Annotated in this window: 107 protein-coding genes, 2 tRNA genes and 2 pseudogenes (1 of these 111 cut by a window edge); 51 read left to right on the top strand and 60 right to left on the bottom strand. The window is 67.8% G+C overall.

All coding sequences use genetic code 11. From position 1 onward, the window contains the following. Positions 1-111, top strand: the 3' portion of a protein-coding gene (locus ACZ5IK_RS03480; RefSeq protein WP_465486377.1) for a QsdR family transcriptional regulator. Its footprint begins 366 nt before the window's first position; 111 of the gene's 477 nt are visible here — the last part of the coding sequence; its start codon lies beyond the left edge, outside the window; its stop codon occupies positions 109-111. A gap of 3 nt (positions 112-114) precedes the next feature. On the opposite strand, the gene rsmI is transcribed toward ACZ5IK_RS03480, so the two are convergent. Then, positions 115-948, bottom strand: coding sequence for a 16S rRNA (cytidine(1402)-2'-O)-methyltransferase (rsmI, locus tag ACZ5IK_RS03475; protein WP_101610639.1), 834 nt, complete (start codon positions 946-948; stop codon positions 115-117). A gap of 68 nt (positions 949-1,016) precedes the next feature. Between rsmI and ACZ5IK_RS03470 the strand changes: the two genes are divergently transcribed. After that, positions 1,017-2,588 carry a dolichyl-phosphate-mannose--protein mannosyltransferase gene (locus tag ACZ5IK_RS03470; RefSeq protein ID WP_101610640.1) on the top strand — a complete coding sequence of 524 codons (1,572 nt, stop codon included), beginning with the start codon at positions 1,017-1,019 and terminating at the stop codon, positions 2,586-2,588. Here the strand turns inward: ACZ5IK_RS03470 and ACZ5IK_RS03465 are convergent. Next, complete coding sequence (locus ACZ5IK_RS03465; RefSeq protein WP_465486376.1) at positions 2,539-3,525, bottom strand: EamA family transporter; 987 nt, start codon at positions 3,523-3,525, stop codon at positions 2,539-2,541. The two genes, ACZ5IK_RS03470 and ACZ5IK_RS03465, sit on opposite strands and share 50 nt — an antisense overlap. 158 nt (positions 3,526-3,683) lie before the next feature. Between ACZ5IK_RS03465 and ACZ5IK_RS03460 the strand changes: the two genes are divergently transcribed. After that, positions 3,684-4,253: a hypothetical protein gene (locus tag ACZ5IK_RS03460; protein ID WP_465486375.1), complete on the top strand. Its 570-nt coding sequence runs from the start codon at positions 3,684-3,686 to the stop codon at positions 4,251-4,253. 78 nt (positions 4,254-4,331) lie between these two features. On the opposite strand, the gene ACZ5IK_RS03455 is transcribed toward ACZ5IK_RS03460, so the two are convergent. Both ACZ5IK_RS03455 and ACZ5IK_RS03450 read right to left on the bottom strand, forming a co-directional pair. Next, complete coding sequence (locus ACZ5IK_RS03455; RefSeq protein ID WP_465486374.1) at positions 4,332-6,113, bottom strand: serine/threonine-protein kinase; 1,782 nt, start codon at positions 6,111-6,113, stop codon at positions 4,332-4,334. A gap of 90 nt (positions 6,114-6,203) precedes the next feature. Beyond that, positions 6,204-6,662 (bottom strand): hypothetical protein, encoded by a 459-nt coding sequence (locus ACZ5IK_RS03450; RefSeq protein ID WP_465486373.1) that lies wholly within the window; start codon positions 6,660-6,662, stop codon positions 6,204-6,206. Between the two features lie 163 nt (positions 6,663-6,825). Here ACZ5IK_RS03450 and ACZ5IK_RS03445 point away from each other — a divergent pair, with 163 nt between their 5' ends. The 5 genes from ACZ5IK_RS03445 (at position 6,826) to ACZ5IK_RS03425 (ending at position 13,244) form a co-directional block, all read left to right on the top strand. Further along, a complete protein-coding gene (locus ACZ5IK_RS03445) occupies positions 6,826-7,470 on the top strand; it encodes a hypothetical protein (protein ID WP_465486372.1) in 645 nt (214 codons plus the stop codon). A gap of 19 nt (positions 7,471-7,489) precedes the next feature. Further along, positions 7,490-9,253 carry a hypothetical protein gene (locus tag ACZ5IK_RS03440; RefSeq protein WP_465486371.1) on the top strand — a complete coding sequence of 588 codons (1,764 nt, stop codon included), beginning with the start codon at positions 7,490-7,492 and terminating at the stop codon, positions 9,251-9,253. Further along, complete coding sequence (locus ACZ5IK_RS03435; RefSeq protein WP_465486370.1) at positions 9,250-9,621, top strand: hypothetical protein; 372 nt, start codon at positions 9,250-9,252, stop codon at positions 9,619-9,621. Before ACZ5IK_RS03440 ends, ACZ5IK_RS03435 begins: the two co-directional genes overlap by 4 nt. Before the next feature lie 62 nt (positions 9,622-9,683). Continuing rightward, complete coding sequence (locus ACZ5IK_RS03430; RefSeq protein WP_465486369.1) at positions 9,684-11,555, top strand: propionyl-CoA synthetase; 1,872 nt, start codon at positions 9,684-9,686, stop codon at positions 11,553-11,555. Between the two features lie 108 nt (positions 11,556-11,663). Then, complete coding sequence (locus ACZ5IK_RS03425; protein ID WP_465486368.1) at positions 11,664-13,244, top strand: beta-N-acetylhexosaminidase; 1,581 nt, start codon at positions 11,664-11,666, stop codon at positions 13,242-13,244. 57 nt (positions 13,245-13,301) lie between these two features. Here ACZ5IK_RS03425 and ACZ5IK_RS03420 read toward each other — a convergent pair whose 3' ends face one another. The 4 genes and pseudogenes from ACZ5IK_RS03420 to ACZ5IK_RS03405 all read right to left on the bottom strand — a co-directional run bounded on the left by ACZ5IK_RS03420 (position 13,302) and on the right by ACZ5IK_RS03405 (position 14,954). Beyond that, positions 13,302-13,913, bottom strand: a complete 612-nt coding sequence (locus ACZ5IK_RS03420; RefSeq protein WP_465486367.1) for a TetR/AcrR family transcriptional regulator — start codon at positions 13,911-13,913, stop codon at positions 13,302-13,304. Further along, the gene (locus ACZ5IK_RS03415; protein ID WP_465486366.1) at positions 13,903-14,598 is read right to left on the bottom strand and encodes an MOSC domain-containing protein; all 696 of its coding nucleotides are present in this window, start codon (positions 14,596-14,598) and stop codon (positions 13,903-13,905) included. Before ACZ5IK_RS03415 ends, ACZ5IK_RS03420 begins: the two co-directional genes overlap by 11 nt. Before the next feature lie 27 nt (positions 14,599-14,625). Next, positions 14,626-14,757, bottom strand: a pseudogene (locus tag ACZ5IK_RS03410) (DUF779 domain-containing protein); the annotation flags it as partial. 29 nt (positions 14,758-14,786) lie between these two features. After that, positions 14,787-14,954 (bottom strand): hypothetical protein, encoded by a 168-nt coding sequence (locus ACZ5IK_RS03405; protein WP_465486718.1) that lies wholly within the window; start codon positions 14,952-14,954, stop codon positions 14,787-14,789. 89 nt (positions 14,955-15,043) lie between these two features. Here ACZ5IK_RS03405 and ACZ5IK_RS03400 point away from each other — a divergent pair, with 89 nt between their 5' ends. The 4 genes from ACZ5IK_RS03400 (at position 15,044) to ACZ5IK_RS03385 (ending at position 18,463) form a co-directional block, all read left to right on the top strand. Next, positions 15,044-15,844: an SGNH/GDSL hydrolase family protein gene (locus ACZ5IK_RS03400; RefSeq protein WP_465486365.1), complete on the top strand. Its 801-nt coding sequence runs from the start codon at positions 15,044-15,046 to the stop codon at positions 15,842-15,844. Beyond that, complete coding sequence (locus tag ACZ5IK_RS03395; RefSeq protein WP_465486364.1) at positions 15,823-16,380, top strand: TetR/AcrR family transcriptional regulator; 558 nt, start codon at positions 15,823-15,825, stop codon at positions 16,378-16,380. The genes ACZ5IK_RS03400 and ACZ5IK_RS03395 overlap by 22 nt, the downstream gene beginning before the upstream one ends. Before the next feature lie 248 nt (positions 16,381-16,628). Next, positions 16,629-17,801 (top strand): sensor histidine kinase, encoded by a 1,173-nt coding sequence (locus ACZ5IK_RS03390; protein WP_465486363.1) that lies wholly within the window; start codon positions 16,629-16,631, stop codon positions 17,799-17,801. Further along, positions 17,798-18,463 (top strand): response regulator, encoded by a 666-nt coding sequence (locus ACZ5IK_RS03385; protein WP_410600391.1) that lies wholly within the window; start codon positions 17,798-17,800, stop codon positions 18,461-18,463. Before ACZ5IK_RS03390 ends, ACZ5IK_RS03385 begins: the two co-directional genes overlap by 4 nt. On the opposite strand, the gene ACZ5IK_RS03380 is transcribed toward ACZ5IK_RS03385, so the two are convergent. Further along, positions 18,427-19,890, bottom strand: coding sequence for a phytoene desaturase family protein (locus ACZ5IK_RS03380; protein WP_465486362.1), 1,464 nt, complete (start codon positions 19,888-19,890; stop codon positions 18,427-18,429). The genes ACZ5IK_RS03385 and ACZ5IK_RS03380 overlap by 37 nt on opposite strands. Before the next feature lie 94 nt (positions 19,891-19,984). Between ACZ5IK_RS03380 and ACZ5IK_RS03375 the strand changes: the two genes are divergently transcribed. The 6 genes from ACZ5IK_RS03375 to ACZ5IK_RS03350 all read left to right on the top strand — a co-directional run bounded on the left by ACZ5IK_RS03375 (position 19,985) and on the right by ACZ5IK_RS03350 (position 25,171). Further along, positions 19,985-20,719 carry a DUF2786 domain-containing protein gene (locus ACZ5IK_RS03375; protein ID WP_101610657.1) on the top strand — a complete coding sequence of 245 codons (735 nt, stop codon included), beginning with the start codon at positions 19,985-19,987 and terminating at the stop codon, positions 20,717-20,719. A 54-nt stretch (positions 20,720-20,773) separates the two neighbouring features. Then, the gene (locus ACZ5IK_RS03370; protein ID WP_465486361.1) at positions 20,774-21,529 is read left to right on the top strand and encodes a GNAT family N-acetyltransferase; all 756 of its coding nucleotides are present in this window, start codon (positions 20,774-20,776) and stop codon (positions 21,527-21,529) included. 28 nt (positions 21,530-21,557) lie between these two features. Further along, positions 21,558-21,899 (top strand): ArsR/SmtB family transcription factor, encoded by a 342-nt coding sequence (locus tag ACZ5IK_RS03365; protein ID WP_465486360.1) that lies wholly within the window; start codon positions 21,558-21,560, stop codon positions 21,897-21,899. Next, positions 21,896-22,165: a hypothetical protein gene (locus ACZ5IK_RS03360; RefSeq protein WP_465486359.1), complete on the top strand. Its 270-nt coding sequence runs from the start codon at positions 21,896-21,898 to the stop codon at positions 22,163-22,165. The genes ACZ5IK_RS03365 and ACZ5IK_RS03360 overlap by 4 nt, the downstream gene beginning before the upstream one ends. Positions 22,166-22,275: 110 nt before the next feature. Continuing rightward, positions 22,276-24,456, top strand: coding sequence for an MMPL family transporter (locus ACZ5IK_RS03355; RefSeq protein ID WP_465486358.1), 2,181 nt, complete (start codon positions 22,276-22,278; stop codon positions 24,454-24,456). After that, positions 24,449-25,171 carry a class I SAM-dependent methyltransferase gene (locus tag ACZ5IK_RS03350; RefSeq protein ID WP_465486357.1) on the top strand — a complete coding sequence of 241 codons (723 nt, stop codon included), beginning with the start codon at positions 24,449-24,451 and terminating at the stop codon, positions 25,169-25,171. The genes ACZ5IK_RS03355 and ACZ5IK_RS03350 overlap by 8 nt, the downstream gene beginning before the upstream one ends. Here ACZ5IK_RS03350 and ACZ5IK_RS03345 read toward each other — a convergent pair. Next, entirely contained in the window at positions 25,168-26,541 is a 1,374-nt protein-coding gene (locus ACZ5IK_RS03345; protein WP_465486356.1) for a UTP--glucose-1-phosphate uridylyltransferase, read from the bottom strand. The two genes, ACZ5IK_RS03350 and ACZ5IK_RS03345, sit on opposite strands and share 4 nt — an antisense overlap. Positions 26,542-26,572: 31 nt before the next feature. Further along, positions 26,573-27,145 (bottom strand): 5-formyltetrahydrofolate cyclo-ligase, encoded by a 573-nt coding sequence (locus tag ACZ5IK_RS03340; RefSeq protein ID WP_465486692.1) that lies wholly within the window; start codon positions 27,143-27,145, stop codon positions 26,573-26,575. Positions 27,146-27,363: 218 nt separating this feature from the next. On the opposite strand from ACZ5IK_RS03340, the gene glp reads away from it, so the two are divergent. The 4 genes from glp to ACZ5IK_RS03320 all read left to right on the top strand — a co-directional run bounded on the left by glp (position 27,364) and on the right by ACZ5IK_RS03320 (position 30,417). Further along, entirely contained in the window at positions 27,364-28,635 is a 1,272-nt protein-coding gene (gene glp / locus ACZ5IK_RS03335) for a molybdotransferase-like divisome protein Glp (RefSeq protein ID WP_465486355.1), read from the top strand. Then, positions 28,635-29,306, top strand: coding sequence for a GNAT family N-acetyltransferase (locus tag ACZ5IK_RS03330; protein WP_465486354.1), 672 nt, complete (start codon positions 28,635-28,637; stop codon positions 29,304-29,306). Before glp ends, ACZ5IK_RS03330 begins: the two co-directional genes overlap by 1 nt. A 161-nt stretch (positions 29,307-29,467) precedes the next feature. After that, complete coding sequence (gene sepX / locus ACZ5IK_RS03325) at positions 29,468-30,274, top strand: divisome protein SepX/GlpR (RefSeq protein ID WP_465486353.1); 807 nt, start codon at positions 29,468-29,470, stop codon at positions 30,272-30,274. Positions 30,275-30,344: 70 nt separating this feature from the next. Beyond that, positions 30,345-30,417, top strand: a tRNA-Ala gene (locus tag ACZ5IK_RS03320). A 695-nt stretch (positions 30,418-31,112) separates the two neighbouring features. Here ACZ5IK_RS03320 and ACZ5IK_RS03315 read toward each other — a convergent pair. Together ACZ5IK_RS03315 and ACZ5IK_RS03310 are read right to left on the bottom strand one after the other, a co-directional pair. After that, a complete protein-coding gene (locus tag ACZ5IK_RS03315) occupies positions 31,113-32,279 on the bottom strand; it encodes a hypothetical protein (protein ID WP_465486352.1) in 1,167 nt (388 codons plus the stop codon). Then, entirely contained in the window at positions 32,276-32,590 is a 315-nt protein-coding gene (locus ACZ5IK_RS03310) for a hypothetical protein (protein WP_465486351.1), read from the bottom strand. Before ACZ5IK_RS03310 ends, ACZ5IK_RS03315 begins: the two co-directional genes overlap by 4 nt. A 184-nt stretch (positions 32,591-32,774) precedes the next feature. Here ACZ5IK_RS03310 and ACZ5IK_RS03305 point away from each other — a divergent pair, with 184 nt between their 5' ends. From ACZ5IK_RS03305 to ACZ5IK_RS03290, 4 genes are read left to right on the top strand one after another with little or no spacing between them, the layout of a single operon-like run. Continuing rightward, positions 32,775-34,286 (top strand): DUF3375 domain-containing protein, encoded by a 1,512-nt coding sequence (locus ACZ5IK_RS03305; protein WP_465486350.1) that lies wholly within the window; start codon positions 32,775-32,777, stop codon positions 34,284-34,286. A gap of 10 nt (positions 34,287-34,296) precedes the next feature. Next, the gene (locus ACZ5IK_RS03300) at positions 34,297-34,902 is read left to right on the top strand and encodes a DUF4194 domain-containing protein (RefSeq protein WP_465486349.1); all 606 of its coding nucleotides are present in this window, start codon (positions 34,297-34,299) and stop codon (positions 34,900-34,902) included. Next, positions 34,902-38,294, top strand: coding sequence for an ATP-binding protein (locus tag ACZ5IK_RS03295; protein ID WP_465486348.1), 3,393 nt, complete (start codon positions 34,902-34,904; stop codon positions 38,292-38,294). Before ACZ5IK_RS03300 ends, ACZ5IK_RS03295 begins: the two co-directional genes overlap by 1 nt. 1 nt (position 38,295) lies before the next feature. Further along, entirely contained in the window at positions 38,296-39,459 is a 1,164-nt protein-coding gene (locus ACZ5IK_RS03290; protein ID WP_465486347.1) for a Wadjet anti-phage system protein JetD domain-containing protein, read from the top strand. 88 nt (positions 39,460-39,547) lie between these two features. On the opposite strand, the gene ACZ5IK_RS03285 is transcribed toward ACZ5IK_RS03290, so the two are convergent. Beyond that, positions 39,548-40,540 (bottom strand): LuxR C-terminal-related transcriptional regulator, encoded by a 993-nt coding sequence (locus ACZ5IK_RS03285; RefSeq protein WP_465486346.1) that lies wholly within the window; start codon positions 40,538-40,540, stop codon positions 39,548-39,550. Positions 40,541-40,801: 261 nt separating this feature from the next. Here ACZ5IK_RS03285 and ACZ5IK_RS03280 point away from each other — a divergent pair, with 261 nt between their 5' ends. Beyond that, the gene (locus tag ACZ5IK_RS03280) at positions 40,802-41,077 is read left to right on the top strand and encodes a hypothetical protein (protein ID WP_465486345.1); all 276 of its coding nucleotides are present in this window, start codon (positions 40,802-40,804) and stop codon (positions 41,075-41,077) included. A gap of 52 nt (positions 41,078-41,129) precedes the next feature. Here ACZ5IK_RS03280 and ACZ5IK_RS03275 read toward each other — a convergent pair whose 3' ends face one another. Then, on the bottom strand, positions 41,130-42,275 hold the full coding sequence (locus ACZ5IK_RS03275; RefSeq protein WP_465486344.1) for an MFS transporter: 1,146 nt from the start codon (positions 42,273-42,275) through the stop codon (positions 41,130-41,132). Positions 42,276-42,352: 77 nt separating this feature from the next. On the opposite strand from ACZ5IK_RS03275, the gene ACZ5IK_RS03270 reads away from it, so the two are divergent. After that, positions 42,353-42,910, top strand: coding sequence for a helix-turn-helix domain-containing protein (locus ACZ5IK_RS03270; RefSeq protein WP_465486343.1), 558 nt, complete (start codon positions 42,353-42,355; stop codon positions 42,908-42,910). 2 nt (positions 42,911-42,912) lie between these two features. Here ACZ5IK_RS03270 and ACZ5IK_RS03265 read toward each other — a convergent pair whose 3' ends face one another. The 6 genes from ACZ5IK_RS03265 to darT form a co-directional block, all read right to left on the bottom strand. Beyond that, on the bottom strand, positions 42,913-43,320 hold the full coding sequence (locus ACZ5IK_RS03265) for a VOC family protein (RefSeq protein WP_101613522.1): 408 nt from the start codon (positions 43,318-43,320) through the stop codon (positions 42,913-42,915). A 158-nt stretch (positions 43,321-43,478) separates the two neighbouring features. Then, the gene (locus tag ACZ5IK_RS03260; protein WP_101610679.1) at positions 43,479-43,766 is read right to left on the bottom strand and encodes a DUF1905 domain-containing protein; all 288 of its coding nucleotides are present in this window, start codon (positions 43,764-43,766) and stop codon (positions 43,479-43,481) included. A gap of 5 nt (positions 43,767-43,771) precedes the next feature. Continuing rightward, on the bottom strand, positions 43,772-45,154 hold the full coding sequence (locus tag ACZ5IK_RS03255) for a pyridoxal phosphate-dependent decarboxylase family protein (protein WP_465486342.1): 1,383 nt from the start codon (positions 45,152-45,154) through the stop codon (positions 43,772-43,774). Next, positions 45,147-45,731 carry a class I SAM-dependent methyltransferase gene (locus ACZ5IK_RS03250; RefSeq protein ID WP_465486341.1) on the bottom strand — a complete coding sequence of 195 codons (585 nt, stop codon included), beginning with the start codon at positions 45,729-45,731 and terminating at the stop codon, positions 45,147-45,149. The genes ACZ5IK_RS03255 and ACZ5IK_RS03250 overlap by 8 nt, the downstream gene beginning before the upstream one ends. Before the next feature lie 118 nt (positions 45,732-45,849). After that, positions 45,850-46,926 (bottom strand): type II toxin-antitoxin system antitoxin DNA ADP-ribosyl glycohydrolase DarG, encoded by a 1,077-nt coding sequence (gene darG / locus ACZ5IK_RS03245; RefSeq protein ID WP_465486340.1) that lies wholly within the window; start codon positions 46,924-46,926, stop codon positions 45,850-45,852. Positions 46,927-46,939: 13 nt separating this feature from the next. Continuing rightward, positions 46,940-47,638, bottom strand: coding sequence for a type II toxin-antitoxin system toxin DNA ADP-ribosyl transferase DarT (gene darT, locus ACZ5IK_RS03240; RefSeq protein WP_465486339.1), 699 nt, complete (start codon positions 47,636-47,638; stop codon positions 46,940-46,942). Positions 47,639-47,914: 276 nt separating this feature from the next. Between darT and ACZ5IK_RS03235 the strand changes: the two genes are divergently transcribed. From ACZ5IK_RS03235 to mscL, 3 genes are all read left to right on the top strand, one after another. Continuing rightward, complete coding sequence (locus ACZ5IK_RS03235) at positions 47,915-48,238, top strand: FmdB family zinc ribbon protein (protein ID WP_410600373.1); 324 nt, start codon at positions 47,915-47,917, stop codon at positions 48,236-48,238. A 115-nt stretch (positions 48,239-48,353) separates the two neighbouring features. Then, the gene (locus ACZ5IK_RS03230) at positions 48,354-48,995 is read left to right on the top strand and encodes an SAF domain-containing protein (protein ID WP_465486338.1); all 642 of its coding nucleotides are present in this window, start codon (positions 48,354-48,356) and stop codon (positions 48,993-48,995) included. A 94-nt stretch (positions 48,996-49,089) separates the two neighbouring features. Continuing rightward, positions 49,090-49,494: a large-conductance mechanosensitive channel protein MscL gene (mscL, locus tag ACZ5IK_RS03225; RefSeq protein ID WP_184895823.1), complete on the top strand. Its 405-nt coding sequence runs from the start codon at positions 49,090-49,092 to the stop codon at positions 49,492-49,494. 6 nt (positions 49,495-49,500) lie between these two features. On the opposite strand, the gene ACZ5IK_RS03220 is transcribed toward mscL, so the two are convergent. Then, positions 49,501-49,671: a hypothetical protein gene (locus ACZ5IK_RS03220; RefSeq protein ID WP_465486337.1), complete on the bottom strand. Its 171-nt coding sequence runs from the start codon at positions 49,669-49,671 to the stop codon at positions 49,501-49,503. 3 nt (positions 49,672-49,674) lie between these two features. Then, on the bottom strand, positions 49,675-50,175 hold the full coding sequence (locus ACZ5IK_RS03215) for a MogA/MoaB family molybdenum cofactor biosynthesis protein (RefSeq protein ID WP_005155592.1): 501 nt from the start codon (positions 50,173-50,175) through the stop codon (positions 49,675-49,677). Between the two features lie 128 nt (positions 50,176-50,303). On the opposite strand from ACZ5IK_RS03215, the gene ACZ5IK_RS03210 reads away from it, so the two are divergent. Both ACZ5IK_RS03210 and ACZ5IK_RS03205 read left to right on the top strand, forming a co-directional pair. Continuing rightward, positions 50,304-51,365, top strand: coding sequence for an NAD-dependent epimerase/dehydratase family protein (locus ACZ5IK_RS03210; RefSeq protein ID WP_465486336.1), 1,062 nt, complete (start codon positions 50,304-50,306; stop codon positions 51,363-51,365). 71 nt (positions 51,366-51,436) lie between these two features. After that, the gene (locus ACZ5IK_RS03205; RefSeq protein ID WP_465486335.1) at positions 51,437-52,240 is read left to right on the top strand and encodes an MBL fold metallo-hydrolase; all 804 of its coding nucleotides are present in this window, start codon (positions 51,437-51,439) and stop codon (positions 52,238-52,240) included. Between the two features lie 8 nt (positions 52,241-52,248). On the opposite strand, the gene ACZ5IK_RS03200 is transcribed toward ACZ5IK_RS03205, so the two are convergent. The 4 genes from ACZ5IK_RS03200 to ACZ5IK_RS03185 are packed head-to-tail and all read right to left on the bottom strand — an operon-like array spanning position 52,249 to position 56,553. Next, positions 52,249-53,391: a serine hydrolase domain-containing protein gene (locus ACZ5IK_RS03200; RefSeq protein ID WP_465486334.1), complete on the bottom strand. Its 1,143-nt coding sequence runs from the start codon at positions 53,389-53,391 to the stop codon at positions 52,249-52,251. Positions 53,392-53,445: 54 nt separating this feature from the next. Continuing rightward, positions 53,446-54,495 (bottom strand): sensor histidine kinase, encoded by a 1,050-nt coding sequence (locus ACZ5IK_RS03195; protein WP_465486333.1) that lies wholly within the window; start codon positions 54,493-54,495, stop codon positions 53,446-53,448. Next, complete coding sequence (locus ACZ5IK_RS03190; RefSeq protein ID WP_101613523.1) at positions 54,492-55,190, bottom strand: response regulator transcription factor; 699 nt, start codon at positions 55,188-55,190, stop codon at positions 54,492-54,494. The genes ACZ5IK_RS03195 and ACZ5IK_RS03190 overlap by 4 nt, the downstream gene beginning before the upstream one ends. A gap of 10 nt (positions 55,191-55,200) precedes the next feature. Then, positions 55,201-56,553, bottom strand: a complete 1,353-nt coding sequence (locus ACZ5IK_RS03185; RefSeq protein ID WP_465486332.1) for a hypothetical protein — start codon at positions 56,551-56,553, stop codon at positions 55,201-55,203. A 131-nt stretch (positions 56,554-56,684) separates the two neighbouring features. Here ACZ5IK_RS03185 and ACZ5IK_RS03180 point away from each other — a divergent pair, with 131 nt between their 5' ends. Genes ACZ5IK_RS03180 through ACZ5IK_RS03160 form a run of 5 tightly spaced genes read left to right on the top strand, consistent with a single transcriptional unit; the run spans position 56,685 to position 60,064 of the window. Continuing rightward, a complete protein-coding gene (locus ACZ5IK_RS03180; RefSeq protein ID WP_465486331.1) occupies positions 56,685-57,341 on the top strand; it encodes a glycosyltransferase family 2 protein in 657 nt (218 codons plus the stop codon). Beyond that, entirely contained in the window at positions 57,338-57,988 is a 651-nt protein-coding gene (locus ACZ5IK_RS03175) for a TIGR04282 family arsenosugar biosynthesis glycosyltransferase (RefSeq protein ID WP_465486330.1), read from the top strand. Before ACZ5IK_RS03180 ends, ACZ5IK_RS03175 begins: the two co-directional genes overlap by 4 nt. Further along, positions 57,985-58,593: a methyltransferase domain-containing protein gene (locus ACZ5IK_RS03170; RefSeq protein WP_465486329.1), complete on the top strand. Its 609-nt coding sequence runs from the start codon at positions 57,985-57,987 to the stop codon at positions 58,591-58,593. Before ACZ5IK_RS03175 ends, ACZ5IK_RS03170 begins: the two co-directional genes overlap by 4 nt. Then, a complete protein-coding gene (locus ACZ5IK_RS03165; protein ID WP_465486328.1) occupies positions 58,590-59,657 on the top strand; it encodes a molybdopterin-dependent oxidoreductase in 1,068 nt (355 codons plus the stop codon). The genes ACZ5IK_RS03170 and ACZ5IK_RS03165 overlap by 4 nt, the downstream gene beginning before the upstream one ends. Beyond that, the gene (locus ACZ5IK_RS03160) at positions 59,654-60,064 is read left to right on the top strand and encodes a hypothetical protein (RefSeq protein WP_465486327.1); all 411 of its coding nucleotides are present in this window, start codon (positions 59,654-59,656) and stop codon (positions 60,062-60,064) included. The genes ACZ5IK_RS03165 and ACZ5IK_RS03160 overlap by 4 nt, the downstream gene beginning before the upstream one ends. Before the next feature lie 177 nt (positions 60,065-60,241). Here ACZ5IK_RS03160 and ACZ5IK_RS03155 read toward each other — a convergent pair whose 3' ends face one another. The 3 genes from ACZ5IK_RS03155 to ACZ5IK_RS03145 form a co-directional block, all read right to left on the bottom strand. Next, complete coding sequence (locus tag ACZ5IK_RS03155; RefSeq protein WP_465486326.1) at positions 60,242-61,705, bottom strand: S1C family serine protease; 1,464 nt, start codon at positions 61,703-61,705, stop codon at positions 60,242-60,244. Positions 61,706-61,777: 72 nt separating this feature from the next. Next, complete coding sequence (galT, locus tag ACZ5IK_RS03150; RefSeq protein ID WP_465486325.1) at positions 61,778-62,860, bottom strand: galactose-1-phosphate uridylyltransferase; 1,083 nt, start codon at positions 62,858-62,860, stop codon at positions 61,778-61,780. Beyond that, positions 62,857-63,657 (bottom strand): DeoR/GlpR family DNA-binding transcription regulator, encoded by an 801-nt coding sequence (locus ACZ5IK_RS03145; RefSeq protein ID WP_465486324.1) that lies wholly within the window; start codon positions 63,655-63,657, stop codon positions 62,857-62,859. Before ACZ5IK_RS03145 ends, galT begins: the two co-directional genes overlap by 4 nt. 83 nt (positions 63,658-63,740) lie before the next feature. Here ACZ5IK_RS03145 and ACZ5IK_RS03140 point away from each other — a divergent pair, with 83 nt between their 5' ends. Then, complete coding sequence (locus tag ACZ5IK_RS03140; protein WP_465486323.1) at positions 63,741-64,124, top strand: VOC family protein; 384 nt, start codon at positions 63,741-63,743, stop codon at positions 64,122-64,124. Here ACZ5IK_RS03140 and lspA read toward each other — a convergent pair. The 6 genes from lspA to ACZ5IK_RS03110 all read right to left on the bottom strand — a co-directional run bounded on the left by lspA (position 64,102) and on the right by ACZ5IK_RS03110 (position 68,564). Further along, positions 64,102-64,620, bottom strand: a complete 519-nt coding sequence (lspA, locus tag ACZ5IK_RS03135) for a signal peptidase II (RefSeq protein WP_410600361.1) — start codon at positions 64,618-64,620, stop codon at positions 64,102-64,104. The two genes, ACZ5IK_RS03140 and lspA, sit on opposite strands and share 23 nt — an antisense overlap. Beyond that, positions 64,598-65,098: a carboxymuconolactone decarboxylase family protein gene (locus ACZ5IK_RS03130; RefSeq protein WP_465486322.1), complete on the bottom strand. Its 501-nt coding sequence runs from the start codon at positions 65,096-65,098 to the stop codon at positions 64,598-64,600. Before ACZ5IK_RS03130 ends, lspA begins: the two co-directional genes overlap by 23 nt. After that, entirely contained in the window at positions 65,098-66,522 is a 1,425-nt protein-coding gene (locus ACZ5IK_RS03125; protein WP_465486321.1) for a HAMP domain-containing sensor histidine kinase, read from the bottom strand. The genes ACZ5IK_RS03130 and ACZ5IK_RS03125 overlap by 1 nt, the downstream gene beginning before the upstream one ends. Beyond that, positions 66,519-67,211 carry a response regulator transcription factor gene (locus ACZ5IK_RS03120; protein WP_101610701.1) on the bottom strand — a complete coding sequence of 231 codons (693 nt, stop codon included), beginning with the start codon at positions 67,209-67,211 and terminating at the stop codon, positions 66,519-66,521. The genes ACZ5IK_RS03125 and ACZ5IK_RS03120 overlap by 4 nt, the downstream gene beginning before the upstream one ends. An 85-nt stretch (positions 67,212-67,296) precedes the next feature. After that, positions 67,297-67,911, bottom strand: coding sequence for a trimeric intracellular cation channel family protein (locus tag ACZ5IK_RS03115; protein WP_465486320.1), 615 nt, complete (start codon positions 67,909-67,911; stop codon positions 67,297-67,299). After that, positions 67,911-68,564: a response regulator gene (locus ACZ5IK_RS03110; RefSeq protein WP_005155565.1), complete on the bottom strand. Its 654-nt coding sequence runs from the start codon at positions 68,562-68,564 to the stop codon at positions 67,911-67,913. The genes ACZ5IK_RS03115 and ACZ5IK_RS03110 overlap by 1 nt, the downstream gene beginning before the upstream one ends. Before the next feature lie 379 nt (positions 68,565-68,943). Here ACZ5IK_RS03110 and ACZ5IK_RS03105 point away from each other — a divergent pair. From ACZ5IK_RS03105 to ACZ5IK_RS03090, 4 genes are all read left to right on the top strand, one after another. After that, positions 68,944-69,016, top strand: a tRNA-Arg gene (locus ACZ5IK_RS03105). Positions 69,017-69,514: 498 nt separating this feature from the next. Further along, positions 69,515-73,150, top strand: a complete 3,636-nt coding sequence (locus ACZ5IK_RS03100; RefSeq protein WP_465486319.1) for an AAA domain-containing protein — start codon at positions 69,515-69,517, stop codon at positions 73,148-73,150. An 80-nt stretch (positions 73,151-73,230) separates the two neighbouring features. Next, positions 73,231-76,491 (top strand): phospholipase D-like domain-containing protein, encoded by a 3,261-nt coding sequence (locus ACZ5IK_RS03095; protein ID WP_465486318.1) that lies wholly within the window; start codon positions 73,231-73,233, stop codon positions 76,489-76,491. Next, the gene (locus ACZ5IK_RS03090; RefSeq protein ID WP_465486317.1) at positions 76,478-78,952 is read left to right on the top strand and encodes a hypothetical protein; all 2,475 of its coding nucleotides are present in this window, start codon (positions 76,478-76,480) and stop codon (positions 78,950-78,952) included. Before ACZ5IK_RS03095 ends, ACZ5IK_RS03090 begins: the two co-directional genes overlap by 14 nt. Here ACZ5IK_RS03090 and ACZ5IK_RS03085 read toward each other — a convergent pair. Both ACZ5IK_RS03085 and ACZ5IK_RS03080 read right to left on the bottom strand, forming a co-directional pair. Then, positions 78,949-79,944, bottom strand: coding sequence for a hypothetical protein (locus ACZ5IK_RS03085; protein WP_465486316.1), 996 nt, complete (start codon positions 79,942-79,944; stop codon positions 78,949-78,951). The two genes, ACZ5IK_RS03090 and ACZ5IK_RS03085, sit on opposite strands and share 4 nt — an antisense overlap. 114 nt (positions 79,945-80,058) lie before the next feature. Beyond that, the gene (locus ACZ5IK_RS03080; protein WP_465486315.1) at positions 80,059-80,238 is read right to left on the bottom strand and encodes a hypothetical protein; all 180 of its coding nucleotides are present in this window, start codon (positions 80,236-80,238) and stop codon (positions 80,059-80,061) included. Positions 80,239-80,964: 726 nt separating this feature from the next. Here ACZ5IK_RS03080 and ACZ5IK_RS03075 point away from each other — a divergent pair. Continuing rightward, positions 80,965-81,296 (top strand): annotated as a pseudogene (locus ACZ5IK_RS03075) (IS110 family transposase); the annotation flags it as partial. A gap of 306 nt (positions 81,297-81,602) precedes the next feature. On the opposite strand, the gene ACZ5IK_RS03070 reads toward ACZ5IK_RS03075, so the two are convergent. Continuing rightward, complete coding sequence (locus ACZ5IK_RS03070; RefSeq protein WP_465486314.1) at positions 81,603-82,739, bottom strand: DNA/RNA helicase domain-containing protein; 1,137 nt, start codon at positions 82,737-82,739, stop codon at positions 81,603-81,605. Positions 82,740-82,801: 62 nt separating this feature from the next. Between ACZ5IK_RS03070 and ACZ5IK_RS03065 the strand changes: the two genes are divergently transcribed. After that, a complete protein-coding gene (locus ACZ5IK_RS03065) occupies positions 82,802-83,449 on the top strand; it encodes a DNA/RNA helicase domain-containing protein (protein ID WP_465486691.1) in 648 nt (215 codons plus the stop codon). Positions 83,450-83,468: 19 nt separating this feature from the next. On the opposite strand, the gene ACZ5IK_RS03060 is transcribed toward ACZ5IK_RS03065, so the two are convergent. After that, a complete protein-coding gene (locus tag ACZ5IK_RS03060) occupies positions 83,469-83,915 on the bottom strand; it encodes a hypothetical protein (protein WP_465486313.1) in 447 nt (148 codons plus the stop codon). Positions 83,916-84,263: 348 nt separating this feature from the next. Here ACZ5IK_RS03060 and ACZ5IK_RS03055 point away from each other — a divergent pair, with 348 nt between their 5' ends. Genes ACZ5IK_RS03055 through ACZ5IK_RS03045 form a run of 3 tightly spaced genes read left to right on the top strand, consistent with a single transcriptional unit; the run spans position 84,264 to position 86,677 of the window. Continuing rightward, positions 84,264-84,539 (top strand): TetR/AcrR family transcriptional regulator, encoded by a 276-nt coding sequence (locus ACZ5IK_RS03055; RefSeq protein ID WP_465486690.1) that lies wholly within the window; start codon positions 84,264-84,266, stop codon positions 84,537-84,539. Continuing rightward, positions 84,536-85,408 (top strand): hypothetical protein, encoded by an 873-nt coding sequence (locus tag ACZ5IK_RS03050; protein ID WP_465486312.1) that lies wholly within the window; start codon positions 84,536-84,538, stop codon positions 85,406-85,408. Before ACZ5IK_RS03055 ends, ACZ5IK_RS03050 begins: the two co-directional genes overlap by 4 nt. A gap of 27 nt (positions 85,409-85,435) precedes the next feature. After that, positions 85,436-86,677, top strand: coding sequence for a plasmid pRiA4b ORF-3 family protein (locus tag ACZ5IK_RS03045; RefSeq protein WP_465486311.1), 1,242 nt, complete (start codon positions 85,436-85,438; stop codon positions 86,675-86,677). 16 nt (positions 86,678-86,693) lie between these two features. Here ACZ5IK_RS03045 and ACZ5IK_RS03040 read toward each other — a convergent pair whose 3' ends face one another. From ACZ5IK_RS03040 to ACZ5IK_RS02945, 20 genes are all read right to left on the bottom strand, one after another. Next, positions 86,694-87,917, bottom strand: a complete 1,224-nt coding sequence (locus ACZ5IK_RS03040; protein WP_465486310.1) for an aminotransferase class V-fold PLP-dependent enzyme — start codon at positions 87,915-87,917, stop codon at positions 86,694-86,696. Positions 87,918-88,006: 89 nt separating this feature from the next. After that, positions 88,007-89,734, bottom strand: coding sequence for a CoA transferase (locus ACZ5IK_RS03035; protein WP_465486309.1), 1,728 nt, complete (start codon positions 89,732-89,734; stop codon positions 88,007-88,009). An 83-nt stretch (positions 89,735-89,817) separates the two neighbouring features. Beyond that, positions 89,818-91,137 carry an acyltransferase family protein gene (locus ACZ5IK_RS03030; protein ID WP_465486308.1) on the bottom strand — a complete coding sequence of 440 codons (1,320 nt, stop codon included), beginning with the start codon at positions 91,135-91,137 and terminating at the stop codon, positions 89,818-89,820. Positions 91,138-91,664: 527 nt separating this feature from the next. Next, positions 91,665-93,335 (bottom strand): (2,3-dihydroxybenzoyl)adenylate synthase, encoded by a 1,671-nt coding sequence (locus tag ACZ5IK_RS03025; RefSeq protein WP_465486307.1) that lies wholly within the window; start codon positions 93,333-93,335, stop codon positions 91,665-91,667. 23 nt (positions 93,336-93,358) lie between these two features. Further along, positions 93,359-96,136 carry a cytochrome P450 gene (locus tag ACZ5IK_RS03020; protein ID WP_465486306.1) on the bottom strand — a complete coding sequence of 926 codons (2,778 nt, stop codon included), beginning with the start codon at positions 96,134-96,136 and terminating at the stop codon, positions 93,359-93,361. Between the two features lie 12 nt (positions 96,137-96,148). Next, the gene (locus ACZ5IK_RS03015; RefSeq protein ID WP_465486305.1) at positions 96,149-96,877 is read right to left on the bottom strand and encodes a class II aldolase/adducin family protein; all 729 of its coding nucleotides are present in this window, start codon (positions 96,875-96,877) and stop codon (positions 96,149-96,151) included. Further along, entirely contained in the window at positions 96,874-96,996 is a 123-nt protein-coding gene (locus tag ACZ5IK_RS03010) for a hypothetical protein (RefSeq protein WP_410600346.1), read from the bottom strand. Before ACZ5IK_RS03010 ends, ACZ5IK_RS03015 begins: the two co-directional genes overlap by 4 nt. Next, on the bottom strand, positions 96,993-97,625 hold the full coding sequence (locus ACZ5IK_RS03005) for a DsbA family protein (protein ID WP_465486304.1): 633 nt from the start codon (positions 97,623-97,625) through the stop codon (positions 96,993-96,995). The genes ACZ5IK_RS03010 and ACZ5IK_RS03005 overlap by 4 nt, the downstream gene beginning before the upstream one ends. Beyond that, on the bottom strand, positions 97,622-98,542 hold the full coding sequence (locus ACZ5IK_RS03000; RefSeq protein WP_465486303.1) for a thioesterase: 921 nt from the start codon (positions 98,540-98,542) through the stop codon (positions 97,622-97,624). The genes ACZ5IK_RS03005 and ACZ5IK_RS03000 overlap by 4 nt, the downstream gene beginning before the upstream one ends. Next, on the bottom strand, positions 98,539-99,336 hold the full coding sequence (locus ACZ5IK_RS02995) for an alpha/beta fold hydrolase (protein ID WP_410600343.1): 798 nt from the start codon (positions 99,334-99,336) through the stop codon (positions 98,539-98,541). The genes ACZ5IK_RS03000 and ACZ5IK_RS02995 overlap by 4 nt, the downstream gene beginning before the upstream one ends. After that, on the bottom strand, positions 99,333-100,196 hold the full coding sequence (locus ACZ5IK_RS02990) for a beta-ketoacyl synthase N-terminal-like domain-containing protein (RefSeq protein WP_465486302.1): 864 nt from the start codon (positions 100,194-100,196) through the stop codon (positions 99,333-99,335). The genes ACZ5IK_RS02995 and ACZ5IK_RS02990 overlap by 4 nt, the downstream gene beginning before the upstream one ends. Next, positions 100,193-101,308, bottom strand: a complete 1,116-nt coding sequence (locus ACZ5IK_RS02985) for a beta-ketoacyl synthase N-terminal-like domain-containing protein (RefSeq protein WP_465486301.1) — start codon at positions 101,306-101,308, stop codon at positions 100,193-100,195. Before ACZ5IK_RS02985 ends, ACZ5IK_RS02990 begins: the two co-directional genes overlap by 4 nt. Continuing rightward, on the bottom strand, positions 101,286-102,398 hold the full coding sequence (locus ACZ5IK_RS02980; protein WP_465486300.1) for a beta-ketoacyl synthase N-terminal-like domain-containing protein: 1,113 nt from the start codon (positions 102,396-102,398) through the stop codon (positions 101,286-101,288). The genes ACZ5IK_RS02985 and ACZ5IK_RS02980 overlap by 23 nt, the downstream gene beginning before the upstream one ends. Continuing rightward, positions 102,395-103,600: a beta-ketoacyl-[acyl-carrier-protein] synthase family protein gene (locus tag ACZ5IK_RS02975; RefSeq protein WP_465486299.1), complete on the bottom strand. Its 1,206-nt coding sequence runs from the start codon at positions 103,598-103,600 to the stop codon at positions 102,395-102,397. The genes ACZ5IK_RS02980 and ACZ5IK_RS02975 overlap by 4 nt, the downstream gene beginning before the upstream one ends. Before the next feature lie 3 nt (positions 103,601-103,603). Then, positions 103,604-103,858, bottom strand: a complete 255-nt coding sequence (locus ACZ5IK_RS02970; RefSeq protein WP_184895904.1) for an acyl carrier protein — start codon at positions 103,856-103,858, stop codon at positions 103,604-103,606. 29 nt (positions 103,859-103,887) lie between these two features. After that, positions 103,888-104,352: a 3-hydroxyacyl-ACP dehydratase FabZ family protein gene (locus ACZ5IK_RS02965; protein ID WP_410600338.1), complete on the bottom strand. Its 465-nt coding sequence runs from the start codon at positions 104,350-104,352 to the stop codon at positions 103,888-103,890. Further along, positions 104,349-104,735: a 3-hydroxyacyl-ACP dehydratase FabZ family protein gene (locus tag ACZ5IK_RS02960; RefSeq protein WP_465486298.1), complete on the bottom strand. Its 387-nt coding sequence runs from the start codon at positions 104,733-104,735 to the stop codon at positions 104,349-104,351. The genes ACZ5IK_RS02965 and ACZ5IK_RS02960 overlap by 4 nt, the downstream gene beginning before the upstream one ends. Further along, entirely contained in the window at positions 104,732-105,472 is a 741-nt protein-coding gene (fabG, locus tag ACZ5IK_RS02955) for a 3-oxoacyl-[acyl-carrier-protein] reductase (protein ID WP_465486297.1), read from the bottom strand. The genes ACZ5IK_RS02960 and fabG overlap by 4 nt, the downstream gene beginning before the upstream one ends. A gap of 37 nt (positions 105,473-105,509) precedes the next feature. After that, positions 105,510-106,721: a CaiB/BaiF CoA transferase family protein gene (locus tag ACZ5IK_RS02950; protein WP_465486296.1), complete on the bottom strand. Its 1,212-nt coding sequence runs from the start codon at positions 106,719-106,721 to the stop codon at positions 105,510-105,512. Between the two features lie 2 nt (positions 106,722-106,723). Continuing rightward, entirely contained in the window at positions 106,724-107,863 is a 1,140-nt protein-coding gene (locus ACZ5IK_RS02945; protein ID WP_465486295.1) for a steroid 3-ketoacyl-CoA thiolase, read from the bottom strand. A gap of 168 nt (positions 107,864-108,031) precedes the next feature. On the opposite strand from ACZ5IK_RS02945, the gene ACZ5IK_RS02940 reads away from it, so the two are divergent. The 3 genes from ACZ5IK_RS02940 to ACZ5IK_RS02930 are packed head-to-tail and all read left to right on the top strand — an operon-like array spanning position 108,032 to position 111,308. Next, positions 108,032-109,189: an acyl-CoA dehydrogenase family protein gene (locus tag ACZ5IK_RS02940; RefSeq protein WP_465486294.1), complete on the top strand. Its 1,158-nt coding sequence runs from the start codon at positions 108,032-108,034 to the stop codon at positions 109,187-109,189. 11 nt (positions 109,190-109,200) lie between these two features. Next, on the top strand, positions 109,201-110,217 hold the full coding sequence (locus ACZ5IK_RS02935) for an acyl-CoA dehydrogenase family protein (RefSeq protein ID WP_465486293.1): 1,017 nt from the start codon (positions 109,201-109,203) through the stop codon (positions 110,215-110,217). Continuing rightward, positions 110,214-111,308, top strand: a complete 1,095-nt coding sequence (locus tag ACZ5IK_RS02930; RefSeq protein WP_465486292.1) for an LLM class flavin-dependent oxidoreductase — start codon at positions 110,214-110,216, stop codon at positions 111,306-111,308. Before ACZ5IK_RS02935 ends, ACZ5IK_RS02930 begins: the two co-directional genes overlap by 4 nt. Positions 111,309-111,455 lie beyond the last annotated feature (147 nt).

The raw sequence follows: 111,455 nt of genomic DNA, 5'->3' as shown, positions 1-111,455 counted from the left end.
GCTTACCTGCTGGTCCGGATCGGCGAATCCTTCATCTACACGGACGTCATCACCGGCGCCGAGCCCGACGCCGCGAAGGCGTACGCGGCCGCGAGGGCCCTACTGTCCTAGTCCTTACTTGCGGGAGGCGAGGACGGCGTCGTAGAGCTCCTTCTTGGAGACTCCCGTGGCCTCGGCGACTTCTGCGGCGGCGGATTTGAGGCGTTCGCCCGCCGCGACCCGCGACGAGACTTCCGGGACCAGGTCCGCGACGCTCACCGAACGCGGAGGCGCACCCGCCAGAACAACGGTGATCTCGCCTTTGACGCCGTCTGCCGCCCAGGCGGCCAGGTCCGGCAGGTTGCCGCGTTTGACCTCTTCATACGTTTTGGTCAGTTCGCGGCAGACGGCGGCGCGACGGTCGGGGCCCAGGACGTCGGCGGCGTCGGCGAGCGTGCTCGCGAGACGATGCGGAGACTCGAAGAACACGACCGTACGAGGCTCGTCCTTCAGTGACCCGAGCCATTTCGCGCGTTCACCGGGCTTGCGCGGGGCGAACCCGTCGAAACAGAAACGGTCGCAAGGCAGTCCGGACAACGCGAGCGCCGTGGTCACCGCGGACGGTCCGGGGAGGCAGGTCACCGGCACATCCGCCTCGACGCAGGCCGCCACCAGGCGGAACCCGGGGTCGGAGACGCTCGGCATCCCGGCGTCGGTCACCAGCACCACCGTCTCGCCCGACTGGAGCGATTCGAGCAGTTTGGGCAGACGGGCGGTCTCGACGTCCTCGTAGAAGCTGACCACCCGCCCGACCGGCGAAACGTCGAGGGCGGCGGTGAGGGAGCGCAGGCGCCGGGTGTCTTCGGCGGCGATCACGTCGGCCGTCGCGAGGGCTTCGGACAGGCGCGGCGAAGCGTCACGGACGTCTCCGAGCGGGGTGGCTGCCAGCACGAGGCGTCCTTCGGTCATTCCCGAAGGTTAACCGGTTCGCAGATCCGGACACCGAGTTCACTCTTCCGCCCGTAGGATCATGCCCCGTGACCGCACTGCTGACCCGTGACGACGAGAGCGTGCGGCCGGATCCGGTCGACGCGCTCCGGCCACCGAGCGACCGCGAGGCCACCCTCCTCGGCCGCGGCATGCCGACTGACCGCCTTCGCGGCTGGATCGTCACGCTGGTGCTGACGCTCATCGGTGGCATCGTCCGGATCCAGAACCTGGCGACGCCCACGGACAAGGGCACCCCCGTCTTCGACGAGAAGCACTACGTCCCGCAGGCGTGGCAGATGCTGCGCAACGGCGGTTACGAAGACAACTACGGCTACGAGCTGATCGTGCACCCGCCGTTGGCGAAGCACCTCATCGCGATCGGCGAGTGGCTGTTCGGCTACAACGCCTGGGGCTGGCGGATCATGCCGGCGCTGGCGGGCACGCTGATCGTGTTCCTCACCATCCGCGTCGCCCGGCGGCTCACCCGTTCGACACTGCTCGGCGCTGTCGCCGGGATCCTGGTGATCAGCGACGGCGTGCTGCACCTGCAGTCGCGGATGGGCATGCTCGACATCTTCATCGCGGTGTTCGTCCTCGCCGCGTTCGCCTGTGTGCTGTGCGACCGCGACCAGGTGCGGCGGCGGCTGGCTGTGGCCGTCCGCGAGGGCTGGATCGAAGAATCCCGGTTCGGTCCGAAGCTCGGTTTCCGGTGGTGGCGGTTCGCCGGCGGCCTGATGATCGGGCTGACCTTCGGCGTCAAGTGGTCGGCGCTGTACTACATCGCCGCGTTCGGCCTGCTCACCGTGTTCTTCGACGTGGCCGCGCGCCGCGCCGCCGGGGTGCAGCGGCCTTGGGTCGGCACGCTGCGCCGCGACGTGCTGCCCGCGCTGTGGGCGATCGTCGTCATCCCGATCCTGGTGTACCTCGCCTGCTACTGGGCCTGGTTCGCGAGCGAGACCGCGACCGACCGCAACTACGTGGCGATCAAGGACCTCGATCCGGGCTTCTGGGCCTGGATGCCGCCCGCGCTGCGGTCGCTCGGCGACTACTCGATGAACGTCCTCGACTTCCACGCGAACCTGGTGACGCCCAAGGACAAACCGCATCCGTGGGAGTCGAAGCCGTGGACCTGGCCGATGGGGCTGCGGCCGATGCTCTACGCCTACGCGGGCGGCACGGACGCGACCGGTTGTGGCGAGTCGACCTGTATCCGGGCGACGATGCTGATCGGGACGCCGGCGATGTGGTGGCTGGCCCTGCCGATGCTCGGCTGGAGCCTGTGGCGGTCGTTCTTCCGCGCGGACTGGCGCTACGCCGCCGTGCTCGTCGGCTACTTCGCCGGGTTCCTGCCCTGGTTCACCAACCTCGACCGTCAGATGTACTTCTTCTACGCGACGCCGCTGGCACCGTTTTTGGCGCTCGGGTTGACGCTGATCCTCGGCCAGATCCTCGGCGGCGTGAAACGCGGGTTCGAGCGGCGGGGCACGGGCATGCTCGTCGTCGCCCTCTACGTGGGGCTGGTCGTGGCCAACTTCGCCTGGTTGTGGCCGATCCTCAACGGCAACGCGATCACCAATGAACATTGGAACGCCGAGTTGTGGCTTCCGTCCTGGAAGTGACCGCGGCCTGATCCGGTGACCGGCGGCGTGTGAACCGGGCACGGGCGAAGACGCCTGCCGCGACCAATGCGGTGATCGCGACGATGCACACGAGCGACACCGCCGACGGCCTCAGGCGGGGGTCCGGCAGCTGCAAGAGCAGCGCGAACACCGGCGACAAGGTCGTGATCAGTGCCGCGGTGATCGGTTCGGTATGCCGTACGCCGACCTGGAACAGGTACATCGGCAGGGCCACGCCGATCACCGCGAGCACGGCCGACTGCACGAACGCCTCCCCGAGCCGGGGCGTTTCGTCGAAGGCGGTGAAAGCCCAGCCGATCGCGATGATCAGCCAGAAGCGGGTGGCGAGCACCGAACGCGGACTGTTCCCCGCGTCGCTGAGCCGCTTCGAAAACATCATGTTGCCGGTGGACGCGAGCCCGCAGACGAGGGTGAGAACGATGCCGAGGACGATCTCGGCGCCGGGACGCTCACCGACGCCGCTGTGCCCGGCGAGAGAGGCCCAGACCAGCACGACGAGCAGGCCGCAGATACCGACCGCCGTGGCGATCTCCGCACGCAGGACCGCGCTGCCGCGGCGCAGGAAAGTTCCCAGCAGCACTGTCAGCGCCGGGCCGATCGCCAAGCTGATCACGTTGACGATGGCGGGTTCGAGGAACTTGAGCGCGTACAGCATGCTCAGCCAGGTGACCGCGGTGGTGACGTTGATGGCGAGGACGTCGGCGCGCTGCTCGCGGAACGGGCCCAGGGCCGCCGTCAGCCCCCTTCTCACGACTTCGGCGCCGAAGAAGAAGGCCGCCGCGAGACTGAGCGAAATCGCCGCGACGCTGAGCGGACTCAAAGTCTGGACCTGATTGCCGGCATAGACGTCGAGCGTCGCGGTGAACACCGCGAACGCCACCAACGGCACCAGACCGGTACGCGCGACCGAGACCATCTTTCCCCCATTTGCATGTACGTACATCTAATGTAAATACATGCAGATGTTTTCAGCGGGTACGTCGCCCGTCAAGGTCGGATTTCTTCATTTGCCTGTGACACTCATGGCCTTGTTGTTACTCTTCCCCGGTCAGCAGCACTTCGACAGGGGGCACCATGACGATCCGACCGCTCGCCACGACCTTCGCGGCCGCGGCCCTGTTCCTCCTCGTGGGGTGCGAGGAGCAGACGGCCGGGAGCGCGTCGCCTCAGCCTTCGGCGGTTCCGGGCACCTCGACCGCGCCGACGAGCAGCAGTTCGAGCGCTCCCGCTACGACCGCTTCGCGGCCTTCAGCGGCTTCGGCGACCGCTTCGCCGGTCACCAAACCCGCCACCGGCGGCGCGGCGGCACACACGCCGGTCGGCGCCGCGAGCGTGATGGAGGAGTTCCACCACGCGCTGGGCGCCAAGAACCTGGAAACCGTCTGCCGGATTTCGGCGCCCGCCTACGACGGCGGGATCAAGGAGTGCCGCAGCCTCACCCCGATGCTGTTCGAGATGTTCACGCCCGAGGACCTGAAGAACCTGAAAGCCACCCGGGTCGACCCCGCGAAGGTGCGGAGCAAGGGTCCCGACCAGGTAACCGTCCCGCCCACGGCGATCGCGCCCAAGGCGACGATCATGGACAGCGACCCCAAGACGTTCACCATGGCGTGGCGCGACGGGACCTGGTTCATCGTCGACTGAGAGAGCAAGGGACCTTTGCTGGCGTTCGTTAGCACACTAACGAACGCCAGCAAAGGTCCCTTGCTCTCTTTTCGCAGGTCAGCGCGGGTGGCGCTGGGCCTGCGGTTGCTGGTGAGGCTGAGGTTGCGGCTGCTGCTGCTGAGGGCGGCGCTGCACGATCTGGGTCACCGGGCCGTCCGGCGACTTGCCGGCGCGGGCCAGCCAGCCTTCGACGTCGCGGCGCACGGCGGTGAGCGTCGGGCGGCGGCGGGGTTCCTGGTCGAGCGACGCGATGAGGATCCGGGCGTGGGCGCTGCGGTTCGGCAGCTTCGATACCGGTTCGGCGCGAGCCGCGGCCATCAGCGCGGCCATCGGGGTCTCCCGGGTACCGCGGGGAGGCTGGCCCGACAGCGCGTAGCTGACCGTCGCGGCGAGCTGCCAGGCGTCCGAAGCCGGGCTCGCCGGGGAACCCATCGCCTGCTCGGGAGCGACGAAGTCCGGCGTGCCGATCATCATCCCGGTCGCGGTCATCTTCGAGTCGCCCTGACTGCGGGCGATGCCGAAGTCGATGAGATGGGCGAGCCCGTTGCGGTCGAGGATGATGTTCGACGGCTTGAGGTCGCGGTGCAGCACACCCTTCTCGTGCGCCGCGGCGAGCGCGCCCGCCATGGTCGACCAGAGCCGTCCGGCGGCGATGTCGTCGAGCGGGCCCTGCGAATCGACGATCTCGGCCAGCGACTTGCCTTCGAGGTACTCCATGACCAGCGCGAGCCCGTCCGGCTCCTCGACGAGGTCGTACACGCGGACGCAGTTGGGATGGTTCACGACGGCCAGAGCCCTGGCTTCGCGCTGCATCCGCTCCTCGGTGTCACGGTCCGGCGCGTGCGCGATCTTCAGCGCGACAGTGCGGTTGAGCTGAGTGTCGACCGCTTCCCACACGGTGCCGAAGCCACCGTGGCCGAGCCTCCGGACGCGCTTGTAGCGGCCGCCGCCGGAGTTGCGGGACCCCGGAGGTGCTGGGACCGGCCCAGGCACCGCGGCCAGGGCGGGTGGTTCGGGCGCCTGCGCGAGCGCCGTCGCCGGGTACTGCTTGGGCGGCGGCGGGGGCGGCAACTGCTGCTGCGGCTTCGGCGCGGGCGGCTCCGGGCGGTACGGCTCGATCTTCTGCCGGGGCTGCGGGTCCGGCCGGTTGATCACCGACCACGGCGGCGGGCCGACCAGCGCGACCGGGATCAGGCCCAGCACGCTGAGCGGCAGGAAACCGAGCCAGAAGTGCACGGCGGTGTTCGCGCCCATGCCGACGCTCGCCAGCACCATCAGCACGAACGGGATCCAGAAGAAGCGCGAAGGCCACTTCGGTCCGCGGCGGAACGCTGTCCGCGCCTGCAGCATCACGAACAGCAGCGACAGCGCGGGCAACCCGACCAGCAGGATCAGGTAGACGATGTACGAGAGCTGCATGCCGTTCGGGTAGAACAGCACCTCGTAGACGTTCTGGCCGCCGCCGAGGTACACGCTCTGCTGGCCGATCAGCGGGCTCTGGTCGGAGGTGAACGTCGCCAGGTCGCTGGAGCTGAACCCGGATTCACCGCCCGACTTCGTCGAGGCGGCCTCCTGGTAGACCTGCGAAAGGCCGGTGGCCAGCACCCAGGGCAGCAGTAAGACGGCGACGACGCCGATCCCGCCGAAGACGGACAGGGTCACCACGTCGTAGCGGTTGCCGGTGCCTTTGCGGATGATCGCGACGATCATCGCTCCCAGTGCGGGCAGCAGCGCGACCAGCGCTCCCGCGGTGCTCGTCGCCCACACCCAGTCTCCTGGCCAGATCCCTGGCCCGAACAGGCTGTGCGCGAACGAAAGCAGCGCGCTCGCTAGTCCCATGGCCCCTGCTCCCCTCGCTGATTCGGCCGTTTCCGGCGGTTTTTCCCTAGTTCAGCTTAGGACGCTCTACCGGGCCGAGGGGTTGCCGGGTTATATCCCGTGTCTCCAGATGACCGGTGTGACCCGTTCGGCATCGATCTGCCAGCGCTGCTTGCGCCGGGCGAACACGAGCGCCGCCAGACCGGCGCTGCCGAGCACGCCCGCCGCCACGACCACCGGGATGTTCCCGGACAGCGCGCCCAGCACGACGACGGCGAGCCCGGCGGCCACGACGACGATCACCAGCGCCAAGGAAAGATGACGATTCCGCCATACCCACTCCTCGCCCGCGCTGAGTTCGGCTTGCAGCGCCGCCGCGGACGCCTGGACGGCTTCACCGCCCACGCCCAGCTCGATCAGCCTTCGCGCCGCGTACCCGCAGAACTCGCGCTGCCGGGCGGAAGTGAAGACCGGGATCCGCTCCCGGGTGAGACTGCGGACGTCGACGGTCAGCGCGGCGAGTTCGGCGGCGAGCCCGTCCCTCAATTCGACGTCATCCGGTCTGGTCATGAGCTCGGCCTCGAGGCGGGAAGCCTCCGCCAACCGATCACCCGGCGTCCTGTCCATACGAACTCCCCTCGGAACCCCGTCATCCGACCCGGCGAATCATGCTACGCTCTGTGCCCGTTCGAACACCCGCTCTTTGTTCGCGCCGTGCCTGGGGAGGTCACGAATGTCGGCGAGCAACGCGCGGTTGGCGCTGGGCGCCGCCGCCGCGAATTTGACCTTGTGCGCGCTCGTCGGCGCCACTTTGCTGATCACCACGGCGAAAGAACCACCGGTGACCGCGCCGATCGCGGCGTCGGCGGTCTCGTCGTCGGTGGATATCTCGCTTTCCCCGTCCTCTCGGCAAGCGACGACGGCCACCAGCACGACGGCGCGGACGGACGTCGATCAGGCGAGTGGCACCGGCGGTTTCCGGACCGTCGTCCCGCGCGGGTGGAATCCCGAACCGATCAAAAACCAGCCTGGTTCCTTCCAGGCCACCGATCCCACCAGGGCGAGTCACTACGTCCGGTTCGGAAGCTATTCCGCTTCCGGCGAGATCGGGCAGTTCCGGGCGGCTTCGGAACAAGAAGCGAAAACCCGGCTTCCCGGTCTCAGCAGGCTCCGGATGGAACCGCGCGCGGTTCGCGGTTTCGAAGGGGTGGACTGGGAATTCACCTGGGACGGACGGGAAGGACAACAACGGCGGGTCCGCGGGATCTATTGGCGTACCGGCGGAATCGAGTATTTCGTCTACGTCTCGTCGCCCGCTTCCGACTGGACGGCCTGGGAACCGTTCGTCGCCGTGATGCTCGACAACTCGACACCTTGAACGCACCGACGGAGACCGGATGACGAACTGGGCCGCTTTGGCGGCTTCGCACAACGTCCCACCCGACGACAGCACCAGATATCTCGCCGCGGCGGCCCATCTCGATTCGTCCTACGCCGATGACGCCATCCGTGAATATCTCGTCGAACCGACACGGCCGGTCCCGCCGTCACCGGGTTTCCACGCGCCGACGGTGCTCGCCGAGGCGATTTCGGCCCGGTCGCGGCGTAAATACCGGGACGCCCTCCTCGGCGTGCTCGCCTTGGTGTTCCTGTACTTCTCGATCGGAACGGCCCTTTTCTTCATTTGGGTGTCCCTCGCGGGCCTGCTGTCCATCCGATCGATCTGGAAGAGGATGCGGACGGGGAGGCCAGGCGCGGCGCTGCGCGGATTCGGCAGTTTGCTCGCGCTGGCCGTGGTCCTCTTCTTCGTCACGGCGGTCACCTTCGGCGGACTGTTCCTCGAAGATCTGGGCGTCAGCAAGTCGTCTTCGTCGTCCTCCGGCCGCTACGGCAATAGCTATGGCAGTGACTATTACGGTGACGGGACAACGGTTTCGGATCCGTCGCTGGCCTACATCGGCGCGATCGCCGCCGTGGTGATGCTGCTGATCCTGGTCGCCGACCGGATCACCGTGTGGCGGCTGCTGACCGTCCGGTACGGCCGCCGGGCGCGAAGCCGTCCGTTCGGCGGCAAGTCCCTCGACGAGCGCCCGTCCATCGCGGCCGCGCCGCCGCGATTCCGCACCGAACTGGAACGCCATCGCCACGATCGGCAGGTCCACAGCGGCGACGGCGTGGTGCCCTTGGTCGTCTATCGCGGCTACAACCCGTTCGTCGGCGCCGGCGTCGCCCGGCAGTCCTGGTCGATGGTGCTCCCGCTCGAGAAGCTCGACGAGACCGCCAAACCCGACGGGACTCCCTTCGACGAGCTCACCACGGTGGCCTTCTATCAGCGGATCCGCGCCGCGATGCAGGTTCTGCAGCGAAGCGACGCGCTGACCCCGGACAGGCGACTGCGCGAACTGCGGATCCAGGACGTCGTCTACGCCTCCGCCGACGAACTGGTGGACCACGCCCACGAACCCGTCGCCCTTCCCTACCTGCCCCGTCACGACGGCCCGCCGTCGTATCTGCTCCCCGCCGCGGAAGCCGAACAGGTGCGGCGCCAGCCGAGGGAATGGGCGAGGCATTACCTGACCTTCCAGGTCGAAACCTGGGACAGGGACCTGATGATGTCGGCGTTCCTGCACGCCGCCGTCGACAGCAGCACGCTCTACCTCGAGTGGACGCCGTACGTGCTGCCCCCGATCCGCGACGAGTACCGCGTGGTCGACCGGATGACGATGAACTACCTGACCGCGATCGGGCAGGGCGTCCTGCGCTGGCTCAAACTGCCTGCCACCACACCGAGCCGGGTCTGGCACGCGATGCGGACGATCCGGGCACAACCGCACGACATCGACACGCCGAATCCCAGCCGGTACGGCTCGGCCGAAACGCTGCGGGAACTGGCCGCCGCGGAAGAGGTCCGCGACTACTTCCAGCTCGTCGACGTCGAGCGGTACGAGAAGATCCTCGAAAGCAGGCTGGTCCCGGCGATCAGCCAGGTGATGCGGGACTGCGGCTATTCCGCGTCCCAGTTCGAGCGCCAGGCCTCGACGGTGATCAACAACGACATCACCATCACCGGCACCAACAACGCGCCCATCGTGACCGGTGGCGTGAACCAGGGAACGATCTCCGGCGGCACCGTGCAGCAGCCGAGGAACGAGGAGAAATGACCAGGGAGCCCACCAACCGCATCGCGGTGACCGGGGTCAGCAACGCGCCGATCGTCACGGGCGGCGAGAACCACGGCACCATCAGCGGCGGGACGATCCACTACGGCGCCACCCCGGAACAGGTCAGCGACCTCGTCGAGCTGCTCACCCGGTTGAAGACCGAGGTCGGCCAGGCCGGCGTCGAGAAGCGCGAAGTCATCGAGGACAACCTCGACGACCTGGCGGAGGACGTCCGGAATCCGGCCGAGGCCAACTCCGCGGTCGCGCTGAGTCGCTGGGAGAAGGTGAAGAAACTGCTGGCCGGCGCCTCCGACTTCACGGAACTGATCGGCAAGATCTCGGAGAGCGTCGGCAAAATCTTCGCCTGAGGGGCGATCGCGTCACGGCCGGGACATGATGGATCCGGTACCCGAGCGCGAAGGAGCTTTCGATGTACGCCGAGTCGTACCAGCGGAGCCTCGAAGACCCGGAGGGTTTCTGGCTCGAAGCCGCGGAGGCGATCGACTGGACCCGTCCGCCGACGCGAGCCCTCGACATGTCGAAGGCGCCCTTCTACCGCTGGTTCCCGGACGGGGAGCTGAACACGGCGTTCAACGCGCTCGACAGGCACGTCCGGGACGGCCGCGGCGGGCAGACCGCGCTGATCTGGGATTCCCCGGTCACCGATTCGGTACGCCGGTTCACCTACGCGGAACTGCTGGACGACGTCGCCCGGTTCGCCGGCGCGCTCGCCTCTCTCGGTGTCGGGAAGGGCGACCGCGTCATCGTCTACATGCCGATGGTCCCCGAGGCCGCGATCGCGATGCTCGCTTGCGCCCGGCTCGGCGCGGTGCATTCGGTGGTGTTCGGCGGGTTCGCGCCCAAGGAACTGGCGGCGCGGATCGAGGACGCCGAACCGAAGGTGATCGTGGCCGCGTCGTGCGGGATCGAACCGGCACGGGTCGTCGAGTACAAACCGATCATCGACGAGGCACTCGCGGGCACCGCCCATCAGCCGGACAAGGTCGTGGTGCTGCAGCGCGAGCGTGCCCGCGCCGAACTGGGCGAGCGCGACGCCGACTGGGCCGAACTGGTCGCGAACGCCTCCCCCGCCGATCCGGTGCCGGTCGCGGCGACCGATCCGCTGTACATCCTGTACACCTCCGGCACCACGGGGAAGCCGAAGGGCGTCGTGCGCGACACCGGCGGGCACGCGGTCGCGCTGGCCTGGTCGATGGGCGCGATCTACGACATCCACCCCGGTGACGTGTGGTGGACGGCTTCCGACGTCGGCTGGGTCGTCGGCCATTCCTACATCGTTTACGCGCCGCTCCTCATCGGAGCCACGACGCTCATGTTCGAGGGCAAACCGGTCAATACCCCGGACGCGGGCGCGTTCTGGCGGGTCCTCGCCGACCACGGCGTGAAGGCGCTGTTCACCGCGCCGACTGCCTTGCGGGCGATCAAGAAGGTCGACCCGGATGCCAACGAAACGAAGAAATACCAGCTCGGCGGGTTCGAGACCCTGTTCATGGCGGGTGAACGGCTCGATCCGGAGACGTATCACTGGGCGCACGAGAAGCTCGGCGTGCCGGTGATCGACCACTGGTGGCAGACCGAGACCGGCTGGCCGATCGCGGCGAATCCGCGCGGGCTGGAACCGATGCCGGTCAAACCCGGTTCCGCGACGAAACCGGTACCGGGCTGGGACGTGCGGATCCTGGACCAGTCGGGCGATCCGCTTCCGGCGGGCAAGGAAGGCGCGATCGCCATCAAACTTCCGCTTCCGCCGGGATCGCTGCCCACGCTGTGGCAGGACGACGAGCGGTATCGCGAGGCGTATCTTTCGCGGTACGAAGGCCACTACCTGACGGGTGACTCCGGATACGTCGACGAAGACGGCTACCTGTTCGTCATGGGCCGCACCGACGACGTCATCAACGTCGCGGGTCACCGGCTTTCGACCGGTTCGATGGAGGCGGTACTGGCGTCCCATCCCGCCGTCGCCGAATGCGCGGTGATCGGCGTCCGTGACCAGCTCAAGGGGCAGCTTCCGCGCGGATTCGTGGTGCTGAAGTCCGGGGTCGACGCCGACGCCGAAACGCTCAAGGCCGAATTGGTCGCACTGGTCCGGCGCGACATCGGCCCGGTGGCCGCGTTCCGTGACGTGTCCATTGTGGACGCGCTGCCGAAGACGCGATCCGGGAAGATCCTGCGCAAGACCATGCGCGGAATCGCCGACGGCCGCGACGAGCAAGTGCCCTCGACGATCGAGGACGCGAGCGTTCTCGATGCCTTGAAAGCGGTTCTGCGCGGCGAATGACCGGTGATCGGTACGCCGTCCTAGTCCGATCGGGTGTTGTCCCGTTTGCCCTATTGGTCTATACCTCTAAAGGAAGAGAGTCTCCAGTTCCCCGACCGGAGGTGCTCCATGAGTAAACGCCTGTCCACAACCGTGCTCGGTGTGGCCGTCCTGGGTCTCGTGACCTTCGGCCTGCCAGCGACGGCGAGCGCGACACAGCACGCGAAGGCCGAACGGACCGTCACCGACGTCGTCCCCGCGCCGGTCGACGCGAAACCGGATCCCCGCGCGAACTTCCGGCTCGGCCCCGGGACAGTCATCCGTGCCGATCGCGACGGCAAGCAGGTCGCCGAGTACCTGGCCGGGCTGCTCCGGCCCGCCACCGGCTACCGGCTGCCCGTCGTCAGCGGCCACCGCGGCGGCGGCCCCGCCATCTCGCTCGAAACCGGCCACGCGAGCGGCCGGGTCGGCACCGAGGGTTACCAGCTCAAGGTGTCGTCCTCGGGCGTGACCCTGAAGGCGAACACCGACAAGGGCCTGTTCTCCGGCGTGCAGACGCTGCGACAACTGCTCCCGTCGGCGATCGAAGCGAAGACCGTCCAGAAGCGTTCATGGGTGGTCTCGGGCGGCACCGTGCTCGACTACCCGCGCTTCGGCTACCGCAGCGCGATGCTCGACGTCGCCCGGCATTTCTTCAAGCCGGAGCAGGTCAAGCTGTACATCGACCAGATCGCGCAGTACAAGATCAACACGCTCCACCTGCACCTGAGCGACGACCAGGGCTGGCGGATCGAGATCAAGAGCTGGCCGAAGCTGGCGACCGTGGGCGGGCAGACCGCCGTCGGCGGCGCTCCTGGCGGGTACTACACCCAAGAGCAGTACAAGGACCTGGTGCGCTACGCGGCTTCGCGGCACATCACGATCGTTCCCGAGATCGACATGCCCGGGCACACCAACGCGGCCCAGCACTCCTACGCCGAACTGAACTGCGACGGCGTCGCGGTGCCGCCGCGCACGGACATCGAGGTCGGCTACAGCTCGCTGTGCATCAAGAGCGACATCACCTACAAGTTCGTCGACGACGTCCTCCGCGAACTGGCCGCGATCACCCCCGGCAAGTACCTCAACATCGGGGGCGACGAGGCGCACGCGACCACTCCGGAGGATTACCAGACCTTCGCCAAGAAGGTGCAGCCGATCGTCGCGAAGTACGGCAAGACGATCACCGGCTGGCACGACATCGCGAAGACGACCCCGCCGCTTTCGGCCGTCCCGCAGTTCTGGGGCACGACCGGCACCGACGCGAACGTCGCCGCGGCGGCGGCCCGGGGCAACAAGATCCTGATGTCGCCCGCCAACAAGGCCTACATGGACATGAAGTACCACCCGCAGACGCCGCTCGGGCTGGCCTGGGCCGGGCTGATCGAGGTCAAGACGGGTTACGACTGGGATCCGGCGACTTACCTGCAGGGCGTGACGGAGAAGAACGTCATCGGTGTCGAGGCGCCGCTGTGGTCGGAAACGCTCGTGACCAGTGAGCACATCGAGTTCATGGCGTTCCCGAGGTTGCCGGGTTACGCCGAGATCGGCTGGTCGCCGAAGGATTCCCGGACGTGGGACGCCTACCGGCTCCGGTTGGCGAAGCAGAGCCCGCGGTGGGTTCAGCAGGGTATCGACTTCTACCGGTCCACTCAGGTCGACTGGAAGTAGCTCGCGCGAGTGTCATGAAAGGGGCTTTCAGGACGAAAAGTGTCCTGAAAGCCCCTTTCATGACACGGCGGCGGCGTCGAGACGGGCGGTGATCGCGGCGCGGGCCAGCGCGTAGGGCTCGGTGCCGCCGAACATCACCGAGTCGGCGTTCGCGGCCCGGCCGAGAGCGTGCAGTTCGAAGGCCAGCCGCGCCACGTCGACGGACTCGCGGAGGTGCCCGGCCTTCCGCGCCTCGACGGCGGTCGCCCGGATGAACTCGGCGAAACCCCGGCTCGCGTTCGCCACCGCGTCGTGGACCCGGCCGGTCCGCGCGTCGAATTCGGCGCCGGTGTTGAAGAAGAAGCAGCCGCCAGGGAACACCCGGCGTTCCGAGTAGTCCAGCCAGTTCGCGCACAGCGCGCGCAGCCTGACGATCCCCTGCTCGACCTCCAGCGTCGGCCCGACGACGTTCTCCGCGAAGATCGCACTCGCCGTCTCGACCGCCGCGAGCTGCAGTTCCTCCTTGGAACCGAACAACGCGAAGACCCCGGATTTGCTCAGTTCCAGCTCGGTCGCGAGCCTGCCGAGGGACAGCCCGTCGAGCCCCTCGACGGAGGCGATGTCGACGGCGCGCCGCAGCACGATCCGCCTCGTCGCGTCGCCGCGGGCCACCCGGCCGTCAACCGGCATCCCGTTCCTCCCGCCGCCGTTTCGCCGATTCCAGGCCGTCACGGTACTGCCGGGAGAGCGACGGCGCCGCCAGCACCCGGTCCAGCAGCGCCCAGTACGCGGCGCGGCGAGCGTCGTCCAGCCGGGCGACGTTGGTGAACGACGCGACGTACACCTCGGCGATCGTCGGACTCGCCGGATCGCGTTCTTCGAGCGTCATCAGGCCCGAAGTCGGGACCTCACCCGTCCGCAGCACCCGCAGGTACCAGCCGCTCCGGCCGGAATCGATCATCGCCGGGATGACGTCCTTGCGCCCGGTCTTCATCGCGAGCTTGAAACACGGCGTCCGCGGCTGCGAGACCTGGACCAGCGCGTCTCCCCAGGCCCAGACGTCGCCGACGCGGACGTCGTGTTCGTCGGCGCCCACCACCGACGCGTTCTCCCCGAAGTCGCCGGCCACCACCGCGAAGCCCTGCTCCGACCAGGTCGCGTAGTGCGTCGCCGGATAGACGTAAACGGCTTTGTCGACCCCGCCGTGGACGGTGCGATCCGCCTGGTCGTCCCCGGCGAGGTTGATCTCGTCCAGCTTCAATGAAGACGCGTCGACACGTGACTTCGCGATGGCGCTGTACACCGGGACGTCACGCTTCACCCCGAGTACGGACGGCCGCCCGACGAAGACCTCGTTCACTTCGAGTGTGCTCACAAACCCGAAGATAGCACGACCGTTCGTTTACTCAAGTAGTCTCGAGCGGGTCAGGAAACGCACGCCCTCGGGCGCTTCCAAGGAGAACCCGCTCCCCCTGCCGGGTACGACATCGATGGTCAGATGCGTGTGCTTCCAGTACTCGAACTGCGGTCCCGCGGCCGGTGTCAGCGCGACCCGCTCGGTCGTCAGAAGAACCCGAGCACACTGTCCGAATAGGACACGAGCATGTTCTTGGTCTGCCGGTAGTGATCCAGCGTCATCTTGTGGTTCTCGCGCCCGATGCCGGACGCTTGCGGCCACCCTGGTTCAGCGCGAAGAGCGCGAACCCGCGTCGCGCGGTCACCTTCACCCATCGGGCTCGCCTCGGCCGCTGAGTAGACAGCGTCTACTTGAGTTTGATAGACAGTGTCTACAAGGTGAACTCGCGGTTACGGAGATCTGGATGGGCTACCAACGTTTCGTCGCGCTCGGCGACAGCTGCGCCGAAGGGCTGGCCGATCCGCATCCGTCGGGTGGCTTCTACCGGGGCTGGGCGGACTTCGTCGCGGCACGCCTCGCCGAGGAAGAGTCCGGTTTCCGCTACGCCAATCTCGCGGTCCGAGGGCGCAGGCTCGACCAGATCCACGCGGAGCAGACCGAGGCGGCGAGCAGGCTCCAGCCGGACCTGATCGCGTTGTTCGGAGGCGGCAACGACGTGATGAGCCGCGGCTGGGACGCGCGCACGGTCGCGCGCCGCGTCGACACGGCCATCCGCGTTTGCACCGAAATCGCGCCGAACGTCGTGACCTTCACCCTCAGCGACATCTCGCACCGCATGCCGATGGGCCACCGGATGCGCCCGCGCCTCACCGCGCTGAACGACGCCGTCCGGGAAGCGTCCGTCAGTTACGGCGCGACGCTCGTCGACCTCTGGCCGGACCACGCCGCGCACGATTCCCGCTACTTCGGCCCGGATCGGCTGCATCTGTCCGAGCAGGGCCATCGGCGCCTCGCCGGGCACGTGCTCGGCAAACTCGGCGTCACCCACGACTCGGCCTGGCTCGAACCGCTCCCCGGTTCGGCGGGACGCCCCGGCCTCCGCGCCGACCTGAACTGGTTGACGCGGGAGGTCCTCCCGGTCGCGGTCAGCCGCTTCCGCAACCGGCTCAGCGGCCGCCAGCCGGGCGACGGCTTCCTGCCGAAGCGCCCGGATCTCCTGCCCGTCCTCGAGGAGACCCGGTCGTGGGCGCCCGAACCCGCCTGATCGACACCGCGGCGACCTTGCTGGCCGAAGAGGGTGTCGGCGCGGTGACGCTGCGCGGGATCGCCAAGGCCGCCGGCGTCTCGCACGGCGCACCCTTACGGCATTTCTCCGGCCGCGCGGCCCTGCTCTCGGCGGTCGCCACCCGCGGCTACACCGAGCTGCTCGACCGCGGCGACGGCCTGCCCGCCGGGACCCCGCGCGAGCGGCTCATCGCGGCCTGCCACGGATATCTCGACTTCGCGCTGGCGCATCCGGCGATGTTCGAGCTGATGTTCCGCCGCGACCTCATCGATCCGGACGATCCCGAACTCACGCGGGTGAGCAGCGCGGTGTTCGACTTTTTCGCCGCGCTGGTCGCCGAGGTGCAGAACGGCGACTGGCATCCCATGACCGATCCGCGCTTGCTCGCGTCCTCGCTGTGGGCGTCTTTGCACGGTCTCGCCCAGTTGTGGCTCTGGGGCGGACTGGCGGGTGCCAGCTTCGCGCCCTCGCCGGAAAGGGCGCTGGCCGTCACGCTCGACGCCTACCTCGACTGAAGCTCGGCGAAGAGGCGGCCCGTTCCGGATATCCCCTCCCGAAGGCCCTCTTACCCGGGGCAGGTCATCCTCTTCGCCGAGTCGGGGAATGGAAATGTCCATCCTGTTCCGACGGTAACCGGACAGATCACCGGGCGGAATCCCCGCGAGTCGGAGGCCGGGGTAAACCTTGGCGGTATATCGGCGGGCGAATACCGCGATGGTTGCAGGAATTGGGCGCGTTAACGCCGCGGCGGTAGTTTTCGTCAGTGCCGTCCCCAGCTCAGCCCTTTCAGCTCCTCCGCGCACGGCCGCTGCTCCTCGACTGCCTGATCACGGCGGCCTCGGCCACTCTCCTCGCGCTGGGCGCGGCGCCTCGCGGCGGTTCGTTCGGCGACCCGGTCGAGCCCGGGGTCGTCGCCCTCGCGGTCCTCATCGCCCTCCCGCTGGTCGTGCGGCGCCGTCATCCGATCGCGGTGCTGCTCGCCTCGGTTTCGGTCATGACCGTCTACACCGCGCTGGGCTACCGGGCCACATTGGGCGAACCCGCGGCCTTCATCGCGGCGTACACGGTGTGGGCGCGCTATCCGCCCGCGAAGGCCGTGGCGCCGACCATCGTGTGGGTCGTCCTTTTCGAGCTGGGGCTCGTCCTCGGCGAGGTGCCGTCCTTCGTGGTCGACACGACCCGCCTGATCGCGCAATGCGTGGGCACGATCATCGTCGGACGGCTCGGCTACGTTCGCGCGGACCGGATGGTCGAGCGCGCCGTCCGCGCGGAACGGGAGATCCGGCTCGAAGCGGAACAGGCCGTGGTCGAGGAACGCATCCGTATCGCGCACGAGCTGCACGACGTCGTCTCCCACCATATTTCGGTGATCTCGGTGCAGGCGAACCTCGCGCGCTACGTCTTCGAGTCCTCCCCCGACACCGCGCGCACCGCGCTGGACACCATCACAGGGACCACGACGGAAGCCCTCGACGAACTGCGGCGCTTGCTCGGGGTTCTGCGCCCGCCGCGGCGCGAACCCCACGAATACCGCCCTCAGCCCGGCCTCGCCGACCTTCCCGCACTGGTCACCCGGGTTCGCGAGGCGGGCCTTACGGTGAACACGCGCACCATCGGCGAACCACGACGACTTCCGCCGGGACAGCAACTGTGCACCTACCGAATCGCGCAGGAAGCGCTTACGAACGTACTGAAACACGCGGATAAGGCGAGTGTGGAACTCGTCCTCGAATACGGTGAGGAAGCGCTCGTACTCCGCGTCACCAATTCCGCTTCGGAGGAGACGCCACCGCCCAATCCGGCGGGACAAGGCCTCATCGGAATGCGCGAACGAGCGAGAATGTACGGTGGTTCGATAGAAATGGGACCGGCCGGATCAGGCGGTTTCGCGATCGAACTGACCCTTCCCTATCTTCCGCAGGAGCGAGCCCGGTGACCAGTGTGCTGGTGGTCGACGACCAGGATCTCGTCCGGGCGGGCTTCGTCGCCCTGCTCGGCGCGGTTCCCGACGTGCACGTCGCGGGCGAAGCGCGAGACGGGCTCGAGGCCGTCGAGAAGGCGCGTGAACTGCGTCCGGACGTGATCCTGATGGACATCCGGCTGCCCGAACTCGACGGCGTCAAGGCGACCGAGCGGATCCTCGCGCATGCCGGGCCGGACAAGCCGAGCGTGCTCATGCTGACGGTCTTCGACCTCGACGAGTACGTCTACACCGCGTTGCGCGCGGGCGCGGCGGGCTTCCTGCTCAAGGACAGTCCGCCGGAGACGCTGATCGCCGGGATCCACGCGGTCGCGCGCGGCGACATGCTGTTCGGCCCGACCATCACCCGGCGGCTGGTCGAGGCCTTCACCCAAGGCCCGCCGGAACAACCGTCGGCCCCGCCCGCGTTGGCCGGGCTGACCGAACGCGAACTCGAGGTGCTGCGGTTCGTCGGCACCGGCATGCCGAACGCCGACATCGGCCGGAGTCTGCTCGTCAGCGAGGCCACGGTGAAGACGCATCTGAACCGGCTCATGACCAAACTCGGGATTTCGAGCCGCGCCCAAGCCGTGGTGGTCGCCTACGAAACCGGCCTCGTCCGGCCCCGCGGATCATGAATTACGCGCTCGAAGTCCTTGCCCAGTACGGATTTCGCGGCGTGCCAGCCGCCCATCCCGTGCACGCCGGGTCCCGGCGCCGTCGCGGCCGAGCACAGGAAGACGCCGCCGAGCGGGGTCTTGTGCGGATTCCACCGCACGACAGGCCTTCCGAGCACCTGCCGCAGGTTCACCGCGCCGGCGGCGACGTCACCGCCGGGGTAGTTCGCGTTGTACGCCTCGAGTTCCGGCGCGGTGAGGCACCGGCTCGCCAGGATCGTGTCGGAGAACCCGGGCGCGAACCGTTCGATCCGCCGCCGGACGATCTCGGTGACGTCTCGCGGATCCCCGTGCGGCACATGGCAATACGCCCACACCGGCCGCTTGCCCGGCAGCCCGCGCGACGGATCGATCGCCATCGGATCCGACACGAGCACGAAGCGGTCGTCCGGATCTCCTCCGCGCGCGATGGCGTTTTCGGCGGCGTACACCGCGTCGCGCGTGCCGCCGAGATGGACGGTGCCCGCCTTGCCGACCTCCGGAACCGCCCACGGAATCGGTTCGGACACCAGGAAATCGACCTTCGCCGCGCCGGGTCCGTAGCGGTAGGACTCCAGCGCCTTCCGGTATCGCGACGGCATCAGATCGCGGGCGATGTCGAGGAAACCGCGCGGGGCGATGTCGAGGATCACCGTCCGCGACTTCGCCAGTTGCCGCAGATCGGTGATCCGGCTTCCGGTGTGGATCCGCCCCCCGTGCGCGCGGACGTCGGCGGCGAGGGCCTCGGTGATGGTCTGGCTTCCGCCGCGAGCGATCGGCCAGCCTGTCGAGTGCGCGAGGTGGCTGAGCAGCAAGGTCGCCCCCGCCGCGGCGAGCGAAGGCTGACGGCCCATCACATGCGCGGAGACGCCGGAAAGCAGCGCGGGCGCCTCCTGGCCGGTGAACAGGCGGCGCTCCAGTCCGGCCGCGAGCGTCGCGATCCGGGCCGGGAGCAGGGCTGCGATCCGGGGATCACGGGGCGGATGGCGAAGGTCGCCGAGCAGGAGATCGGCCAGTTCGCGGCTGTTCCCGGCCAGCGGTCCCAGCAAGCGGCGCCACCGGGGGCCGTCCGTACCAAGGACGTCACAGGTCCGGTCGAGATCTTCATAGGCGAGTCCGGCCCGGTTACCGTCGAGCGGGTGTGCGTACGCGATCTCCGGCCGCAGGAGGTCGACACCGTGCTCGGCGAGGCCGAACCAGCGGAAGAACGGGGACGCCGCGGCCATCGGATGCCCGGTGGCGCAGATGTCGTGCAGGACGTCGTCGTCGAACAGCGGGGCCGTGCGTGTCCCTCCGCCGATCTCGTCCGCCGCCTCATGCACCTCGACCGACAGGCCCGCCCTGACCAGCAGGACCGCCGCCGCGAGCCCGTTCGGGCCCGAACCGACCACCGACACCTCGACCGACATAGCACCCCCTTGCCGGGATCCGGAGATCTTGCCCGAATATTGTCGGACCTCTCTCCTAGGTTGATCCGCTCCAACCCAATCAGGAAGGGGGGCCATGCCCGACCATGACACGCTGCTCGCACGCGTCCGGAAACTTCTCGCGAAGGCGGAGGACCCGGCGGTCACCGAGGCCGAAGCAGAGTCGTACAACACCAAGGCCGCCGAACTGATCGCCCGGTACGGCATCGATCAAGCACTGCTGGCCGCCTCCGGGGCGACCGCCGACGAGATCACCCAGATCATGATCCCGCTCGACAATCCGTACAGCCGCGACAAGGCGGGCCTGCTCACGAACATCGCGCATCCCCTGCGCTGCCGGGCCCTGCTGCACCGGCTCGGCCAGTCGGTCACCGCGGTGACCGTGTTCGGCTTCCGCTCCGATCTGGAACGGACCGAACTGCTGTACACGAGCCTGCTGTTGCAGGCGACCACGCAACTGACCAGGGTCCGCCCGGAGAACCGGGTGTTCATGGGCGAATCACTGGCCGCGTATCGGCGGACTTGGCTGCACGGGTTCTCCGGCGCGGTCTACGAACGACTCCGCAACAGTGAAGACACCGCGGCCCGCACCCACACCACCGCCGCCGGCCACCGCTCCGCCGAACTGGTGATCCAGGACCGGACCGCGATGGTCAAGCAGGCATACGACGAGCAATACGGGGATCTGCGCTCGGCACCGCCGAGGCGGCTGTCCGGCAGCGGCTACCTCGACGGTCATTCCGCCGGCGAGCGCGCCAACCTCAACACCACCGGGATCACCGGACGGCGCCGCGCGCTGCCCGTGCGCTAGTCAGTACCGAAAACCACCTCGTGAGAAACGCGTGTCCCCGGGTCTACTGAGGACATGATCGTGATCGAAGACCTGGCCACCCGGCCTGAGCTGCGCGAGCCCGCGCTCGGCCTCGGCGGCGTCGGAGGCGAATTCCTCCAGCACGACCTGACGGGCCTGCTGGCGAAATCGTCCCACTTGGCCGCGCGCTGGCCGGAATACTTCCTCGTGCTGCTGGAAGACGGCGTCCCGGTGGCGAGAACAGCCGCCGTCCCGGTCGGTTTCCCGACGGCCGACCGTCCGGAACTGCCGGACCACGGCTGGGACGCCGCCCTGATCTGGGCCGCGGAAGACCTGATGAGCGCCCGTGAGACGAACACTCTGATCGCCCTCGAAGTAATGGTCGCGCCAGGCCGCCGCGGTGGCGGCCTGGCCACAAAAGCTTTGAAAGCACTGAAAACGCGTGCCTCGGAAACCGGCATGCGCAACCTCGTGGTGCCGGTTCGCCCGGCAGGGAAGGAGAACGAACCCGAACTGTCCTTTGAGGACTATGTGGCTCGCCGTCGCCAGGACGGGCTGCCCGAAGATCCGTGGCTGCGCACGCACGAACGGCTCGGCGCCCGGTTCGTGAAAGTGGCGCCGTTCGCGATGACGGTCACGGGCACCTTCGCGCAGTGGAAGGCGTGGACCGGTGTCGAACTCCGCGACGGCCTCACGGCCGTGCCGGGCGGGATCGCGCCGGTGCTCGCCTCCTCGGCGCAGGACGTCGGCGTCTACGTGGAGCCGAACGTCTGGATGGAGCACCTGGTAGATCGAGCCAGCACCTGCTAGATTTCTTTGGCATGTGCAGGAGCTCGGCATGACCGCCACCGGATCCTCCGGCGACGAGCTGCTGCGGCTGCTGGGGGCACTGTCGAATCCGCACAGGCTGCGGATCGTCGCGGCGCTCCGCGCGGAGCGCGCGTACGTGAGCCAGCTGGCGCGAGAGCTCGGCATCAGCCGGGCGCTACTGCAGCTCCACCTGCGCAAACTGGAGGCGGCCGGGCTCGTGTCGGCCACCCTGGAGCTTTCGGAGGACGGGAAAGCGATGAAGTTCTACGAGGTGACACCGTTCCTGGTCGAGCTGAGCCCGGAAACCATCGCCGCCGCGGCGCCGACGCTGAGCACACCGGCACCGGGAGATGAGGGGGAACGACCGTGAAATGGCATCAATGGCAGGAGGTCGCCGGGGTGATCGGCATCTTCGTGTTCCTCACCGTGGTGATCACGGTGGTCGTCTGGCAGTTCGGCGCGACCGTCCGGGCCAGGGGCGCGCTCGCGCGCGAGCAGGAATACCGCAGGCTCGCCGAGAAAGCCGTCCAGGCGCAGGAAGAGTCCGAACGCAAACTCACCGAACTCGACGGGCGCCTCGCGGATCTCCAGAAGAGCGTGGGCTCGGTCGAGCGGATCCTCAAGGAGGTCGGCTGATCGGCCGGTGAAGACCCTGGGCCGCCGAGCGGCAACTCGACGGCCCAGGAAAGAAGAAGCAAAAACCTCGCCCGAGGCATCTCACTCCTTCACGCAAAGGACTGTAGTTCATGCTGCCCGAAAAGATCGCCGCCTGGTCCGTGCGGCACCGCGCGCTCACCCTCGTCGGTTGGGTCGCCCTCGTCCTCATCGCCCTGCTTTCGGGCATGCTCCTGGACGGCGAAAGCCGCCGGAGCACCGATCCCGGCGAATCCGGCCGCGCGCAAACCGCCCTGAACGCCCAGAACACCTTCGACCCTTTACGCGAGAACGTGCTCGTCCAGGCGAAGGATCCCGGCTCTCCACCGTTCGTCGCGAACGACGCACTCCGTCGGGCGACCGAAGACCTGGTCACCACGCTCACCCGATCCGGCGCCGTCACCGACATCCGCTCGCCGCTGGCCATCGACGGCGCCGAGCGGATCTCGGCCGACGGCGCGTCCGGCCTCGTCGGTTTCTCGATCGCGGGCGGGGAGAAGGACCTTCGCCCGAACTTCAAGACGGCGGTCGCGCAGATCGACGTGGTCGCCGCCCGGCATCCGTCGGTCCGCTTGGGCCTGTCCGGGGATCTCAGCCTGTCGACCGTGGTCGACAAGGCCATCCGGGAGGACGTCAAACGCTCGGAACTCCTCTCCCTGCCGATGACGCTGGTGATCCTGCTGATCGTTTTCGGGGCGCTCGTCGCGGCGTCGGTCCCCCTGCTGCTGGCGGGCACGAGTGTCGCGGCGACGTTCGGCTTCCTCTCCGTCGTCGACGACTTCACCCCGATCAACAGCGCGACGACGGTGATCACCCTGCTCATCGGGATGGCGGTGGGCGTCGACTATTCGCTGTTCTTCCTGAGGCGGCAACGAGAAGAACGCGCGCGAGGCCATTCCGTCGACGACGCGATCCTGATCTCGGCCAGGACATCCGGGCATGTCGTGGTCGTCTCCGGGGTCACGGTCGTCCTGTGCGTGAGCGGGCTGGTGTTCACCGGCCTCGACAACTTCACCGGCCTCGCGATCAGCACGGCGTTCGTCGTCGGCTTGGCCGTGCTCGGCGCTGTCACCGTGCTGCCCGCGCTGCTCTCCCTGCTGGGAGACAAGGTCGATCGCGGCCGGATTCCCTGGCTGGGCAAGCGGCGCACCACCGCGGAGAACTCGCGGTTCTGGTCCATGACCGCCCGCGCGGTCACCCGGCGGCCGTGGCTGTGGGGTGGGCTCGCGACGGCGCTGCTGATCCTGCTCACGCTGCCCGCGCTCGGCATGCGCCTGCAGGATCCGACACCGGCGGAGAGCCTGCCCCGGTCGATGGCGACGATCGACGCCGCCGTCCGCACCCAGGAAGCGTTCCCCGGCGTGGTCTACCCCGCCACGGTGGTGCTGACCTCCGAGAACGGCGGCCCGGTCGGCAGCCCGGCACTCCGGTCGGCGATCACCGATCTCGAACGGCGAATCGGTGAAACCGAGGGCGTCCTGAACAACCCCATCGCGGTCGCGAACGTCGACGAAGCGGTGGTCGTCCGGGTTCCGCTGTCCGGCGCGGGCCGCGACCAACGTGCCGATTCCGCGCTGGCGAAACTGCGCACCGAGATGCTGCCCGAAACCATCGGCAAGGTGGACGGCGTCGAGTACGCCGTGTCCGGCCGCACGGCGAACGCCCGCGACTTCGCCGACCGGGTCATCGAGCGGATGCCGCTGGTCTTCGGTTTCGTGCTGCTCGCGGCGTTCGTGTTGCTGTTGCTGGCTTTCCGGTCCGTCGCGGTGGCACTCGCGTCGATCGTGCTCAACCTGCTGTCGATCGGCGCGGCCTACGGCGTGCTCACCTGGATCTTCCAGGACGGCCATTTCGCTTCACCGCTGGGATTCACCCCGTACGGCGGGGTGGTCGGCTGGCTGCCGATGTTCATGTTCGTCCTGCTGCTCGGCCTGAGCATGGACTACCACATCTTCATCCTCAGCCGGATCCGTGAACACCGGGCGGGCGGCGCCGTCTCCGCGATCGTCCGCGGTACCGGCACCAGCGCGGGGGTGATCAGTGGCGCGGCGGTGATCATGGTCGGCGTGTTCAGCGTCTTCATCACGCTGAGCGCGATCGAGTACAAGATGATGGGCGTCGGGATGGCGGTCGCCGTGCTGATCGACGCCACGCTGGTCCGCGGGGTGCTGCTGCCCGCGTTCCTGGCGCTGCTGGGAGAACGGGCCTGGCGCCCCGGCCGTAAATCCGTCGCCCCCGAACGGGTCCCGGAACTATCGTCGCCGCATGCCTGACGCGCTCTTCGCCCATGCCCGGCTCGCACCGATCTACGACGCCTTCGACGGCGCTCGCGACGATCTGGACCACTACCTCGCCATCATCGGCGAATTCGGGGCGAAGAGAGTGCTCGACGTCGGCTGCGGTACCGGCTGCCTGGCCGTGCTCCTCGCCGAGCGCGGGATCGAGGTCGTGGGGGTCGATCCCGCCGAGGCGTCGCTGGAGATCGCGAAGGCCAAGGACCCGGAAGGGAAGATCACCTGGATCCACGGTGACGCGAAGTCGGCGGGCGAGGCCGTCGCCGATCTGGCGGTGATGACCGGGAACGTGGCCCAGGTCTTCCTGACCGACGACGACTGGATCCGGACCCTCGAAGGCGTCCACACCGCGCTCACGCCGGGTGGTCACCTGGTGTTCGAGATCCGGCGCCCCGGTTACCGGGCGTGGGAGGACTGGGCCGCCGACACCGCGCACGAGACCATCGACGTCCCAGGCGTCGGCGAGGTCGAGCAGTGGCGCGAGGTCACCGAGGTGAACCTCCCGTTCGTCTCGTTCCGGTACAGCTACCGGTTCCCCGACGGGGAGGTCGTCACCTCGGACTCGAAACTGTGGTTCCGCGAACGCGAAGACCTGGAAACCCTGCTGGCGGAGCACGGTTTTCGCGTCCTGGACGTGCGGGACGCCCCCGACCGTCCAGGACGCGAATACGTGTTCATCGCCCAGCGGGACTAGAGGATCTCGCCGTCCGGAACGGTTTTCGGCCCGGCGATCTTCACGTCGCCCCGGATGACGACGTTCTTCCCGAAGGTGACGTCGCCGTCCACTTCGAGGCTCGTGCACTCCTTGAGCGACGGGGCGGAAGGGATCCGCGCGTCGAAGTCCGGCAGGAGCTTGTAGAACTCCTTGCTCAGCGAGACGACCGGCGGGGTGGTGGTGAACTCCGGGATCATCTCCCCGCCGTCGTCGAGCACGTACGCGTCGGAGCGGACGACGAGCAGGTCGTCCGTGGTCTTGACCGGCGCGAACCGGGTCCGCGGGATCTCGATCGCCCGCGCGCCCTCGACCGAGCCGATCGCCGCGCCCATCGCCGTTTCGAGCTGGATCACCGGCGTGCTGGCCGAATCGGCCGGATCGACGGTCTTCCGGTTCACGATCAGCGGCAGCAGCGGGGCGGCCGGGTCGGCGTCCTGCAGGGTTTTCAGCCGTTCGAGGTCGAACCAGATGTTGTTGGTGTTGAAGAAACGCCACTTGGCGACGTCGCCGAACGAGTCGTCACCGTCGGGTACCTGCGCGGATTCACGCAGGACGATCCGTCCCGCGCGCCGCGCGAGATGACCGCCCTTGCGGTCGGCAGCGGTGCCGAGCACGGTCTCCATCGCGAACGGGATGTTCTCGCGTCCGAGCCAGGCGGCGATCCGCGCGTCCGGGAGCGCGCCGAGGTTGTCGGCGTTGGACACGAAACACCAGCGGATGCCCTGCGCCAGCAGCAGATCGAGCATCCCGCTCACGGCGAGCGCGATGTAGATGTCGCCGTGCCCCGGCGGGCACCACTCGAGTTCCGGGTTGGCAGGCCACTCGGCGGGCTGCCCGTCGGCCGTGATCTTCGGTTCGCGGCCCTGCAGGAAGTCGGCCGGGATGACCTCGTCGGCGAGCTCGGGATACCTCTTCAACAGCTCCAGCGAAGGCTCACGGGTACCCGCCGAATTCATCAGGATCAGCGGAAGGCGCGCGTTGTACTTCTCGCGGGTCGAGAGCACCTGCATCGCGATGACGTCGAGGAACGTCTTCCCCGGTTTGATTTCCAGCAGTGATTTCGGGCCGGTGAGCCCCATGCTCGTGCCGAGCCCGCCGTTGAGCTTGAGAACGGCCGTGCGGTCCAGGACCCGGCGCGCTTCCTCTGCGCCCGGCTCGGGGAGATCCACGAGCCGGGAGATGTCATCGAGAGGTTCGAGTTCGTTTCCCGGCAATTCACCCGCGCCGGGTTCGGACAGCTGCTCGAGACGCCTTCGCAGGGCCGCCAGTTCCATGGCGTGGGCCCCCGCGGAGCGCATTTTCGACAGCGTTCCGGCGAAACGATCGGACAGGTGCGCGTCAGAGCTCATTGTGCCCTTTCTGAACCACTGCGTCGGGGCGTCAGTGTATTACCGGTCGCGGCGCCAGGCCGTGCTCCGGGGTCAGTACCCCGGTCATGCGGACGTCATGCGATTCCGCGGGCAACTCACACACGAGTTCGGCGTCCCGGACGACGGCGACCAGTGCGGCACCCGGCGCGGCGAAGGAGAGCGACCGGTCGTAATACCCGGCGCCCCTGCCGAGCCGGACGCCTTCGTCGTCGACGGCGAGCGCGGGGATCAGCACCAGGTCGGCCGTCCCCAGCGTGTCGGGACCGAGCCGGCGGCCGGTCGGTTCGAGCAGCACGCGCAGCCGGCCGGGTCCGAGACTCCGCGGGCCTTCGTAGGCGGCCCACTCCAGCGGTCCCGGCGCCGCGGGGACGATCGGCAGCAGCACACGTTTGCCCTGGTCGAGAAGTTGATCAAGGAGCCGCGGCGAGCCCGGTTCGGTGCCGAACGGGACATACGCGCACACGACCTCGCCCGGCAGCAGAGCGGCCGCGGCGGCCAGCGCCGCCGCCTCCCTGGCATGCTCTTCCGACACCAGTGAACGCCGTTCGGCGGTTATCCGGGAACGCCACTCCGCTTTGCTCAGGTGTTCATTGCCGGGCTTGACCACGTGGTCAGGTTAGGCTTCACGCCTATGACAGGCGCAGCGACCACCCCGGCGGCACGGACCACGAGGAGCTTGCCCGATCGGGCGATTTCCACGGCTTCGGACCGCATCACTCCTGGTAACGGTGGTGAACTTCAGTTCACCGACGGGCCTTCATCGCGTGCCTGGTCGAACGAACGGATCGAGATCCCCCAGTCATGACGGAGCCCATCGCAGAAGCGGCCGAGACCGAAGACGTGGGACAGTTCCGTTCCGTCGAGGATCAGATCGCGCTGACCCTGGACGCCGCGGTACGCCCGCGCCCGGTCCGGGTCGCCATCTCCGAGGCCCAAGGCCTCCTGTGCGCCGAAGAGGTCGTCGCCGAACACGCGCTGCCCGGTTTCGACCAGGCCGCCATCGACGGCTACGCGGTACGAAGTGTCGACGTCCGCACAGCGGGCCAGGAACCGGTGCAGCTACCGGTGGTCGGCGAGATCGCCGCCGGTTCACGCCAGCCGCGACGGCTGCAACCGGGTCAGGCCGTCCGCGTCGACACCGGCGCGCCGCTGCCCACGCTCGCCGACGCCGTCGTCCCGACCGCGTACACCGACGGCCACCAGGCCAAGGTCACCGTGCACAAGTCGGTCCCGTCCGCGGGCTACGTGCGCCGGACCGGTGAGGACGTGCAGATCGGCGACGTCGCCGTCCGCAAGGGCGACACCATCGGCTCGGCCCAGGTCGGCCTGCTCGCCGCGGTCGGCAGGGCGAAGGTCCTGGTCTACCCGCGGCCGCGGGTTTCGATCGTGTCCGTCGGCGACGAACTGGTCGACATCGACCGCACCCCATCGGTCGGGCAGGTCTACGACGTCAACTCCTACGCGCTGTCCGCGGCCGCGCGGGACGCGGGCGCCGAGGTGAGCCGCGTCGGCATCGTCCCCGGCGACCCGAAACGGCTGCGCGAGATCGTCGAAGGCCGACTGCTGATGTCGGAGATCGTCGTCGTCGCGGGTGGCGCCGGCGGAAGCGCGGGCGACGAGGTGCACGCGGCGCTGTCCGACCTCGGCCACATCGACATGACCCGCGTCGGCATGCACCCCGGTTCGGTGCAGGGCTTCGGCAGGCTCGGCCCCGATTCGGTGCCGACGTTCCTGATCCCCGGCAACCCGATGAGCGCGCTGGTCGTGTTCGAGGTCCTGGTCCGCCCGCTCATCCGCGCCGCGCGCGGCACCCGCAACCCGCACCGCCGGATCGTCGGCGCGCGGCTGCTCTCCCCGATCACCTCGACCAAGGGACGCAAAGGCTTCCTGCGTGGGCAACTGCTGCGCGACGAGGGCAACGGTGAGTACCTGGTGCAGCCGCTCGGCACCTCCGGCGCGCACCTGCTCGCGTCACTGGCCGAGGCGAACTGCCTGATCAACATCGACGAAGACCTCACCGAGGTCGCCGCGGGCGAGCAGGTCAAGGTGACCTTCCTGGCCCAGCGGGCGTAATGGGCGCACCGATTTCCGGCGTCGCGTATCCGATCGAGAGCAGGCATCCGGGCTGGCCCGCGAAACTGGGGCCGCTCCGGGTGCCCGCCGGCGTACTCGCCGTCCGGCCGGTCCGGCTGCGGGACGCCGGCGAGTGGAGCCGCGTCCGGCTGCGGGACCGCGAGCACCTCGAGATGTGGGAACCGACCGGCGTCGGACCGTGGCCGGACCGCAACGCGTTCTGGTCATGGCCGTCGCAATGGATGGCCCTGCGCGGTCTCGCCCGGCGCGGACAGTGCCTCCCGTTCACCATCACGGTGGATGGACGCTTCGCCGGACAGATCACTGTGGGTAACGTCATCCGCGCTTCGCTCCGGTCTGCGTGGATCGGTTACTGGGTGTCATCGGACATCGTCCGCGGCGGCGTCGCGACCGGCGCCGTCGCCCTCGTCACCGACCACGTCTTCGACTTCGGCGGACTGCACCGGCTCGAAGCGACCGTTCGTCCCGAAAACACCCCCAGCCTGCGGGTTCTCAACAAAGTCGGGTACCGGCAAGAGGGCCTTTTCGAGCGCTATCTCGATGTCGCGGGCGGCTGGCGGGACCACTTTTGCTACGCCGTCACCAAGGAAGAAACCGGTGACGGACTGGTGTCCCGGCTCGTCGCGAAGGGCCTCGCAGAGCGAGTTTGACCCCATCACCGGGTCGTTCCAGTGACCGCGTTACCACAAACTGTGAGATTCACCTAATTTGGTGATGCATTTTCCGTGATCGAAACCGGCGAGTCTGCGCGGCGTGTGTGACTGTTGTGGCTAGCGTGACTACAGCAGTGGATCGGGGGAGGTGACGGGAGATGCCCAGTTCGGTGATCATCGTCGCGCTCGCAGCGGCATGGCTCGTCGTTCTCGTGCCCATGGTCGCTCGCAAGCGCCAGCAGGTCGCGCGGACGACGGACTCGGCCTTGGCGGCGCGAGTCGTGCGGAGCGGGAGCACACGCCAAGAGGGACCGGAGGAGTTCGCCATGGCGGAGAACACGGAACCGTCGGTAGAAGACGACCTGGCCGAGCTCGAGGCGGAACTCGACGCCGACCTCGAAGAAGAGGAGCCGGAAGCCGAACCGCTTCCCCAGCCCTCACGCGGGCCCCGCACCGAAAGAGAACGTCAAGGCGCCGGCTACCGGCCGGGCCGAGGCGGTTTCGACCCCGAGGCGGCGGACATCGCCGCCCGCGCCAAGTACGCGTTCCGGCAGCGGATCGTCATCGCGCTCCTGGTACTCGTGGTGACCACGGCGGTCGTCGCCGGCTTCCTGACCCCGACGGTCTGGTGGGCCAACGGTGTCGTCGACGCTGTCCTCATCGGCTACCTCGCGTACCTGCGCCGTCAGGTCCGCATCGAGAACGAGATCCGGCAGCGCCGCCTCGCCCGCTTCAACAACACCCGCGCCCCACGCCGGACGGAGACCGACGACGAATCCCACGACTCCCACGAAGACGTCGAGGTCGTCGCCGCCGAACGCCCGGACGTCGTGGAGCGCAAACCGTCCCCGATGTCCCGCCTCCGGCGCCAAGCCGTCGTCGTCGACCTCGACGACGAGGACCCGGCCTTCCACGAGCTCGACGAGCCCGGGACCAGGCCTTTTCGCCGGGCCGCAGGAGAGTGACCCCCGCGTTCGGGGCTCCGTGAGCCACTGATAAGCTCATGGAGCCCTGAATGAGGGGCAAGCTTTACCAGGGGCTGTAGCGCAGTTGGTAGCGCGTCTCGTTCGCATCGAGAAGGTCAGGGGTTCGATTCCCCTCAGCTCCACAGCAGGTCAAAGGCTCTTCCCAGAAATTTGGGAAGAGCCTTTTGCATCGTGACCACGAACTGAGCGTGTCAGAGAATGCTCATCGCGACCCGAGGGCGCACATCGAGATCCGCCAGCAGTGAATCGCAGGAGCGACGACCGTCATGCACGGCGTTGTGCCGAACGCCCATCTTCCTGCATCACGTCGTCCACGACCGGAGAAAGTTACGCGGCTCGAGCGGTGTGCCGTGCTCGGTCGTGAGCCTTTCCTTGTCCCTCCCCCGACGCTCCAACCGCAGCTTCAACGCGGCTGTGACGATGCCGATCAGAGGCATGGTGCCGTCGGACGTCGGTGTCTTCGTCTGGGAATGCGGGCAGCCCACCGTCCCTAAGGGACCGAGACCGTCCAGCGGTCACCGGCATCTTTGCCTTCGATAGTTTGCAGCGAGGACAACCTGGAGATAGATCACGGCCCGGAGATAAGGCGACGCGGTTACAAAACCGTCAGCCTGATGTTCGCGAGGTATCGATTGAATTGCCGATTCACGCATAGCATAAATCGATAATCGCTTCGTGAAACGCGTGACGGAATCAGTCCGCCGCTGACCGATCGGGCTGGGAAGACCGGTCTACGGCGAGCCGGATGGAGCCGCCTGCGTCGGCGTCAGCCCTGGCAGCGGCACCAACGCGCGTTCTCCGTGTGAAGCTCGGAACGTCAGATGCCGGCCCGGTTGAAGCGTTCGATGAGGCTGGGTTTGCGCGCGTGTGTTCGCCGCAGTGCGTTGATGCGCGAAGTGAACCCGTCGTCGCGATCCTCGCGTTCAGCGAGCGCTTGGAGATCAGTGAGCAGTGTGACAGCGGCGTCGTAGTCGGCCGGTTTGCGGGTGGCGATCAGCTCGTCGACGCGTGACCACGCCGCCTCTCCCTCCTCGGCCAGCGTGTCGAGTCGCCGGTCGCGGGCCAGGGCTCGCGCTTGTTCCCTGCGCGCCTCGTCTTCGACACGCTGGAGGGCCAGGCGACGCTCGCGGTCAGCCCGCCGACGGGCCGCCGCGTCGAGCAGGTCGGCCACGGTTCGGCGGGCTGGGCTGGTCATGGCCGGAGCGGACTCGCCGCGGAAGCGACGCAGCAACTCCATCCGCACCCGCGCGGCCTCCCCCAGCAGGACCCGTGTGAGGAGCCGGTTCTTGTCGGCGACCAGCTGGCGGGCCACCCAAGCGGCGACGTCATCGGGATTGTCAGCAGTCTCCTCTAACGGTGGAGAAGCTTGGGTCGCGGTCGTGAGGAGATCGTCGTCGAGGCGGAGAAAGTCGGCCAGCGCCCGCTGTGCGGAAGTGAGCGTGCCCAGCCCGGGCGGAACCGGTGGTTCGAGGCCATCGTCGGCCTCGCGGTCGGAAACGTCCTCGTCACGCTCCCATGCTCCGTAGTCCGCCAGCCAGGCGAGGTAGAGCGGCCGGAGGTCACCGGCGGCGAGTTCGGCGCGAACTCCGACGATCGCCGACAACAAGGTCTCGGGGGTGTAGTCGAAGTCGAACTCACCGGCGTGGTCCTCGCTGGCGAAGTCGAGCACGATGAACTCACCCGTTACCCAGACACTCACTTCGTAGCCGACGCAGTAGTCCTCGATGACGTCGGGATCGAGCAGATCGCACGGCAGGCGGAGCATCAGTCGGTGGGTGCCCCAGTTCGCGACATACAGGTGCGCGTCGTAGTAGCGCTCCATCAGACGGCGCGCGTCACCCTTGAAGTCGCCCCAGTGGTATTCGTTCACGAAGCTGGTCGAGCTGATCCTCGCCCTGGTGGACAGTGACCGGACTTCGGCCTGCTCGTCGTCGTCCAGCGGCCGGTCGACCGTCAGGAACTCGTAGTACTGGTACTCGCTCACTGCACACCCCGTTCATCGGCTTCGGTGAACGGTTCCGCTCGAAAACTCGAGTCATCGCCCATGTGGAAGAACAGATGTCCCTCGATCGTCTCGTCGTCGGTCATGACCGCCCAGCCGCGGCCGCTGACCTGATCGCCCTCATCGGCACCTTCCCAGGTGAATTCGACGCCGGTCTGGCCGCTCCGCTCAACCGGGCGGCAGTCCAGCCAACCTTGGACGGCGATGAAGCCGAGCCGACCGGTCCGGTCCCGGGCGAACTCGATGAAACCCGGCTCGACCAAGTCGATCGCGTCGCGGTCCCAGCCACTCATCTCCACAATCCGCCATCGCCCGACCAACCGCGTCGCTGACTTCGAACCATGTCGCACCACGAGACGTCAGAGTAACCATCGCGGACTCAGCGACGTAAACGAACGGGCTCTTCTTGATTCCGACCGTGAGTCAACCCGTCACGAGCCAGCTCGGCCACGGACCGCTCGAACTCGTCGATGTACAGTGCTTGTTGACGTTGCAACGAACTGCAATAGATCGCTGAGAGCGATGAGTTTCGACGAACTTGACTTCCTGCGCCGCAATGATCCGGCGTGGCGGCTGCTCCTTGCCGACAACGCGCCCCTCGTGCTCGGATTTCTCCGGAACGTCTTTGTCGACGACAACGTCCGGTCGATCTCGGCGACCGACCTGATCAGCCGTCTGGACGACGAGCTGTACGCGCTCAACGAGCGGCTCGGTGAAGGCTCGTTCCCCAAGTCAGCCAAGGCCTACCTCGATGATTGGGCGGCACCGGCGAACAGCTGGTTGCGCAAGTACTACCCCGCCGGATCCGACGAGGTGCATTTCGATGCGACTCCCTCGGTGGAGAAGGCATTGATCTGGGTCGATTCCCTCCGGGCGCGCTCATTCGTCGGTACCGAGTCCCGCTTGAACACGATCTTCGAGCTGCTGCGCCAGATGGCTTTCGGAGCGGAGACAGATCCGGACGTCCGACTTACCGAGCTGCACCGGCGCCGGTCCGAGATCGACGTCGAGATCAATCGGGTCGCCGGGGGTGACTTCGCCGTTCTTGATGTGTCGGGGCAGCGGGACCGCTACCAGCAGTTCGCCGCGACCGCCCGCGAGTTGCTGGCCGACTTCCGCGAGGTCGAGGCCAACTTCCGTGGGCTTGACCGGGAGCTTCGCGCCCGTATCGCCGGCTGGGAGGGCAGCAAAGGCCAGCTGCTCGACGAGGTGGTCGGCAACCGCACCAGCATCGCCGACTCCGATCAGGGGCGCAGTTTCCAGGCCTTCTACGACTTCCTCCTCTCCCACGAACGGCAGCTCGAGCTGTCGGACCTGCTGGAGAAAGTGCAGTCGCTTGACGTCGTCGGTGAGCCCGACCCGCGCATGCGGCACATCCACTACGACTGGCTCGACGCGGCCGAGCGCACGCAAGCCACGGTGCGGCTGCTGTCGGAACAGCTGCGGCGGTTCCTCGACGACCAGGTGTGGCTGGAGAACCGCCGCGTGATGGACATCCTGCACAGCATCGAATCATCCGCGCTCAAGCTCCGCGAGCATCCTGCCCCGGATCTCACCTCCGAACTCGACGGCACGGCACCGGTTGTCGCGCTGCCGATGGAACGTCCGCTGTACACGCCGAAGGAGAAGGTCCCGCTGGACAGCGGAGGGATTGCCGCGGCCGACGAGGACGTCGACGCGTCCGCCTTGTTCGAGCAGGTCTACGTCGACCGCGAGCGGTTGTCCGGCATCGTGCGCCGCGAGCTGCGCGAACGTAGTCAAATCGGCCTGAGTGAAGTGCTCGGACGCCAGCCCCTCGAACAGGGTATGGCCGAGCTGGTCGGTTACCTGTCACTGGGCGATCCTACGTTCCAGGTCGTCTTCGACGAGACCACACGCGAACAGGTGCGCTGGCTCGACGACAGCGGCGTGGAGCGAGTCGCGACCATCCCCCGTGTCACGTTCACGCGAGTCTCGAATGGCGGCGATTCTGTCGGTGAGCGCGCTTAGCATGGGCAGCGTGTCCACGTCGTTACGCCGAGACGAGCTCGACCTGCCGTTGGTCATCACGCACCTGATGAAGGGGGTGGTCTACGCGGACAGCCATGAGAAGGTCTGGCGCCATCTGCTGCCGCTGCAGGCCCAAGTGCGTGACTATGTCGGAGTGATGGGCCTGACGGTCATCGTCGACGAAGCCGAAGGTTATGCCTTCATGCGGTCGAAGCCTGACGACGAAGAGGGGGAGGGAAAACTCCCCCGGTTGATCCCGCGGCGAGCCCTGTCCTTTCACGTGAGCCTGCTGCTGGCCCTGCTGCGGAAGAAGCTGGCAGAGTTCGACGCGTCCGGTGCGGAGACCCGGCTGATTCTCACCAGGGATCAGCTCGTCGAGATGGTGCGGATGTTCCTGCCCGAGAGCAGCAACGAGGCACGGCTGGTCGACCAGATCGACGCACAGCTCACCAAGATCGTCGAACTCGGCTTCCTGCGGCGGATCACCGGACAGGAAGCCGCGTACGAGGTGCGACGTATTCTCAAGGCGTTCGTGGACGGGCAATGGTTGGCCGAATTCGACCAGCGGCTCGCCGAGTACGCCGCGCAACTCGGCGGCGGAGAGGACGAGGGCTGATGGGTGGCCTGTTCGGCGCGGCGGGTCTCGACACCGAGGGGACCGAACTCGCCGGTTACCGGCTGGAGCGCCTGGAGGTCTACAACTGGGGGACCTTCGACCAGCGCGTATGGGTGTTTCACCCCGAAGGGCGCAACAGCCTGCTGACCGGCGACATCGGCTCCGGAAAGTCCACCATCGTCGACGCGATCACCACGTTGCTCCTGCCTGCCCACCGCATCTCCTACAACAAGGCGGCGGGCGCCGAGGCGAAAGAGCGACATCTCCGTTCGTATGTGCTGGGCTACTACAAGTCCGAACGCAACGAAGCGACTGGTGCCTCCCGGCCGGTCGGGTTGCGGGATCGCCGGTCGTTCTCGGTCGTCCTCGGTTCCTTCACCAACGCCGGCTACGACTCGACGGTGACGTTGGCGCAGGTGTTCTGGTTTCGCGACGCGTCTGTCGGCCAGCCGGACCGGTTCTACGCGACTGCGGACCGGGACCTGACGATCGCGGGCGACTTCGCCGACTTCGGCGGTGACATCGCGCCGCTCAAGCGCAGGCTGCGCAAGCAGGATGTCCGCGTCCACGACCACTTTCCCGCCTACAGCAAGGATTTCTGCCGACGGCTCGGGATCGAGTCCGAGCAGGCGATGGAGCTGTTCCACCAGACGGTTTCGATGAAGTCGGTGGGCAACCTGAACGATTTCGTACGCTCCCACATGCTGGAGCCGTTCGACGCCGCGGACTGGACCAACCGGCTGGTCGAGCACTTCGAAGACCTGACCAAGGCGCACGAAGCGGTGCTCAAGGCGCGCACACAGCTGACCCTGCTGGAACCGCTGCTCGCCGAATGCGACACCTACGACGAGCTCGACGCACGGATCACGACGGGCAAAACCGTGCGTGAAGCCCTGAGGTTCTACTGCGCGGATCGCAAGGCGACGCTGCTGAGCGATCGCCTGAGCGTGCTCGCTGGTCAGATCGGTGAGCAACAGGCGAGATTGGCGGACGCCGAGAGCGACCTGGAACGACTGCGCCGTAAGGAGCGGGATCTCGAGATCGAGCGCGCGGGCTGCGGTGGCGACCGGATCAGCCAGCTCGAAGCCGAGATCGGAGCTGAGGAGAAGGAACGCGACCGGCGAAAGGACCAAGCCGATCGGTATCAAGTGCTCCTGGAAGCGGCCGGCCTGCCCGCCGTCGTGGATCCGGCGCAGTTCGCCGCCCGGCAGCGTGATGTCACCGAAAAGCAGAGTTCTCTCGGATCAGAACAGGCCGATCTGCAGAATCAGCTCACGGATCTCACAGTCGAGCGCCGCGATCTCGATGTCGAAGCCGCGGACCTCAACACGGAGCTGTTGAGCTTGCGAGAGCGGCGCAGCAACATTCCCAAACGCAGCCTGGACGTGCGGGAGGCACTGTGCGCCGCACTCCGGGTCGACTCCGCCGAGCTGCCCTTCGCGGGCGAGCTCATCCAGGTACGCGCGGACTGCGCCGCGTGGGAAGGCGCTGCCGAGCGGCTTCTGCGCAGCTTCGGGTTGTCGATGCTGGTCGCGAGTGACCACTACGAGGCCGTTTCCGAGTGGATCAACGAACGACACCTCGGCATCAAGCTCGTGTACTACCGAGTGCCCGAACGGTTGGGCCAGATTCCGCCCCCGCCGATCTCGGAGCGGTCTTTGTTCACCAAGCTGGAGGTCAAGGAATCGTCGTTCTCCGCCTGGCTGGATCGTGAGCTGGCACACCGCGCTGACTACGAGTGCGTGGATACGATGGCCGATTTCCGGCGGGCCGCGAAGGCCGTTACCCAGGCTGGGCAAGTCAAAGGGGCTCGCGGCAGGCACGAGAAGGACGACGCCCGCCGAATCGACGACCGCCGCCACTACGTGCTGGGTTGGGACAACCAGGCCAAGATCGACGCGCTGCTCGACCAGGCGAGCCGCCTTCAACTTCAGCTGCGTGGTTTGAACGGCCGGACGGAAAAGGTCAAAGCCGGGCTGACCGCCAAGGGTAAGCTCGCCACCACGCTGACCTTGCTGGAGCAGTTCAGCGGGTTCGCCGAGATCGACTGGCACGCTTCGGTGAACCGCATCGCGGAACTGGCTGACGAGAAGCGACGCCTGGAACAGCAGTCGGACGAGCTGAAACGACTGACGGCGGAGCTGAGTGCCGTCGGAACTCAGATCGAGGCGGCGGAAAAGGCCAAAGGCAAGGCGCAAACGGGACTCGGAAACCTCGGTGGTCAGCGGGAAGTCGCGGAGAAACAGCTGCGCGACACGAACATCACGCTGGAGGAGCCGGCGGCCGAATCCGCGAAGGCATCGTTTCCTCTCGCGGACAAGCGCGTCGGATCCAGGAATCTCGCCACTCCGGAAGACTGCGACACATTCCGCGTCGAGGTGAACGACGAGATCACCATGGAGATCGATCGGCTCACCGGCAGGCAGAACAAGGTCGCGGCCCGTTTGGTCGGCAAGATGGGCGATTTCCGCAAGGAATATCCGCTGGAAACCGAGGAGTTCGACAACTCGGTGCAGTCCGCGGGCGAATACCGCGCGCTGCACGGGCGGATCGCGTCCGACGATCTACCTCGCTTCGAATCCGAATTCAAGACCTACCTCAACACGAACACCATCCGCGACATCGCGGGTTTCCACTCCCAGCTGACCAAGCAGGCGGAGCTGATCAAGCAGCGGATCGAGACGATCAACGACTCGCTGGTCGACATCGACTACAACCCCGGGCGGTTCATCCGGCTCGAACCGCATCCGACGGTGAACGTCGAGATCCGCGACTTCCGTAAGGATCTCCGGGATTGCACCAGCGGGTCGCTCAGCGGCGACGACTCGGACCAGTACTCAGAGCAGAAGTTCCTCCAGGTGAAGGCTCTGATCGAACGCTTCCGAGGGCGGGAAGGGCAAACCGAACCGGACCGGCAGTGGACCCGGCGGGTCACCGACGTACGCAACTGGTTCACGTTCTCCGCGTCCGAGCGTTGGCGCGCCGATGACACCGAGCATGAGAACTACACCGACTCGGGTGGCAAATCGGGTGGCCAGAAAGAGAAACTCGCTTACACGATCCTCGCGGCGTCGCTGGCTTACCAGTTCAAGCTCGACTGGGGTGCGAGCAAGTCGAAGACGTTCCGGTTCGTGGTGATCGACGAGGCATTCGGCCGCGGCTCCGACGAGTCGACCCGATTCGCGCTCGGCCTGTTCCGGCGGCTGGGCCTGCAACTGCTGATCGTGACACCGTTGCAGAAGATCCACGTCATCGAACCGTACGTCGCGGCGGTCGGATTCGTGGACAACAAGACCGGTGACAACTCACGGTTGCAGACCTTGACCGTCGAGGAATACCAGCAACGCCAACTCGCGCATGCTCTCGACACCGCGTCCGATCAGAGCGGCTGACATGGCGCCAACCGGTTGGACCGTTCCCGATGCTGTGCTCGGCAAACTGCGACGTCGGTGGGACCGAGGCGAGTTCCTTTCCCAGCTCGCCACAGGAGCCTTGTGGGAGCCATTGGCGATGGGGTTGCGGGGGCCGAGCGCACCGGACACCTCCGCGCACCTGGACGAGGCACGTGCCTGGGTCGAGCGATGGCATCGCACCCGGCATCTCCGTGTCGAGACGAGGACGGTCGGCGGCCGGGTCGCCGGCACGAACGAGATCCCCGGCCGGGTCTGGGTCGACTCCTACGAACAGCTGTGGTCCGCCCTAGGTGTACAGCCGGACGTGCGGACGTTCACGACCCTGCTGGAAGCGACCCGGCTCCGGGCTCCCGCCATCGTCGATTGGATGTCCGCCAAACCGATGGAAGTGCTCAGACACCAGGGCGAATGGGTCAGGCTGGTCGACACCGCACTGTGGATCGACGCGTACGCGCGTCCTGACATGTACGTCCGGCAGGTCGACGTGCCCGGCGTCGACACCAAGTTCATCGAACGTTTCCGGACCATCCTTGCCGCGCTGCTGGACCGCCAACTCGCCGAGGATCGCGTCGACCGCAGCAGACCGCCGTCGGATTTCGCCGGCCGGTACCTCTTTCGCCAGAAGCCCTCCTACGTCCGGTACCGCCGCTTGTCGGACGGCCCTGGATTCAGCGAACTGACCGTCCGAGTGTCCGAACTGGCCGACATGCCGCCGACGGCGCGCACCGTGTTCGTCGTCGAGAACGAGATCACCTATCTGGCTTTTCCGACTGTCGAGGACGCTATCGTGATCTTCGGCGAGGGTTACGCGGCGTCCCGCCTGCGCCCCTTGAAATGGCTGGCCCAGAAGAATCTCGTCTACTGGGGTGACATCGATACCCACGGCTTCGCGATCCTGAACAGTGTGCGCCGCTCGTTCGAAGGTGCCCGTTCCATGCTCATGGACCGCGCCACGCTCCTCGCTCATGAGGGCCAATGGGTCGGCGAACCCAACCCCACCAGCGAACATCTCGAGATGCTCCGTCCGGAGGAGGCAAGCCTCTACACCGACCTTGTGGAGGGGGCTCTGGGCAAGTCCGTACGACTGGAACAAGAACGCATCTCGTACGCCGCCATCGAGCAGGCCACTCGGCAATACCGCTGAGTGACACCAGGGAAGGGCGTCGAACGGGTTATCGTGGCTCGCCTGAACTGGTTGATCGAGGGCGGCTCGGGTGTAGGCCCTGGGCCCCTCAACGCGCCAGATGCCTCCGCACGTCCTCGGCCACCGACGCGCGCCCGCTCATCTTGTACTTGCCCAGGATTTTCCGGACATGGGTCTTGACCGTATGGGTGCTGATTCCGAGTTCATTCGCGATCTGCTCGTTCTGCAATTCGCTTCCCAGGAGCACCGCGACACCCTGTTCGGCCGCGGTGAGCGATCTGAAGCGCTCTTCGGGCTCGTTGTCTGTCTCGAGGGTGAGCTCGATCAGATTCGATTGAAGTTGCTGGCAACCGGTGACGATTCGCTCCAATGCCTCCTTCATGGAAACTGGATCCGCTGTCTGGGCAGCTTCCCGAGCCCGGTCACGTAAGTCGGCCACCCGTGATGACAGGAACTCGATGACATGGTCCGCCGTGACCTGCTGTGGCCCGCCATCGCCGTCTGCCGGTAGACGGCGAAGCGCGTCCAGATCCTCGGATTCCTTTGTCAGCACGCGGGCGACCAGGTCGGCCAGCCACTCGAAGGCACGCACGGAATTGTCGTCGAACGTGTTCGCCGTGTAGCTCTGCATGGACATCATGCCGAACACCGTTCGCCGGGTGTCCGCTCCGGGGCGCAACAAGGGAGTGGTGACGGCGTCGGCCGACGTTCGGCTGGTATCGCCAGACGCGACGCCGGCGTTGAGCGCGACACCGTTGTCGTAGTGCATGCGGTACGTCTGCCGATGTTTCAACAGCCAGGCGGCCTGACCATGCGGCCCGTAAGTGTGCGAACCGGGGTCTTCGTACTGACCACTGTCGTAGCCGTAGGGATACCGAACTCTGCTCGCGCCGTGAAAGAACCCGATGTAGAAGTGGTCGAGAGGGACGATTTTTCCCATTACGGCCCGAACATAGTCGTAGAGGCCATAATGATCGTTACGATAGTTGGCGTCGATCTTATAGAAAGCCTCTCGCAATACGAGTGTGGTCGCCGCGTCAACTCGAAGCCGGACAGGTTTACCGCCCTCGTCCTCATGCATCGGCCAATCCTCCCCCACCAACGGCGTTCGTCTCCACCGCCTCAGGGAAATCACCGGATCGCCGAGCTGGTGATGACATGGTGGACCGCTTCTCCTCGCTCTCGGAGCGATAGAACCCACCTCGCGCGACTGCCACGGTTGAACAGCAACAACCGGCTACAGAAACGAGGGACATTCATGAAAACCTTTCGTTCCGATGTTCGGTCCGTCAATCGTCGAGCTCTGTCGCGAGCAGCAGCGGCGACGGTCGGCTTGGCCGGGATGGCCACGGCAGCTGTTCTGACCGCGACACCGGCGAGCGCCGCCATCATCGGCGGGGTCGACATGCAGCGGGCCTGTAACGTCCAGAACCCGGGGATGGGCCTGGCCGCGGTGGTCACCGACTCGCGCAACGCCTACAGCTGGCGTTGCCGCGCTCCCTGGGGCTACCAGGTCGGTATCAACGTCAACGCCGCCTGCGCCAACCAGTACGGAGGCGGTGCGTACGCGACTCTCCTCAACGCCTCCGACCCGTACTCCTGGCGCTGCTCCCGCTGACCACCGAACCGGCGTGATGGGCAGCCCGGCCAGGGAGGGGTTGGGCCGCCCATCACGCCCCCCGGCGATCGAGGAGTACAACCGGCACCGTGACCAGCGCCAGGGCCGCGCCGATCCACGGGATGGCGGTCAGCGGGGCGCCCAGGTTCAGTGCCCCGGCGGCGAAGGCCGGAGTGAGGCTGATGCCCAGCTGGAAGGCCGAGACCGTGGCGGCGCCGGCGAGGGTCGGGGCGGAACCGGCGATGGCGAACACCCGCCCGTAGAGCGCCGGGTTGAGCACGAAAGCCGCGACTCCCAGCAGGAACACGACGGGCACGACAACCCAGACCGATGCGGCGAAGACGGCGAGCAGCGCCGAGAAGACCGCGATGCCGAAAACACCGCCGAGAAGCGCGTGGTGCGGCCGCTTGTCGGAGATCCGGCCGCCGACCGACAATCCCGCGAAGGCGCCGATGCCGAACAGCGCCAAGACGGCGGGGATCCAGACCGCCGGGAGGACGTCCTCCAGCATCGCCGCCAGGTAGTTGAAGGAAACCATGTACGAGGCGGTGCTCAGGATCGTGACGGCGTAGACGCCCCACAGCCGCCAGGAGCGCATCGCGCGCAGTTCGCCCGAAAGGTTCGGAGCCGCGGACGCGGTGGCGGGCAGGCCCACGGCGCAGGCGACCACGCCCAAAACCGTAAGCGCCACGACGCCCCAGAAGCCGCCGGTCCAGTCGGTGAGGTTGCTGAGCAGAGTGCCTGCCGGTCCCCCGGCCACCATGGCGGCGCTGAGCCCGGCGACGACGACGCCCGAGGCACGGGCGTTGCGGTCGGGGGTCACCAGGCTGATCGCGGTCACGGCGGCGACCGCGAAGAAGCCCGCGTAGGCGAGACCGGCGACGAACCGGGTGATCAGCAGGACGAGGTAGTCGTCGGCGAGCAAGCCCGCCGCGATCGACGCGGCGAAGACGAGTTGCGTGGTCATCAGCGCCATTCGCCGTGGCCACTTCAGGCTGAGTACGGCGAAAGGCGGGCCGCCCAGGACGACGCCGAGGGCGAACGCGGTGATGAGGGCCCCCGCGGACGACAGGGAGACGCCGAGGTCGGCGGCGGCCGAGGGCAGGACGCCTGCCATCAGGAATTCGGCGCTCCCCATGGCGAACAGGCTGAAAGCGAGCAGGTAGACGCCGGCGGGGAGGCGCTGGGTTTCGGTCATGGCGCCAGCATCGGCAGCGTCTGGCTGTTTCGGCAAAGAACTTTGCCGGAATCGGGACGAGCTGCTGTGCTGGCGATATGGAGAACCAACCCGCCGTCGCCGCGGCGATCGAGCTGATCGCACCCCGGCTGCGGCGCGCACGCTCGAAAAAGGGGACGACGCTGGTGGAGCTCAGCCGCGCCACCGGCATCTCCACCAGCACCCTGTCCCGGCTCGAATCCGGGCAGCGCAAGCCGAGCCTCGAACTGCTCCTGCCGGTCATCACCGCGCTGGGCCTGCGCGTCGACGAGATCGTGCTCTCACCGAGAGTGCTCGAACCGCCCGAGGACAGCCGGGTCCTCATTCCGCTCACCCGGCACGAGGACGGGCCCCGCGCCTACAAGATGACGATCCCGCCCGGCGACGACGAACCCCGGACGCGGACGCACCCTGGCCGCGAGTGGCTCTACGTGCTGCGCGGCAGGCTTCGGCTGGTGCTCGGCGACCAGGACGTCGTGCTCGGCCCCGGTGAGGCGGCCGAGTTCGACTGCCGGACGCCGCATTGGTTCGGCGCCACCGGCCGCGGGCGGGTGGAGGTGCTCAGCCTCTTCGGCAAACAGGGTGAGCGGATCCATGTCCGCGCGCGCACCCGGTGACGTCAGACGCGCTGCTGGATACGGATCAGGTTCCCGGACGGGTCGCGGACGGCGCCGTCGCGCAGGCCGTACGGCTGGTCGGTCGGCTCCTGGATGACTTCGGCGCCCGCCTCCGCGAGCTGCTTGAAGAGGCCGTCGAGGTCGTCCGAGGAGAACAGGATGCCCGCGTAGGTGCCCTTGGCCATCATCTCGCTGATGACCCGGCGTTCGTCGTCGGTGATGCCGGGATCGACGGCCGGCGGGTGCAGCACGATCGACACGGGCTGCCCCGGCGGGCCGACGGTGAGCCAGCGCATCCCGTCGTAGCCGACGTCGTTGCGCACCTCGAAGCCCAGGAGATCGCGGTAGAACGCCAGTGCGGCTTCGGGGTCGGTCTGCGGGAGGAAGCTTCCGTGAATGCTGATGTCCATGGCGATCACGCTAGGTGAGGCCGGTATCCGGCGCTTCTCGATTCCTGATCGGTCGGGTCACCGTGACCTCTTCGCTTTCCGGTCGTGGCCCGCTCACTGTTCGTGCTGATCCATTGTCGGCACGAGCACGAATCCGACGCGGCGAAGAAGAACGCGGGCTAGGAAATCCGCTTGGTCAGATGCACGGTGACCTGGTCTCCGATCTCCTTCCGGATCACCTTCCGGAACGGTTTGCGCAACGGCATCATGTGGACGCCGCCGCCGATCGGCAGCATGCTCACCTCGTAGTCGTGGCCGTCCACGGTGCCGCTGACCTTGACGGCTTTGCCGGTGCCGAAGAACTCCGCGGAGTCCGGCATGTTCACACACGGCCAGCCGCTGTTCGAGTCGGGAATGACCTCGGCCGTGAAAGTCACGTCGATGTCCTGCGGTGTCTTGTCAGCCATACTCTTCAGTTCTTCCTTGTCGTGGTTTCCGCGACTCTGCCCCAAGCCGCCTGAATCGCGGCGACACCGCGATCGACGTCGGCTTCGGTGGTGGTCCAATTGGACACGGAGATGCGCATCAGGCGTCGGCCACGCCAGGTGGTCGCGCCCATCCAACACTCGCCGGAGCGTTGGACGGCCTCGATCACCTTGTCCGTGTCCTCGCCGAAGCCGACGAGGACCTGGTTCAGCACGACGTCGTTGACGATGGTGACGCCTTCGCTGTTCACGAGTTGCTCGGCGAACCTGCGTGCCAGTGCGCAACAACGCTCGACCAGGTCGGCGACCCCCGAGCGGCCTAGCTCGCTGAGTGCCGCCCACGTCGCGAACCCGCGCGCCCGGCGGGAGGACTCCGGCACGAAGTCGCTCGGCGCTCTCACGTCGCCAGCCCCCTGGCCGGTCAGGTAAGCGGCCGTGAGCGACATCGCGGCGACATGGGACTCGGGATGGGCGCAGAAGGCATAACCGCTGTCGTAAGGGACGTTGAGCCACTTGTGCCCGTCGACCGCCCAGGAGTCGGCCGCTTCCACCCCGGCGGTCAGGTGCCTGAGGGAGGGGGTGGCGGCCGCCCAAAGCCCGAACGCGCCGTCGACATGGACCCACGCGCCCCGCTCGTGGGCGATTTCCGTCGCGGCGGCGAAGTCGTCGAAGGCGCCGGTGTTCACGTTCCCGGCCTGAAGGCAAACGATTGCGGGACCGTCGAGGACCCGCTCGAGGTCGGCGACGTCGATGGCACCTTGGCCGTTCGTGCGGACCGGCCTGACGGAATCGGTCCCCAGGCCGAGTAGCCGCAGGGAGCGGTCGATCGTCGCGTGGCGTTCCTCGCCGGCCACCACCGTGAGCGGCGGCGCCCCGTGCAGTCCGCGACGCTCGACGTCCCATCCGGCCAGCGCCAGCACGTGATGACGTGCGGCGGCCAAGCAGACCGTGTTGGCGCCCTGGCCACCGGTCACGAATCCGAAGGAGGCGCCCGACGGCAGGCCGAGGACGTCCTTGAGCCACTCGCCCGCCACTTCCTCGACGATCGCGGCGGCAGGCGAGGTGACCTGGTTGAAAGCACCCTGGTCCCAACCGGCCGTCAGCATGTCGGCGGCCGTCGCCGCTTCGAGCGCGCCACCGGTGACGAATCCGAAGTACCTCGGCCCGGTGCTCGCCACCAGCGCGGGCTCGACGGCGTCGGCGAGCCGCCGGATCACGTCGGCGGGCGGGGTGGGCTTTTCGGGCAGCTCGCCGAGCTTGCCCCGGACGCCCGACGTGTCCTCCGGGAAGACCGGAGCGTCGGCCACGCTTTCGCGGTAGTCGGCCACGCGGGCGGCGACGTCGGCCAGGAGATCTCGCAGCTCACTCATCCGACGGCTCTCTTTCGATCGTCGCGAACCAGGCAGGAGCGCCGTTCTCGTCGTGGAACCCGGTCCGGACGCGCTCCTTCTCGATGGTCTTCACGCGCCATCCTTCACCGAAGGGCTTTGTCAGCGCCTCACGTTTTACGGGATGAGGCCCGGCGTTCTCGCCTTCGCTGAAACACAGGACGTACAGCGTCCCCTTGGTGACCGCTTCGAGGCTCTTGACGTAAGCCAGGCGCTCGTCGGCGTCGAAGGCGTGGAAAAGCCCGCAATCGAGCACCGTCTCGAACCGCTGTCCGAGTCGCTCCAGGTGAAGCGCGTCCGCCGTCGTGAACTCGGCCTCGAGCCCGCGCTCGACCGCCTTCTGGCGTGCTCTGCTCAACGCGGTCTCGGCGACGTCGACGCCCAGCACGTGAAGCCCCCGTGACGCGAGGTGAAGCGCGTTCTCGCCGGACCCGCAGCCCGCGTCGAGCACCTTGCCGGTGAACCGTGGCGCCGCCCGGACGATGGCGGGCTGGGGGCCGCCGAAATCCCAGGGGGCGGGGCCCTCGTGGTAGGAGGCGTCCCAGGGCCGGCCTGTCATGCGCTCATGGCTGGTCGGGTTCCTGCCGCCGAACAGATCTCCAGCCAAAGCGTTCCTCATTCCCGCCCGAAGATCTATGCGTCCTTCCCTATCACGAACGCGAATCGACGGAGCCGCCTTAGACGGAAACGGTCGCGTCCGCGAGCTGGACATTTTGCAGATGCCGGTACGCGGTCTGCGCCTGCTGCGGCTTGAACAGCCGCCCCTTCCTCGCCGACCAGCGCCCGATCGCCAGCACGACCTCATCCAACGACGGCACGGTGGCAGAGTGCGCTACGACATAGTGCACCGTGGACAGCAGTTCAATCCCGTACGGGAACTCGAACCCTTCCACGATGGCTTCGAACCGTTCCAAGGTCCGCCGGAAGGCTTTGTCCTCGCCCAACACTTCGCGCGCCTCATCCAAAGCGCTGTCCACGAGAGTGAGAGTAGCTTTGCTCCCGCTGCTGCCATCCCCGAAGCCGTGGAGGAAATGACCTTCGACACTGCTGACGAACTGGTCGATCGTAGGTGCGTAGGGACCGAAATGGCTCGGTGTGAACGCCCACGTCTTCTTGCCGCCTGCCAACTGCAAAAAGTATGCGACCTTCTGGGCCTCCACCAACGAGATCGCGCCGGTGTCGGACAAACCTGACTCAACGCTGCGATCACGATAACGCTCGAACGCCAGCAGCAGTGCCGCCTTCGCCCGCGTTACCGCAGGCCGTTTGGTCCGTACGGGCATATCCTCTGGGGCCGGCGCACCCGCAGGGGGATACACCAGCACACGCACCCTGTCCAGGTCACCAAGCACGTCCCTGACCATCGGGTATACCTGCGCCCAGTCCAATCCACCATTGCCACACCCCAGCGGCGGCACCGCGATCGAAGTCATCCCATACTTCTCGATCACCCGCCGCAGATCCTGCAAGCCGCTCGCGATGTCCTCGATCCTCGATGACGCTTTCCAGTGCCCCTTGGTGGGAAAGTTCACGATGAACCGCGGCCCGATGATCGCGTCCAGCTCATGCACGAACATCTCACCCAGGCGGACCTGTTTGTTCTTGCACGCCCTCTCATACTGGCGAAAATTCTCAGGGAACGCACGTTTGAACTGCAAGGCGATGCCCTTGCCCATCACACCGACGGTGTTCACCGTGTTCACCAGCGCATCGACATCCGCCTCGAGCAGATTTCCTGTCGCTTCCTCGATCATTTTCGCCTCCCTCTCAAATGTAGTAGCCAGGCAGGACTCTAATGTCCGTTGACGCGGGAAGCTGCGGACGGATGATCGACGCCACCCGCTGCGACTTCACCGCGAACCCCATCACCAGGCTCAGCGGGAAGAACTCGTGCACCAGAAATTCCGCCATCCGCCTATTTCGGCGCTGCCCATCCTCAGGTGTGTTCGCCCAGTACTGGGCGTCCATGACGTCCCAATCGGTATTGGCGTCCAGTTCTTCCCAAGTACCGAAGAACTCCGTCAACGCGGCTCGAGCGTTGCCGTCCGTACACGTCCACTGCAGACCTGCCGCCCGCACCCGATCCAACGACGACACCAGGTAGACCAGATCCTGGTTCGAGGTATAGCTGGCGACCTTGCCGTTACTGATCGCACTCATCATCGGCGACCGAGGCGCGTAGTAGAACGGCACATAGTCCGCGACCACACCACCCGGCGGACACGACACCGCCCTGGACCGCCGGTCACTCTTGACTCCTTCGTGCGCGCACTCGGTGAACACTCGCCCGCTGGCCATCATCCGGGAGTCGCCATACAGCCCGCCATCAGCCACGATGCCAGCCAGATTGGCATGGTCGGTGAAATGGTAGATGCGCCGGTCTTGCACGTGGGCCACCCTAACGCGCGGGGTGCCCTCCTCAACGACCAAGTCAGTATCGCGCTCTACACCGAGCCAGCCGATCACATCACCCAACGATAGAACACATGTTCTATCGTTGGCAAGCAGGTTGCCAGTGCCCAGTCGGGCCACCCGCACTATGGGAGATCGCCCGGCTCAAGACGCCCCGTAGCCTGAACAAGACCCCCAACTCGATCCGGCACTGCGCAGGTCCGGGACATCACGCGTGACCAGGGCATCATGTGACCTTGGGAAACCTTGTTTGACCAGCGCCGGAATGCGCCGGTACCGTGTTGTGTTAGCACTCATGTCGGCTGAGTGCCAATGCACGAAGGAGCAGCAGTGCCCACCTACCAATACGCCTGCAAGGAATGCGACCACGCTTTCGAGGCCGTGCAGTCGTTCTCCGACGCGAGCTTGACCGTGTGCCCGCAGTGCTCAGGGCCGCTTCGCAAGGTCTTCAGCTCGGTCGGCGTGGTCTTCAAGGGCAGCGGTTTCTACCGCAACGATTCGCGCGACTCGAAGGCCAACACGACCTCGACCTCGGCCAAGACCGAGTCCAAGTCGGAGAGCAAGACCGAGTCGAAGACCGAGTCCAAGTCGGAGACGAAGAGCTCGGCATCCTCCTCCACGGGTACGACGAAAACGGCCGCCGCCGCTTCCTGACGTCCCGAGTTGTCCACAGGCCCCCGGTTATCCACAGCCGGGGGTTTTCGTTCTTCCCGGGTATCGCACCGGCCCTTAGCGTCGAGATCATCACCGATCGACGAGGGGGAATCCCGTGCTCCACGATCTGCCCGTCCTGCGAAGACTTCACGGCAGGCCGGCGCGGCTGCTCCGCCGCTGGCTGGCCCTGTCCCTGCTGCTCAGCGGCCTGGTCGTGCTCTTCCTGCCCGACTCCGCCCGAGGCACGCCCGGCACCGCGACCGTGGTCTCCGCCCGAGACCTCCCCGCCGGGACGCTGCTGCGTGCCGGGGACCTCAAGCTCGTCGACCTCCCGGACGACGTCCGTCCACAGGGCGCCGCCGCCAGTCCCGCGTCGGCCGAGGGGCGGATGCTCGTCGGGGCGGCGAGGGCCGGTGAGCCGCTGACCGATGTCCGGCTGGTGGACACGGCCATCCCCGGAACGGGTGATCCAGAGAATTCAACTGTCCCGGTGAGGCTCGCCGACGCCGGTGTCGCGGAGTTGCTCAGGCCGGGTCAGCGGGTCGACGTCGTCGCGGCCGCCGAGGCCGGGCGAGAGGCGTCTGTGCTGGCCAACCTGGCCGTCGTGGCGGCGGTCGGCGCGCAGGGCGGCGGCGAACCGAGGACCCTCGGCGCGGGGAGCAAGGGACCTTTGGTGCTGCTCTCCCTGCCCTCCGCGATCGCGACACGGGTCGCCGCCACCTCGCTGGAACGGTCCATAACGGTTACCCTCCGCTAGCTCGCGCCTGCCACCGGTGGCGGCGGGCGCCTGCGTCCCCCCGGTACGGAAAAGGGACGGTCGGCGAACCGTCCCAGGTGAAGAGGAGTGCGACTTGCTCAAGGGTTTCAAAGACTTCCTGATGCGCGGGAACGTCGTCGACCTCGCGGTCGCGGTGGTCATCGGCGCCGCGTTCACATCGATCGTCACGGCCTTCACGACCGGCCTGATCAAACCGCTGATCAACACCATCGGCGGTTCGGACGCCGCCAAGGGGCTGGGGTTCAACATCCTCAGCGCGAACGACGCCACGTTCCTCGACTTCGGCGGCGTGATCAACGCGGCGATCAACTTCGTGCTGGTCGCCGGCGTCGTCTACTTCGTGATCGTGCTGCCGGTCAAGCACGTCCAGGAGCGGCGTAAGCGCGGCGAAGAGGCGGGCCCGGCGGAGCCGACCGACGTCGAGCTGCTCACCGAGATCCGCGACCTGCTGCGCGCGCAGCAGAACCGCCAGGGCTGACCAGGATCACCGGTCGTGATGGGGCGGCCGGTTCTCCAGGTACCACGAGTCGGAGTCCGGGGCGCGTTGCCCCGGCTCTCGCTCGTCGGAAGTCGTGTCCGGCAGGACGTCGCCGAAGATCTCGTCGACCCGGCGTTGGGCGGCCGCGGCGGGGCGCTTGCCTTCGTCGTCCGCCAAAGGTCAGGCCTCTTCGAGTCCGGAAAGCTCGTCGATCACGTACGGCACTAGCGACGAGAGCGTCGCCATGCCGTCGCGAACGGCCGCGCGCGAACCCGCGAGGTTGACCACCAGCGTGCTGCCGGAGACCCCGACGAGCCCGCGGGAGATCCCCGCGTCCACCGCGCCCGCGGCCAGGCCGGACGCGCGCAGTGCCTCGCCGATGCCCGGGATCGGACGGTCGAGCACACCGGCCGTCGCGTCGGGCGTGCGGTCGCGCGGGGAGACCCCGGTGCCGCCGACGGTGATCACCAGATCGGCACCACCGATCACGGCGGTGTTGAGCGCGTTGCGGATCGCGGCCGTCTCGGCCTCGACCACGACGACACCGTCGACGATGAACCCCGCCTCTTCGAGCAGCTCCGTGACCAGCGGTCCCGTGTTGTCCTCGTGTTCGCCGTGGGCGACACGGTCGTCCACGATGACCACCAGTGCGCGGCCCAGCCGTTGTGCGCTCCGTTCCATAGGCACACCGTATCCGGTTTCGGCTGATCTTCGCTCCCGCGGTGTCGCAGGCCATGAGTTGTGACGATTCCCTGACGTGAGCCGCGGATCCGGGGCCGTCGCCGTGGATCCCCCTTAGCGTCGGGAAGGTGCGAACACTCGTAACCGGCGGGGCCGGGTTCATCGGCTCCCATATCGCCGATCTGCTGTCCGATCAGGGCCATGAGGTCGTCGTCCTCGACAACCTCCTGCGCACCGCCCACGGTTCGTCGCGGCCGCCCGGGTACACCGGACGGCACCGGTTCCTGCGCGGCGACGTCACCGACACGGAGCTGGTCGCCGAGCTGCTGGACGGCGTCGACGCGGTCTGCCATCAGGCGGCCGTCGTCGGACACGGCGTCGATCCGTCCGACGCGCCGTCATACGCGCTGAACAACGACTACGGGACGGCCGTGCTGCTCGCCGCGATGCACCGCGCCAAGGTCCGGAAACTGGTACTCGCCTCGTCGATGGTCGTCTACGGCGAAGGCCGCTACGAATGCCCCATCCACGGGATCGTCCCACCGTCGCCGCGGAAACAGTCCGATGTGGACGCCGGCTGCTTCGAGCCCGCGTGCGCGGATTGCGGCGCCGAACTCGACTGGCGGCTGGTCCCCGAGGACGCGCCGTTGCGGCCGCGAAGCACCTACGCGGCTACCAAGCTCGCGCAGGAACATCTGGCGGCGGCGTGGGCCCGGCAGACCGGCGGAACGGTCTGGGCCATGCGTTACCACAACGTCTACGGCCCCCGGATGCCGCAGAACACCCCGTACGCCGGTGTCGCGTCGCTGTTCCGGTCCTCGCTCCTGCGTGGCGAGGCGCCGACAGTGCTGGAAGACGGCAAGCAGCAGCGAGACTTCGTGCACGTCCACGACGTCGCGAGGGCGAACGTCCTCGCGCTGGAAACCGACGGCCCCGAAGGCGACCTGATGCCGCTGAACATCTGTTCCGGGCAGCCGCACTCCGTCGGCGAACTCGCCGAAGAGCTCGCGAAGGCCTGCGACGGACCGGCTCCGAAGATCGCCGGTGGCGCGAGGCCCGCCGACGTCCGGCACGTGGTCGCCGACCCGGCCCGCGCCCGGCGGCTGCTCGGCTTCACCGCTCGAACCGGTTTCGCCGAGGGCATCGCCGGGTTCGCCACCGCTGAGCTGCGGGAACCGGTCGGTCTCTGAAACCGGGAACAGACCGCGCCCCCGGCCGGTTGTCGTTCCCGGCAACGGAATCGGCATTTTTGGGGGTTTTGGTGGGCATCACCGTCGGAGACATCGAGATCGAAGCACTCGGGGACGGCCTGATCAGGCTGCCGCTCGCGTTCTTCCCCGGTCTCGACCCGGACGCCCACCCGGACGTCTTCGACGAGGACGGCACCGTGCACGTCCCGACCGGCGCGTACCTGATCCGCGGCAACGGCCGCACGATCCTCGTCGACACCGGCCTCGGCCCGCGCGAGTTCGCCTTCCCCAAGGGGATGACGCCCGCCAAGGGCGATCCCACCCCGCCGATGGGCACCGGTGGCGACCTCGCCGCCGCGCTCGACAAGGCGGGCTGTCCGATCGGCGAGATCGACACCGTCTTCCTCACCCACCTGCACAACGACCACATCGGCTGGATCGCCCCCGAAGGCGACCTGACCTTCCCCGGCGCTCAGGTCGTCTTCGGGCAGCTCGACTGGGAGGCTCTGATCGAGCCCACCGGGACGGGCGAATGGAGTCGCGTCGGCATGGAGACCGCCCGCGCCGCGGGCCTGACCGAGGCGATCAGCGGCGACGACGTCGAGATCGCGCCCGGGATCGTGGCGCGGCACGCCCCCGGCCACACACCGGGCCACTACGTCCTCGACATCACCGCGGACGACGAGCGCCTGCTGCTGCTCGGCGACGTCCTGTACACGCCCGCGCAGCTGACGGACACGCGAGTGAGCTTCCTCGGCGACGTCGACCCGGACCTCGCGCTCCGCACCCGGCAACGGTTCCTCGCCGAAGCGGAAGAGACCGGCGCGATCATCGCGCCAGCCCACTTCCCGGACATGGGTTTCCTGCGGTTCTGACCAGCGGTCTACTTGCCGCAGAGCACCTTGTCGGTGAGCAGCTGATCCGCCTTGAAGTACGCCTGCCCCAGGTCCGCGGCGGAGTCGCCGTAGGTCATGGACAGCTCGTAGGTCCTGCTGCCGTCGGGCGTACTGGCCATCAGCGTCCCGTAGCCGTGGAAACCGCCCATGCCCTTGAGGACGGTGCCGCAGCTCGTTTCCTGGACGTACATCCCGAGGCCGTATCCGCCCTTGGGGTGCGGCTTGCGCATTTCGGCGAGCAGCGGGGCGGGCAGGAGCTTTCTGCCCAGCAGCGCGGCGAAGAACGTGTGGAGGTCCTTGGTGGTCGAGATCAGGTCACCCGCGCTGGAGGCCCACGACGGGTTCTGCTCGGTGATGTCGACCGTCTTCCACTGCCCGGCCTCCTCGTAGCGGTAGTAGCCGTGGGCGTGTGGCCCCGGGATGCCGGGCCACGTGCCCGGCACCACGGTGTCGCGCAGTTTGAGCGGCTTCAGGATCCGCCGCTGGAGCTCGACGCCGTACGGGTTGCCGGTGACCTTCTCGATCAGCAGCCCGGCGAGCACGTAGTTGATGTTCGTGTAGGTCCAGTCCGTTCCCGGCGCGAACAGCGGCGGCAGGGCGAGGCCGAACCGCACCAGTTCCTCCGGCCGGTAGGTGTGGAACCGGTTGTCCAGGAAGTCCTTTCCTCCCAAGGGGATCGAGGCGGTGTAGTCGGCGATCCCGCTGGTGTGCTGCAACAGCATCCGCACGGTGATCCGCCGGTCGAGGCCGAACTCGGGCAGGTAGCCCGCCACCGGCGCGTCCAGGCCCACCTTGCCCTCGCCTGCCAGTTGCAGCACGACGGTGGACACGAAGGTCTTGGTGTTGCTGCCGATCCGGAACCGCCCGTTCGTCGGCGGCTTGGCGGACGAGCCCAGCTCGCGCACCCCGGCGCTGCCGGTCCAGTCGCCTCGCCCGTCGTTCACCCGCAGCTGCGCGCCGGCGAAACCGGAGGCGGCGATCTCCTGGACCATCGCCCGCAGGTCCGGACGGTCCCGCCCGGAATCCGCCGCGGCCACTCCCGGCAGGACCCCGGCCAGCAGCGCGGCCGCCACCGCGGTGATCCCCGCCCGCCGGAACATCTTCTTGGCCGTGTTCGCTGAGTTCGTCATGGCGGCAACGATCGCGGCCCGCGCTGACACCGCGGTGACACGCCGCTGACACGGTCAGGGCATGGCCAACGGCAGCCGGACCTCGAACCGGCATCCCGGACCGTGATTGCGGACGCCGATCCGGCCGCGATGAGCTTCGACGAGCCCCTTCGCGATGGCCAGCCCGAGTCCGCCGCCGCTCGCCAGCCCGCCGCGTTCGGGGGTCCGCGCCGTCGTCCCGCGGAACGCGACGTCGAAGACCCGGCCGATCTCGTCGTCGGGGATTCCGCCGCAACCGTCGGAGACCGCCAGCAGCGCCTCGCCGCCTTCGATACCGATCTGGACCGCGACCGTCCCGTCCGGCGGGGTGTGCCGCACGGCGTTGGACACCAGGTTGCGCACGATCCGCGCCAGTTCCGGATCGCTGCCGGAGACGACCGGCCAGACGTCGGCGTTCTCGACCATCCGCACGCGTTTCTGCTCGGCGAGCGGCACTTGCGCGGCGACGGCGTCGCTCACGACGTCCCGCAACGGCACGGAAGCCATGGTCAGTTGCAGTGCGCCCGCGGTGATCCGCGACAGTTCGAACAGATCCCCGACCATGCCGGACAGCCGCGTGGTCTCGCCGCTGATCCGCCGCGCGTACCCGGTGACCTCGATCGGCTCGGCGACGACGCCATCCGCGACGGCCTCGGCCATCGCCTGGATCCCGGCCAGCGGGCTCCGCAGGTCGTGGCTGATCCACGCGACCAGTTCACGCCGCGACGCCTCGGCCGCGCGCTCCCGTTCCCGCGCTTCCCGCTCCCACACACTGCGGCGCGCGATCACGCGGCCGAGAACGAGTGCCGCGGGCACCGTCACCAGCGCCACCAGCAGGCAGACGAGCGTCATCGTGGTCAGCGCGGGGGTGAACATGAACCCGCTGATCCCGAGCACCGCGATCAGCGTCGCGAGCACCGGGATCAGCACGAGGATCGTCATCGTGCTGGCCAGCGAACCGCGTCTGAGCAGGTACAGCGCCAGCCCGCCGAGCAGCACCACCGGCACCGCGAACATCAGCGCGAACGGCAGGATGTGCCAGGCGTGCGCCAGCATCTCGCCGAACGACTCGCCGGAGCCGATCACGGTCGCACCGGGTCGTACCGGTAGCCGACGCCCCAGACGGTGGCGACGCGGACGGGTTTCGCCGGATTCCTCTCGATCTTTTCACGCAACCGTCTCACGTGGACGGTCACCGTGGACTGGTCGCCGAAGTCCCAACCCCAGACCTTCTCCAGCAGATCGGCACGCGAGAAAGCCACACCGGGATGAGCGAGGAAGAAGGCGAGCAGGTCGAATTCCCGGCTGGTCAACGGAAGTTCGGTGCCGCCGAGGGTCGCCTGCCGCGCGGTCATCTGCAGCGAAAGGTCCCCGTCGGTGACCTGACGGGCAGCCGGTTCCGGCCGCGGCATCCGGGCCCGCCGCAGGACCGACGCCACCCGCAACGCGAGTTCCTTGGGGCTGAAGGGTTTCGTGACGTAGTCGTCGGCGCCGAGCTGGAGCCCGGCGATCCGGTTCTCCTCCTCGCCGAGCGCGGTCAGCATCACCACCGGCACCTGGCTCACCTGCCGCAGCCGACGGCACACCTCGAGCCCGTTGAGCCCGGGCATCATGACGTCGAGCACCACGAGGTCCGGGCCGGTCTCGGAGAACAGCCGCAGCCCCTCGGTGCCGTCCCCGGCGACGTCGACGTCGAAGCCCGCGACCTCCAGATACCGCCGGACGACGTCCCGGACGGTCTCGTCGTCGTCGACCACGAGCACGCGGCCCTGCTCTGTCATGAAGCCCACCTCACCAGCTCGTCAGCACCAGATGGTTCACCACCAGCGCCGTGGCCGCCGACGCGGCGAGCCACCACCGCCGTCCGGGCGACGGCAGCAGCGCCACCGCGGGCAGCAGCCACACCTGGAACGGTAACCAGATGCGTTCGACCTCCGCCTTCGACAGGCCGGACAGATCGGCGAACGCGATCGTCAGCGCCGCGGCCAGCACGATCAGGACCACCGGGTCGCGGAACGACCGTTTCGGCTCACCCAGGAACGCCGCCCCGGCGCGCCGCGTCCCGGCGATCACGGCCGGGCCGAGCGCGATCAGCACCGCCGCGAGATCCGCCCACACCCAATAGGAGTACGGACGCAGTGTCGCGATCCCCTGGTAGTAGCGCTCGACCACCAGGTGATAGCCGTCGAGCCACCAGAACCCGGTCAGCGCGAACGCCACCACGACCGCGGCCACCCCGGCCAAGGCGAGGAGCAGGATCCGCCACTGGCGCGTCAGCACGACGACGGCCAGGACGATCACCCCCAGCAGCACGAGACCGTACGAGAGAAAGAGCCCGAACCCGAGCAGCAGACCGCCGGGGAGCGCGAGGATCCGCCGCCGCGTGGCGAGCGCCAGCAGCGCGATCCCGGTCGCCGTCACCCCGGCGAACAGCCCGTCCGCGGAGACCCCGATCCAGATCGCGCCCGGGGTCAGGACGGCGAACGGCAGGACCGTCCTCGCGGCGTCCTGCCTGCCCAGCGCGGAGAGCGTCACCGGAACCGCGACCACGGCCAGGCAGCCGACCAGCACGACGAACGTCGAAGCCCAAGCGCCGCCGTGCAGGCCGAGCCTGTCGAGCCAGACGAAGACCAGGGTCGCGCCCGGCGGATGCCCGGAGACGTGCGTCGTCCACGAGTCCGGCTGGTAGTCGAGGATGCGCGAAGAGAACCCACTCAGCATCTTCGGGATGTCGGTGATCCCCGGGACTTCGTGCAGGTACTCGTGTTCCGTGGTGAGCCTGCCGGTGAAACCGCGGGTCCAGCCGTCGATCATCGCCAGTGAGAACGTCCACGCCAGCGCGGCCCCGTAGCCGAGCGCGAGCAGCGGCCGCCAGCGCAGCCGTGCGGCGAGCGAGGGACCTTTGGTGACGACGAGGATCGCGAGCACGACGGCGGCGACCGAGCCCGGACCGACATGCGGCAGCCACAGCCCGAACAGCGGCGGCGCGAAGGCGTAGATCACCACGCCGGAACCGGGGCGGTTGTAGTAGAGGCCGACGGCGATCGCCGCGGCGACGACGAGCATCGCCAGCGCGACGGCGATCAGGTCGGCGCGGCGACCCGTGCGGACAGGGGCGGTGACAGTGGGCATCACCGGCACCATAACCGTGTTCCCGCGCCGCGGCGGCCTTGGAACAAGGTCCGTCAGAACTCGGTAAGAACTTCGCGGACGTCAGGATTCGGTAAGCACCACAAGGGTTCTCGTCCGTCCATTACGGACCTAACGTGCGTTGCGTGAACGATGACCAGGTTGACGTCGTACTTCCCTGTCTCGACGAGGCCGGTGCCCTCCCGGGGGTACTGGCGGCCCTGCCCGCACGCTACCGGGCGATCGTGGTCGACAACGGATCGAGCGACGGTTCCGCCGGGATCGCGGCCGGGCTCGGGGCGAAGGTCGTCCACGAACCCCGGCGCGGCTACGGCGCCGCGGTCCACACCGGGCTGGAGGCGGCCACGGCGGACGTCGTCTGTTTCGCCGACGCCGACGGTTCCCTCGACCTCGCCGAACTGCCGATGCTGGTCGACGGCCTCGCCGGCGCCGAGCTGGCTGTCGGGCGGCGGGTGCCCAGCGGCCCCGGCGTCTGGCCGTGGCACGCGAGAGCCGGCAACGCGCTGGTCTCGTCCCTCTTGCGGCGCAAGGGATTGCCGGTTCGCGACATCGCTCCGCTGCGAGCCGTCCGGCGGCGGGCATTACTGGATCTCGGCGTCACCGATCGCGCCTTCGGCTACCCGCTCGAGCTGCTGATCAAAGCGCAGCGCGCGGGTTGGCGGGTCGCCGAGTTCGACGTCTCCTACGGCGAACGTGCCAAGGGCACGAAGTCGAAGGTCTCCGGCTCGCTGCGCGGAACCCTCCGCGCCACCCGGGACTTCGGGCGGGTGCTGAGCCAATGACCTTCTGCCTGCTGATCGTCGCCAAAGCGCCCGTGCCCGGTTTCGCGAAGACGCGGCTCTGCCCGCCCGCGACACCGGAACAGGCCGCCGAGATCGCGGCCGCCTCGCTGCTCGACACCCTCGACGCCGCGCTGCTGACCCCGAGAGCACGCGTCGTCGTCGCCATGACCGGCGACCTCCGGAAGGCCATTCGCGGCACGGAAATCGTCACGGCACTCCGGAAAACGGAGGTGATCCCCCAGCGCGGCGACGGTTTCGACGTCCGTCTCGTCAACGCCCACGCCGACGCCCGACGCCCCGGGGAACCGGTGCTTCAAATCGGGATGGACACCCCGCAGGTCACCCCCGCGCTCCTGGCCGAGGCCGCGCACCCCCTGGAAACCGAGGATTCCGTCCTCGGGCTCGCGAAGGACGGCGGTTGGTGGGCACTGGGACTCCAGGATCCAATGCACGCCAAGGCTCTCGCGGGTGTCCCGATGTCCCGCGAGGACACCGGACTCCAGACCTTGCGCGCGCTGGCGGACATCGGCCTGAGCCCGGGTATCCTGCCCACACTGTCCGATGTGGACACCGTCGCCGACGCGCGTCTCGTCGCGGCGGAGATCCCTGGCGGCCGGTTCGCCCGAGCGGTCGCTGAAGTCCGGTGACCGCCTTCGACCCCGGCCTGCTCGGCCACCGCTGCTGGCTGGAACTGGCGACCGGCGAACGCGTCGACCTGCCGGTGGACCGCTGGACGGCCATTCCCTGCGACGGCGATGACGTCCTCCTCGACGCCTGTGACGGACCGACCCTCGACGTCGGCTGCGGCCCCGGCAGGCTCACCGCCGCGTTGTCCGAACGCGGTGTCGCCTCGCTCGGCGTCGACATCTCGGCCACCGCCGTACGCCTCACCCACGCCCGGGGCGCCGCCGCGCTGCACCGGGACGTCTTCGACCGTATCCCCGGCGAGGGACGCTGGCGGCACGCCCTGCTCGCCGACGGCAACATCGGTATCGGCGGCGATCCCCTGCGCTTGCTGACCCGCATGGCGGAACTGATCGCGGACGGCGGGACGGTGCTCGTCGAACTCGACCCGCCTGGCCGCGGCGTCCGTCAGGACCAGGTTCGCCTGGGGCCCGACGGCGGCAACTGGTTCACCTGGGCGTGGGTCGGCGTCGAAGCGATCGCCGGACTCGCCGCCCGGAGCGCGTTCCGGGTCGCCTGGGCCACCCGCCGCGGCCACCGCTGGTTCGCCTGCCTGGAGAAAGCATGAATCCGCCTTCGCAACGGGTGACGTCCCGGATCGGGCTCGCCCTCGCTGTCACGTTCACGCTCTGCTTCGTCACCGGCCTGATCAGCCATCTCATCCAGCATCCGCCGTCGTGGTTCGGCTGGCCCAGCCGCCCGGCGTGGCTGTACCGGGTCACGCAGGGCACGCACGTCGTCTCCGGGATCGCGTCGATTCCCTTGCTGCTGGCCAAACTCTGGAGCGTCTACCCGAAACTGTTCGAACGGCCGGTGATCCGCTCCCTGCCGCACGCGCTCGAACGGCTGTCGATCCTGGTCCTGTCCGCGGCCGCCTTCTTCGAACTCGTCACCGGCCTGTTCAACGTCGCGCAGAACTATCCGTGGAACTTCTACTTCCCGCAGCTGCACTACGCGGTCGCGTGGGTGGCGATCGGCTCGATCCTGGTGCACGTCGCGGTGAAACTGCCGATAGTCCGCCGCTCGCTCACCCAGCGACCCGAACCCTCGCGGCGCGCTTTCCTCCGCACGACCTGGCTGGCCGCGGGAGTCGCCGTCGTCGCGACGGCGGGTGCGACGGTTCCTTTGCTGCGTAACGTTTCCGGACTGTCGTGGCGAAGCGACAAGGGGCCGCAGGGCCTGCCGGTCAACCGGACGGCCGCGGCGGCCGGTGTCCTGGAAGCGGCGAACGACCCGAGCTGGCGCCTTTCGGTGGTCACCGCGAAAGGCACGAAAACCTACTCGCTCGCCGAACTCCGCGCGCTTCCCCGGACTTCCGCCGAACTCCCGATCGCGTGTGTCGAGGGCTGGAGCCAGTCCGCGCACTGGAGCGGCGTCTCGCTGCCGGAGTTGTTGCGGGACGCGGGAAGCACGCCGGGCACGCCGGTTCGGGTGTTCTCACTGGAGAAGGGCGGGATCTACGGGATCAGCGAACTGCCCGGCGAGCACACCGAGGACGGGCTCACCCTGCTGGCACTGGAACTCAACGGCGAGATCCTCGACGCCGACCACGGCTTCCCGTGCCGGATCATCGCCCCGAACCGGCCCGGTGTCCTGCAGACGAAATGGGTCACCCGCTTGGAGACGCTGTGAAAACGTTGCGGCTGCTGCTGTTCCTGCCCGGCCTCGGCGCGCTCGCCTGGGGCGCGGTGCTGTTCGCCGAATACGCGTTCCCGCTGCGCCCGGACGTCTTCGGGACACTCGGCTGGCTCGCCGGCGGACCGCTGGTGCACGACCTGCTGGTCGCGCCGCTGGTCGGCGCCGTCGGGCTCGCGCTGAGCAGGTTCCTCCCGGAGCGCTGGAAGACCCCCGTCAAGACGGGCGCGGTCCTCACGGGGGTGCTGACGCTGCTCGCGGTTCCGTTGCTGTGGCGGCCTTTCGGCGGCGCCCGGAACCCGGGGCTGCACGATGCCGACACTGTCACCGGCCTGCTGCTCACCCTCGCCGTCGTCTGGCTCGGCGTCCTCATGGCCGCGCTCTTTCGGAAAACGCGGGCTTGAGAAGGAGGGCAAACGTGGCGTGCTGGGTCGGGTTGGTCGCGAACACGACACCTTTGCCTTACCCCGAAAAAGCCACGCGCGACCGGGATTGGCAGCCGGTCGCGCGTGGCCTCTGGGTCCGGCCCGCTGGGGGTTCGAGCCGGGGTTTGGTCTCGGCCGCGCACTGCGGCCGAGCGTTTAGTTCGGGGTGACGGGCTGTCCGCCGAGGGTCACCTCGACCACCTTGTCACCGCCGAGGGTGAACTTGACCTTGTCGTTCGGTGCCCGCGTGCGGATCTCGGCGACGAGCGCGTCCGCGTTGGGGATCGACCGGTCGTCCAGCTTCGTCACGACGTCGCCGGATTTGAGGCCCGCCTTCTCCGCGGGGCTGCCCGGTGAGATCTCACCGAGCTGCGCTCCGCCCGTCGGCGCCGTCTGCACTCGCGCACCGATGAAGGTCTGCGTCGCCTGGCCGGTGTTGATGATGTCGTCGGCCGTGCGGCGTGCCTGGTCGATCGGGATCGCGAAGCCGATGCCGACGTTGCCGCCGCTCTCGCCGCCCTGGCCCTGGCTGGACTTCGGGCTGTAGATCGCCGAGTTGATGCCGATGACCTGGCCCGCCATGTTCGCGAGCGGGCCGCCGGAGTTGCCGGGGTTGATCGCCGCGTCGGTCTGCACCGCCGACATCACGGTGGTCTGGTCGCCGTTGCCGCCGGCGCTCACCGGCCGGTTCAGGGCGCTGACGATGCCCGAGGTGACCGTGCCCGCCAGTTCGAACGGCGAACCGATGGCGACCACCGGCTGCCCGACCCGCAGGTCGTCGGACCGGCCGAGCTCCACCGGGGTCAGGCCGGTGACGCCGCTGACCTTCACCACGGCGATGTCCGTCGTGGGGTCGCGGCCGACGACCGTCGCCGTGCCCTTCTTGCCGTCCTGGAACACCGCCTGGATCTGCCCGCCACCGGCGGCGACCTCGACGACGTGGTTGTTGGTCAGCACGTAGCCGTCGGTGCTGAGCACGAAGCCGGAGCCCTCGCCCGCACCCGACCGCCCGGAGACCTGCAGCTCGACCACGCTCGGCGACAATTTCTGCGCCACCGATTCGACCGAACCGGCGGGCAGGTTGCCCGTCTGCTGGGCGGGCTTCGGCGCGTCGAGCGCGTTCACGGAGGAGCCACCGGAGGAATCCGCGGTCAGGAAGCCGACCGTGCCGCCCGCGACACCGCCGACCACCAGCGCGATCGCGGCGACACCGGCGAGCAGCTTGCCCGACGTGGACTTCGAGCCCTGACGCTGCTGCGGGACCGCGTAGACCGACGGGCCCGGCTGCTGCCCGTACGGCGGCTGCTGCCCCGGGATCTGGTGCCCCTGGGTCTGGTGGGACTGGGCCTGGTGAGACTGCGCGTGCTGGGACGGTATCTGCTGGGAGGGTGTCTGCTGAGGCTGCGCCTGAGCCTGGGGCGACCACGGGTTGTACTGCTGTTCCGGGGTGTAGGCCTGCTGCGCTCCGGTGTGCGGAGCGGCGTGGCCGCCGAGGCCGGTCGCGTCAGGCTGCTGCTGGGCAGGCTGTGCGGCCCAGCTCGCGCTCTGCTCCGCGTCCGGCTGAGCGCCGGCCGGCCGCGCCTGCTCGGCGTTCTGGCCGCTGGGGTCGTTCTCGGTCATGTCTCTACCTTGCGGGATGGTCCTGAGAAGTTCCTGAGCCAAAGCTGTGCATCGCACATGAGTATGGCCCCGTCAGCGGGTGGTTCGCAGCCTTTCGGCGATCTGCTCGGGGGTGGCGTCGTTGATCCACACCGCCATCCCGGACTCCGACCCGGCCAGGTACTTCAGCTTGTCCTTGGACCGCAGGACCGAGAACACCTCCAGATACAGCCAGCCGAGCTCGCGATCGCGTTTGGCCGGCGCCTGGTTCCAGGCCGCGATGTAGGGCAGTGGCCGGTCGTAGAGCCCGTCGCACCGGCGAAGGACCTCGAGGTAGACGTCGGCGAACTCGTCACGCTCGGCGTCCGACAGCGCGGGGATGTCGGGCACCTGGCGATGCGGCACGATCTGGACCTGCACCGGCCAGCGCGCGGCGGGCGGCACGAACGCCGTCCAGTGCTCGCCCGCGACGACGACCCTCGCCCCGGATTCCCGCTCGGCGGCCAGGACGTCGCCCATCACCGGACGGCCGTGCTCGGCCTCGTAAGCGCGGGCGACCTCGAGCATCCGCTCGGTCTTCGGCGTGACGAACGGGTAGCCGTAGATCTGGCCGTGCGGATGATGCAGCGTCACGCCGATCTCTTCACCGCGGTTCTCGAACGGGAAGACCTGCTCGACACCGTCCATCGCGGACAGTTCGGCGGTGCGGTCGGCCCAGGCGTCGACGACCGCGCGGACCTGCTTCGCCGTCAGCCCGGCGAAGGAGCCATCGTGGTCGCTGGTGAAACAGACGACCTCACACCGGCCGACACCCGGCGCGACCGGCACCAGCCCCGCGCCGTCCACTGTGGACGCTTCGCCGAGGACGTTGCGCGCGAAGGAAGGGAAGCGGTTCTCGAAGACCGCGACGTCGTAGTCCGGCTCCGGGATCTCGCTGGGCTTCCCGGGTTTGGTGGGGCACAGCGGGCACAGGTCGGCGGGCGGTTTGTACGTCCGCGTCTGCCGGTGCGCGGCCATCGCCACCCATTCCCCGGTCAGCGGGTCACGCCGGATCTCCGACGCCGCGGCGACCTGAGGGAGGTCACGGGTGTCCTCGGCGGTGCGTTCCGGTGCGCCCGGCGAGTCGAAATAGATGATCTCCCGGCCGTCGGCCAGGTGCCTTACCGTGCGCTTCACGCTTCTTCAGCCTCAGCCGTCTCCGCCGTTTCGGCGATCATCAGCTCACCCGCCTGCTCGGTGAGCGTTTCCCTTGCGTTGTCGGTCAGGCCGTCGTCCGAGACGACGACGTCGGCCTCTTCGAGCCCGGCGATGGTGGAGATGCCGACGACGCCCCACTTGGTGTGATCGGCCAGCACGACCAGCTTGCGGCCCGCTTCGACCAGCGCGCGATCGGTCTCGGATTCGGTGAGGTTCGGCGTGGTGAAACCGGGGCCGTCGGCCATCCCGTGCACGCCGAGGAAGACGACGTCCAGGTGCAGCGAACGCAGGCTCTGCACGGCGACCGGCCCGACCAGCGCGTCCGAAGGGGTGCGGACGCCCCCGGTGAGGACGACCGTGCGATCGGGCTGGTTCGCGCCGCGCAGCACGTCGGCGACCTGGATGGAGTTCGTGACGATCGTCAGACCGGGGACCTCGTCGAGGGCCCTCGCCAGCGTCCAGGTGGTGGTGCCCGCGGAGATGCCGATCGCGGTGCCCGGCCGGACCAGCCCGGCCGCGACGGCGGCGATGGCCTCCTTCTGGGCGCGCTGACGCACGGATTTGGCCTCGAAACCGGGCTCGTCGGTGCTTTTACCGACGATGGAGGTGGCGCCGCCATAGACCTTCTCGACCAGGCCTCGCCCGGCGAGCACGTCGAGGTCGCGGCGCACCGTCATATCGGAAACGCCGAGCCTCGCGACGAGGTCGCTGACCCGGACCGCCCCGGTCCGGCGCGCCTCCTCGAGGATCACCGCCTGTCGTTGCCGCGCGAGCACGAAGCCTCCCCTGGATTAACTACACAAAATCCTACACGATCAAACATGGCGCGACGAGCGGATCCACCTGCCAGCATGTGTCCATGGCCAGGCTTCGCGACGTCGTCATCGACTGCCACCATCCGGCTTCGCTCGCCCGTTTCTGGGCTGCCGCGCTCGATGGCTACGAGGTCGCACCCTATGACGAAGACGAGCTCGAGCGCCTTCGTTCGCTGGGGTTCTCCGGCCCCGAAGACGATCCTTCGGTACTCGTCGAAACCACGGCGGGACCGCGGCTGTTCTTCAACCTGGTCCCGGAATCCAAGGTCGTCAAGAACCGGATGCACCTGGACCTGGCGGACGACGACGTCGAACGGCTCGTCGCCCTGGGCGCGAAGGTGCTCGCGAGCCCCGAAGACGGTGTCGTCGTTCTCGCCGATCCCGAGGGAAACGAGTTCTGTCTCGTTACTCCGCCTCAGTCTCTTTGACGCCCTCGATCGGGACGCCGCGGAAACTGAGCACGAAAAGGGAGACCGCGCCGAAGAACAACGCGATGTCGGCGACGTTCCCGACGAACCAGCCGTTGTAGTCGATGAAGTCGACGACGTGACCGCGCGCGAAACCGGGCTCACGGAACAGCCTGTCGCCCAGGTGCGTCGTCGCGCCGCCGAGCAGCAGCCCGAGCGAGATCGCCCAGCCCGCCGAACGGACTTTGCGCGAGATCCACAGCAGCGCGACCACCGCGACCGCCGCCAGGATCGCGAAGATCCAGGTGGAACCGGAGCCCAGCGAGAACGCCGCGCCCGGGTTGTAGAGCAGCCGGAAGCGGATGAAGTCGCCGATCACCGGGATCGGCGCGCGGCCGGTGAGGGCGTCGACCGCCCACCATTTGGTCAGCTGGTCGGCCGCCAGCAGCACCGCGGCCACCAGCAATGTCCACAGCAGACGGCGGGGCGGCATCTCAGGCGCGTTCTCGGTGCTCATCACCCGTCAGAGTACGGGCGACGCCGAGCGCGTTGAGCGCGGCGGGGAAACCCACGTACACGGCGAGATGCAGGATCGCCTCGACGGCGGCCCCGAACTCCCCCGCGTCGCGCGCTTCCCGGAGGACTTCGGCCAGTTCCGGCGCCACTCCGCCGTTCGCGGTGTACTCCGCGATCGACTTGAGCCGCCGGGTCGTGTCGTCGTCCTGCCCCGGATCGCCGCCGACATTCGCCACGGCGGTCCTGTGGAACTCGAGCTGCGCCTGCGCGTAGCCCAAGGTCTCCAGCGCGGCGACCGTCACCAGTTGCCGCTGTGCCAGCGAAAGCCCCGGTCGCTGGTAGACGCCGCCGTAGACGAAGGCGACAGCCTCTCTGCCGTAGTCCGCCGCCTGAACCGCGTCGAACAGGTTCAGCACGGCGGGATCCTCGACGCCGCCGAGAAGCCGGAGCAGTTCGAGGCCCTTGTCGTAATCACTCATCAAGCAGGGGCTCCCGGGAGCCGCAGGGTCATCAGCGCGCCGCCCGCGGGCGCCCGTCCCGCGTAGACACCGCCGCCGTGCCGCTGCGCCGCGTGCTGGACGATGGCGAGGCCGAGCCCCGAACCGGGCAGCGTCCGCGCCTCGGAAGAGCGGTAGAAGCGGTCGAAGACCTTCGGCAGGTCCTCGTCGGCGATCCCCGGCCCGGCGTCCTCGACTTCGAGCACCGCTGTGCCGTCGCCGACCGGGTACAGCCGGACCCCGACCGTCGAGCCTTCGGGCGAGAACTTCACCGCGTTGTCCAGGAGGTTCAGCACCGCGCGTTCCAGCGCGCTGGTGTCGCCGGTCAGCACCCACGGCTGGAGCGAGACGTCGAACTCGATCTCGCCCGCGCGGCGGCGTGCCCTGTCGAGCGCGCGCTCGACGACGTCGACCATCTCGACCCGCTCGTGCTCGATCCGCGGCTCGTCCTGGCGCGCGAGTTCGACGAGGTCGCCGATCAGCTGGGTCAGCTCGTCGAGCTGGCCGCGGATGTCGGCCTCGATGTCGCTGCGGTCCTCGTCGGACAGCGTGCGCGCACCCGGCCTGCTCGCGGACAGGAGCAGTTCGAGGTTCGTGCGGAGCGACGTCAGCGGCGTCCGGAGTTCGTGGCCGGCGTCGGCGACGAGCTGTCGTTGCCGTTCCTGCGATTCGGCGACCGTGCCGAGCATCGTGTTGAAACTCTGCGTGAGGCGGGCGAGTTCGTCGTCGCCGCTGACCGGGATCGGCCGCAGGTCACCGGTGGTGGCGACACGTTCCGCCGCCGAGGTCAGTCTGTCGACCGGCCGCAGACCCGCTCTCGCGACGGCCGTTCCCGCGGCCGCGGCGACCAGGATCCCGGCGCCGCCGATCAGGAACAGGACCACCGAAAGCTCGTTCAGGGTGCGCTTGGTCGGGCCGAGCGACTGCGCGAGCACCATCGCCTGCCCCGGCCCCTGCGGGAGGGCGACGACCCGGCTGTCGGTCTTCGGGTCGGTGCGCAGCGAGAACGCCTTGTCGCCGGTGGCGACCGCGATCTCGTCCTCGCCGTACGGCGGGCGGCTTCCGGACTGCGGATAGGTCAGCCGGATCTTCTCCCCGACCGTCAGCTGGCCGATCTGCAGGTCCGCGCTGGCGAGGAACGCGCCGGGCACCTGCTGCAACTCGGTCTGCACCTGCGGCGAGTCGACCGCGGCCTGTGCGCGGGCGCGCAGGTTGTCGTCCACCTGCTGGTAGAGGTTCTCCTTCACGACGAGATACGCGCCGAGGGACACCAACGCCACCGCGCCCGCCACCGAAACGGCGGCGAGCAGCGTCACCCGGCCGCGGAGCGAGAAGCGCCGCGTGCTCCAGCGGTCGCCGCGCGGATCCTTTTCGGACTCGCCGACGACCTGGACCGGCTCGGTCACGGCGGGGTTTCCCTCAGCACGTAACCCACTCCCCGCACCGTGTGGATCAGCCTCGGTTCGCTCCCAGCCTCGGTCTTTCGGCGCAAATAGCCGACGTAGACCTCCAGCGCGTTGCCCGACGTCGGGAAGTCGTATCCCCATACTTCCTCCAGGATCCGGCTGCGGGTCAGGACGTGCTTCGGGTAGGAGAGGAACAGTTCGAGAAGCGCGAATTCGGTCCTCGTGAGACTGATCTCCCGTCCCGCCCGGCGCACCTCGCGCGTCCCCGGGTCCAAAGTGAGGTCCGCGAACGCCAGGATCTCGGCGTTCTGCCCCGCCTGCGGGTCCGGGATCGCCCGGCGCAGAAGCGCGCGAAGGCGAGCGAGAAGCTCCTCGAGCGCGAAAGGCTTCGGGAGGTAGTCGTCGGCACCGGCGTCGAGACCGGACACTCGATCGGACACGGTGTCGCGCGCCGTGAGCACGAGAATCGGCAGGTCGTCGCCGGTGCTTCGCAGGCGTCGGGCGACCTCCAGGCCGTCGAGCCGCGGCATCATCACGTCGAGGACCATCGCGTCGGGTCTGTTGGCGATGATCGCTTCCAGGGCCTGCGCGCCGTCCCCGGCCAGTTCCACCTGGTACCCGTTGAACTCAAGGGATCGCCTGAGTGATTCACGGACGGCCCTGTCGTCGTCCACTACGAGGATGCGCATGGCCACAGTCTTACGCAGCGTGCTGAGACTCGCCTAAGAACACACACAGAACAAACAAAGGAAATCGAACAGTCCACAAGACGTTTCAGCCGGTCTCGGGCCCTTTTGCAACAGGTGCGTTCCATCTGCGCCACAAAGCGAGCATCCGAACCCCCACGACGACGGCAGCTGCTACGACCGTCACCGGCCCCGGCGGCAGTCGCAGAGAGTGACCGATCACGACGAGCACGGCCCCCGCGAGCGCCGCGACCGCGTAGATCTCCTTCCGCAGCACGAGCGGGATTTCCCGGAGCAGGAGATCACGCACCGCACCGCCACCGATACCCGTCGTCATCCCGATCAGGCACGCCGCGTAGGGAGTGGCGCCCGCGTTCAACGCGATGGTGGTACCCGCCGTCGCGAACACCCCGAGCCCGAGCGCGTCGGCGAGCAGCACGCCGCGCCGCAGCTTCGCGATCTGCGGATGGAACACGAACACGACCAGCGCCGTCACCCCGCAGACCGCGAGATACGGCCAGGTCCGCAGGGTCGTGGGCGGCGTGATCCCCAGGAGGACGTCACGGATGATCCCGCCGCCGAGCGCCGTGGTGAGCCCGACGACGACCACCCCGAAGACGTCCAACCTGGACCGCACCGCCGCGAGCGCCCCCGAAGCGGCGAACGCGATCAAGCCGAGGAACTCGAGCGCGGTGAGGATCATTACTGGTCGAGCAGGCCACCGCGGTAGGCCAGCAGCGCGGCCTGCACCCGGTTCGCCGCGCCGATCTTGGACAGGACGGCCGAGACGTAGCCCTTGACCGTGGCCTCGGACAGGTGGAGGCGTCCGCCGATCTCCGCGTTGGACAACCCCTGGCCGATCAGCCCGACGACCTCACGCTCTCGCTCGGACAGCGACGCGAGCAGCTTGCGCGCCGGCTGCGCGGCCCGCTGCTCGTCCCGGTGCGACTGCACCATGCGCGCCGCGACCCCGGGGTCCAGCACCGCGCCACCCCTGGCGAGGTCCCGGACGGCCCTGAGCAGCGCCGCCGGGTCGATGTCCTTGAGCAGGAAGCCGTTGGCCCCGAGCCTGAGCGCGAGACTGACGTAGTCGTCGATGTCGAACGTGGTCAACATGGCCACCGTCGGTGGATCCGGCAGCGCGAGGATGGCCCTGAGCGCGCGAATACCGTCGTCAGGCGCCCGCATCTTGATGTCGAGCAGGGCGACGTCAGGGTGGTACCGCCGGGCGACCTCGACCGCTGATCTCCCGTCGCTCGCCTCGCCCACGATCTCGATGTCGGCAGCGCCGGACATCATGGCACGCAGGCCCGAACGGACCAGTTCCTCGTCGTCGGCGAACATGAGCTTGATCAACGAAGCCCTCCGGCAGCCGGGGGAGCGGCGTCTCGCGTCCCGTTAACGAAGATTACCTACTGTTGTTCAGGGTTTCGAAACCAGACACGTACGAGTGACCCGCGCGGGTCATCTGTGTCGATCTAGCATTCGATTCAGACCCCGTTTGCCTGGGTCGAGTGTGCGTGCTCCGGGACGGATCCGCAGGTCGAGTGTCACTAGACGGCCACTGGCGGGCTTGGGCCCGCTGTTTGGGTGTGTGCCGGGCGCTCGTTTGAGCGCTACCGCCGTTCGGGGGTTTCGCGGTGTTCACCTCGCCGGCCGCATGCTCTCGCGATGTGACGGTGCCCTCGTGCCCTGCCGGGGCCGGTCACCCGGTAGGCTGTGCCCGGCAGTACATGCCCTCGTAGCTCAGGGGATAGAGCACCGCTCTCCTAAAGCGGGTGTCGCAGGTTCGAATCCTGCCGGGGGCACAAACCTAGGGACCGGGCGCAGGACTGACTGCGCCCACTTCTGGACAGATCCGATATCTGCGATGACGATCATCGCTTCTCGACTCGCCAAGGCGTCTGCACAACCGGGCTCGCTCAAACCTGGGAAACACCGCCCGGTCACGACGCCGATGTGGCGGGCTGGCATCCGCACAACACGCGTTCACACAGATCAGGTGTCGCACGGGATTGGCCCCCGTGCGACACCTGATCTGCAAGAACGCGCTAAGCAACGACTGTCGGCTCGACGTTCGCATCTCGGCGACGACACGTCTGTTATGAACGGCCAGTGGCCGTTCACCGCCATTGCTTCACGCACTATGGCAAGGCGCCAGTCTGGAGAAAACCGGACAGCTCGGCGCCGTCGGCGGGGGCAGTCTATTGATCACGAGCGGGGGTGATACCGTCCCTCTTTCGTGTAACTCAATCCCATCTTACACCGATTGATTCTCCGCCATACTTTCCAAGCGTGGAGGTTCCATGTCGGTCGCGGACATGAACAGTTTGGTCACTAAACTGTTCTGCGACAGCACATCTCGCTATGGTGGCTTCCGAGTTCCCGGCGGCGGCGAGGCGCAGGGCATCGAGCTGCTGAATGACACGCTCTACCGGTATAATCTCGAGGACGCGGCGTCCTTGACACCGATGACAGTTCAGTTCTACACCGGCGTGACCGGTCTGGGCGAAGGATTGTGGAAGCAGGAATTGCGTGTCCTTCGACGCGTAGCCGCGTTGCAGCACCCCGCCTTGCCCGAGGTGGTCCGCGGCGGGCACATCGACGAAGCGATGACGGAGGAATTCGGGATCCACGGCTGCGCCTTCGTAGTGACCAGATCCGGAACCAACCAGCTGTACGACGACTCCGACACCGAGCACGGGATGCGCGCCGGCTTGGTCGCCGTCGTCGAATACCTGCAACAACACCGCCAGATCGCGGTCGCGCACTTTATGGCGCTCGCTGACGCCCTTTCTTTGCTGCACGACTTGGGAATCGTGCATCGCAACATCTGGCCAGGAACAGTCGCCCGGACCGCCGGTGACGACGGCGGTGACCAGCTCATGCTGAGCCGGTTCGAGATGAGCAGCCTACTGTCGAACCTGCTGCGCTCCTCTCTGCTCGACGCTAACGAGCGCGCCGAGCAGGCGCGGCAGCTGATTCTGACTCAAGGCGGTGACGCGCTGGCCTACTTCTCACCCGAACGCATCCGGTTCCTGCTGGTCAAGGGCGCGCGACTGGAAGACCACCGGTCCGACATCTACGGCTTGGGCACCATGGTCGCCGAATGGCTGACTGGACCGATTCCCGAGAAGCTGCTTGTGGCGGTGCACGCGGCGCTGGCGACCGGCCCCGACCTTGATGCCCTGCTGGCCGCAGCACGTCAGATCAACCAGCACCTGATCAGTGCGTTGCGAGTGCTTCCCAGCCCTCTCGCCACGCTCCTTTCGGACATGCTCGCATGGGACAAGCCGACCGCGCGACCGAGTGCCACTGATGTGGTCGGGCGCCTCAGCGATCATTACGAGCGGCTGACCGCGGAGAACGACGACAGCACCGGCGCACCGCACCTCTTGGTGTTCATTCCGAGCGAGTGCCGGAAAACCCTGCTCAAATGGGAGCTGGTCGACCTGGACCCGGCAACTCCCCAAGGCCGGATTGAAACCAGCGAGTACATCCTCAGGGACCTCAAGGAAGCACGCGTACTGCACATGCCGGGCGGCGCCGCGCAGTTCGCTCCCGGCAGCAACGTCGAGAAGATGCGCGCGGCGGACCAGCTCCTGCTTGGCCGTCACGTGGCGTGGTTCTGCCGGTACTACGCACCCGACCTGGGCTTCGGGCGATTGGGCAAACCAGACGAACGCGCTTTGCTGCTCGCCTTCCCCGTCCACCTGGACTCCGCCCGCGGGCGGAGTTTGCAGTTAGCCGTCGAGAAGGCGAAGAAACGACGATGGGCGCCCGAGTTCGAGATCGTCTCGAGCGACATCCATCGAACAGAGCTCGGCTCGTGGCTCGGCCGCAGCCCTTCCTGGAAACCCATACTGGCCGCGGTCCACGACGCCGCGCCTCAGACGAAGGCCGAACGCGACTTCACGCAGGCGTTCGACTGGCTCCTCCAGTTCCGGCGGACCGAACTGGAGTCACGGCAGTACCCGTACATAGCCGATGGGGTGGGCGAGCAAGACCGGATCGTGTTGCGCTACGACGAGGAGCGCGACCGCCGGTGGCGGTTCAGCTCGGCTATGGCGACGGCGTTCGCCAACGATCGGCAGTTGCGCCCGCTCATGGGTGACTTCTTCGCTGGCGCGAGCAATGAAGACGGTTCTGTCACGGTATCGCTGCGTCCTGACGAGGACGGTGCCCCCGCACGGCGCGTTGCGTTCGTAGGCGACTGCGTGGATGCGAGAAATGAGAACGTCGACGTGGCGGCGGGGCAACGATCGGCCGCGGTTCCGGAACGCGGTTGGATCAGCCTGTCGGACGACTTCGGTTCGTGGGTGGCGCTGCACCGGGAGGAACATGCGCGGTGGGACATGCTCAGCAACCGGGTGCTGGTCGATCAGCTGGCGCGCCCGAACGGGGAGAGTCCCCGGCGGCTGACCAGGACCAGCACCAGGGAAGCCATTGCCGAGGCGCTCAGCGGTACGGAGCCGTTGTTCGCCCTCCAAGGACCTCCCGGCACCGGCAAGACCGAAGTCACCTCGGATGCGGTGGTCGAGTTCCTGAAGCACGAACCCGGCGCCCGGGTGCTGGTGTCAACTCAATCGAATTTCGCGCTGGACAACATCGCCGAACGGCTCCTGCGGAAACTCGGCCTGCTCGCTTCGCACAAACCTGTGGCGGACGAGAAGGGAGACGTGGTCGCCGTCCGCGCGACGAGCGCTCGTGGCGAAGGCAAGGTGGACCAGGTTGTCGAGCCTTTCCTGATCAACCAGCTTGCCGAGCGTAAGCAGCACCAGGTGATCACCGAGGTGAGGAAGCAGAAGGACAAGGAAACCGCCGGATACACCCAGTCGCTTCTCGCGGACTGGGCCGCGGTCGTGCAAGACAGCCTGCCGGAGCTGATCGACCGTGTTCACCGCGCGGCCAACCTGGTCTTCGCCACCTGCTCCACGGCGACGCCGACCGCGCTGGCGCGTTCGGTGGCCGCCGAAACCTTCGACTGGGTAGTGATCGAGGAAGCTGCCAAGGCGTGGCCGACAGAACTGGCGATCCCGCTGGCCCGTGGCACCCGCTGGGCGCTCGTCGGGGATCACCGCCAGCTGCCCGCACACCGGCGGCGAGAGGTAGTGCGGTTTCTCGAGCGATGCAGCACGTCAGGCGACGACGACCTCAAGCTGCACGGCGAGCGTCTCGACGAGTACGTCAAGGTGTTCGACCTGTTCGGCAACCTGTTCCAGGTCCCCCTGGAAAAAACGGTGGTGAACCCACCTCGGCACACGTTACAGAAGCAGTTCCGCATGCGGCCGGCCATCGGCCAGGTCGTCAGCCGGGCGTTCTACCCCGTGACCCCGATCCAGCCGGACGAGCACGTCGACGTAACCGCCGACGGTCTGCTGAGCACCGGACGTGACGACACCCCCGTCCTTCGCCACCCACGCACCCTGGCCAACCATGCCGTGGTGTGGCTGGACACAACCGAGACCACCGACTGCACCGACGAGCCGGCCTGGCGGAATCCGGGCGAAGTGCGCATCATCAACGAACTCCTCGAAACCTTGCGTCCGCAGCCCCGCCCGAAGAAAGACGGCTACAGCGAGCACCCGCTCGCCGTTCTGACTCCCTACCGGCAACAGCTGGACCTGTTGAAGAGCTGGGGCAAAATCCGCCCCTATGCATCGACGATCCACGCATTTCAGGGCCGGGAAGCCAACGTCGTGGTCGTCTCACTCGTCCGTGATCAGCGACGAGGCGCCAGCGACCAGCCCTGGCTCAACATTGGGCACCTGGGGGAAGCCGAGCTGGTCAACGTGCTGTTTTCGCGAGCCCGCGAACACCTGGTGATCGTCGGCTCGTTCCGCCACTTCCAGCACTACGGCGGAGCGCGGTGGGCGGACGTGTGCCAGCTGGTCAAGCAGTTCGGCAAGGTTGTATCTGTCTCGCAGACTGCGAACATCTGATGCCCGGAATCCGGATCTACCTCCCCTACCAATCCGTACCGGTACGGGCGAGACTCGGCTACGGCACCGAGCTCTCCCGGATGGAGATCATGGTCCTGCGGACCGTGGTCGAGACATGGCGGAAGCCCGGCGACGACGCAGAAGGCACGCCCAGGGGAGTGAGCCTGAGCAGACTGAACTACTTGCTGCAGCTGGGTCGGCGGATGACCCTAGACCTGGTGTTCGACCTGTGGCGGCGCGAGCACATCATCCTCGATCTATACACCGGCAAAGTCGCGCCTTCTCCGGCGGTTGTGGACGCGTTCAGAGACGGCACACAGAGCCAGCTCGCTGGCGGCGAGTACAAGCTGGAGAACGTCACCGTGTGGTTGGACCGGGTGAGCGGTCACCTCACGGGACGCGCCGGGCACACCCGTCCACCCGATCGGGATCTGGTCGTACCGCCGGACATCTTGTTCGCGGCCACCATGGACGACGTACGCGGCAGCGATGTAGTGCGCGCCGTCCAGGAAATGCTCGAGGATCAGCAGCATTACGACACCACCGGTCCCAGTGCGCGAGGCCGCGCGCTCCGGGTGATGGAGACGAAGCTTCCGCTCGCCTCGCATATGCCGATGTCGTCCCGGACCACCTATCTGCCGGTGGACATCACCGTGCGGCGGGACCCAGAAAGCGATGTCGTACGAGTCGCCGCGACGCAGGACTCGCGACGGGGCCTTGTCCACTGTGAACGTATCAGTTCTCTGCTGACGCAGTTCGTGGAACAGCGTCCGAACCATAAGTTCTCCCGCCGACTCCAGGCCTCGCTCGAAACCCGGCTCACCAACCCGCCGACGATGGAACGGGGCGTGGCAAGGCTCGAGGCGCTGGCCGAGCAGGCGCTGACCGCTGCGGCCGGTAACCGCACGGCGATCCACGAACAGCTCGTCGACGCGATCCAGACCGTGCGTGGTCAGGTAAATTTCCGGGTGTCTGGCGAGGCGCGAGTGAAACTGATGGGTACGGAGAAGGAATGCCGCGACGAGGCAAAGGCCATGATCAGTCGCGCCGAACGGCAAGTCGTCCTCGCCGGATCCACAGTTCACTACGACGGATTGGCCGATCTCTTGCCCGCGCTGAGCGACGTCGCGCGGCGAGGCGTCCAGATCGTGCTGCTCTGGGGGCAGCGGCATGACGACCGCATCGAGAGCCGCGCGGAGAACATCTTGGAAGAGCTCCGCATAGCCGCCAAGGCGGAGCAGTTCAATCCGTCCACCTTGGTCGTGGCTCGCAGATCGGCCAACACCAACGTCGACATGATCATCGCGGATAATCGCGAAGCTCTTGTAGGTGGGTCTCGTTACCTCGGCCTGCGCAATGACGTCCAGCAGCTCGGCGTAATCGTCGAAGCGGTCGGCGAAGACAGCTGCGAGCCCGTCGAAGGACTTCTGCACTGGGTACGCCGTTCGATGCCCGATGGCGCCACGGCCGCACGCGTGCTCTTCCGCGGTCGCGACTTCGCCGCTGGCACGGAAGACCTTGTGCCGGCGGCTGAGCGGCTGAAGTGGTCCGATCTGCCGTCCGCGCTCGGCCGTGACGCGGTCTCCGACGCGGCCGTCCGCGGCTGGGCACTGGCGTGGCGCCGCTGCTCGGCCGAGGTTCGGCAGATATTGGCAGCACGACGATGGCCATCGGTGACGCTGATCGAAAACGCCGCCAACCGAGAGGCGCTTTGGGACGGCCTGCGCACAGCGACCGCCCAGGTCCTGATTTCCAGCGAATTCCTCGCCTCCAGTGTGGTCACGCCCAAGCTCGTCGAGGTTCTGCGCCAGCGAATCCGCACCGGTGTTCAGATCCAAGTGTCCTACCATCACCAGCGGAAGGGGTCCGATAAGGCTGTCGGTCTGCTGGCAGCCCTCGCGGCCGAAGGCTCGAGCGGCTTCGCGTTCAAGCGTGTGAAGTCAGCTGCCCGTGCCCTCGTCTGTGACGATGACGTTGTCGTGGGTAACTTCGACTTCTTCTCACATGAAGGCTTCTACACTGGCCAGCCCGGACGGCGCCCCGCGGCTGAGATCGGATTGCGGATATCTGGTGGAGACCTCGCCGCACAGGCCGCTGCATTACTCGGCGCACCCGTTCTCCGGAGGCAGCAACCTGCCGAAGTCAAATTCGACCAGGTCAACCACCACTCCCATCAGTTGCTGCTGGCTCTGGAGGGTCGGGTCAGTCCGGTCGACCGGAACGCGTTGATCAGCCAGGCCGTCCGTGCGGGTGACCCCCTGCACCTGCTGGCCGGCCTCCGCGAAGCCGGTGCACCGACCGACGTGCTGCGGGTCGCCGTCGCCTCGACGTTGCGCGACCGCCTGGCCGACACTGCGTCAGAGCTGCAGGTCTGGGCTGATTGGCTGGTCAACGACCTTTGGGAAAACTACCGTTTCGCAGAGGCGTGGATCATTCGAAGGTTCCTGCCGAATAGCCTGTTGCCGCTGCCCATTGTCGCCGCAGCAGCCGCGGCGGAAACTCCCTACGTAGCGGAAGCTCTGGCCACCGCATCGCTAGCAGATGGACTCACCACCGCACAAGCTGCCGCGCTGGTCTCCCTGGGGGCCCGGCAGGTTCTCGCCTGGCCGCTGCTACCTCAGCAGCCGAGTGTGCCTCCTCTCGTGGCCAACGAAGTGCGCGAGGCCTTGACGCTCCTCTCCGGGTTGAAAGTGCTCAGCGACGACTGGCGAGCTCTCGCCGACCTGGTCGTGCAGTGCCCACCGGAAATCGATGATCCCGGTCTCGCCGCCATAGCCCAGCGTCAGCTCGCTCATCGGCATCGCGACGGAAAGGTCGCGGAAGCCTGGGACGTGGCCGACGAGGCGCTGCGGTCGCTGGCAGGCACATCCTTCACCTTTGAGGCCGGCCTCAAGACTCACGCCCACCTGATGCACGAGAACGGCCTTTTCGGACAACTACGAACCATTGTGGACAATCGCGATCTCACGGCGCTAACGCATTGGACCCGAGCGGAACAATTCAACGATCTTGCCGGATTCCTCGACCAGACCACCGCGCAGGTGATGGCTGGGCGCAAGAACAACGTGATCCATAGCAGCAAACGTCGTGCCTATCTCGATCGGCTCAAGCTCGTGCGGGCAACTGCACTCGCCGTCGCGTCGTTCGACGATGAACATGCGGATCCCCACACTTCGTACCTGCTGACGCGGGCACAACCGGTCGCCGAGCGTCTCGCCGGACTCTGGCCGAACCTTTACGCGGACCTCGACAACCAGCCTCGGCTGGAACGGCGGCTCACCGAACACGGGCTGGGCGCCATCTCCACCATCAGCGAATGGGGCCGCCATGCTTATCACTGACCAAGATGACTTCAAGGACGTGATCCGGGCCTGGCCGGAGGTGTGGCGCCAGCCGAAACTGTTCGGCCTGGCCATCGTCCCCGGGCCTCTGAGCGGACTGGACGCCGCTGCTGCCGTCCTTGAGGGCTTGGAGACCGAGGTCTTCGATGTCGCGGACAGCTTCCACTGGCTGTTGGAGGCGGGCGACTTCCGGGCGTGCCGTGCGCTCCTGGTCCTTCCGTCCGCCGGAATGGCCGACGAGCGGCGCAGCGCTCTGGACGAACAGATCAACCGGTCGATAGCTGCGATCCGGACCAGCCTGCTGCCACGCTCGCACCGTTTGGTCAAACGCGCCGAGACCTTGGGCGTTCGCCTGGATCCGGAGGAGTGGGTAAAAGCCCTGACGGACAGCAAAAAGGAAGCTCTTGATCTCCTCGACCGCATGCAGTTCACGCTCGACAAAGAAGCCGAGAAGCGGGCAGCCGCCGTGGAATCCCGCTTCGCGGGCTTGCCCGACGAGCGTACGCGAGTGGCCAAGGCATGCCTGGCGAACGGTGAATACGCTGTCGCGCAGCGGGTTGTCGAACAAACAGACTTCCAGCCCTGGCTGAGCAGTCCGACGACCGTGCGGAGGCCGCAGACGTGGCCGTTCCGGAACACCTCCGATGAGGAAGTCCTGCGCTGGTTCGCCGGGGAGGCGCCCTCTCCTTCGGACTTCGAAGATTACGTGCCCGCGAAATCGGACAGCAGGGGCAGAGCACTTGTGGCCGCGTTGCACGACGTGGCCACAAGCCTGACGGCTGACCACGTGGCCAGTTTGGCAGCGGCCCTCGACGGGTTCGTCCAGGATGCGCCGATCAACCATCACCCGCGCCCGGCGGAGAACGGCTTCCAGGTCGATTTGTGCGGGCTCAACGATCCTCGGCTGCCCTGGCTGGCCCTCCCTGCTCGGGTATGTCTGCACGTCGGACAGACGCCGCCGTCCGCGGGCGGCAAGCCGCGGATCTGGTTACCGATCGGCGAGGACCGTCCGGACCTGCCCGAAGGCGTTGTGCTGCTCGAGCCTAATGTCCTCTTTGCGCTTGTGGAGCCGGACGGTCCGGATCAAGCCCCCACCATGCAGTGGCGGCGGATCAACATCCTTCGTCACCTCTGCATGCAGCTGCCCTTCGACCAGGTCGCCGACACCGCCGGCACCGACCTCGGCGAAGAAGGCGACATCCTGATCGCTCTGCAGTGGATGTTCGACATGCTGGGCTACCGGCCGGCACCAGAGGTGCCGGACATGGTGCTGTACTACACTGCGGGCATACCGGCTGCTCTCGCCGCGCTGGTACGCGAACTGAGCCGAACAGTCACCAGCCGCCCGCAACTCACCCACGATCACCTGACCGCGTTACGAGAGAACCACGACTCGGTACGGGCCATTCGAGAAGCGGTCTTCGCCCCGCTCGACGTCGATCTCCACGCGAAGGTGGTGTTCGGCGCTTTGCTTTCCTGCGCCGCAACCCTCGGTACGAGCCGCATCAGCCCGAACGATCTGGCGGCCGAAATCGACCTGCTCAACGACATCGTCTGTGACGAGGTCGAACGCGATGAAGCGCGCCGACGTGAGCTGCCGCCGGAGCGCGTCGACATGGCAGACGCGATCGACCGGATCGAAACGGCTGGCCTGGTGACTGGAGGCACCCAGATCGTGCTGGCGGGAGAAGGTCTGGTGGCTCTCCTTGCGAACGACGATCTGATCGCATGGTCGGTCGCGGAGCTGCGCCGACTCCACGACGTCCATGACCTGCTCGAAGAGAACGCGCGACTGCTCCTTCTCAATCGCACGACTCGCCAGAACCTCCACGCGACCAAGGGCTACAAATACGCGCTGGAGCAGCTGAAGTACGCGTTGAACCAAGCTGTCGATCCAGACGAGCGCAGGACTCTGACCCAGCAGATCAAGCACATCGAAGAAATCATCGACGAATACGAGGCGGTCCAGCGGGGGGACGTCCAGCAGTTGCTGCGGACCACTACTTTCGACGTCGCCGAGCTCGTCTCCGACTTCGCGCAAAGCGAGCGTCACACCGGACGGCTGGCGGTCCACGTGAACAATCAGGTGGGTACGACGGCCGAAGTGACGGCCATCAGGTTGCTAGTGCGGCTGGCGCTCGTCGATCTGGCGCTGAACGCTGCACAGGCGATGGACGCCGCGAAGGTCACGAACCGGCAAATGCGACTCACCGTCCGTCAAGTCGACCGGGCTGATCAATGCTTCGCAGTGATCGATGTCGAGGACAGCGGACCGGGCTTTGGCAACGTCGACAACACTGCTCTGGACCAGCTGCGCAAGCAGAACGATATGCCTGGAGGAGAGGGACTTCGCAACGTCCAACGCAACTTGGAGGCGTGCCGCGGCAAGCTGGAGCGGTTGGCGACCCGTTCCAGCCTCGGTGGAGCACACCTGATCATCTGGCTTCCGTTGTCGAGCTAGCGACCGGCCTCTGAGATGAGCTTCGCTACGGTCTGGTAAAGCGGAACCACGGTCTTGTTCTCATCGTTGTGTTTTGCGATCACTGTGCTGACGCCGAGCCGCTCCCGGATGCTGTGCCAGTCCTCGAACGGCAATTCAGCCGACATCAGCACAGTCGGCATGTCCGGCCGAAGACGTTTCAGATCCTGCAGGACGATCTCGCCGCCGGCGTCAGTCATGCTGTCCTTAAGATGAAGGTCGACCAGCGCGCAGTCGTAGTCGAGAGCATGTCCTCCTTTGATCATGGCCGACCACTGAACGAGCGAAGTCACCTTGTCACAGTCGTAACCCCCACCAAAAGCAGCGATAAGCTCGGAAGCGATCTTGTCGTCGACGACGAGCACGCGCTTGCGCGGCAGGCCGGGAAGACGGTCCTGACTTCGCCATCCGGCGGATTCAGACGAAAAGGTCTCACAGAAGCGGTTCCACGAAGTCAACGCACTCCGTTGCTCGTCCGGCAGGCCGCGGACCACATCCACGAGCTTGTCGCGCGCCGAACGAACATCCGCCCAAGCGCTCGCACGCAACCGGGAGCGGGCCGACCAAGGATTGTCGCGCCAAAGCGCCAGCAAAGCGTCGAGCTCGGCGACAGACTGCTCCGACTTGGCGACAACTTCCTTTACCCGGTCACAGAAAAGCGATGCGTCGATACGATTTCCAGCAATGTGCAAGGTATAGTTTCCCTTTGCACCGGGCTTCGGCACAGTGACGTGATTCCGGAGCTTCATGATCGCCTGCGCGAATGCATTGTCGCTACGATTGTCATCCGACCATAAGGCTTCGAGCAACCACTCTTTGGGACGTCCCGCTTCGCCAGCCAAAGCGAGGGCAGCCAACATGTCACCAATCAGCGGCGGAAGCTTCACCCAAGTCCCATCCTGACGCCGGACTTGAGCTCTTCCGAGAATAGACACCTCGAAGTCGGCAATCAGGTCCGCGATCTCGTAACTCATTGGCTCAGCATACCCGAACAGCAGCTATGAACACCCGATGAGCATGCCTCTGAGTTTCAAGTTTGCACCACGCAGGAGCTCACCGAAAGATCATGACCAAGCTCCTTAGAGTGGTCACTGTTCCGGACGCACTCTTCCCACCATGAAGAGATCACGTATTCCACAAGCGGCCACCGGCATATCGTCCACGGCGCTGATCACCGCTGCCGCCACCACAAATTCGCCCTGGCTGTATGGGCTTGCGGCCATCGTCGGGGCAGCACCTTGGGTCGGCTCCATGATCTGGCGCAGCATGTTCGCAAGGAAGTCGACTGCAGTTCGCCGAGATCTGCTCGAACTCGCAAGGATCGAGCAGCAGCAATGAGAAGAACCCGAGAACTCCGGCCTGGCGGTAATCATCTGTCAATCCGTCTTCGCGAAAGATCAAACCGGGCGGGGAACCAAAATCGACATGCCATACCGCCGGGGCCCGAACCCCGAAGACGAAGCCCTCGGCTCAAGGTGGGCGATACAGACAGCCGGAGCCCACCGCAATCCACAGCGCCCAAACTCGGGGCACCCCAACTTGTTGTCGATGCGCCATCATGATCCACGGGCGCCACCTACCGGATCACGCTCCTGGTAGTCTAAATCTCCGAAGCGAAGGCAAAACAGAACGAACTCCGCACAGGCGTTGTTCCGCACCCGCACTATCGCCAGGTACCAAGCACTTCGCTCCTGCGTGAACTCAGCGAACCACCCCCGTGACCTTTCTCATAGTTCCTGATCAAGGAGCTGTGGTCGCCAGGCCCGGCATGACTAACGCACCCAGTCGAGTGCACGATCTGGGGCGTCACCGGGCTTGCAGGCATCGAGGGACCGCTGATAGGGACACGGCCACCGAAAGATAGGGCTCGTCGTAACGTGGGTACCGGCCATCGATGCCCAACCCGGCGACCACTTGAGGCGGCCGAGACATGGTGGACGAGCAGCAGTTTCGGGGTCTTCCTCGGCCTGGAGGTCGACAAGGACGCCCATCACATGGTCGGTCTCGACCCGGATGGCAAGCGACTGCACGACGCCCCGCTGCTCAACGCCGAACCAAAGCTGCGCGCGGTGTTCGACAAGCGGCCACCATCGGTGCTCTGCCGGCCGCCGTCGCCCGCGTCGCCGGACCCCAGGTCGCCTATCTGCCCGGCCTGGCGATGCGCCGCGTCGCCCATCTCTATCCGGCCGCGCCAAAACCGATGCCCGGGACGCGTTCATCATCACCGAAGCCGCACCCCGTCCCACACGCTGCGCCTGGTCGAGGTCGGCGACGAAGCCTGGCCGAGCTCGAGGTACTGGTCAGGTTCGACGACGGCCTGGCCGGCTAGCTTCGCCGAATGCGTGGACCACGTCTGCCCGTACTCCAAGCACAAGACCTCATGCAAGGCGAATGCACCGAAGGCACTTTGCGAGAAAATCTCTTCCCCGGTGCGGCCCACGACTGCCGGAGGATCACCCTGCCCGACGTCGAGACGACCCGTAGTCACTCCGGCGAACACTGATCGCCGAGGTCGGCAGCCTCCACGCACCACCCGCAATCGCGACGGCCAGTGGAAGCCGCAGGATCGTCGCTTATCCGGCGCCTCGTCGAAGTCTGACACTTTTGGGAATACCGGTGTCCACCACCGCGGTTACCTGGCGTACTTCCGCAGGAAGTCGTTCGTCTCATCATCAGTGGAGTAGACGCATACTCCTTGCATTCCGCGTGTCATGAGCACCTTGTAGGTGTTCCGGATCAACCGGTCGAAATCAGCGGGATCGGCGGCCTTGACGGATTTGTCGAAGGAGAATTCGCAGCGGGCGAGCCACGCGCCGTCGCGAACCACGAGGTCGTCCCCGAAGATCGCGCCCACCCAGTCGTATTCGAAACCCTGAGCGGTGTAGATGCAGCCGACCTGACCGAAGCCTTCCGGCTCGGACGCCCACAGCGAAGCCGATGGAACGCCTGGCACATCGAAACCCTGTTTGGCGTTCCATGGACGGCGCCAGCCGCCGATCTGCACGTCCTCGATCAGCCTCAGGCTTCCCTCGACCTTGATCGGGTCGTGCCATTCCCAGCAGAACCCGGCCGCTATGCGAGCCGTTCCCGAGAAGTGGCTGGCCTGCCGGAGAAGCCAGTTTTCCAGTTCGTGAGGAGATCCGACGGAGTCCACCACATATTCGTCCTCGGTGCCGTCCACCAACTCGGACCAGGCCACCGGCGGCTCCGGAGCGAGACCTAGGAGCCGGACCACCCACTCGTCGAAGTTCGCCGAGCCGCCACATCGGTACTGGCCCTCGAGACTAATCTCGATGACCTCGCAACCCTTCATTTCGGCGATGGAGACGATATCGGTCTTGGTGCCGATCTCCGTCGGGCGCACGACCTGGTGCTCGTCCAAGAGAAAGAGCGGCACTTTGGCGGCATCGATGAGCTGGTCGATCTGACTCGGCACCCGCCCGTGGAGCCGGGCGGGCACACCTCGGACGCGATGAGCCTCATCGCAGATCAAGACATCCAATGCGTCGGCCGGTTCACGATCGAAATTGTTGAAGTACTTGAAGATCTCGCCGTTCCGCTGCTCGTCACCGGCCACCTTTTCTCGCAAGGTTTCAGTAAAGGCCTTGGAGCCGGTCGCGTGCATCGCTCTTCTTTTCTGCCTAGCGAGAGTGGCGAGGAGCGTGACCGCGATCGCGCTCTTTCCAGAGCCTGGCCCGCCGTTGACGACGACGACCTTCTTCCGCTTTTTCTCGCCACCGGATTCCGCCTCCGCCACCGCGTCGAGCATCGTCTTGTAGGCAACCTGCTGCTCATCGAGAAGGATGAAATCGTCCCTGTCACCGAAGGTTTCTGCGTTGCGGTGGCTCGGTCTCTTATGACACTTGGGTAGCGCGGCTTCTCGGCCTCGGCACCAGCGAGCGACCGATTCCGTGGAGCAAGCTGGCGGGCCCGCTCGACGAGGGCATCACTCTGAGTGCCGTGGCCTCTCCCGAGGCGCTCGAGTCCTGGATACTGCGGCAACGGTCGGAGCACGGTGGGGTGGCGCGTCTGTCAGCCGGCTTCTGCTGGCCGTGGAGCGACCCGGTCGACACTCCGAACGGCGCACGCCTGGTGGACGACGTCCAGGTCGGCGCATGGAAACGCCCTTGGAATGCGAAGGGCGACGGCAAGAAGGCAGTACCGGGCGTTCCGGAATCCAGCTACTGGGCCACGGACGAGCGCGGCTTCGACCAGGTGGGCTGCATCTACACCGCCCAGGGATTCGAGTACGACTGGTCGGGCGTGATCTTCGGCAAGGATCTCGTACGCCGCGACGGTATGTGGCACGCGGTGCGCGAGCGCTCCAAGGACTCGGAAGTCAGGAAGGCCGACGAACTGCACTTCGGTGCCCTGATCAAGAACACGTACAAGGTCTTGCTCACTCGCGGGATGCGCGGGACAGCCATCTTCTCGGAGGACCCCGAAACCCAGGAATTCCTGGAGGAGATGACCCGATAGCCGATCTGACCTGGCTTGATCAGCGACCCGCGGGGCGGCCGTCCGGGTCGGTCATCGTGATGGCCCCACCCTGCGCCTTCAGCACGACGTCCGCGCGGTACTTCCCGTCGCCGATGGCGGCGAGAGCGCCGAGGCTGACCATCCGCGTGGTGGCGCCGTCGCGGTCGAACACCAGCAGGTTGCCGTCCTGGACGTAGTCGCCGCTGTGCGTGCCATCGCCCTCGACCGTGACGGGCCTGCCGAGTTCGCGTTCGATTCGCGCGTCAGAGGCGGGGCCGGTGAGGACCTGGACCGATGTCCAATCGCCGGGCGCCAGTTCCTTGAGCGGCCGCGAGCCGCCTGACCTGGCGAGGTCGCTGATCGCTTTCTCGAGGCCGTCGTCGAATTCCACTGTCACTCCTGGGGTGCTCGTGCCGCAGCCCGCCACGAGAGCGAGAAGGGCGAGCAGAGTCACTATCAAGCGCATGGTCAGTATTGGTCCGGAGTCGCCGAGGGTTGGCCGGGGTCATCATCGCGCCCTGGATTGTCCGTGGGCCAAGGCTTGTTCTTGGTTTCACGGGTCTCGCCAGGAGGCGATTCGATTTGAGGCTACTTGTCCTGTTTGGGAGGTTCAAGTCACTCGAATTCGCCTTTGTACTCAGGCCTCGCGAAAGTCGTCGAGACGGTGGGCTTCGACTGGAGATTCCGTGGCGGCCAGCCAATGCGGATAGGTGACGTAGACCAGTTCCGTGTCCTCAGCACCGGAAGTGATGGCCACTGAGTCATCCGGAGAAAATTCCACTTGTTCACCGACTAGGCTCGACGGGTACTTCCCATCGCAGGATCCGGGACGGCCGAGGCTGGCGTCGGGATCGGGACCGTGTATCGGCGGTTCCCGGATAAGGACTCGTTGGCGCAGGCACTGCTCGACGAGAACGAGCGGGAATTCCAAGGAGGGCATGGCGAGTTGCTCATGGCCGCGGAAACGGAGACGCCGATGGCGCGGTTCATGACCGGCGCGTACCGGCTGCACCACAGTCACCACGGAGCGACTCCGGTGCGGATCAAGATGGAGCTAAGCGATTTCCACCGGACACGAGGCAGGCGATGAGCGAGTATCAGTACTACGAATTCCTCGCGATCGATCGGCCGTTGGACAAAGCTCAGCAGGCCGCCGTGCGGTCCCTGTCCACCCGCGCGAGGATCACCGCCACCAGTTTCGTCAACGAGTATCACTGGGGCGACTTCAGCGGCGACCCGGCCAGGCTGATGGAGTCCTACTACGACGCGCACGTGTATGTGGCCGACTGGGGAACGCACCGGCTCATGCTCCGCCTACCAAGTCGGCTCCTGGACCTCGACGCCGTTCAGGACTACTGCGTTGGCCACCACCTTTCAGCCTGGACGGCCGACGAGTTCCTCGTGCTCTCCCTGTACAGCGGTGACGAATCCGAAGACTTCGAATTCAACTACGAGGCTGAAGCAAGACTTTCAGCCTTCATCGGAGTCCGCGCGGAACTCGCGGCAGGCGATCTCCGGCCCCTCTACCTCGCCTGGCTGGCCGGCTACGGTAACTGGGAGCGCGACGAGTGTGCCTTCGAACCCGACGCCGAGGATGATCTCGAGCCGCCCGTACCGCCCGGTCTGTCCACGCTCACCGCACCGCAACGAGCGCTCGCGGGCTTCCTGCGCCTCGACGACGAACTGCTCGAGAGCGCCGCCCAGGCGAGTCCACCTCTCACCGAGACCGCCGAGAATCTCAGTCGGCTCACGGCCTGGGTGACAGGGCTGCCACTCGCCGAGAAGAACGAACTCCTGCTCCGTGTCGTTCAAGAGGACAGCATGGCGGTGAGGTTGGAACTCCTTCGCCGATTCCACGACATTCACGACGAAGTCATCGCGGTTCCCTCACGCCGAACCGTTGCCCGGCTTCTGGACAACGCCGCACGGCTGCGCGTGAACGGGAAACAGCGCGTCTAGCGCCGTCGAAATCGGGAAGGGGTCGGAATGGATCTCACGGAGAAATCCGAACTGGTCGAGCAGGTGCGCGCGTTCACCGAGTGGGTGGGCGCGGGCCGCAAGCTCACCCAGACCGGTCGTCTCACCTTGGCTGACGCCAAAGCATTGGTGCCGTTGTTGAAGACCGGTGACGTACTCGAACAGGCCATCGGCGACCACGTGTACCGGACCAGGTCCAGCGAGCGTCTTTCCAACCTGATGCTCGTCGTGGAGAGCGCCAAGGTAGCGCGGCTGGTCCGCAAGACCGGGCAACGGCTGGTGCCGGTGAAGAAGAACCAAGCACTTCTCGATGACCCGCACAAGCTGTGGCTCACCTTGCTCACCGGGTTCGACCAGCTGGGCGAGGCCCTCCTTCACTCGGGATTCGGCGAGTCGCTGCTGCGTCCGGAGTTCTCGGACGGCACCAGTGCGGCCTTGAACTTGTTGCACGGCGCGGACGGCGCTGTCACGATCGCGAGCTTGTGCGCGACAGTCTGGGAAGTCGTGAGCGCGCCTTACGTGTTGGACGATCTCACCGAACTCCAACTCGAGACTTTGCGCATCACCACCGATCGCGACACCGAGCGTGCGCTCGAGGCCCTTCAGCGATTAGGGGCAGTGGTCCTCGGGGACAAAACCGCTGAGCTGACCGCGCTCGGCCGTTCCGGCATGCGTGGACTCTTGGGCGTGCCGGAACCAGGCGATTCGATCTACCAAGTGAAGATCACCTTGCTGGATATCGAAGGCCTCCCGGTGTGGCGGCGCGTGCTGGTTCCGGCGGCCATCCGGCTCGACAGGCTGCACGAGGTCATCCAGGCCGCGATGGGGTGGGAGAACTATCACCTGCACTACTTCCTCGACGGGAAGACGCATTACGGCGAGGCTGAGCCTGAGTTGCGGTACCGCGACGAACGGAAAGTACGACTGGATGACCTCGTGAAGCCCGGCGGCCGCCTCTTGTACAACTACGATTTCGGCGACAACTGGGACCACGAGCTCCTCATCGAGGAAGCCACGGTCGCTACGGACGACGGGCTTTACCCGCGCTGTGTCGCGGGCCAGGCAGCATGCCCGCCGGAGGACGTCGGTGGCACCGGAGGATACGCCCGGCTGATGCGGATTCTCGACGATCCCGCTCACCAGGAACACCAGGACATAGTCGCCTGGCTGGGTCTCGACGACCCCAGCCAATTCGATCCGGCGCGCTTCGTCCTCGGAGAGGCCGATCAGCGCCTCTCCGAGCGGCGATAGCCGGGGCACCAACCCTTCAGGATCCGGAGATGGTCCGGATTCCGGTGATCAAGCGGTCGACGTGGTCCTTGGTCGTGCCGATCCCGATACTCGCGCGCACCGCCGTCGGCGCGGTCGTACCCGCCTGTTCCAGCAGCCGCCGGGTGAACGGGTGGGCGCAGAACAGGCCGTCGCGGACGCCGATGCCGAACTCAGCGGCCAGTCTGGTGGACACCGTGCGCGTCTCGACACCGTCGACGGTGAAGGAGACGATGCCCAGCCTGTCCGGCCAGCGGCCGCCCGCACCGAGCACCCGGACCGCGGGGATTTCCGCCAGGCCGTTGTGCAACCGGGTCATCAGGGTGTCCTCTTCGGACCGGATCGTGTCCAGGTCCGCCGCCGTGAGGGCGTCGCACGCGGCGGCGAGGGCCACTGCGCCGATGACGTTCGGGGAGCCCGCCTCGTGTCGCGCGGCACCGGTCGCCCAGTCGACCTGACCGGGTGCGTCCCCGACGTGCACGGTGGCCCCGCCGCCCGCGAGGTACGGCTGCGCGCTGTCCAGCCAGTCGGCCCTGCCCGCGAGCACGCCGGTGCCGAACGGGGCGTACAGCTTGTGGCCGGAGAAAGCCACGTAGTCGAGGTCGAGGGCGGTGATGTCGATCCGCCGGTGGGGCGCGAGTTGGGCGGCGTCCACCGCGATGCGGGCGCCGAAGCGGTGGGTGGTGGCGGCGAGTTCGACCAGCGGCCAAACCTCACCGGTCACATTGGACGCTCCGGTGACGGCCAGCAGTACCGGACGCCCGGTGCCCAGCTCGGTGAGCGCCTCCGCGACGGCCGAGACCGCTTCCGCGGGTGACGAAGGCGCGGGGAGCCGGATGACTTCTTTCCAGGGCAAGAGGTTCGCGTGGTGTTCGCCTTCGAACGTGATCACTACGGTACCCGGCGGCACGACGTGCGCGAGCAGGTTCAAGGCGTCGGTGGTGTTGCGGGTGAACACCACCTCGTCGTCCGGGCGGCAGCCGAGGAAGGTGGTGACGGATTCGCGGGCACGTTCGTATTTTTCCGTGCACAGCTGGGAAAGTGCGCCCGCGCCCCGGTGCACGCTCGCGTAGTACGGGAGCAGTTCCCCCACCACGTCGGCCACCTCGCGCAGGCAAGGCGCGCTCGCCGCGTAGTCCAGGTTGGCGTAGGCGATCTTCGTGCCGTCGGCCAATCCCACCTTGACGTCGGAGCCCAGCACGCCCAGCGTGTTCCCACCCATCACGAAGCTCCTCCGCCGACCGGACCATCTGTTTGCATCCCATGGTCGCAGCACTCTCTCGGGGTGAACATCTCCTGCGCTGCCACGGACTACGAAAAAGTCCATGGTGAAGTAGCGATCGCGCAGCCGTTCTGCTCGAACCGCGCGGGACGGCGCGAGACGAGCGTGCGCAGATCGCGCCGGACGGGCATCGCGACCGGGCCCAGCCTTCGTTCCCAGTCCGCCACCGGCCGCGCGCCCAGTGCCTTGGTGATCGCGTCCGGCAGTTCTTCTGGTGACGGAACGGGAATCTCCAGTGTTGAGCACAGCGCGGCGACGTCCTCGGTCACGATCGCGAGCAGGCCGTCGGCCGCCGCGAAGACACCGTCGACGGCGACAGGCGACGGTTCGCGCAGCAGTGCGTCGGCTGCGCCGAGCAGGGACGTCGCGACCTCGCCGCCCCGGCCGAAGCGCTGACGTGCCACCAGTGCGGCCAGGATCCCTTCCGCCGAAACGAATCCGCCCGCGATGTCCACCATGATCATCAACGTCGGCCGCGGCGGCGCGCCCGCCGGGGCCAGCGCGTCCGCCAGCCCGGAATACGCCTGGACCATGTAGTCCGTCCCCGCGGGCGGGTTCTCCCCCAGCGCGTCGCCCCAGCCGGACGCGGTCGCGTACACGAGCCCGGGGTTCACCGCGTGCATCGTGGCCGCGTCCAGGCCGAGCTCGATGTCCTTGCCCGGCGCCCAGTTGTGCAGGAAGACATCGGCGTCACGGACCAGGTCCAGCACCTCGGCCCGTCCGGACGGCTGTTTGAAGTCGATCTCGGCGATCCGCTTGCCGTCGTTGAGTACACGGAACTTCGCCGAGCAGTCACCCGCCATCGGCGGCATGCCCCGCAGGGGGTCACCGCCTGGCGGCTCGATCCGGGTGACGGTCGCGCCGAGCAGCGACAGTAGCCGCGTGGCCATCGGACCCTGCACCCGCCGGGTCGACTCGACGATGTGGATCCCGGCGAGCGGCGGCCCGGTATCGGCGCCGGATCCGGGCGGCGCCGCCCGGCCGGCACGAAACGACCATGGCGGCGAGCCCGCGTCGGGATCGGCTCGCCGGTCTTCAACTGTCCTAACCGGACAGACGTGCATCCCGGTCGACGCGGCGATCGAGCTGATCTCCTCGTACGAGGAAGCCTCGGCCGCTTCGTGCAGCTCGCGCGGAAGCGACACCGACGCACGTTCGTAGCGGAGGAGGAACGGGCGCCAGCCTTGTCCGACCGCGCGTTCCGGCGCGCCCAGCGAAGCCCAGAACCCTTGCCAGGCATCGCTGCTGAATGCCTCGATCTCGAAGGCGACCCCGTCGGCGGAAACGAACGGCGGCCGCGCCGTGGACGGGATGCCCTCGGGGCCCTCGGGATCTTCGTCCGCGGTGGCGGCGGCGATGTACTGCGCGACCGCCATCATCGCGACGCGGTCCGCGCTCATCTCGATCCGCGACACCGGGTTTCCACGCAGCTGAGCCAAAGTCGCGGCCAGAACCCCCTGGACGGCGGCCATCCCCGTGAGCACCGAGACGTAGTCGACGCCCAGCGGCCGCGGCTGCGCCTCGGACCGGCCGTGCAGTGCCATGATTCCGAAGTCGGCTTGCAGGAGGTTTTCCGGGAACGGCCCGAGCAGGCCAGCCTCGACCGAAGCACCCGGTCCGCTCACGCTCAGCACGCCGGGGCGTGCGGCACCGACGTCGGCGTCGAGCATCCGCAGTCTGTCGAGAGCTGTTTCGACGGCCGGGCCTGATCCGGCGCTCAGGACACGGAAACCGTTCAAGGGAGCGGAAAAGGACACGGCGTACCTCCGGGTACTGCTACGGAAACGGCCTGGCGTCCGCGGGTTGCGGACGCCAGGCCGGAGGGTCCGATGGCGAGGGACTACACCGGGACCGATTCCTCACGCGGTCGCGGCAGGGTGGCCGCCTTGCGGGCGGCGCGTCGCTTGATGACCCGCTCACCCCAGTTCATCAGCGGCCGTTCGATCAGGTAGTACGAGATCGTCGACAGGATGATCGTGCCGACCAGGGCGACCAGTTGCAGCTCCCAGAAACCGGTACCCGCACGGATCATCATCAACGGCATCGGCTCCCCGTTGAAATAGGCGTCCGGCTTCTGCAGGTAGAAATGCATCACCGCGAACTGCCACAGGTAGATCCCGTAGGAGATCTTGCCGATGAACAGGATCACCCGGTTGGTGAACACCGCGCGGATGAAGCGCGACTCGGGTCCGGGCGCGACCATCGACAGCAACAGGGTCGCCGAGAGAATGGCCAGGAGTCCGTAGAAGATCCCGAGCGCGGTGAGACTGTAGTAATCGTCCATGCCGATTTCACTGCCGGGGCGGGCGCAGTTGATGAGCAGGCAGGTCATCGCGATACCCAGGAACAGGACGCGGTGGCGGCCGGCGAAGGTGAGCAGTTTGGGCGCCTCGTTCGGCGACGCCTTCTGCAGCTCCAGCCAGATCGCGATGATCATGCCGATCGCGACCTCCGGCATCAGGCCCATCGGGTACCAGAACAGCGCGCGGGTGCCGAGGCCGTTCATCTGCGAGTACAGCAGCCAGGCGACACCGGCCGCGAACAGGAACGGCACCGGGAGCATCATCCGGTACGCCCGCGCCCGCGCGGTCTTGCCGCGGGAGGCGAACTTGAAGGTGGCCCAGGCCAGCAGCGGCAGCAGGAGGTAGAACTGCGCCATGTCCGGCACCGTCCAGGTGATCTCCATGCCGTTGCTCCAGCCGTCCCAGTCGTAGATGTGCAGCAGCAGCATCGGACGGAGGACGTCCCACAGGTTTTCGACCTGCTGGAGGTTCAGCGCGACCAGCACCACGAGGTACATCACGTAGTACGCGGGGAGCAGGCGCAGCACACGCCGGATCACCGTGCCTTCGCGTTTGCGCGGGGTGCCGTTGATGATCGACTTCGCGAAGCCCTGGTAGACGAACATCCCCGTCAGCACGAAGAAGACGCCCGCGAAGATCTGCAGGCCGCCGGTGAAGAATCCGCCGACCGCGCTGGTCGAAGCGATCGTGCCGCCGAGTTCCTTGGTGCCCAGCACCCCCGCGATCATCGCGACGTGCGTGAAGAGCAGTGCCAGCGCGCAGACTCCGCGCAAGCCGTCGACAGCGAGATAGCGTTGTTTGGCGGGCTTTGCCGCGGCTGCGGGCGGCCCGCCTTTCCGCGTTGTGGTAACGCTCATGTGTGCGTCCTTTCTCCCAAAAGCTATGGGGTGAACCGCGCTCGAGCCTTTCCACGCCACGCGGCGGAACCCAGACCGATATCCGTCTGCCCTGCTAGCTTCGCACCGCCGTATGGCCCCCGTCTTATCCCATTCTGCGACCCTTTTCCGGCTCTGCAGGTACATGAAGGCCCCCTTCACCGCACCTAGCGCCAGGGTCCCGGCAAAGTCGCATCATTGCCGGTCAGGTGACCCGTTCCGGTGCGGCCTTGGCCTGTGCTCATGTCGCGAAAGCCACTTTCAGGACGTCAGACGTCCTGAAAGTGGCTTTCGCGACATGCCCGTCCGCCAGCTCAGCAACTTCGCCGGTGCCCTGGCGCTAGACGCAATGAAGGGGTCCTTCACGTACTTGCCGTGTTGAGGGGCCACACAGTGGCCTGAACCTTCAGCCCCGGCCAGGAACGGCGCCCTCCACGACACCCGCCCCGCAACGGCACGAACACGGCACGTTTGCCCTTCTCCTCCATAACCACCGTGACAGTCGCGCCTCAGGCGGCCTCTTCCTCCAGCCGTCGCGCGATGTCCGCCCGCAGTACCTTTTTGTCGATCTTCCCGATCGGGGTGCGCGGCATCGCGTCGACGATCACCAGCCGCTCCGGCAGTTTGAACCGGGCGACCCCCGCCGTCTCCATGACGTCGATGACGTCCCGCAGCTCGACCGAAGTGCCGGGCGTCGGCACGACGTAGAGACAGCCGCGCTCGCCGAGTACCGGATCCGGCATCGCGACCGAGGCCGCCATCTCCACCGAATCCAGTTGGTAGGCGAAGGATTCGACCTCCTCGGCGGCGATCTTCTCGCCACCGCGGTTGATCACGTCCTTTGTGCGGCCCTCGACGACGACGTAGCCGTCCGGGCGCAGCCGCACGACGTCACCGGTGCGGTACCAGCCGTCCGGGGTGAAGGCGCGCTGGTTGTGCTCGGGCGCGCGGTAGTACCCGCGGATCGTGTACGGGCCGCGCGTGATCAGCTCGCCCTGCTCGTCCGGCGGGACGGGATTCCCGTCGGGGTCGACCACCCGCAGTTCGTCGGCCGGGTTGATCGGGCGGCCCTGGGTGTCGCAGGTGACGTCGAACGGGTCGTCCAGCCGGGTGAGGTTGGTCAGCCCCTCCGCCATCCCGTAGCCCTGCTGCAGGGTGCAGCCGAACACCGAGCTGATCTGGCGCACCAGCTGGTCCTGCAGCCGCGCGGCGCCCAGGGTCAGCACCTCGAACGAGGACAGGTCGTGATGCTGGTCGGCCTCACGGTACTCGAGCCAGCGCACCACGATCGCCGGTACCACCGACGTCACCGTGGCCCGTTCGGCTTCGATCGCACCCAGCGAGTCACGGGCGGACGGCGACGGCGAGACGACCACCCGGCCGCCGGCCCACAGTACGCCGAGGATCGCGCTGAGCGGGTAGTTGTGCCCGAACGGCAGCACCGCGAGATACACCGACGAAGCGTTGAAGCCGAAGGCGTCGGCGGATCCGTCGACGTAGCAGGCGTAGTCGTCGTGGGTGCGCGCGATGAGCTTCGGCAAACCCGTGGTACCACCGGAAAGGATCAGCAGCGCGACCGAGCGCGGGTCGGGTGCCGACGCGTCCAGTTCGGCGCGCGCCGCCTCGGGGTCCGGAGCCGGAGCGCACAGCGCGCGCAGGTCCACGTGGCCGTCACGGACGTCCCCGGCGACGATGACGTGCTCGATCGTTTCGGCCCCGGCGGCGATCCCGGCCGCCAGTTCCTGGTGGTCGAAGTCCTTCACGCGGTCCGGCACGGCGATCGCGCGCGCCTCGGACAGCTCGGCCAGATAGGACAGTTCGTGCCTGCGGTGCTGGATCAGCGCCATCACCGGGATCACGCCGAGCCGGAAGCACGCCAGCGTCAGCACGACGAACTCCCAGCCGTTGGGCAGCTGGAAGAGCAGCCGGTCGTCCGGCCGGAGGCCCAAGGCGCGCAGCCGCTGGGCGGCACCGTCCACACGGGACAGCAGCTCGGCGTAGGTCAGCCGGAAGTCACCGTCGGTCAGGGCCTCGTCGTCCGGGGTCGCATCCGCGGCGTCGACGAATCGCGAGGCGAGCGCCTGGCCCTTCCAGTGGCCTTCGGCGACGTACCGCGCGACGAGGTCGGTGGGCCAGGGGACCGTTCCCGCATGGCTCGGCTGGACAGGTTTCGAGGGCACGACGGCCTCCCTTTCTCGTGTGATCATCCGAAGCGCGCGGGCATGGTCTTGGCGCCGGAGACGAAGTTCGACTCGAGCCGGGTCACCGGTCCGGTCAGGCGCAGCCGGGACAGATGCGGCAGCAGCTCGGTCAGCAGCGTCGACATCTCCAGCCGGGCCAGGTGCGCGCCGAGGCAGAAATGCGGGCCGATGCCGAAGGACAGGTGCGGGTTGGGATCGCGGCCGAGGTCGAGCCGGTCCGGGTCGGTGAAGACGGCGGGGTCGCGGTTGGCGGAGGTGTAGTAGACGACGACCTTGTCGCCCTCGGCGATGGGCTGGCCGGCGATCTCCGTGTCCCGCAGTGCCGTACGGCGGAACTGCATGATCGGGGTGACCCAGCGGATCAGCTCGTCGACCGCGGTGGCCATCGGCACCTCACCGGACACCAGCCGGTCGCGTTCGGCCGGGTTGGCCACCAGCGCCTCCATCGACCCGGAGATCAGGTGACGGGTGGTTTCGTTGCCCGCGACCACCAGCAGCAGCCAGAAGCTGCAGAACTCCCGGTCGGTCAAGTGTTTCCCGTCGACCTCGGCGTTGACCAGCCTGCTGATCAGGTCGTCGGTCGGGTTCTCGCGACGGGACATGCCGAGCTTCATCGCGTAGGCGAACGCTTCGGCGAAGGTCCGCCGGTAGGCGTCGACGTCGCCACCGCCGAACTCCGGGTCGTCGAAGCCGACCAGCGCGTTGCTCCAGCGGTAGAGCAGGTGCCGGTCGTCCGGCGGGAACCCGAGCAGATCGCACAGGACCAGAAGCGGCAGCTCGGCGGCGAAGTCGGCGACGGCGTCGAACTCCCCCGCCGCGGTGACCTTCTCCACCAGCCGCCGGGCGTGTCCGGCGATGCTCTCGCTCAGCCCGCGGACCGACTTGGGCGTGAACACGGTCGCGACCAGGCGGCGGATCCGGACGTGCTCCGGACCGTCCATGCTGACCAGCAGCTGCCGGGTCTGCTTGAGATCGCCCGGCGTCCGCGGGTCGGGCAGGAAGGCGCCCTTGGCCGCCGACGAGAACTCCTCCGGCCGCCGCGACACCGAGTAGACGTCGTCGTAGCGTGTCACCGCCCAGTAGCCGGAGCCGCGCAGGACGGTGCGGCCGGCGCTGGAATGCCGGGTCAGCAACGGTTCCGGGGTCCAGGCGACCGGTTCGGTCTCGCGGCGGCGGGCGAACTCCGCGTGCGGCACCCCGGCGGAGAACGTCACCGGGTGCGCGATGTCGGGCCGTTCGATCCCGATCGCGGAGAAACTCTTGCGCAGCACGTCCTTGCGAAGCTTGCCGGTCGCCTCCCGCGGAAGGCGGGTGATGACGTGGTAGGACCTCGGTGTCTTGAAGCCCGCCAAGGACTTGCGGCAGAACGGGTCCAGCAGCGCGAACAAGTCGGCGGGAGCGTCCTCGGTGACCTCGACGACGGCGGCCACCCGCTCGCCGAACTCGTCGTCGGGGACGCCGATCACCGCGACGTCGCGGACCACCGGATGGTTGAGCAGCACGGCTTCGATCTCGGCCGGGTACACGTTGACCCCGCCGGAGACGATCATGTCCTGCGCGCGCCCCGTCAGATAAAGGAACCCGTCCTCGTCGAGATGGCCGACGTCGCCGAAGGTGAAGGTGCCCGGCTCCAGATGCGCGGACCGCGTCTTCTCGGGGGCGTTGTGATACGAAAAGCTCTGGCCCTTGACCCGCCGGATAAACACGCGCCCGGAATCGCCGACCGGTTGCGGCGTGCCGTCCTCGCCGAGGATCACGATCTCGTTGGGGGGTACGGCCTTGCCGACGCTACCGGGGTGCTCGAGCCAGTCGCGCGAGTCGGTGAGCGTGACCGCGCCGCCCTCGGTGGCACCGTAGTACTCCGTCAGGACGGGGCCCCACCAGTCGATCATCCGGCGCTTGACGTCCGGCGAGCACGGTCCGCCGCCGTGCCACACGCGGCCGAGGCTCGCCCCCGAGAACCGCGCGCGGACCTCCGGGGGAAGCCGCAGCAGGCGGATGAACTGGGTCGGCACGAGATGTGCGGCGGTGATCCGCTCGCGGTCGATTATGTCCAAAGTGGACTCCGGATCGAACGACCGGCGGATCACCAGCGTCGAGCCCAGCAACAGCCCGAGCAGCGAGAAGAACAGCTGCGACGAGTGGTACCAAGGACCGTCGAGCAGGCACCGCTCACGCGATGGGACGTCCAGGACGACATGCGCGTACCTGGTCAGTTTCGACACCCGGGAGAACGGCGCGCCGACGACGAAGAGGCCGTTCACCACGCCCTTGGGCACGCCGGTGGTCCCCGACGTGTACAACATCGTGGCGCCGCAGGTCTGTCCCTCGGGCTCGGCCGCGGACACCTGGGCCAGCAACGGTTCCACCGCTTCGAATCCGTGCTCGTCCGAGGCGCCGGTGACGAACAGCGTCGTGCACCCGCCGGTGGACTGGGCCACCGCGCGACCGGCCGTCTCGGCGTACGAGGGCTCGACGACCAGGGCCTTGCTCCCGGAATCCGAGACGATGTAGGCGATTTCCGGATCGGTGAGGTGCCAGTTGACCGGTACCACGGTGATCCCGGAGTGCAGGCACGCCAGGAGCACCTCGAAGGTCTCCCGGCGGTTGCCGAGCACACAGGCCAGCCGGTCGCCCTCGCCGAGCCCTCGGTCGCGCAGCAGGGTGATCCAGCGGTTCACCCGCTCCCCCAGCAGCCGCCAGCCGACAGCTCCGGCCTCGTCGACGATCGCGATCCCGGCCCCGTCGGCCGCGATGTGGTCGTTCAGCAGTGTCGGCATGACCTTTACCCCTCAGTCCAGCAGATCCGGCTGCACGCGCACGAGATCGGCGTACAGCGGGCGGAAGTTGAGCCGCCCCATCCCCGGTGTGCCGATGGTCGACGCGGTGTGCCGCGCGACCCCGGGCTCGATCGGCACCGGTGTCCCGGCCGCCTCCGCGAGCAGTTGCACGTGACACGAGCTGTCCATGGTGGTGAACCACCAGGCCGCCTCCTGCACGGTGCCGCCGACCGTGAGCAGCCCGTGGTTGCGCAGGATCACCGCCTTGCCCGTGCCGAGGCGGACCGCGATCCGCTTGCCCTCGTCGGGATCCAGCACCACGCCGCCGAACTCGTCGAAGACCTCGTGGTCCTCGTAGAACGCGCAGGCGTCTTGGGTGATCGGGTCGAGTTTGCGGCCCAGCGCCGCCCACGCACGTCCGTAGGTGGAATGCGCGTGGGCGACCGCGACGACGTCGGGCCGCGCCGCGTGGACGTGCGAGTGGATGACGAACCCGGCCGGGTTGATCCTCCCGTCGCCTTCGACGACTTCACCCCGGCTGTCGACCAGCAGGAGATCGCTGACCCGGACGTGGCCGAAGTGGACACCGAACGGGTTGATCCAGAACTTCTCCGGGTCGCCGGGGTCGCGGGCGGTCACGTGCCCGCCCGCGCCCTCGTCGAAACCCCGCACCGCGAACAGCCGCATGGTCGCCGCCAGGCGTTGCTTGCGGTAGAGCCGTTCCTCTTCGACGGTCCTCATCCGCAGCCGCCCGGGCTGTCCCAGTCGTAGACGGCGCCTTCGTCCAGCAGTTCGGCGGGCACGCCGTACCACTCGGACTGGGGCAGCTCGATGACCGTGGCGTCCTGGTCCTCGCTCATGCCGCACGCTCCTCTCGCACCGCGGGCCGCCAGACCTGAAGGAACGCGTCCAGCCGGTCGAATCCCCAGAAACGGTGGCGGCCCCATTTGAAGTAGGGGATGCCGAAGATGTCGTCGAGATATGCCTGGTAGAGACAGTCGACCCCTTCGGCGCGGATCTCCGGGTCGTCGACGGCGCCGACGGCCAGTTCCGGGTCGAAACCGGCCCGCTCGGCCGCGGCGCGGACGACGTCGGGCTCGCAGATGTTGTCGCCGCGACCCCAGCGCGCCTCGTTGAGCGCGTCGTAGAACGGCCACTCGACACCCTCGCGGCGTGCGCGCAGCCAGGCCAGATGCGGCAGTTCCCACCACGGCTCGATGTCGATCGGCCAGGCCATCTTGCGGCCCTGTCCCTCGGCGATCCGTTTGGTGTCCATCAGCATGTACAGATGCTTCGCGCGGCTCATCTGCACGTAGTGGAACTCGCCGCCGCGCTCGTCGAGGCCGGCACCGGTCACCGTGTCCGGATCCCAGTACGGGAGGCACACCAGCTGTTCGAGCGCGCCGGGCACCTCGTCGCGCAGCCGGTTGATCGCGAGCCAGCTGTACGGGCTGCGCAGCGAGAAGTACAGCTTGGCCGGGCGGCTCACGCCCGGTCCCCGAGCAGCGCGTGCACGACACCCTCGTCCAGCTGGGCCATCCCGCCCGCGCCCGGACCGGCCGCGATGGCGTAGCCGTGCAGGATCTGGGCGGTGGCCACCGGGACCAGTTCCGAGCCACGCTGGACGTAGCAGTCCATGCGGCCGTCGAACATGACCCCGCGCAGGATGTCGGTCACGGTGAACACGGTGTGCACCGTCTCCTCCATCCGCGCGTCCTCCAGCAGCCGGACGCGGGCGCGGGAGACGACCGGGATCCACGCGCGTTCGGACAGCATGCGGCCGACGGAGATGCCGCGGTCGGCGAGATAGCGGTCGACGACCTCCTCCAGCGTCCGGACGAAACCGGAGTGCTGGACGCGGTCGGAGTAGTGGCAGTAGAAGTACGGCGCCCGCCAGGACCACAGGAACGCGCCCGGTTCCGCGGTCAGCACCGACTCGGCGGTCTCCCCGGCGGGGATCGCGATCCGTTCCACTGTGGACTTCAGCGCCGGGACTTCCAGGTGCGCCAGCGCCTCGGGGGCGGCCGCCGTGGTGTCCGCCGCCCGCTCGCGGACCAGCGCGACGGTGACCTTGCCGCGCAGCACGGTGACCTTCTCGCCGTCGCGGACCACCGAGAGCTGGACGTTCAGCTTGTCGCCGCGGCCGGGGGTGACCTCGACTTCGACCTCGTCGTCGAGTTCCAGCACCGCGGGCAGCTGCACCGAGCAGTCCACGATCTCCGCGCCGAGGCCGTGCTCGAGGAAGAGGTCGCGCGCACTCGTGCCCTGGTCGCGCAGCCACTGCAGGACACCCTGCTCGACCAGGTACATGAAGTGCTTGAAACCGATCCAGGTGCGGATGTTGGCGCCCTCGAACGCGGGGCGGCCGTGCGTGACGGTCCGGCTTGGCCGCAGGACTGCGGTCATCGGAGTTCACCTACCTTCGGGATGGTCCGGACGTCCTCGACGAGGCCGGTCACCTCGGCCGCGGCGTACCGGGCGTAGCGAACGTGGAAGAAGTGGTCGCCGCGTTCGTGCGTGTGCAGGGTCGCGCCCGGCATACCCGCGGCGAGCGCGACGGCGGACTCGGCGGGCAGCGTCGGGTCTTGGCCGCCGACGAGCACCTTCGTCGGGATCTCGACGTTGCCGAGCTGGAGGTCGGCGCTCGCGGCGTAACGGTCGAACACCGACGCGAAACCGAGCGGCCCGGCGCGGTTCAGCGCGATCTTGACCATGCCGTCGATGACCTCGGGGTCCAAAGTGGCCGCTCGTTTGCCGAGCCGGGCACGGACACCCTCGCCGACGTGCGCGGTGAACGTCTCGCGCGAGCGCTCGAACATCCGCCAGGTCACCTCGTACCGGGGCAGCCGGTAGAACGGGCAGAACAACGCCACCGACGAACCGACACGCGGATCGAGCGCGCACATCAGCTCCAGCGCGGCGTTGGCGCCGAACGAGTGCGCCACGAGGACGTCCGGGGTGGTGCCGAGCAGGTCGAGGCCGTCACCGAGCCAGTGCCCGAAGGAGCGGTTGCGCCAGCGGAAGTCGTTGCCCGCCTTCCACGGCAGCTCCAGCGAGACCACCCGGTACCCCTGGTCGAGATGGGCCGCCAGCGGCGTCCAGCTCTTCCAGTGGCCTTCCATCCCGTGGACGAACAGCACCAGCGGCGCGCCGGGCCTGCCGGGCGAGATCGTGTGCGCCTTCACCGCTGAACCGTTCACCGGGACCCCATCTCATCGCTGTGATCAGTGACGGCGACCGAAACCGCCGGTCCGCCGTCGGGCCGTCGCGGGCCGATGCCCACGCGGCCTTCGCCTTCCGCGACGGCGAGGTGGGCGGCGAGCGCGAGCTCCACGACCCCGTGCGCGCCGTAGAAGTCGCCCCACTGTTCCTTGACGTCGAAACCGCCGGGCCCGACCGTGCGCCGGGGCAGCGGCGCGGCCTCCCATGGCTCGACGTCGACGACGGCGTGCCCGGAGTTCTCGCGCCAGGGTTCGAGGATCACGCACGCGCTCCCCGCGCGCAGTGGTCCGTCGTGCAGGATCGAGGCGATCTCGTCCTCCGGCTCGGCCCCGACGAGCACCACCCGGGTGGCCCGGCCGGAGCGCAGCAGCAGACTCGCCATCCGCAGCCCGGCGAGCCCGGCGGTACTGCCGGAACACAGCATCAGGTTGGGACCGCCGAAACCGAACCACAGCGCGACCGTGCTGGCCACGACGTTCGGCGACACGTTGGGCGCGTCGAGCACGCTCACCGCACGGCCGCCTTCCGCGTCGACCGCACGCGTGACCTTCGCGACCGTCTCGACGTTGCCGAGATTGCTGCACGCGACCACCGCGGTACCGGTTTCGATCGGCCCGGTGGCCCGTTGCCCCGGTTCGAAACCGAGTGCGCGATGCACCGCGCACAACGCGAGACGGGTCGAGGGTTCCTTGTACAGCATCCCTTTCCGCCCCAGGACGGTGGCGGCCTTCTCCGGCGGCGCGCCGTCGAACCCCGCGACCCCTGGCAGGTGCAGGCTCCAGCCGGTGAGCAGCAAGCGGGTCTCCCTCGCCCGTACCCCGGGCTCGCGGGCGGTCATGCCCGCTCCAGCAGGGTGACGGCGTTGACCCCGCCGAAGCCGAACGCGTTGACCTGCACCAGATCCGGCCGCGCGGTGACCGCGTCGCCGATGACGAGCCGTAGTCCGGTGCCCTCGTCGAGGGGGTCGGTCAGGCCGGCGACGGCGGGCACTTCGCCGGAAGCGAAGATCCGCAGCGCGACGTCCACGTTGACCAGTGCGGCGCTGCCGGACGTGTGGCCCGTCGAGCCCTTGACCGCGGTGACGAGCGGGTTCCCGCCGCCACCGAGGACGACCTTGCGCAACGCGTCGCATTCGACCGGATCGTTGAGCGCGGTGCCCGTCGCGTGCGCCACCACGACGTCCACATCGGACGGGACGCGGCCCGCACGCGTGTAGGCGTCGGACATCGCGCGGGCGATGCCCTCGATGTCCGGCGCCGTGGCGTGGTAGGCGTCGCAGGAAAGTCCGGTCGCGGCGACCTTGCCGAGCGCCGGGCCTTCCCAGGTCCCGGGAACGACGACGAGTGCCGCCGCGCCCTCGCCGAGGAGTACGCCGGTGCGCTCGCGGTCGAACGGCCGCACCCGCTCCGTCGGTTCCTCGGCGACACGGCCGATCATGGCGAGCATCGACCGCGTCATCGCGTCGGCGGCGGCGACCACGACGGCGTCGCATTCGCCCAGTTCCAGAAGGTCCTGTGCGAGCGCGAGAACGTGGCCGCCCGCGCTGCACGCGTTGACGACCGTGGTCACGTCGGTGACACCGGGCAGGGTTTCGGCCACGACGTCGGCGAAGTCCAGCCGTCCGGCGGGCACCGTCTCGCCGGTGAGCGCGAGCCGTTCCACCGCGGACAGCTCACGCAGCCCCGTGCCGATCAGCACGGCGACCCGCTTCGTCGCGGTGTCCACTCCGGACTGCGCGACGGCTTCCTTCAGGCATTCGGCCAGGAGCCGTCCCGCGCGGAACAACTCGTCGTCGAGGTCGGCGTGGTAGCCGTAGGCGACGTTCAGCTGCCCGGGTTCGCCGTACCGGAGCGGTGAGACGCCACAAGCGCCGCGGAGCAGGCCATCGAACGTCTCCGCGCCCGAACCGAGGCAGGTGCGCACCGCGCTACCCGCGATCAGGACCGCCATCGGCGTACCTCCTCACGATGGCGGCGCCGACGGCACCGTCCGCGCCCCGCGCGGTGAGCAGGCTCAGCCCGCCGGGCCCGGCATCGCGCTCTTCGGCCAGCAGGACACCCAGCGCCACCGCGCCGGAGGCCGCGTCGCATTCGCCGAACAGCCGCTTGACCATGACCCGTTCCGGACCGTGGCCGAGCGCGCGGACGATCGGGCCGTACTCGCGCCGGTCGTCGTCATCGACCTCACCGGTGTACACAGTGGACACTTCGGACGCGTCAGCGCCCGCCTTCGCCAGCACCCGGCGCACACAGCCGGCGAGCGCGGTTTCGGCCGCGTCACCGCCGCCCGGCCCGTAGGCCGTGGCGACCGCGAGGACACCGGCGCGCCGGCGCGTACCCGCCCACTCCGGCGTGTTCTCCTTGGCCAGCACGAACATCCCGGCCGCTTCGCCGGGGGCGACGACGTCGGTCGCCCCGGTCAGGTGAGTCGCCCACGCGCGGTGCGGGGTGAACTCCTCCACCGCGCCGGCGACCACGACGTCGACGTGACCGCGCTCGATGGCGTTGCCCGCGTACCGCAGCACGTTGAGGAAACCGAGGGTGCCACCCGCGATGGTGGTGTTCGCCCCGCGAAGACCGAACCGGATGGCGACCTGGCCCGCGGCGCAGTTCATCACCGTGTTCGGGAACAGCATCGGGTTGACCAGATAGGGCTTGTCCTGCACCAGGGTTTCACGGGTGTAGTCGCTGGTGGACTTGAAGCTGCCCAGTGAGGTCCCGAGCACCACGCCGATCCGCGGCCGGACCTCGTCGTCGAGGGCCACCCCGGCTTCGCGCAACGCCTCCTGGCAGCACACGACGGCCAGCCCGGTGGCGCGGTCGTAGGTACTGGTCCCCTTGCGTCCCAAGTGTTCCCGGGGACTGAAGCTGTTGAGGAAGTGCCCGCTCGTCCCGGGCAACGGCTCTTCGTAGAGGTCGCCGATCTCGTGGCCCTTCTCGACCTGGCCCGCCTCGGCCAGTGCGACCTTCTTCGCCAGCGCGTCCACGCCGACGCCCGCGGAGGTCAGCGCGCTCCAGCCGGTCACCACCACACCGCTCATTCTGGCGCTCCCAACATCACGATGGCGTTGTTGCCACCGAAGGCGAAACCGTCGTTCTGGACCACCCGGACGTTCGCCGGGCGGGCCGCGTTCGGCACCGGGTCGACACCGCCCAGCTCCGGATCGGCGGTGGTCCAGTTGACCGTGGGCGGCAGGAAACCCCGGTCGATCGCGATGGTCGAGGCGATCGCCCCGAACCCGCAGGCCGCGCCCATGGTGTGGCCGAGCATCGATTTGATCGAGCTGATCGGCGGCGGGCGCTCACCGAAGACCTCGATGACCGCCTTGCTCTCGACCAGGTCGTTCACCTGCGTGCCGGTGCCGTGCGCGGAGATGTAGTCCACATCGGACGGTGAGATCCCGGAGTTGCGATGCGCGATGCGCATGCATTCCGCGACCGTCGGCGCGTCCGGTGTGACCGGGTGGATGGCGTCGCAGTTGACGCCGTACCCGAGCAGTTCCGCGTAGATCGTGGCGCCCCTCTTCCGGGCGTGGTCGAGGGTTTCCAAGGCCAGCACGGCGCCACCCTCGCCGGTGAGGATGCCCGCGCGGCCCTTGTCGAACGGAGTACAGGCGTCCTTCGCCAGCGCGCCGAGCCGGTAGAACCCGGCGTGTGCCCAGCGGCACACCGAATCGGCGCCGCCGGCGAAGACGACGTCGGCCTCGCCGCCCGCGAGCAGGTCGTAGGCGTAGCCGATCGCGTAGTTGCTCGCCGAGCAGGCGGTCGCGATGGTCAGCGACTCGCCGGACAACCCGAGCTCCTCACTGACCGCGTTCGCCAGCCGGTTGGCGGGCAGCTGGGTCAGCAGGGCCGGGTCCTGCGCGGCGAAACCCCCGGCGATGATCTGCGCGGTGAGCGCCTCCGCGACCGCGGACTCACCGCTGGTGGTGCCCATGATCGCGTGCGCACGCCCCGGCTCCACCGAAGTGAGGTCGAGCCGGGCGTCGGCGACCGCCAGCTGCGCGGCGCTGGCCGCGAACTGGCTGGACCGTCCCCACCGCGCCGGGTCCACCCGGCGGAGATGGGCGCCCGGATCGAAGGTCTGGACCTCGCCCGCGTTCCGGTGCGGGAACCCGGCCGGGTCGAAGCTGGTGATGGGCGAGATCCCGGATCGGCCGGTGCGCAGCGCCTCGGCGAACGCGGCTATCCCGATCCCGATGCTCGACACCGGGCCGACCCCGGTCACGACAACGCGGGCCACGGTTCATCCCTTCTTGACGGAGTGCCGGATCAGGGCGTCGTTGACCGCCTTGAGCGTGCGCAGCTCGGGCAGTTCCGCCTGCGGGATCTCGACCTTGTACTGCTTGTCGATACGGGCGAGGATCTCGATGGCACGGAGGGAATCGGCCTCGTAGTCGTCGATGAAGTCCCCGTTGTCCTCCAGCTCCTCGGGCTCGAGTTCGAGCACCTCGGCGACCAACTCGCGAAGTTCCTCGAGCTGGGTGTCGGTCTGCGTCATGACGATCCTCCGATTTCGTTGTCCGGTTCTCACGCCGCGGGCCGCACGGGGCGTCGCGTCGCGGTCAGGGTGGTGACGGTGGCGATCAGGCGATCGCCGACCCAGGTCTGCCCGGTGGCGAAGGCCGTGTCGGCCAACACCGACTCCAGGCGGACCTCGTGGCGCAGCACGTCACCAGGACGGGCGGCGCCCGTGAAGCGGTAGTCACGGGCACCGATGAACATCAACGTCGAGTCGTCGTCCTCGACCGGCTCACGCCCGTCGAGCCAGAGGAGCGCGGCACTCTGCCCGAAAGACTCGATCATCAGCGACTTCGGGTAGTCGTACCGGTCCGCCGGGGCGCCGTCGGGGATCCCCTCGTAGCAGGGTTCCGTACCGGTGACCGCCTTGATCGTGACGATCGACTCGCCCGGGACCAGCTCCAGGACGCGGTCCACCAGCAGCAGCGGGTACCGCTGCGGGAGCTGGGCGCGGATGTCGTGGTGCTCGGTCATTCCGCGACCTCCTCGAAGGAGGCGCGGATCTTGGCCGTCGTCGTCTCGCCGAGGGTGGCCTTGCCGGTCACGTCCCAGCCGTCCGGGGTGCGCTTCGCGGTGGCGGTCAGCACCATCCGGTCGCCGTCGAGCAGCGGCGCGAGGAAACGGACCGACCGGACGGTGCTCAACCGGGCGCCCGCGGCCTCGCGCATCGCCTGTTCCAGCGTCTCGATGACGAAGACGCCGGGGTACACGGCCTGGCCGGGGAAGTGCCCGCGCAGATTGGGTTCCTTGCCGTCCACGGTGAGCTGGGCGACGAGCTCGATGTCGTCCCCCGAGGCACGGACGTCCAGCGTGTCGATCGCCCGCAGCGGCGCGGCGAAGGCGGGAATCGGAGTCACAGCGTGATCCCCCCGTCGATCTGCAGCACCTGTCCGGTGATGTAGGAGGCACGGTCGGAGACCAGGAACGCGACCAGTTCGGCAACGTCCTCGCCGGTGCCGAACCGTTTGGCCGGGATCTGCGTGAGCGCCTTGGCGCGCTGCTTCTCGCCGAGGGAACCGGTCATGTCGGTCTCGATGAACCCGGGCGCGACGACGTTGACCCGGACACCGTGCCCGGCGACCTCCTTGGCCAGCGACTTGCTGAAGCCGATGATGCCCGCTTTGCTGGCGGAATAGGCGGTCTGGCCCGCGTGGCCGTAGACGCCGGCGACCGAGGACATGTTGACCACGACGCCGCCGCGGTTCTTCATGAACCGGAAGGCCATGGTGCGGCAGAAGTTCCAGGTGCCGGTGAGGTTCGTGGCCAGCACCGCGTGCCAGTCCTCGGCGCTGGCGAGTACCAGCGGGCTGTCCTTGGTTATCCCCGCGTTGTTGATCAGCAGGTCGATCGGGCCGAGCTTCTCCTCGGCGTCCTTGACGAATTGCTCGACGGCCTCGGAATCGGCGACGTCGCATTCCGCGAAATAGCCGGGTACGCCGATCGCCGCGATGTCCTCTTCGATTTCCGCCGACGCCGCGCTCGGTTTCGAGAAACAACCCGCGACGGCGTAGCCCTCCTGGGCCAGCCGCAGCGCGACGGCCCGGCCGATCCCTCGTGAAGCCCCGGTGACCAGGGCCCGGTGGTGCTCTGCCACGCCGCCTCCTCGGTTTCCCGCACAATTTGATTCCATTTTATGAAGCGCGGCGCAAACTATTCTTCTCATCGTTTGCCGCGAGTTCCGCGAACACTTCGGCGGTGTCCGCGCCCGGCCGGGGAGCACCGTGACGAACCTTCGTCGGAGTACGGGAGAACTTCACCGCCGGCCCGACGATCGGCGCCGTGGATCCGTTGCTCAGTACCGTTTCCTGCAGCATCGCCCGGGCCTGGACGTGCTCGTCGGCGACGGCTTCGGTGAGCGTGCGCACCGGCGCGGCGACGAGCCCGTTGCCGTTCAGTTCCTCGAGAGCGTCGGCGAGCGGACGTCCCGCGCACCAGCCCGAGATCATCGCGTTGATCGGTTCTCGATTGGCCAGTCTTTCGACGTTCGTGCGGAATCCCTCCGCCCGGCCGAGTTCCGGTCTGCCGATGATTTCGGTGAGCACGCGCCAGTGTCGGTTGATCGCGACCGCGAGATACAAATGGCCGTCCGCGCATTCGTAGACGTTCGCCGGAACGACGAAATCGGTCTCGTTGCCCAGCCTCGGCGGCGGGGCGCCGGTCGCGGCGAGGGTCGGCAGGCCGCTGCTGCTGGCGAGCAGGCAGTCCACCATGGCCACGTCGACGTGCTGCCCTTCGCCGGTCCGGTTCCGGTGCGCCAGCGCGGCGAGCGCGCCGATCGCCGCGTGCAGGCCCGCCAGCTCGTCGGCGAGGAACGTCGGAGCGCGCACAGGCGGCCCCTCCGGGAGGCCGTTGAGCGACATCCAGCCCGCCGCGGCCTGGATCGCGGGATCGTAGGCGGGCAGATGTGATTTCGGTCCGTACTGCCCGAAACCGGACACCGAAACGAAAACGATGTCCTCGCGCGCCGCCCGGCAGGCCTCGTACCCGGCGCCCCAGCCGTCCAGGGTGCCGGGTTTGTAGTTCTCGACCACGATGTCCGCGTGAGCCACCAGTTCGAGGAACCGCGCGCGATCGAGGTCGGAGCGCAGGTCCAGCCCGGCACTGCGCTTGTTGCGGTGCACGGTTTCCCGGAACCACGACAGCCCGGTGCCGGGGATGTTCGGCGGCACCTCGCCGTCGTGGCCGTCGGCGAGCTCGATCCGGACCACGTCGGCCCCCAGGTCCGCCATGACGCAGGTGGCGAGCGGACCGGACCAGACCTTGGTCACGTCCAGGACGCGCACACCCTCCAGGGGACCGTCCGAGCCGGTCCGCGCACGGCGGAAGAACTCCTCTTCGCGCATGGTCAAAGCCTTTCCAGCAGGGAAGCGGTGCCGAGCGAACCGCCGCAGCACATGGTGATCAGCGCCGTCGAGGTGTCAGTGCGCTCGAGTTCGTGCAGCGCCGTCACCAGCAGCCTGGTCCCGGTCGCGCCCAGCGGGTGACCGAGCGCGATGGCGCCGCCGTTGACGTTGACGCGGTCGATGTCCGCTCCGTGCGCCTTGGCCCAGTTGAGCACCACTCCGGCGAAGGCCTCGTTCACCTCGCAGATGTCCACATCGGACAGTCGGCGGCCGGTCCGGCGCAGCACCCGCTCGGTGGCGACCACGGGCCCGTCGAGCAGGTAGTACGGATCGGCGCCGGTGACGACCTGGCCGACCAGCCGCGCCCGCGGCGTCAGGCCCAGCGCGCGTGCCTTGCCGTAGGACATCCAGAGGATGGCGGCGGCGCCGTCGGAGATCTGCGACGTCGACCCCGCGGTGTGCACCGCGCCTTCGATGTTGGGCCGCAGCGCGGCAAGGCCTTCCAGGGTGGTGTCACGGATGCCTTCGTCGCGAGTGACCGCGCCGACCGGGGAGACTTCACGGTCGAACCGGCCCTCGTCCCACGCCCGGGCCGCGCGCTGCTGGGAGAGCAGGCCGTAGTCGTCGGCGTCCGCGCGCCCGATGCCTTCGCGCTCGGCGATCCTCTCCGCGCCGCCGAACTGTGCCTTGGGCGGGTCGTCCCACGGGTAGTCCCGCGTCTTGTAGTGCCCGGGTCCCTGGTAGAGGTTCGTCCCGATCGGCACCCTGCTCATCGACTCGACGCCGCAGGCGATCCCGGTGTCGATGGCGTCCGCGGCGATCAGCGCGGAGATCAGGTGGTTCGCCTGCTGCGCCGAGCCACAGGAAACGTCCACTGTGGAGCAACCGACGCCGGGGTCGTGACCGGAGTTGAGCCAGGCGTTGCGGGTGACGTTGAGGCTCTGCTCACCGGACTGGGTCACGCAGCCGCCGATGATCTGGTCGACGTCGCCGGGTTCGATGCCGGCGCGCGCGATGACCTCCAGCTGGACGTGCCGCATCAGTTCGACGGCCTTCAGTTCGGCGAGCACCCCGCCGCGCTTGCCGAGCGGGGTGCGGACGGCGGAGACGATGACCGGGGTGCGGTCGTTCAGCGCGGCCACGGGCGGGTACCTGCCTCTCCACCGGACGCGGTGCCCGGCTCCCCCATCGTGGTGCGGCCCCGGCGGGGGAACGTCTCTCGGATTGCGGACCAAGCTGGGGTTTCTCCGTAGTTGCGGGAATGGTTCGCGCACCCCCTCACGATCACCGAGGCTGGTTATGGTGCCTCTATGCGGCTGGACGACAGCGAAGATCAAGCGGCATTCCGGGCGGGCCTCAAGGCCTGGCTCGCCGAGCAGTTACCCGAAACCACGCCGAGCGCGCCTCGTGCGTGGTCCGCCGACGAGTTGCGCGCCTGGAGCAAGGCGCTGCACGCGGCCGGATACGCCGGCCTGACCTGGCCCGCCGACCACGGTGGCCGGGGGCTTTCCCCCGCGTACCAAGCGATCTACGCCGAAGAGAGCGCGCTGGCCGAGGCACCGGACCACGCCGGGGTGATCGGGCTGGGCATGGTCGGCCCCGCGATCGTCCACTATGGAACGGACGGGCAGAAGGCCACCCATCTCCCCAGGATCCTTTCCGGGGAAACGATCTTCTGCCAGGGCTTCTCCGAGCCGGACGCCGGATCGGACCTCGCCTCGGTGCGCACCCGGGCCCGCCGCACAGACGGCGGCTACGTCATCGACGGCGAAAAGGTCTGGTCCTCCTACGCCCATTTGGCCGACCACTGCCTGCTGCTCGCCCGCACCGACCCGGACGCGGCCAAACACCGCGGACTGACCTGTTTCCTGCTCGACATGCGCGCACCCGGTGTCGAGGTGCGGCCGCTGCGGCAGCTGTCCGGCGACACCGACTTCAACCAGATCCTGCTGACCGGCGTCGAGATCCCCGACGACTGCGTGCTCGGCGAACCGGGACAGGGCTGGCGGGTCGCGCTGACCACCCTCGCGCACGAGCGCGGCACCTTCGGCATCACGCTCACCGCACGGCTGGCCGTCCAGCTCGACAGGCTGGTCAAGACCGCCAAGGCGTGCGGAGGCGACACCGACCCGCGGGTCCGGGCCGAGATCGCCGAGCTGTACGTCGACCTGCAGGGCCTGCGCTTCACCGGATACCGCGCGCTGGCCGCGATGGAACGGACCGGTGAGCCGGGACCGGAGAGTTCGATCCTGAAACTGCGCTGGTCGCAGGCGAACCAGCGGGTGAGCGCGCTCGCGCTCCGGCTGCTCGGCGCGGGCGCGGCGGCCGACGGGACCGACGCCTTCTGGGACGGCTACTGGCAACACCAGCGGTTGCGCAGCCGGGCCAACAGCATCGAGGGCGGGACGTCGGAGATCCTGCGCGGCATCGTCGCGGAGCGGGTCCTCGGCCTGCCGAAATCACGTTAGAAGGGGGATTGATGGACTTCGCGCTGACCGAGGACCAGGCCGGGCTCAAGGCCGCTGCCCGCACCTACCTCGAGGACACGTACGACCTCGAGCGGATAGCGGCGCTGGCCGACGAAGGCGGGCAGGACCTCGCCGCCTGGCCCGAGCTGGTCCGGCAGGGCTGGCTCGACCCGGACCTCGGCCTGGCGAAGTTCGTCCTGCTGGCCGAGGAGGGCGGACGCGCGCTGCACCCGGTGCCGTGGTTCGCCACCGCGGGAGCGGCGCTGCCGGTGTACCTGGCCGCGGGTGTCGACCTGCCCGGACCGGCGACGCTGGCCGACGGCTCCACCACCTGCCGCGCGGCACGTCGTGACGGTGTTTGGCGGCTGGACGGCGCAGTGCAAGCGGTCCTGCACGCCGAGGTCGCCACGGAGATCGTGGTCGCGGCCCGCACCCCGGCCGGGGTGGCGCTGTTCGGCGTCGACCCGGATACCGTTTCCGTGTCCGCACGGATCGGCGTCGACCCGCTTCGGGCGACGTCGGACCTCGCGCTGGCCGGGGCCGAAGGCCGGCTACTGGCCGGGCCGCCGTCCGCCGCGCCACTGCTCGCCGCGATCCGCGGCCGGGCCACGACCTTGCTCGCGGGCGAGGCCATCGGCGTCGCGGAGCGGGCGCTGGAGATCGCCGTCGAGCACGCGAAGACGCGGACCCAGTTCGACCGTCCCATCGGTTCGTTCCAGGCGGTGAGCCAGCAGCTCGCCGACGGTTACGCCGAGGTCGAGCTCGCGCGTTCACTGGCCTACCGCGCCGCGGTCGTGCCGCAGGACGGCGGCCCGGCCGCCGTGGAAGCGATCTCGTGCGCCGCGCACGCCGCGAGCCGCGCGGCGATCTCCGTCTGCGAGACGGCGATCCAGGTCTGCGGAGGTATGGGCGTCACCTGGGAATTCCCGCTGCACCGCTGGTTCCGGCGCGCTTTGTGGCTGGAGGCGGAACTCGCCCCGGGACCGTTGGAAGCGATCGCGCACTCACTGTTCGGAGAGCACTCATGAGCCTGCAACTGCACTGGTTCCTGCCGTCGCACGGCGACGGGCGGGAGATCGCCAAGACCGCCGACGGTGTCTCGGCGCCCGGCGCCCGGCGCGAGCCGGACCTCGAGTACCTGACCCAGGTCGCGCTCGCCGCGGACCGCTTCGGGTTCACCGGGATGCTCACGCCGTTCGGGTTGTTCTGTGAAGACCCGTGGGTCGTGGCTTCGGCACTGGTGGGCGCGACGCGGTCGGTCAAGTTCATGATCGCGATGCGGCCGGGATTCGTCTCGCCGCTGCTGGCCGCGCAGACCGCGGCGACGTTCCAGCGCGTCTCCGATTCGAGGCTGCTGCTGAACATCGTGACCGGCGGAGACCCCGACGAGCAGCGCCGCTACGGCGACTGGCTCGACCACGACCAGCGGTACGCGCGCACCGGCGAGTTCATGGACGTCTTCCGCCAGGCTTGGCCGGGTTCGCGGTTCGACTTCACCGGCACGCACTACACGTTGAAGGCCGGGCTGATCGCCCGGCCGCATCAGGTGCGCCCGACCCTGTTCCTCGGCGGCTCTTCGTCGGCGGCGCTGGAAGTCGCGGCCGCGCAGGCGGATGTGCTGCTGATGTGGGGTGAAACGCCCGCCGCGATGGCCTCGCATCTCGAACGGTCGCAGGCGCGCGCGGAGTCACTGGGCCGTTCGCTGCGCTTCGGCACCCGATTCCACGTGATCAGCCGCGACACCTCGGCCGAGGCGTGGAAGGTGGCCGATCAGCTGCTCGCCGGAATGGACCCGGCCCGGATCCGGCAGGCACAGGAACGGTTCGCCGCCACCGAATCCGAGGGCCAGCGGCGGATGGCGGCGTTGCACTCCGGCAGCACCGACTCCCTGGAGATCCACCCGAACGTCTGGGCGGGCTATGGCCTGGTCCGTCCCGGTGTCGGCACGGCGCTGGTGGGCAGTCACGAAGAAGTGGCCGAGCGGATCGAAGAATACCATGCCCTCGGTCTCGATCATCTGATCCTTTCCGCTCAGCCGCATCTCGAAGAGGCCTATACCTTCGGTGAAGGCGTAATGCCACTGCTGCGCAAACGCGGGCTGCTCGCGGAAACGTTCTGAATTTAGCTTGGCCGGGTTGGTCGTGGGGGGGGGGGGGGGGGGGGAAAAAAAAAAAACACCACGAAACAAAAGGGGTTGGGGAGCTTCAACCCCCCTCCCTCCCTCCCACATGGGGGAGGAGGGAAAAGAGAGGTGTCCAACCCCCCC

It is taken from the genome of Amycolatopsis sp. NPDC031561 (assembly GCF_055580625.1).
Note: the sequence above shows the minus strand (reverse complement) of the source record. Positions and strands in the feature narration are given on the sequence as shown.

Excerpts from the sequence above, each read along its gene's own strand:
- ACZ5IK_RS03050 (WP_465486312.1), top strand. The coding sequence starts at position 84,536 with ATGAGCGAGTATCAGTACTACGAATTCCTCGCGATCGATCGGCCGTTG.
- ACZ5IK_RS03120 (WP_101610701.1), bottom strand. The coding sequence starts at position 67,211 with ATGCGCATCCTCGTAGTGGACGACGACAGGGCCGTCCGTGAATCACTC.
- ACZ5IK_RS03435 (WP_465486370.1), top strand. The coding sequence starts at position 9,250 with ATGACCAGGGAGCCCACCAACCGCATCGCGGTGACCGGGGTCAGCAAC.
- ACZ5IK_RS02965 (WP_410600338.1), bottom strand. The coding sequence starts at position 104,352 with ATGACCGAGCACCACGACATCCGCGCCCAGCTCCCGCAGCGGTACCCG.
- ACZ5IK_RS03175 (WP_465486330.1), top strand. The coding sequence starts at position 57,338 with ATGACCTTCTGCCTGCTGATCGTCGCCAAAGCGCCCGTGCCCGGTTTC.
- ACZ5IK_RS03405 (WP_465486718.1), bottom strand. The coding sequence starts at position 14,954 with ATGGGTGAAGGTGACCGCGCGACGCGGGTTCGCGCTCTTCGCGCTGAA.
- ACZ5IK_RS03345 (WP_465486356.1), bottom strand. The coding sequence starts at position 26,541 with ATGAGCTCTGACGCGCACCTGTCCGATCGTTTCGCCGGAACGCTGTCG.
- ACZ5IK_RS03090 (WP_465486317.1), top strand. The coding sequence starts at position 76,478 with ATGCTTATCACTGACCAAGATGACTTCAAGGACGTGATCCGGGCCTGG.
- ACZ5IK_RS03095 (WP_465486318.1), top strand. The coding sequence starts at position 73,231 with ATGGAGATCATGGTCCTGCGGACCGTGGTCGAGACATGGCGGAAGCCC.
- ACZ5IK_RS03000 (WP_465486303.1), bottom strand. The coding sequence starts at position 98,542 with ATGACCGCAGTCCTGCGGCCAAGCCGGACCGTCACGCACGGCCGCCCC.
- ACZ5IK_RS02940 (WP_465486294.1), top strand. The coding sequence starts at position 108,032 with ATGCGGCTGGACGACAGCGAAGATCAAGCGGCATTCCGGGCGGGCCTC.
- ACZ5IK_RS03265 (WP_101613522.1), bottom strand. The coding sequence starts at position 43,320 with ATGGACATCAGCATTCACGGAAGCTTCCTCCCGCAGACCGACCCCGAA.
- ACZ5IK_RS03430 (WP_465486369.1), top strand. The coding sequence starts at position 9,684 with ATGTACGCCGAGTCGTACCAGCGGAGCCTCGAAGACCCGGAGGGTTTC.
- ACZ5IK_RS02935 (WP_465486293.1), top strand. The coding sequence starts at position 109,201 with ATGGACTTCGCGCTGACCGAGGACCAGGCCGGGCTCAAGGCCGCTGCC.
- ACZ5IK_RS03375 (WP_101610657.1), top strand. The coding sequence starts at position 19,985 with ATGCCCGACCATGACACGCTGCTCGCACGCGTCCGGAAACTTCTCGCG.
- ACZ5IK_RS03185 (WP_465486332.1), bottom strand. The coding sequence starts at position 56,553 with ATGGTGCCGGTGATGCCCACTGTCACCGCCCCTGTCCGCACGGGTCGC.
- ACZ5IK_RS03020 (WP_465486306.1), bottom strand. The coding sequence starts at position 96,136 with ATGCCGACACTGCTGAACGACCACATCGCGGCCGACGGGGCCGGGATC.
- glp (WP_465486355.1), top strand. The coding sequence starts at position 27,364 with ATGACGGAGCCCATCGCAGAAGCGGCCGAGACCGAAGACGTGGGACAG.
- ACZ5IK_RS03255 (WP_465486342.1), bottom strand. The coding sequence starts at position 45,154 with ATGAGTGAGCTGCGAGATCTCCTGGCCGACGTCGCCGCCCGCGTGGCC.
- ACZ5IK_RS02980 (WP_465486300.1), bottom strand. The coding sequence starts at position 102,398 with ATGAGCGGTGTGGTGGTGACCGGCTGGAGCGCGCTGACCTCCGCGGGC.
- sepX (WP_465486353.1), top strand. The coding sequence starts at position 29,468 with ATGCCCAGTTCGGTGATCATCGTCGCGCTCGCAGCGGCATGGCTCGTC.
- ACZ5IK_RS03060 (WP_465486313.1), bottom strand. The coding sequence starts at position 83,915 with ATGCGCTTGATAGTGACTCTGCTCGCCCTTCTCGCTCTCGTGGCGGGC.
- ACZ5IK_RS03200 (WP_465486334.1), bottom strand. The coding sequence starts at position 53,391 with ATGACGAACTCAGCGAACACGGCCAAGAAGATGTTCCGGCGGGCGGGG.
- ACZ5IK_RS03030 (WP_465486308.1), bottom strand. The coding sequence starts at position 91,137 with ATGAGCGTTACCACAACGCGGAAAGGCGGGCCGCCCGCAGCCGCGGCA.
- ACZ5IK_RS03270 (WP_465486343.1), top strand. The coding sequence starts at position 42,353 with ATGGAGAACCAACCCGCCGTCGCCGCGGCGATCGAGCTGATCGCACCC.
- ACZ5IK_RS03370 (WP_465486361.1), top strand. The coding sequence starts at position 20,774 with ATGATCGTGATCGAAGACCTGGCCACCCGGCCTGAGCTGCGCGAGCCC.
- ACZ5IK_RS03460 (WP_465486375.1), top strand. The coding sequence starts at position 3,684 with ATGACGATCCGACCGCTCGCCACGACCTTCGCGGCCGCGGCCCTGTTC.
- ACZ5IK_RS03440 (WP_465486371.1), top strand. The coding sequence starts at position 7,490 with ATGACGAACTGGGCCGCTTTGGCGGCTTCGCACAACGTCCCACCCGAC.
- ACZ5IK_RS03285 (WP_465486346.1), bottom strand. The coding sequence starts at position 40,540 with ATGCATGAGGACGAGGGCGGTAAACCTGTCCGGCTTCGAGTTGACGCG.
- ACZ5IK_RS02985 (WP_465486301.1), bottom strand. The coding sequence starts at position 101,308 with ATGGCGGTCCTGATCGCGGGTAGCGCGGTGCGCACCTGCCTCGGTTCG.
- ACZ5IK_RS03280 (WP_465486345.1), top strand. The coding sequence starts at position 40,802 with ATGGCCACGGCAGCTGTTCTGACCGCGACACCGGCGAGCGCCGCCATC.
- ACZ5IK_RS03355 (WP_465486358.1), top strand. The coding sequence starts at position 22,276 with ATGCTGCCCGAAAAGATCGCCGCCTGGTCCGTGCGGCACCGCGCGCTC.
- ACZ5IK_RS03310 (WP_465486351.1), bottom strand. The coding sequence starts at position 32,590 with ATGAGTGGCTGGGACCGCGACGCGATCGACTTGGTCGAGCCGGGTTTC.
- ACZ5IK_RS03070 (WP_465486314.1), bottom strand. The coding sequence starts at position 82,739 with ATGCTCGACGCGGTGGCGGAGGCGGAATCCGGTGGCGAGAAAAAGCGG.
- ACZ5IK_RS03100 (WP_465486319.1), top strand. The coding sequence starts at position 69,515 with ATGTCGGTCGCGGACATGAACAGTTTGGTCACTAAACTGTTCTGCGAC.
- ACZ5IK_RS03330 (WP_465486354.1), top strand. The coding sequence starts at position 28,635 with ATGGGCGCACCGATTTCCGGCGTCGCGTATCCGATCGAGAGCAGGCAT.
- ACZ5IK_RS02950 (WP_465486296.1), bottom strand. The coding sequence starts at position 106,721 with ATGCGCGAAGAGGAGTTCTTCCGCCGTGCGCGGACCGGCTCGGACGGT.
- ACZ5IK_RS03015 (WP_465486305.1), bottom strand. The coding sequence starts at position 96,877 with ATGAGGACCGTCGAAGAGGAACGGCTCTACCGCAAGCAACGCCTGGCG.
- ACZ5IK_RS03425 (WP_465486368.1), top strand. The coding sequence starts at position 11,664 with ATGAGTAAACGCCTGTCCACAACCGTGCTCGGTGTGGCCGTCCTGGGT.
- ACZ5IK_RS03290 (WP_465486347.1), top strand. The coding sequence starts at position 38,296 with ATGGCGCCAACCGGTTGGACCGTTCCCGATGCTGTGCTCGGCAAACTG.
- ACZ5IK_RS03465 (WP_465486376.1), bottom strand. The coding sequence starts at position 3,525 with ATGGTCTCGGTCGCGCGTACCGGTCTGGTGCCGTTGGTGGCGTTCGCG.
- ACZ5IK_RS03445 (WP_465486372.1), top strand. The coding sequence starts at position 6,826 with ATGTCGGCGAGCAACGCGCGGTTGGCGCTGGGCGCCGCCGCCGCGAAT.
- ACZ5IK_RS03080 (WP_465486315.1), bottom strand. The coding sequence starts at position 80,238 with ATGCTGCGCCAGATCATGGAGCCGACCCAAGGTGCTGCCCCGACGATG.
- ACZ5IK_RS03380 (WP_465486362.1), bottom strand. The coding sequence starts at position 19,890 with ATGTCGGTCGAGGTGTCGGTGGTCGGTTCGGGCCCGAACGGGCTCGCG.
- ACZ5IK_RS03295 (WP_465486348.1), top strand. The coding sequence starts at position 34,902 with ATGGGTGGCCTGTTCGGCGCGGCGGGTCTCGACACCGAGGGGACCGAA.
- ACZ5IK_RS02930 (WP_465486292.1), top strand. The coding sequence starts at position 110,214 with ATGAGCCTGCAACTGCACTGGTTCCTGCCGTCGCACGGCGACGGGCGG.
- ACZ5IK_RS02970 (WP_184895904.1), bottom strand. The coding sequence starts at position 103,858 with ATGACGCAGACCGACACCCAGCTCGAGGAACTTCGCGAGTTGGTCGCC.
- ACZ5IK_RS03040 (WP_465486310.1), bottom strand. The coding sequence starts at position 87,917 with ATGGGTGGGAACACGCTGGGCGTGCTGGGCTCCGACGTCAAGGTGGGA.
- ACZ5IK_RS03010 (WP_410600346.1), bottom strand. The coding sequence starts at position 96,996 with ATGAGCGAGGACCAGGACGCCACGGTCATCGAGCTGCCCCAGTCCGAG.
- ACZ5IK_RS03215 (WP_005155592.1), bottom strand. The coding sequence starts at position 50,175 with ATGGAACGGAGCGCACAACGGCTGGGCCGCGCACTGGTGGTCATCGTG.
- ACZ5IK_RS03450 (WP_465486373.1), bottom strand. The coding sequence starts at position 6,662 with ATGACCAGACCGGATGACGTCGAATTGAGGGACGGGCTCGCCGCCGAA.
- ACZ5IK_RS03455 (WP_465486374.1), bottom strand. The coding sequence starts at position 6,113 with ATGGGACTAGCGAGCGCGCTGCTTTCGTTCGCGCACAGCCTGTTCGGG.
- darG (WP_465486340.1), bottom strand. The coding sequence starts at position 46,926 with ATGATCGAGGAAGCGACAGGAAATCTGCTCGAGGCGGATGTCGATGCG.
- ACZ5IK_RS03190 (WP_101613523.1), bottom strand. The coding sequence starts at position 55,190 with ATGACAGAGCAGGGCCGCGTGCTCGTGGTCGACGACGACGAGACCGTC.
- ACZ5IK_RS03250 (WP_465486341.1), bottom strand. The coding sequence starts at position 45,731 with ATGACAGGCCGGCCCTGGGACGCCTCCTACCACGAGGGCCCCGCCCCC.
- lspA (WP_410600361.1), bottom strand. The coding sequence starts at position 64,620 with ATGAGCACCGAGAACGCGCCTGAGATGCCGCCCCGCCGTCTGCTGTGG.
- rsmI (WP_101610639.1), bottom strand. The coding sequence starts at position 948 with ATGACCGAAGGACGCCTCGTGCTGGCAGCCACCCCGCTCGGAGACGTC.
- ACZ5IK_RS03400 (WP_465486365.1), top strand. The coding sequence starts at position 15,044 with ATGGGCTACCAACGTTTCGTCGCGCTCGGCGACAGCTGCGCCGAAGGG.
- ACZ5IK_RS03155 (WP_465486326.1), bottom strand. The coding sequence starts at position 61,705 with ATGACCGAGAACGACCCCAGCGGCCAGAACGCCGAGCAGGCGCGGCCG.
- ACZ5IK_RS03115 (WP_465486320.1), bottom strand. The coding sequence starts at position 67,911 with ATGATCCTCACCGCGCTCGAGTTCCTCGGCTTGATCGCGTTCGCCGCT.
- ACZ5IK_RS03420 (WP_465486367.1), bottom strand. The coding sequence starts at position 13,913 with ATGCCGGTTGACGGCCGGGTGGCCCGCGGCGACGCGACGAGGCGGATC.
- ACZ5IK_RS03365 (WP_465486360.1), top strand. The coding sequence starts at position 21,558 with ATGACCGCCACCGGATCCTCCGGCGACGAGCTGCTGCGGCTGCTGGGG.
- ACZ5IK_RS03275 (WP_465486344.1), bottom strand. The coding sequence starts at position 42,275 with ATGACCGAAACCCAGCGCCTCCCCGCCGGCGTCTACCTGCTCGCTTTC.
- ACZ5IK_RS03260 (WP_101610679.1), bottom strand. The coding sequence starts at position 43,766 with ATGGCTGACAAGACACCGCAGGACATCGACGTGACTTTCACGGCCGAG.
- ACZ5IK_RS03165 (WP_465486328.1), top strand. The coding sequence starts at position 58,590 with ATGAATCCGCCTTCGCAACGGGTGACGTCCCGGATCGGGCTCGCCCTC.
- ACZ5IK_RS02990 (WP_465486302.1), bottom strand. The coding sequence starts at position 100,196 with ATGACCGCCCGCGAGCCCGGGGTACGGGCGAGGGAGACCCGCTTGCTG.
- ACZ5IK_RS03130 (WP_465486322.1), bottom strand. The coding sequence starts at position 65,098 with ATGAGTGATTACGACAAGGGCCTCGAACTGCTCCGGCTTCTCGGCGGC.
- ACZ5IK_RS03140 (WP_465486323.1), top strand. The coding sequence starts at position 63,741 with ATGGCCAGGCTTCGCGACGTCGTCATCGACTGCCACCATCCGGCTTCG.
- ACZ5IK_RS03085 (WP_465486316.1), bottom strand. The coding sequence starts at position 79,944 with ATGAGTTACGAGATCGCGGACCTGATTGCCGACTTCGAGGTGTCTATT.
- ACZ5IK_RS03350 (WP_465486357.1), top strand. The coding sequence starts at position 24,449 with ATGCCTGACGCGCTCTTCGCCCATGCCCGGCTCGCACCGATCTACGAC.
- ACZ5IK_RS03045 (WP_465486311.1), top strand. The coding sequence starts at position 85,436 with ATGGATCTCACGGAGAAATCCGAACTGGTCGAGCAGGTGCGCGCGTTC.